The sequence below is a fragment of the Mesorhizobium sp. CNPSo 4661 genome, assembly GCF_057784215.1.
The window spans coordinates 225,734-339,183 of record NZ_JBWGIO010000002.1 but is presented as its reverse complement, the minus strand read 5'-3'; the positions used below and the strand labels follow the sequence as shown (position 1 = coordinate 339,183).

Below are 113,450 nucleotides of genomic sequence, written 5' to 3'. Positions count from 1 at the left end.
CATCGTCTGTCCTTCAGGCCGGGGCGAACAGCGTCGCCACGGCAGCGAAGACTTCGGCGACCGCGAAGGCGCCCGGATCCGCTGAGTCGAGCTGGTTGCCGATATAGGCGGAACGGCCGGCCTTGGCTTTCCGCATCGCGGCGGTCGCCTCGGCGCCCTGTCGCGCTGCTTTTGCGGCCGCTTCCAGCCCGGTAGCATCGAGGGCTTTCAGCGCTGGCTCCAGCGCATCGACCATGGTGCGGTCGCCGACCTTGGCGCCGCCGTAGAAGGTCATCCGGTCGAGCCCGGCGAGCAAGGCCTTGCCAAGCGAGGCGCCGCTGCCGAGCGACTGTGACGCGGCGGTGAAGAAGATCGACAAAAGCACGCCGCTGGAACCGCCCATCGACGTGCCCAGCGTATCGCCGATCGTGGCGGCGGTCGCGGCGCGATCGGCAAGCGGCAGCGTGTCGATGCGCTCGAGGACGCTGCGCGCCCCCGTCGCCACGGTTGAGCCGGTGTCGCCATCGCCCGCCTTGGCGTCGAGCGCGTTGAGGGGCTCTTCGAGCGAGATCAGCTTCTGGCAGGCGGCTGTGATCAGCCGCTCCACGGCCACATCGCGGCTGGCGGGCTTGGTGGTTGCGCCGATGGCGGGCCTGGCCATCGCCACGACGACCGGGGCGCGGACCGGCTTGGCCGGCAGCCAGGCGTGCGGGCCGACCGGCGCCTTGAGCGCCGCCTCGCGCTCCGCGTCCAACCTGAGCAGCGACAGCGAAAAGCCGTTCATGTTGAGCGCGGTCATCAGGTGACCGGGGCCTACGGTCAGCGCCACCGCCTTCGCCAGCGGCGAGGCGAGCACGGTATTGGCGATGAGCGACATTTCGAGCGGCGGCACCGATCCGAGATTGTTGATCAGCAGGGCGTAACGGCCGTGCGGATCGAGCCGCGCCGCGAGGCGTTCCGCCATGATGGCGACCAGCTTGCTGACGGCCTCCAGGGCGATGCGCTCGACGCCCGGCTCGCCATGGATGCCGAGGCCGAGCTCGCCGTCATTGGCGCCGAAGCGCTCCTCATGCGCCTGTCCGGGGATCGAGCAGGAAGAGAGCGAAATGCCGAGCGAAACAATGTCCTTCGCGGCCGCGCGCGCCGCGGCAGCGACCGACGCCAGATCCCGGCCGCTTTCGGACAAATGCCCGGCGATCTTGTGCACGAACAGCGTGCCGGCGACGCCGCGCGGCTGCGCGATGTCGGGCAGCGCGATGTCGTCGCCGACGATCACCATCTCGACCGTCAGGCCCTCGGCGCGCGCCTTCTCGGCCGCCAGACCGAAATTGAGCCGGTCGCCGGTGTAGTTCTTGACGACCAGCAGGCAGCCGGCGGGGCCGGTCGTGGCGCGGATCGCCGCCAGCACCGCCTCGACGCTCGGCGAAGCGAAGATCTCGCCGGAGACGGCCGCCGTCAGCATGCCGGCGCCGACGAAGCCCGCATGCGACGGTTCATGCCCGGCGCCGCCGCCCGAAACCACGGCCACCTTCGTCTTGTCCCAGTCGGCGCGCAGCACGACCTTGATCTCGGGATAGCCGTCGAGGCGGGCGAGCGCGCCCGACCCCGCCGTGGCCAGGAAGCCATCCAGCGCCTCGGTGACGATCGTGTCCTTGCGGTTGAAAAAGTGCTTCATGGATTTCGTCCAGTCCGTATCTGCGGTCGTCGATCAGTGTGCGTATAGGGCGGTTTGCAATTATGTGGCGCGAGCCGGTTACATCAGTCTTTGCCCGTCCGGGCCGAAATAGAGCGGCGCGATGTAGCGGATCGTCACCTTGTCTCCCTTCGCGAGCGGCGTGTCGGGGTCGGTCAGCGTCACAAGCTTCTTCGCCCCCACCGTCACGTGCAGGTGGTTCTGGTCGCCGAGATGCTCGACCCAGTCGACGACGCCGTCGGCATGGCCGTTCATCGCCCTCTCGATCGCCAGATGCTCGGTGCGGGCGCCGATCGTCGTCGTTCCGGTCGGCGCGCCGCCGTCGGGCAGCAGCCCGGCCGGCAGAAGGTTGATCGCCGGCTGGCCGAGCCGGGCGGCAACATGAAGGTTCGCCGGCTCGGAATAGATCGCCCGCGGCGTGCCGATCTGCACCAGCACGCCGTCGGCGAGGATGCCGATGCGGTCGGCCATGGTCATCGCCTCGATCTGGTCGTGCGTGACATAGAGCATGGTCGCGCCGAGCTCGGACTGGATGCGCTTGAGCTCCAGCCGGAGATCGGCGCGCAGCTTGGCGTCGAGCGAGGACAGCGGCTCGTCCATCAGGTAGATCGCCGGCTTGCGCACCAGCGCGCGGCCGATGGCGACGCGCTGCATCTCGCCGCCCGACAATTTCGTCGAGCGATTGTCGAGCTTGTGGTCGATGCGCACCATGCGCGCCACGTCCTCGACACGGCGGCGCACCGCTTCCTCCGGAAACCGCCGCGCTGGCGAGCGCAGCGGGAACGCCAGGTTGTCGAACACTGAAAGATGCGGGTAGAGCGAATATTGCTGGAAGACGAAGGCGGTGTCGCGCTCGGCCGGCGACAGCGCCGTCGCATCATGGCCACCGATGTGGATCGTGCCGCTGTCCGGCCGTTCCAGCCCGGCGATCAGCCTCAGCGTCGTCGTCTTGCCTGCGCCGGTCGGCCCGAGCAGCACGACGAACTCGCCGTCCTTGATGGCGAGGTCGAGATCGTTGATCGCGACGGTGTCGCCGAAACTCTTGGTCACGCCCTGGATACGGACATCAGCCATGGCGCGCCTCCGCTGCCTGATCATGCATGGCGGTCCTGACCGCGCGGCCGGAACCCTTGTCGAACAGCGACAGCCGGGCGCTGCTCAAGGCCAGCCCGACCTGTTCGCCGGGGCTGAGATGGATGCCGGCCGGCACGCGCGCCTTGATGATGCCGTCGGCCGTCTCGACGGCGACGATCTGCGTGGTGCCGAGATATTCGGTGCCGTAGATCGCGCCGCGCAGCTTCGAGGCGTCGTCGAAGCGGATGTGCTCGGGCCGGATGCCGAGTGCCATGTCGGCGGGCGCGATGTCCTCGCGCACCTCCGGCACCATCACCTTGGCGCCCTGCACGACGATCTCCTTGGCGCCCTTGGCAAGCCCGCCGCCGAACTTCAGGAAATTCATCGGCGGCGAGCCGATGAAATCGGCCACGAACATCGTCGCCGGGCGGTCGTAGATCTCGCGCGGCGTGCCGAACTGTTCGATGACGCCGTGGTTCATCACCGCAATCTTGTCGGCCATCGACATCGCTTCCATCTGGTCATGCGTGACATAGACGGTCGTGGCGTGGATTCGGTTGTGCAGCTCGCGCAGCTCATGGACCATGAGGTCACGGAATTCGGTGTCCAAAGTGCCGAGCGGCTCGTCCATGAGAAAACACTTTGGACGCCGCACGATGGCGCGGCCGAGCGCGACGCGCTGGCGGTCGCCGCCGGCGAGGCCGGAGACGGATTTGTCGAGCAGGTGGTCGATGCGCAACAGCTTCGCGGTCTCCTCGACTCTGGCGCGGATCTCTGCCGCCGGCATACCCTGCGCCAGCAGCGGGAAGCCGATATTCTTGCGCACATTCATATGTGGGTAGAGCGCGAAGAGCTGGAAGACGAAGGCGATGTCGCGCTCGCGCGCCCGGCGCATGGTGACGTCCTCGCCGCCGAGCAGGATCTTGCCGCCGGTCGGCAGCTCGAGGCCGGCGATCATGCGAAGCGTCGTCGTCTTGCCGCAACCGGACGGTCCGAGCATGACGAAGAACTCGCCGTCCTCGACGACGAAGTTGGAATCCTGCACGGCGACGAATGCGCCGAAGGCTTTCCTCAGGTTCTGAACACGGATCTCGGCCATCGTTATTCCGGGAATTTCGAGACGATGATGAACATTACCGTGCCGGCAAGCATGGTGATGAAGGAATAGGTATAGAGCGACAGCGCGAAGGGCTGGAACAGCATCAGGAAGCCGATCGCGATGATCGCGGTCGCGATGTTTTCCATCAGGCCGCGCCTTGCCCAGCGGGGCCAAGAGGAGCGCTTGGAGGCAACAGAGCGGCTCATGCGGCACCCCCTTCCTTCTCCCCGTTTACGGGGAGAGATGGTTGCCAGGTGGTTCCCCCACTCCGTCGCTGCTTCGCAGCGCCACCTCTCCCCCCTCCGGAGGGAGAGGAAGGGAACCTGGCTGAATGAATTTCGCGCCCTTCCTCTCCCCCGTCGATCGGGGGAGAGGTGTCGAGCGAAGCTCGACGGAGTGGGGGTCGACTTGTTCCCACATCAATCATTTGCGCACCGCGCCGAAGGTGATGCCACGCAGCAATTGCTTGCGGAGCAGGATGGTGAAGACGAGGATCGGCACCAGGAAGATCGTCGTGCCCGCTGCCACCGCCGGCCAGTCCTGGCCGCCCTCGCCGATGATGGTCGGGATGAAGGGCGGCGCGGTCTGCGCCGTGCCGGAGGTGAGCAGGGCGGCGAACGCATATTCGTTCCAGGCGAAGATCAGGCAGAAGATCGCCGTTGCCGCGATGCCGGTGGTGGCTTGCGGCAGCACGGTGCGCCAGAAGGCTTGCAGCCGCGTATAGCCGTCGATCATCGCGGCCTCCTCATATTCGCGCGGGATCTCGTCGATGAAGCCCTTGAGCAGCCAGACCGCGAGCGAGACGTTGACCGCGGTGTAGAGCAGGATCATGCCGAGCGCGGTGTCGGAGAGGCCGAGCTCGCGATACATCAGGTAAATGGGAATGGCCACCGCGATCGGCGGCATGAAGCGCGTCGACAGGATGAAGAACAAAAGATCGTCGGCCAACGGCACCTTGAAGCGCGAGAAGCCATAGGCCGAGAGCGTGCCGAGGAACACCGCGCAGAAGGTCGAGCCGAAGGCGATGATCAGCGAGTTGACGAAGCGCGGCACGAAGTTCGACGGCCCGGCGATCACCATGTTGCGCTTGCGCACCGTCTCGTCGCACAGGCCGGTCGCCGGTCCCAGCGAATTGATGTATTCCGGCGTCTGCCTGGTGCGCGTGGTGAACAGGTTGCAATAGCCTTCCAGGCTCGGCTGGAAGACGATCTTCGGCGGATAGGCGATCGAGTCCGGCGGCGTCTTGAAGCTGGTGGCGAAGATCCACAGCAGCGGCACGATCGAGATCAGCGCATAGGCGACGATGATGACGCCGGCGATCCGCTTGGAGTTTGCCGAAGGTGCTACGACGGAATGGGCGGTGGTCAGGCTCATCTCTGCTTCACCTTGTTGAGCGCCTTGACATAGATGTTGGCGAGACCGAACACCGCGACGAACAGGATGATGGCGAAGGCCGAGGAATAGCCGGTGCGCCAGCTTTCGAAGGCCTGCCGCTTCAAGGTGATCGAGGCGACTTCGGTGGTCGAGCCCGGTCCGCCGCCGGTGAGCAGGTTGACCATGTCGAACATCTTGAAGTTCTCGATGCCTCGGAACAGCACCGCCAGCATGATGAAGGGCAGCGCCATCGGCAGCGTGATCGACCAGAACTGCCGCCAGTTGGAGGCGCGGTCGACCTCGGCCGCTTCATAGATGTATTCGGGGATCGAGCGCAAGCCGGCGAGGCAGATCAGCATCACGTAAGGCGTCCACATCCAGGTGTCGACGATGATGATCGACCACGGCGCCAGCTCGACATTGGAAAGCATCTGCACATTCGTCGGCGGAATGCCGGTAACGAACGAGACGACATAGGAAAACAGCCCGATCTGGGGCTCGTAGAGGAAGCGCCAGAAATTGCCGACCACCGCCGGCGATAGCATCATCGGCACCAGAATGATGGTGGTCCAGAAGGCGTGGCCGCGGAACTTGCGGTCGATCAGCCAGGCCAGCGTGAAGCCGATGACGGTCTGCAGGAGGATCGTCCAGAACACGAAATGCGCCGTCGTCTGCATGGCGATCCAGATGTCCTGGTCGCCAAGGATGCGCTGGTAGTTTGCGAGCCCCAGATTCTTCACCACCTCGTTGGGGCGGTTGGCGCGGTAGTTGGTGAAGGAGAGATAGATCGCCCAGAACAGCGGGAAGATGTTGATGGCCAACAGCAAAAGGATCGTCGGCGAGATGAACAGCCAGGCGAGGCCCTTGTCGCTGATGCCCCGGATCTTCTTGGCCAACGGTTCCGGTGTCGCCCGGGCAACGTTGTCCGCAGTCCGATTGAGCATGGTCAGTCCTGCTTCGGTCACGGGTCAGTCTCGATGATGGAATTTATCTGAACTGCGTCCCGTGCCAAGGGCGGCACGGGACGCGTCGGTCTGGCTCGGGAGGAGCCTTACATCTTGCCCCGACTACATCTTGCCATCGTCCTGGAAGGTCTGCGTCCAGTCCTTGACCAGACTGTCGAGCGCTTCCTGCGCGGTGCCCTTGTCGGCCACCACATAGTCATGAACGCGCTTCTGCATCGCCTGCAAAAGCGTGGCGTAGCTCGGCTCGGCCCAGAAGTCCTTCACGATCGCCATCGATTCCAGGAACGTCGACGCATAGGGCTGGCTGGCCGGGAACTTGGGGTCGTTCACCACCGCATTGAGGCAGGAGTAGCCGCCCAGCGCCCACCATTTTGCCTGCACGTCCTTGTTGGCGAACCATTTGATGTATTTCAGCGCCGATTCCTGCTTGTCGGAATAGGACACCACCGAGATGCCCTGGCCGCCGAGCTGGGCGAAATGTCCCTTCGGGCCGGCGGGATTGGCGAAGAAGCCGATCTTGTCGCCGCCTACTTTCTCGTCCTTGTAGAGGCCGGGCCAGGTGAAGGCGAAGTTCATGTGCAGGGCAACCTGGCCGGATTTGAAGGCGTCGGCCGATTCACCCATGTAGACGTTCGACGAGCCGGGCGGCGTGCAGCAATCATAGAGCTTCTTGTAGAATTCGAGGCCCTTGGCCGCGTCCGCCGAGTTGACGAAACCCTTCATGTCGTAAGGTTTGTTCGGGTTCTGATAGTCGAAGCCGTAGTCATAGAGGACGTTGGTGACACCCATGGTGATGCCTTCCGAGCCGCGCTCGGTATAGATCGAGGCGCCATAGACCGTCTTGCCGTCGATCTGCCGCTTCTGGAAGAATTCGGCGATCTGCATCAGCTGGTCATAGGTCTTGGGTGGGCCAAGTTCCCAGCCGTATTTTTCCTTGAATTCCTTCTGCAGCTCCGGTCGCGAGAACCAGTCCTTGCGATAGGTCCAGCCGACGACGTCGCCCATCGCCGGCAGCGCCCAGTAGTTCGGCGTGTTCTTCGGCCATTCGGAATAGCCGACCACGGTCGCCGGCACGAAATCGTCCATGCTGATCTTCTCCTTGTCGAAGAAGTCGTTCAGCTTGACGTAATGGCCGTTCTCGGCGGCGCCGCCGATCCACTGGCTGTCGCCGATGATCAGGTCGCAGAGCTTGCCGTGCGAGTTGAGCTCGTTGAGGAAGCGGTCGGCGTAATTGGTCCACGGCACGAACTCGAACTTCATGCCGATGCCGGTTTCCTTGGTGAAGTCCTTGGACAGTTCCACGAGCGCGTTGGCCGGATCCCAGGCCGCCCAGCACAGCGTCAGGTCTTCCGCATGCGCGACGTTCGAGACGGCTGTCGACGCAAAGATCGCCGAGGCCAGTCCCAACGCCAGTTTCAGGGTCGATTTCATGCCTTACCTCCCATTTGCGAAACGCGTCCGGATGACGGTTTCAAGAGCCCTCAACCCTCGCTCCTCCGAGGGCCTAAACAAGGCGCGCTATGCGTCGCAATGGCGCGCGATGCGCCGCCGATGTTTAGTAATTTGTTTAGTGATGCTCTTTTTACTAAACAACGCAAGCGAATTCGTTGCTGCGTCGCAGCATGGCGAAACGGATGATTGAAATCGTTGGGAAATGACCGCCGGGCGCTGTGGCCCGCCGCGGTCAGCCGGCCGGGTCGGCGAGGCCCGGGCTTGCCGTCAGCGGCAGGATCGGCGGCGCCGGCGGCAACAGGGCGCGTATATCGGCGAAAGGAAACGTCGGCTCGAAGCGGAAGGCCTCAGCCAGCGCGCCGGAAGCGCCATTGCACTGGCCGGCGCGAAATTCGTTCTGGAGGCGCGCCCTGTGCACATAGTGCTCCGGACCTTGCGAGCGGTGCGTGCGGATCGCCTTCGCCTTGATGTCCCAGTGATGCGAGATCTCGACATAATGCGTCGGCGAAAAACCGGTGCCGCCGAGCGTGTCGGCATGCAACACAGGCACCGCGAAGGACGCCGCGATGCGCACGGCGTCGGACAGGGCGCGGTGGTCGCCATGATAATCGTAGGGCGCGTGGGTGATCGCGAGGTCGGGTTTCACCTCGCCGATCAGCGCCTTCAGCACCGCAATGAAAGCCGCATCGGCAATGAGTTCTCCGTCCGGAAAATCGAGGAAGCGCGGCACGGCGCCGAGCAGTCCCGCCGCCCTGGCCGCTTCCTCGCGCCGCAAGCGTGCAAGCGCCTTCGGGTCGCCCCTGCCGCCCTTGGCACCATCGGTGGCTATGGCAAAAGTCAACTCTGCGCCTTGCGCGGCATAGGCGGCCAGCGTACCGAACATGAATATCTCGATGTCGTCGGGATGCGCCCCCAGCGCCAGTATCTTCACGCCTTCTCTCCCGGAAATGGTATGCCGAACGGAATCCTGCTCGCTCTCATCGCCTATGCAAGCTATTCGTTCAGCGACGCCGTCATCAAGAGCCTGGGCGGGCAGTTCACCGTCTTCGAGATCGGCTTCTTCTCGACTTTGTTTGCCGGCTGCTTTTTGTTCTTCACCAGGCCCAGCGACGAACGCTGGCGCGACGCCTGGCGCACCAAAAGGCCCTGGGCGGTGCAGGCCCGCGCCTTGGCGGGCATCGCGTCGGGCGTGCTCAGCGTCTTTGCCTTCACCACCATTCCGCTGGCGGAAGTCTACGCGCTGATCTTCCTGGCGCCGTTGCTGGTCACCATCCTGTCGACGGTCATCCTGAAGGAGAGGGTCGGTCCCTGGCGGTGGCTGGCCGTCGTCGCCGGCTTCGTCGGCGTCATGCTGGTGGTGCGGCCGGGCTTTCGCGAATTGCATCTCGGCCATCTCGCCGCCTTCGCCAATGCCTTCCTCGCCGCCACCAGCGTCATCCTGATGCGCTCGCTGGCCCAGCAGGAAAAGCGCACGACCATTCTCGGCGCGCTGGTCGGCTATGGCCTGGTCTTCAACGGCGTCGGCGCGGCCGCGACGTCGTTCTCGCTCCCTGGTCTCGGCCAACTGGTCTGGCTGATGCTGGCCGGTGTCTTCACTGCCGGCGGACAGCTGCTGCAGCTGCTCGCGGTCAAATACGCGCCCGCCAATCGCATCGCGCCGACGCATTACTCGCAGATCGTCTGGGCGGTCATCCTCGGCGCGCTGTTCTTCCAGGAATATCCCGACTGGCTGTCATTGGTCGGCCTGGCGGTGGTCGGCGCCTCCGGCCTTCTGACGATGGTGCGCGAAGAGGTCAGGCTCGGCACCGTGCGCTGGAACCCGTTTTCGCGCACCAGGCTTTGAGCTTACGTGGTCCGGCAAGTTGCATGGCGACCGCGACCGCTGATATGCGGGCGACATGACGACGAAACCACTGCCGGAGCTTCCGGTCACAGCCGTGCTGCCGGCGCTCGGCGAAGCGCTTTCCCAGCGCAACAGCGCCGTGCTGGTGGCGCCGCCTGGCGCCGGCAAGACGACGCTGGTGCCGCTGGCGCTGCTCGGCGCGCCGTGGCTCGGGCAGGGCAGGATCGTGCTCCTCGAACCGCGGCGGCTCGCCGCCCGCGCCGCCGCCCGCCGCATGGCCGAATTGCTCGGTGAGGAGCCGGGCGGCACGGTCGGCTACGCCATGCGCATGGAGAACCGCACCTCGGCGCGGACCAAGATCCTGGTCGTCACCGAAGGCGTGCTGTCGCGCATGATCCTCGACGATCCGGAACTGCCCGGCGTCTCGGCGGTGATCTTCGATGAATTCCACGAGCGTTCGCTCGACGGCGATTTCGGCCTGGCGCTGGCGCTCGACGTGCAGGGTGCGCTGCGGCCGGACCTGCGTCTGCTGGTCATGTCGGCGACGCTCGACGGTGCGCGCGTCGCGCGGCTTTTGTCGGAAGCGCCGGTGATCGAAAGCCAGGGCCGCGCCTTTCCGGTCCAGATCCGCTACGACGAACGGGCCGCCGGCACGGCGATCGAGGACGCGATGGCCAAGGCCGTGCGCGCCGCCCTGGCCGGCGAGCAGGGCAGCGTGCTCGCCTTCCTGCCCGGACAGCGCGAGATCGAGCGCACCGCCGAGCGGCTCGTAGGCAATGTCGCCGCCGACACCGACATCGTTCCGCTCTACGGCCAGCTCGACAACCGGGCGCAGGACGCGGCGATCAAGCCGGCGCCGGCCGGCCGTCGCAAGGTGGTGCTGGCGACCTCGATCGCCGAGACCTCGATCACCATCGACGGCGTGCGCGTCGTCATCGATTCCGGCCTGTCGCGTCTGCCGCGCTATGAGCCGGCGAGCGGTCTGACCAGGCTGGAGACGGTGCGTGTCAGCAAGGCTTCGGCCGACCAGCGCGCCGGCCGCGCCGGCCGCACTCAAGCCGGCGTGGCGGTGCGCCTGTGGCGTGCCGAGCAGACCGTGTCGCTTCCCGCCTTCACGCCGCCGGAAATCCTCGAGGCCGATCTGTCGGGCCTGCTGCTCGACTGCGCCGCTTTCGGTGTCGCCGATCCGTCGAGCCTTTCCTTCCTCGATCCGCCGCCGGCCCCGGCGCTCAACGAGGCGAGGGTCCTCCTCGCCGCCCTTCATGCCATCGACGATGCCGGCAGGCTGACCGAGGCGGGCGCCGCGATGCGCAAATTGGCGCTGCCGGTGCGGCTGGCGCATATGGTGGCCGAGGCGGCGAAGACCGGCCATGCGCGGGAAGCGGCGACGCTTGCCGTGCTGCTCACCGAGCGTGGACTGGGCGGCGACAGCGCCGACCTGGAGCGGCGTCTGATCCGTTTTCGCGGTGAGAAATCACCCCGCGCCAATGCCGCCAGGCAGCTCGCCGAGCGTTTGGCCAGACAGGCCGGTGGCCGGCAGGACGGCGAGGCGGCCTCCGCCGGCTCGCTCCTCATCCATGCCTGGCCGGACCGCGTCGCAAGGGCGCGCGGCGAGCGCGGCCGCTTCGTGCTCGCCAACGGCTCGGGCGCCATGGTCGATGCCGCCGATCCGCTCGCCAACGAAACCTGGCTGGTCGTCGCCGACTTGCAGGGCAAGGCGCAGAACGCCCGCATCACCGCCGCCGCGCCGGTCGGCGAAGCCGATATCCGCGCCGCCCTTGCCGATCGCATCGAGATGAAGCGCGAGGCGACCTTCGATCGCGAACGCCGCGCCGTGCGCATGCGCGAGACCGCCAGGCTCGGCGCCATCACGCTGTCCGAACGCATGCTGCCGGCGCCGTCCGGCGCCGATGCCGACCGCGCCATGATAGATGCTTTGCGCGAGCACGGCCTGTCGCTGCTCGACTGGGGCAAGGAAGCGGAGGCGCTCCGCCAGCGGCTAGGCTGGCTGCATCGCGGCCTCGGCGCACCCTGGCCCGACGTTTCGGATGAAGCGCTTGTCGAAGGCCTCGACGATTGGCTCCTGCCGTTTCTCTCCGGCGACGCCTCCTTCACGGCCATCAGGCCGGCGACGTTGTCGTCGGCGCTCATGGCGCTGGTCCCGCACGACCTGCAGCGCAAGGTCGAAGCGCTGGCGCCGACCCATTTCGACGCGCCGTCGGGCAGCCACGTGCCGATCCGCTATGACGGCGAATGGCCGGTGCTTGCGGTCCGCGTGCAGGAGCTGTTCGGCCTCGACCGTCATCCGGCGATCGCCAATGGAACCGTACCGCTGACGCTGGAGCTCCTCTCGCCGGCGCACCGGCCGATCCAGACGACGCGCGACCTCCCCGGCTTCTGGCGGGGCTCCTGGGCGGATGTGCGCACCGACATGCGCGGCCGTTACCCAAAGCATGTCTGGCCGGAAAACCCGCTGTTGGCCGCCGCCACCAGCCGCGCCAAGCCGCGTGGGACGTAGGCTTGCGACGGAAGCTTCGGCGGCCTCGCGTTACCGGACGACATATGTTGGCGATTGGCGCAAACGCCCATCACGTCGTCATCCACGGGCGGAGCAAGCAGCGAAGCGACGCGCGTAGACCCGAGGATCCATGCCGTGACTTCGAAGCGCTGCGGCGCTGCGGAATTCTGCTCCGCTGCATTCCACGGTCGAGGTAACGGAATGGATCCTCGGGTCTGCGCTCCGCTTCGCGTCGCTCCGCCCGTGGATGACGAATCGCGAAGGGCCTCGGCCAGTCACTCGGCGCTCTGCTGCCGGCCTCTCAAGTCCGCTAACAGCACTACTAGCGCTTACCCTCCTGCGGCTATAATCGTAAGTCGATGATCAACATCCTGCGCGCGCCCGATACCCAGCAAAGCCAGCGGTTGCGGCTCAACACGCTGATCCGCCTGCGCTGGCTGGCCATCGTCGGCCAGAGCCTGACGGTTCTTGTTGTCGCCTATGGCCTGAAATTCCCGCTTCCGGTGTCGATGTGCTTTGCGTTGATCGCCTGCTCGGCCTGGATGAATCTGTGGCTGACCTTCCGCTATCCGGCGGCGCACCGGCTTACCCCGCTTTCGGCCTTCGCCATACTCACCTTCGACGGCATCCAGCTCACCGGCCTGCTCTATATGACCGGCGGCCTGACCAATCCGTTTTGCGTGCTGCTTTCGGTGCCGGTCGTCATCTCGGCCGCGTCGCTGCCGCTGCGCATGACCGCGGTGCTAGGCGCGCTGGTCATGATAGCCGCCACGCTGCTGGTGTTCTTCCATTTGCCGCTGCCCTGGTACGAGGGATCGCCGCTGCCGATGCCCTTCATCTATGTCGCCGGCATGTGGATGGCTGTGTTCGCCTCGATCGCCTTCACCGCCATTTATGCCTTCCGCGTCGCGGCGGAGGCGCGCCTGCTCGCCAACGCTTTGGCCGCCACCGAGCTGGTGCTGCAGCGAGAGCAGCATCTGTCTGCGCTGGACGGGCTGGCGGCGGCGGCCGCGCACGAGCTCGGCACGCCCTTGGCCACCATCACCGTTGTCGCCAAGGAGATGGAAAAGGCGCTCGGCAAGGATCCGAAATACGGCGAGGACGTGAAGCTCCTGCGCTCGCAGAGCGAGCGTTGCCGCGAGATCCTGAAGCGGCTGACCAGCCTTTCGTCGGAAGGCGAAGCGCATCTGTCGCGCATGCCGCTCACCTCGTTGATCGAGGAGGTGACGGCGCCGCATCGCGATTTCGGCATCTCGATCCGGTTGCGGCCCGGCGAGCGCATCGGCCCGGAGCCTGTCGGCCAGCGTAACCCCGGCGTCATCTACGGGCTCGGCAACCTTGTCGAGAACGCCGTCGATTTCGCCCGCAAGTCGGTCACCGTCAGCTGGAGCTGGGACAATGAGGCGGTCACCTTCTCGATCACCGATGACGGGCCGGGCTTTCCGGCCGAGATCATCGACCGCATCGGCGAGCCCTATATGTCGACGCGCCAGGGCACGGAGGCCGGCGGCGGCCTGGGCCTGGGGCTGTTCATCGCCAAGACCTTGCTGGAGCGTTCCGGCGCCACCATCGATTTCCGCAATTCGAGCGGGCTGGGCGAAGGCGCTGTGGTCCAGATCGCGTGGCCGCGCGGCGTCTTCCTCAACCAGGACCAGGCCTCGGCCACCATGTTCGACAATGCGTAAACCTTGTGATTACCGCATGGCAGCTCTGTTGCCGGCTCTAAAAATTGGACATTGCTGTTGCGGAATTGTATCTGCGTAAAAGTGAGGCATGTCGCCCAAAATTGTGCAGCCGCGTTTGGCGAGACGGCATGCCTGGAAACAAGGACTTAATGCATGTCGCCCAGAAGTGCGCAGCGGTTCTGGGACAACGACATGCATCAAAACAAGGACTTAAAGTGCGTCGCCTGAATCCGTTTCAGCTCGACGCGCTTTAAGGTGCATTCGTTAGAATTTTGATGCGAAGTGCTCTTGGTCAGTAGGATGCCGATAAGATGAGCGGAGACGAAACGACGGGCGCAATGGTCGAGGGCGAGGACACTTCGCTGCTCATCGTCGAGGACGACAAGCCGTTCCTCACCCGGCTTGCCCGCGCGATGGAGACCCGGGGTTTCGTGGTCGAAACGGCGGAGAGCGTGGAAGAGGCGGTCGCCAAGGCGCGCGCCCATCCGCCGGCCTATGCGGTGGTCGACATGCGGCTCGGCGACGGCAATGGCCTCGATGTCGTTGCAGCCATCCGCGAGAAGCGCGACGACGCCCGCGCCATCATCCTGACCGGCTACGGCAACATCGCCACCGCGGTGACCGCGGTGAAGCTCGGCGCCATCGACTACCTGTCCAAGCCGGCCGATGCCGACGACGTCTTCGCCGCGCTCACCCGCACCTCCGGCGAGCGCGCGGCACCGCCGGAAAACCCGATGTCGGCCGACCGCGTGCGCTGGGAGCACATCCAGCGTGTCTACGAAATGTGCGACCGCAACGTCTCCGAGACGGCGCGCCGGTTGAACATGCACCGCCGCACCCTGCAGCGGATTCTGGCCAAGCGCGCGCCGCGCTGAACAAACGTCGTCATCCTTGGGCGTAGCGCCGCAAAGCGGCGCGAAGACCCGAGGCTCCATGCCGTGACCTTGGCCGAAGGATGCAGCGGAGCAGAATTCTGCACCGTTGGCACCGCTCCGATGTCACGGAATCGATCCTCGGGTCTGCGCTGCGTCGCTTCGCTCCTTGCTTCGCCCGTGGATGACGATGAGACGGACGTTCGGCCTTGCATCGCCACTGACGCTGCGCATCATTGGATTACAGGTTTCCGGCCAACAGGGCTGGGTCAGAGAGGGATCATGCGAGACGAGCGGCCGAAATCGATCCTGCGCGAATTCCTCGACGGCGAAGCCGCGGGCGGCATCATCCTGATGGTGGCCGCGGCCCTGGCGCTGATCGTTGCCAACTCGCCTTTGGCCGAAACCTATTTCGCCGTGCTGCACGCTTATCTCGGGCCGCTCAGCGTCTCGCACTGGATCAATGACGGGCTGATGGCGGTGTTCTTCCTGCTGGTCGGGCTGGAGATCAAGCGCGAGATGCTTGACGGGCAGCTCTCGACCTGGCCGCGCCGCGTGCTGCCGGGCATCGCTGCCGCCGGCGGCATGGTGGTGCCGGCGCTGGTCTATGTCTTGATCAACCGCGACAATCAGGCAGCGCTCTCCGGCTGGGCGATCCCCACCGCCACCGACATCGCCTTTGCGCTCGGCGTGCTGTCGCTGCTCGGCAGCCGCGTGCCGGCCTCGCTGAAGGTGTTCCTCACCGCTCTGGCCATCATCGACGATCTCGGCGCCGTCATCATCATCGCGCTGTTCTACACCAGCGGCCTGTCGCTTGCTTATCTGGCCGCCGCCTTCGTCGTCATCGGCCTGCTTGTCCTGCTCAACCGTATGCGGGCCATGAAGCTCTGGCCGTATCTCCTGCTTGGCGCGCTGCTATGGGTGCTGGTGTTGAAGTCGGGCGTGCACGCCACGCTGGCCGGCGTGGCGCTGGCGCTGACGATCCCGCTTGAGCGTTCTCCGGGCATCAGCCACGATCTCGAGCACTCGCCGCTGCACCGCCTGGAACACGGCCTGCACAAGCTCGTGCCCTTCATCGTCATCCCGATCTTCGGCTTCGCCAATGCCGGCGTCTCGCTCGGCGGCCTGAGCTTCGCAGCCCTGGTCGAGCCGCTGACGCTTGGCGTCGCCGCCGGCCTGGTGCTGGGCAAGCTGGTCGGCGTCTTCGGCTCCTCGGCTCTCGCCATCCGGCTCGGCCTCGCCGACCTGCCGGCCAATGCCGGCTGGCTGCACATGCTGGGCATTTCGCTGCTCTGCGGCATTGGCTTCACCATGAGCCTGTTCATCGGCCTGCTCGCCTTCGCCAGCGACCCGGCGCTGCAGGACGCGGTGAAGGTCGGCATCCTGGCAGGCTCGCTGATCGCCGCGCTGCTGGGCGCCGCCGTGCTTCTCACGGCGCCGGCGGCCGGCGGGGTTGAAGAGGAAGTGGAGTAGGCAACGCCGCGCCGCCATTTCCTCGCCCCCCGCGAAGGCGGGGGAGAGGTGGCCCGGCGAAGCCGGGACGGAGCGGGGGACGCCCGTGGCGACACCAGAACCAATTCAAGAAGGAATGCAAGATCAGCAATGGGAGGCCTTCGGGAGGCATGGAGACAACAAACTTCCCAACGCCACTCTGGTCCCTCTCCAACCGACTATGCCGGCCACCTCTCCCCACTTGGTCTAGGCGATGCACACATTTCCAAGCGGCTGGCCTTTGCCGATAGCCTGCATGGCAGCTTGGCGCATGGGTTGTCTAATTTAATGTAGCGCTGGTCGACCCCCACTCTGTCTCGGCTTCGCCGAGCCACCTCTCCCCCGATCGACGGGGTAGAGGAAAAGCGCCAGGCTTTTTGCCCTCAACGCTCGTCCAGCGAGGCTCCCTTCCTTTCCCTCCGGAGGGGGAAAGGTGGCGCTGCGAAGCAGCGACGGATTGGGGGAACCACGTGGCAAGCAAGCCTCGGCCTGATCAGTCACGCCAGCCACAGAGGATCTGTGCATCTCCTACCCACTTGGTAGGGCGAGGAACCAGCGTTACTCGCTCTCGCCATCCAGCGCCGGCACCGCAACGCCGGCAAGCTCGGCTGCCAACAGCCGCGCGGCGCCCGCGCGGGCGATCCGCAGCATCAGCGCCTTGCGCGTCGCGGCCGCCATGCGGTGCTCCGGCGCATCGCGCATGATCTCCGCGCCATAGCCGTCGGAAAGGATGAAGCCGCATTCCTCGGGAAAGATCTCCTGCGGAACGCCGGGATGGGTGGCGAAGAAGAAGCGGTCCGAATGCAGCCGGTAGTCAGGCCATTTGCGGTCGACCCGAAAATCCTCGATCGAGGATTTGATCTCGATGATCCAGATGTCGCCCGGCCTGGTCAGCGCCACGAGATCGGCGCGCCGCCCGGTGGCCAAAGAAAGCTCAGGCAACACATGCGCGCCCATTTCGGAGAGCAGCCGCTGCACGCCGCGCCGCACCAGCATGGCGCGCTCCGACTGGCGGCCGTCGATCAAAGGGTTGAGGGGAATCGGGGAAACGATGGGCATGGGAAGCACCATGCCAGATTTTGTTCACGGTTTGAACCCCTGAAAGCCGGGCGATTATATATCTTACAGACCGATTGCCGAAATCCGTGGTGCTAGTAGGTGGAGAGTAAGTAGTTGGAGGCCATATTTCCTATTATCACGAGGAAGACGATCATGGTTATTATTATCCAGCCTATTATGGTCGACGGTTTCACGACGCTTTGTCCAGTGGTGCTAGTTGGTTGCCTTCTTCGGCTTGCTATCCTTCGGTGGCGGAGACTTCGCTACCTTCCTGATTGCCGCGTTCAACGGCTCTTCGGAATCGACCGTTTCAATCTTGCGCGCTAGCTCGCGGAACTTTTCGACTTGCGATTTTTGCTTCCGTTCGGGCATTCTCACGCTTCTTTCTGGGGTGTGGGAAGATTCAACAGTCCCTAATCATATACTGCGACGAATCCGACGATAAGGGCGAATTCTATTCACATTTTTACGGCGGCGCGCTGATCAATGCGCGAGATCAGGGCCACATAACAGAGATATTGAATGAGAAGAAGCTGGAATTAAATATCAATTCTGAGATGAAATGGGACAGGGTAACCGCGCCATACAAGGACAAATACATAGAGTTTATTAAGCTGTATTTTTCGTTTATCAAAAGCGGACACATCAAGGTCCGAATAATGTTCACACAAAACATCAATCAAGCACGCGGCCTAACGGACGAGCATATAGGCAATGACTACTTCCTGCTTTACTACCAGTTTGTGAAGCATTCGTTTGGACTGCGATATTGTAATGGCAATCATGCAGGCACTCGGGTAGCGCTTCTGTTGGATGACGTGCCTCAAACAAGCAAGAAGTTCGAGCTATTCAAGGATTACATGTCCTCTTTGTCTGCATTTCCGATTTGGAGGCAGGCCCAGGTATCTATCAAGAAAGAGGACATAGCGTCCGTCAATTCAAAAGCTCATCCGATTTTGCAGGGATTGGACATCATCTTAGGCGCGGTTCAATCGCGGTTAAACGAGAAGCACACCAGACCGCCAAGGCCCCGCGCCCGCAGATCGAAGCGGGCGATTGCCAAGGAAGCGGTCTACAAGGCCATCAAGGATGAAATCTGGTCGCTCTATCCAAACTTCAACGTTGGCACCAGTACAGCGTGCGCCAATGGCGTCGAAGAAAGATGGTCGCACCCTTACCGGCATTGGTTATTCAAGCCGAATAATAGCGTTCAAGACCTGAAAAGAGGTAAAAGGAAGAAGCCCCACTAAGGCCTACATCAATACCCCACGTACGAACGCAAGGCTTCGGCCAAAGCAGGGCTCACGAATCAAGATATAGCGTTTTAGGACCGATTCAAGACCATTAGGCTTGACTTGGTAAAAAAAGTCATTATATGGGCGCGCCGCCCACAGTTTTTCGTTCCATTACCGAAACTTTCGCGATTTTTTGCGCCAGCGTTCATGACCCGGCAATCTCATTGTGCGGTCAAAGTAGCACCAAAACCGGAATAGGCGGAATGCAAAGCTAGTGAGACGCTCGAGCCGTAGTCAAGAGAAGGTCAGCCCTTGCTAAGCATGTCCCCCGGCAGCAATCTCGCCATAAGAGGGATCCTGCCATGACCCGCGACCAGATGCTTGCCCACCTCCGGTCCGCCGACGCCGTCGCGCGCGAGGCGGCGGCGCATGGGCATCATCCGTTCGGTTGCGTGCTGGTCGGGCCGGACGATCGCGTGCTGATGCGGCAGGGCAATCTCGACACGGTGCGCCATGCCGAGACCGAGCTCGCCCGCCGCGCCGCGGCGGCCTATGAGCCGGAGTTCCTCTGGCAATGCACGCTGGTCTCGACTTTCGAGCCGTGCGCGATGTGCGCCGGCACGATGTATTGGGCGAATATCGGGCGGTTGGTCTACGGGGTCGAGGAAGCCAGCCTCCTGGCGCTGACCGGGGATCACGCGGAGAACCCGACGATGAGCCTCGCCTCGCGCACCGTGCTCGGCTCCGGCCAGAAGAAGATCGATGTCTTCGGCCCCTTCCCCGAAATCGCGGACGAGTTGACCGCACCGCATCGCGATTTCTGGAAGCGCTGACAGGTCCGCACCATATGTCTAGTCCTGCCGGCTTGCGCTAGGCGGTCTCGATCTCGACCGGAACGCCGTTGCGCAGCGAATTGGCAACGGTCGAGATCTGTCTCGCGCGATCGATGACTTTCTGCGGATCGGAACCATCGAGGGTTTCGCAAGACACCCTCATGACCGCGGAGGTGGCAAGGAGGGGCGACCCTTCGAGATCGAGCACGACCGTGACGGCGATCTTGCCGAGCTTCGTCTCCATCTCCGCGGCGGCGTATCGCAAGTCGTTGCAAAAGCAACCGCCGATCGCCAGGCCCAGCAATTGGCCGCCGTTGAACCCCAGTCCCTTGCCGCCTGCCTTACCCTCCGGGCGGTCGACGACAAGCGTATGGCCGCCGGCCCAGCCCATGGCCGCTTCGGTGCCTGCCACATTGCGCAATTCGACCGTCATTGAGACCATCGAGCTCTCCCGATTGGGTCGAATGATCCTAGCCGAGCAGTGCGGTGTTGTCCGCCGCGCCTGCCATGTCATCCAGGATCGGGCAGTCCGGCCGTTCGTCGCCGTGGCAGGCGTGGATCAGCTTCTGCAGCGTCGAGCGCATCGACTGCAATTCGCGCACCTTTTCCTCGATCGCCCTGACATGGGCGGCGGCGATCTCGCGCACGTCGTGGCTGGCGCGGTCGCGGTCCTGATAAAGCGCCATCAGTTGCCTGCAATCGTCGATTGAGAAGCCGAGGTTGCGTGCGCGGCGCAGGAAAGCAAGCCGGTGGATATCCTCGCCGGAGTAATCGCGATAGCCGTTCTCGGCCCGCGCCGGGCGGATCAATCCGATCTCTTCATAGTAGCGGATGGTCTTGGCCGGCAGGCCGGAACGCTCGGCGGCATCACCGACATTCATGGCGCTCTCCTCGAATAGCAGGCGGCTCCCTGAGCCCCTCATTGATTTTGCTTCACAATCCTGTGAGGCCTGTTGCGGAAATGCCGCAGTCGGGCACTTACCGGCACGTAAGGTCTTGCATATAGGCAGTGCGCGCTTGGCAAGCAAAAGAAATGCCAGCATGAATGATGGCAAGAAAGCGGCCGACTCGTGCCGCTCGTTAAGACAGGGCGTCGGACCTATTCATGCGCTTGAAGTCATTTGCAATCCTCGCCGCCCTTGCGCTGTCGACCGCGATCAGCGGGTGCAGCACCATCGGTGGGCAACTGTTCACCAACAACTATGGCGCGATGACCGATGCCGGCTATCAGCTGCCGCGCATCCCGATCGAGAAGGTCCCCGCCAGATACCACCGCCAGGAAGTGCGGTATGACTCTCCCGAGAAGCCAGGCACCATCGTCGTCGATACCCAGAACAAGTTCCTCTACTTCATCGAGGGCGACGGCATGGCGATGCGCTACGGCATCGGCGTCGGCCGCGAGGGTTTTGAATGGCACGGCACAGCCCATATCGCGCTGAAGCGCGAATGGCCGACCTGGACGCCGCCTTCGCAGATGATCAAGCGTCAGCCCGAGCTCGCCAAGTTCGCCGGCGGCATGGAGCCGGGGCTGAAGAACCCGCTCGGCGCGCGCGCCATGTATCTGTTCAACAAGGGCGGCGACATGGGCTACCGCCTGCATGGCAGCCCGGAATGGTTCTCGATCGGCAAGGCGATGTCGTCGGGCTGCATCCGGCTGATGAACCAGGACATTATCGACCTCTACGACCGCACGTCGGTCGGCGCCAAAGTCATCGTGATGTGATCACGAAAAAGTTTCGCAAGCGGACCGTCTAGGCAACAACAAGACGTCCAAAAACAGAAAACCGGGCTGTTGGGGCCCGGTTTTTTGTTTTTGGCGATAGGGGAGAGTTCGCCGCGCCGCGCCAGGCGGTCAGCGAAGTAGAATTCTCAGGCGACTTGCTCGACCTGCTGGACCTCGGGAACAAAGTGGCGAAGCAGGTTCTGGATGCCGTGCTTCAGCGTCGCCGTCGATGACGGGCAGCCGGCGCAGGCGCCTTTCATGTGCAGGAACACGGTGCCGTTCTCGAAGCCGCGGAAGGTGATGTCGCCGCCGTCCTGGGCAACGGCCGGGCGCACGCGCGTGTCGAGCAGCTCCTTGATGGTCAGCACCAGCTCTTCGTCGGCCTTGTCGTAGAATTCGCCGGTCTCGCCGGCTCCGCTCGCCGGAGCGGCCGCGGCCATGACCGGCGCGCCGGACATGAAGTGCTCCATGATGGCGCCGAGGATCGCCGGCTTCAGGTGCTGCCAGTCCGGGCCGTCCTTGGTCACGGTGATGAAGTCATAGCCGAAGAAAACGCCGGTGACGCCGGGGATCTCGAACAGGCGACCGGCCAGCGGCGAGGCCTCCGCAGCGGCTTCGGCGTTGCGGAAGTCGGCTGTGCCCTCGCGCAGCACTTCCTTGCCCGGCAGGAATTTCAGCGTCGCCGGGTTCGGCGTCGATTCGGTCTGGATGAACATGGGTATCTCCAGGCCCTTCCCGGGCCGATAGTTTGGAATAATTCTAAATAGGCTCTATCGGCTGGACATTCAAGCGAAACGCATCGCCCGAACGGCTGGCTGGCGGAATGTTTTTTCGACCCTTCATACACTTGAGAGGTGTTGAGATTCAGGTCAGGCCGAGTCGAGAACGGTGGTTTTCGAGAACCGGAGCGGAGCGTACTTGAAGTACGTGAGCACCGGAAGCGCAGGAAACCGCCGTTCGCAGGCCGGCCTCACCTGAATCTCAGCATATCTCAGGCGAGGCTGTCGATTTCTTCGTCCGACAGATTCTGCGGCACCACCGTGACCGGAATGGGGAAGGCCGCACCCCGGCCGGCAACCGCGCTGACCAGGGGGCCGGGGCCTTCCTTGCCGGCGCCGGCCGCCAGCACCAGGATGGCGATGTCCTGGTCTTCCTCGATCAGCTTGTGGATCTCTTCGGGCGGCTTGCCTTCGCGCACCACCAGCTCCGGCTCGATCCCGACGCTTTGACGCACCTTGTTGGCATAGCCGTCGAGTGCTCCGCGCGCCGTCGCGTTTGCTTCCTCGCGCATGATCTTTTCCACGCCCAGCCAGTGCTGGAAGTCGTCCGGCTCGATGACGTAGAGCAGCACCAGCACGCCGCTGGTGTGTTGCGCCCGCTTCGAGGCATAGGCGACCGCACGCTCGCATTCGGGCGTGTCGTCGATGATCGCCAGGAATTTGCGGCGATGGCCGACTTCGCGGCTGAGGCGTTTAGAGACCATGTCTATCTGCTCGGTATGGTTTCGACCGCAATCTGCCACTGCCGCGAACCGGCGGCAAGCCGCCGGCCGGTACGGCAATGGTCCGACGAGGTCGCCAGAGCGTTTCACCGTTCACGGAAACGGCGAACCGCTCTATCTTTTTTTGCTTTGACGCTATTCCGAACGGAAAACCGCTCACACTTTTTCCTGGAATTGCTTTGGATCAGTCCTGCAGCAGGCCGATAATGTCGCGCACCGTCTTCATCGTGCCCTCGGCGATCGCGCGGGCGCGGTCGCCGCCATCCTTGAGCACGGCGTCGACATAGGCGCGATCGCCCTCGATGCGGCGCATCTCGGAAGCGATCGGCGCCAGCTTCTCCACGGCAAGATCGGCAAGCGCCGGCTTGAACACGGAAAACTGCTGGCCGCCATATTCCTTCAGCACATCTTCCTTCGAGATCTCCGCGAGGCCGGCATAGATGCCGACGAGATTTTCCGCTTCGGGCCGGCTTGCCAGCCCGTCGATCTCGCTAGGCAAGGCTTCCGGATCGGTCTTGGCCTTGCGGATCTTCTTCGAGATGGTGTCGGCATCGTCGGTGAGGTTGATGCGCGAGAGATCGGACGGATCCGACTTCGACATCTTCTTCGAGCCGTCGCGCAGGCTCATGATGCGCGCCGCCGGGCCGCCGATGACCGGTTCGGTGATCGGGAAATAGCCGTTCACCGTCTCTTCGCCGACCTGCATTTCGACGCCGACGCCGAGTGCGGCGATCTTCTCGGAGAAGTCGTTGTTGAATTTCTGGGCGATGTCGCGGGTCAGCTCCAGATGCTGCTTCTGGTCCTCGCCCACCGGCACATGGGTCGCGCGGTAGAGCAGGATGTCGGCCGCCATCAGGCTCGGATAGGCGAGCAGGCCGAGCGAGGCGTTCTCGCGGTCCTTGCCGGCTTTGTCCTTGAACTGCGTCATCCGGTACATCCAGCCGATGCGCGCCACGCAATTGAAGATCCAGGCAAGTTCGGCGTGCTGCATGACGCGCGACTGGTTGAAGACGATGTGCTTCTTCGGGTCGATGCCGGAGGCCAGGAACGCCGCGGTGATCGAGCGTGTCTGGTCGCCGAGGTCCTGGTGAACGAGCTGCGCCGTCAGCGAATGCAGGTCGACGACGCAGTAGATGCAGTCGGACTGTTCCTGCAGGGCGACGAATTTCTTGATGGCGCCGAGATAGTTGCCGAGATGCAGATTGCCGGTAGGCTGGACGCCCGAAAAGACGAGTGGCTTGAAGGCGGACATTGTTTCCTCATGGCTTGTGGAGGGCCGTTTCGCGCGAGGCGAAAGTCTTTCGACGGCGCGCTTATGGACCAACGCCGTGGGCTGATCAAGAGCGGGCGGCACTGACATCGAAATGTGTGATATGGTGAGATGTGTCCCGTGATCCAGATGGAGAATGAATGCCTGTCGCGGTCGACGAACGGAAAGCCCCGAAGCGCAGGCCGGTCCACGAGGGGCCGCTGGAGACGGCGGCGCGGCTTCGGGCCGAATTCGGAGTCAAGCTGAGTGTGCAAGCACGTGAACCGTTGCCACGCTCGGCCTATGACGAATTGTCTGGCGAAGACGGGTGCCTATCGACGGCAGTCACGGATCTGGAGACTGTCCCGTAATAGGCGGTGCCTTCGACCCGCGCTTCACGTTCCTGCGGATCATGCCGAAATCGGCGCCGCCGGTGCCGAACGCGGCGATGAAGTAGAGCGCAGCGCCCCCGGCGACCAGCGCAAGCACGGTCGTCGCCTTCACGACCAGCGGCGAGCCAGGCCCGATCTGCGTGGCAAAGTGGCGCTCGGCAAAATAAAGCGCCACGGCCATGATCACCGCCGACAACACCAGCCTCGGGATGCGCTTCAACAGCGGGACGTCCCGGCCCCAATGGCCGCGCCGGATCAGCATGGCGAGCAGCATCAGCGCATTGACCCAGCCGGCGACGGCCGAGGCCACCGCGATGCCCGGCGCGCCCATCGACGGGAACAAGGTGAGCGCGGTGGCGACGTTCACGCCGACCGAGATGGCCGCGAAGATCATCGGGGTGCGCGTGTCCTCGCGCGCGAAATAGCCCGGCGTGAAGGCCTTGATCAGCACGAAGGCCGGCAGGCCGAGGCCGAAGATCGCCAGGATCGAGGCGACGATCGGCGTCGAGTGGTTGGCGGCGAAGGCGCCGCGCTCATAGACCAGCCGCACGATCGGTTCCGACATCACCCAGAGCGCCGCCGCCGCCGGCAGCGTCATGAACAAGGTGAACTCGACCGAGCGGTTCTGCAGATTGGCGGCCTCGATCAGATTGCCCGATTTCAGCGCCCGCGACAGTTCCGGCAGCAGCACGATGGCGACGGCCACGCCGACGACGCCGAGCGGCAATTGGTAGATGCGGTCGGCATAGGCCAGCGACGACACGGCGCTGTTCTGCGCCGAGGCGATCGCCGTGCCGATCAGCTGGTTGATCTGGGTGATGCCGCCGGTGATCGCCGCCGGCAGCGCCAGGATCAGGAGCCGCTTGACGTTGGGCGTCATCTTCGGCCGGCGGAAACCGATCGAGATGCCTGCATTGCGTACAGCGATCCAGACGATGGCGAGTTGCACGATACCCGCCGCCAGCACGCCCCAGGAGAGCCCGAAACCGACATCATGCGCGTCGAGCCCATGATACCAGGCATAGGCCAGCACGCCGATCAGGATGATGTTGAGGAAGGCGGGCGCGATCGCCGCCGCGAAATAGCGGCGCAGCGAGTTCAGCATGCCGGCCATCATGGCGCCGAGCGACATGCAGATCAGATATGGGAACATGATCGTCGCAAGCCGGACGGTCGTCTCGAACTTGCCCGGAATGTCGGCAAAGCCCGGCGCCACCAGGTAGCGCACGATCAGCGGCATCGCGAGCTCCATCGCGATGGTCAGCGCCAGTAGCGCCGAGAACAGCACGCCGAACACTTCCTCCGAGAAGCGCCTGGCGCCCTCATTGCCATGCTGCTCGATCTCCTTGGCGAACAGCGGCACGAAAGCGGCGTTGAAGGCGCCCTCGGCGAACAATCGGCGGAAGGTGTTGGGAAACTGGAAGGCCGCGTTGAAGGCATCGGCGACCGGCCCGGTGCCCAGCGCCGCCGCCATCAGCATCTCACGTCCGAACCCCAGCGCGCGGCTCATCAGCGTGCCGGAGGCGACGGTGGCGAATTTCTTGACGAGGCTCATGCTGGAGACGACTGCCAGGGAAATTGCGTCAAATGGATGGTCACTCGGCCGCCGCCTTGGCCTTGCCGTTGCGTTCGGTCGAATTGCCTTCGAGTGTATCGATCAGCCGCTTGTGGATGGCGGCGGTGCGCGTCGGGCTGTCGATCTTCTGACCGGTGAGGTCGGTGACGTAGAACGTATCGATGACCTTCTCGCCGAAGGTCGTGATATGCGCCGAGGCGATGTCGAGCGAAAGGTCGGACAGCGTCCCGGTGATCTCGGAGAGCAGGCCCGGCCGGTCCAGCCCCTCGACCTCGATCACCGAAAACCGGTTCGACAGCGTGTTGCGGATCTCGGCGCGCGGCGGGATGCGGAAAGCCTTGGCGCCGCGCTTCGGCTTGGTGCGCTTCTCGATCATCTCGGGCAGCCAGCTCTTGCCGGAAAGCACGTCCTCTATCAGCCGGCCGACGCGCTCGGCGCGGCGGCGCTCGTCCTCGTCGCGGTCGAATTCCCGCGAGATCAGGATGGAGTCGAGCGCGCGTCCGTCCGAGGTGGTGAAGATCTGCGCGTCGACGATGTTGCCGCCGGCCGCGGCGCAGGCGCCTGCAATGATCGAAAGCAGGCGCGGATGGTCCGGCGCCAGCACGGTGATCTCGGTCACCGCTTCGAACTCATGCGTCTTGACCATGGTGGCGAGCTTCTTGCCCGCCGCATCCGCCTCGCGGACGAATTCGGCGTGGCGCAGCTGGTCGTTGAGGTCGACGGCCAAGAGGTAATTCTCGTAGTGCTGCGCGACATAGCGCTTGCGCTCCTTGGCCGGCCAGGCCGACAGCGCCTCGGCCAGCCGTTCGCGCGCGGCGGAAGTGCGCTCGGCGCGCGACACTTCGGAGAAACCGCCGGTCAAGAGCAGCTCGGTCTCGAAATAGAGCGTGCGCAGCAGCTGGCCTTTCCAGCCGTTCCACACACCCGGCCCGACGCCCCGGATATCGCAGACGGTGAGGATCAACAGCAGCTTCAGCCGCTCGACCGATTGCACGATCGAGGCAAAATCCTCGATGGTCTTGCGGTCGTTGAGGTCGCGCGTCTGCGCCGTCATCGACATCACGAGATGGTTCTCGACCAGCCAGGCGACCGTCTCGGTGTCGGCCGCCGACAGCCCCATATGCGGGCAGATGCGCCGCGCGATCCGGGCGCCGGCTTCCGAATGGTCCTCCGGCCGGCCCTTGGCGATGTCGTGCAACAGCACGGCGACATAGAGCGCCTCGCGGCTTTTCTTCAGCCCCGGCATCAACGAATGCGACAGCGGATGCACCTTGGCGCCGTCGCCGCGCTCGATTTCGGCCAGCACGCCGATGCAGCGGATCAGGTGCTCGTCCACCGTATAGTGGTGGTACATCGAGAACTGCATCATGGCGACGATCTTGCCGAAGTCGGGGATAAGCCTGCCGAGCAGCCCCGCCTCGTTCATGCGCCTGAGATTGAGCTCGGCGTTGCGGTCAGACGTCAATATGTCGAGGAACAGGCGGTTGGCTTCTTCGTCGCGCCGGAGCGACTTGTTGACGAGGCCGAGCGAGCGTGTGAGCAGCTTGAGCGCGTCGGGATGGAACTCCAGCCCGTGCTTGTCGGCGAACCAGAAGAGTCTCAGCAGGTTGACCGGATCGCGCTCGAACACGCCGTCGTCGGCGATGTTGATGCGGTGGTTGTCGACGATGAAGTCCGACGTTCCCGCAAGCTTGCGCTTGCGCCGCGAAAAAGTGAGGAAGATGCGGTTGAAGCCCGGTACGTGCTTGGCCTGCTCTTCCTCGAGCGCCGCGCAGAAGATGCGGGTGAGGTCGCCGACATCCTTGGCGACGAGGAAATAGTGCTTCATGAAGCGCTCGACGGCCGACAGGCCGGGATGCGTCGTATAGCCCAGGCGCTCGGCGATCTCGCGCTGGATGTCGAAATGCAGCCGCTCTTCCGCCTTGCCGGTGAGGAAGTGCATGTGGCAGCGCACCGCCCACAGGAAATCCTCGGCCTTCTGGAATTCGCGATACTCGGCATCGGTGAAGACGCCCTTCTCGACCAGTTCCTCGCCGGTGCGCACGCGATAGAAATATTTGCCGATCCAGAACAGCGTCTGCAGGTCGCGCAGCCCGCCCTTGCCGTCCTTGACGTTGGGCTCGACCAGATAGCGGCTTTCGCCGGCCTTGGCATGGCGCTCGTCCCGCTCGGCAAGCTTGGCCTGCACATATTCCGGTCCGGTCGTGCGAACCACTTCATGGTCGAAGCGGGTGAGCAGCTCGTCATAGAGCTTGTGTTCGCCCCACAGGAAACGCGCTTCCAGGATCGAGGTGCGGATGGTGATGTCGCTGCGCGAGAGCCTCAGGCACTCGTCGATATTGCGGGTGGCATGGCCGACCTTCAGCCCCATGTCCCACAGCATGTAGAGCATGTATTCGACGATCTGCTCGCCCCACGGCGTCTGCTTGTAGGGCAGCAGGAAAAGCAGGTCGATGTCGGAGCCCGGCGCCAGCGTGCCGCGGCCGTAGCCGCCGACGGCCACGACAGCCATGCGCTCGGCCACCGACCGGTTCTTGACGCGGTAGACATGGGTGGCGGCGAAGTCATAAAGCGCCCGGATCAGCTCATCCATCAGATGCGAGAGCCGCTCGGCGCAGGCATTGCCGCCGCCATCCTGCTTGAGCATGGCCTCGGCGATCTTTCGACCTTCCGCCATCCGGCCTTTGAGCAACTGGAGGACGGCGGTACGGACGGCCGGGCCCGAGCCGTCGCCGGCGCTTGCCGCCGTCAACGCGGTCAAGTCGCGGCGCAAGGCGTCGCCATCGATGATTTCGTCGAGTTTCAGGGAGATCTTTGCCATTCGGCGGCGTCTATAGCCTGTTTTCGCGGCTCTGTGTATGGGGCGGGCCGCCGCGTTTCCAGCGGCGCGCGACGGACGCCATGCGGGGCCGGATGGCGAAAACCGGAAAAATCCAGACCGCCCCTTGACCTTCCAGTTACTGGAAGCACTACCTCGGCCTCAAGTTCGAAATTCAGAGGCTTGGCCATGACCCATTCAGATCATCACCACCATCATGCGCATGGCGGGGGCTGCTGCTCCGCGAAGGATGCCGCGCCCGCCGCCGAAGCGGTGATTCGCGATCCTGTCTGCGGCATGACGGTCGATCCCGCGGCCGGCAAACCGACGGCCGAGCATGGCGGCCGGACGTTTCATTTCTGCAGCGATCGCTGCCACACGAAATTCCAGGCCGAGCCGGAAGCATATCTTTCCGCCACCGACCCCGTCTGCGGCATGAGCGTCGACCGTGCGAGCGCGAAGCACTTCGTTCGCCACGAAGGTCAGGGCTTCTACTTCTGCTCCGCCGGCTGCAAGGGCAAGTTCGAGGCCGAGCCGGCAAAGTATCTAGCCGGCCGGCCCGAGCCGCAGCCGATGCCGAAGGGCACGCAATACACCTGCCCGATGCATCCCGAGATCGTCCGCGACAAGCCCGGTTCCTGCCCGATTTGCGGCATGGCGCTGGAACCGATGGGCGTGCCGACAGGCGAGGAAGGCCCGAATCCCGAGCTCGTCGATTTCACGCGCCGCTTCTGGGTCAGCGCGGCGCTCTCCGTGCCGCTCCTGGTCATCGCAATGGCGCCGATGCTGGGCTTCAGCTTCGAAAACCTCATCGACGGCCGCACCAAGACCTGGGTGGAGCTGGCGCTGGCCAGCCCGGTGGTGTTGTGGGCGTCGTTTCCGTTCTTCCATCGCGGCTGGGAATCGATCCTCAACCGCAGCCCCAACATGTGGACGCTGATCTCGCTGGGTGTGGGTGCAGCCTATCTCTTCAGCCTCGTCGCGACATTGTTCCCGGAGGTCTTCCCGCACCAATTCCGCGGTCATGACGGCGCCGTGCCGGTCTATTTCGAGGCCGCCGCCGTCATCGTGGCGCTGGTCTTCCTCGGTCAGGTGCTGGAACTCAGAGCCCGCGAGCGGACCGGCTCGGCCATTCGCGCGTTGCTCGACCTTGCGCCGAAGACGGCGCGGCTGATCGGCGCCGACGGCTCCGAGAACGACGTGCCGCTCGACAGCGTCAAGACCGGAGACAAGTTGCGCATCCGCCCCGGCGATGCCGTGCCGGTCGACGGCACCGTGCTGGAGGGACGCTCGGCGATCGACGAATCCATGATCACCGGCGAACCGCTGCCGGTCGAAAAGACCGAAGGCGACGCGCTCACCGGTGGCACGCTGAACAAGAACGGCTCGCTGGTCATGCGAGCCGAGAAGGTTGGCGCCGAGACCACGCTGTCGCGCATCGTCGAGATGGTCGCCAAGGCGCAGCGCTCGCGCGCGCCGATCCAGGGGCTGGCCGACCGCGTGTCCTTCTATTTCGTTCCGGCCGTCGTGCTGGTGGCGATCATCGCCTTCATCGCCTGGGCGGTGTTGGGCCCGCAGCCCAGCCTGATCTTCGCCATCGTCTCGGCTGTGTCGGTGCTGATCATCGCCTGTCCCTGCGCGCTTGGGCTTGCCACACCGATGTCGATCATGACGGCGACCGGGCGCGGCGCGCATGCCGGCGTGCTGATCAAGGAAGCGGCGGCGCTGGAGCGTTTTGCCTCCGTCGACACGTTGATCGTCGACAAGACCGGCACGCTGACCGAGGGTAAGCCGCAGCTTACCGATGTCGTCGCGGCCGGCGGCATCGATGAGAACGAGCTGCTCGGCCTCGCCGCCGCGCTCGAAAAGGGTTCCGAGCATCCGCTGGCCGAGGCGATCGTCGAGGGCGCCGCCGCGCGCGGCCTGAAGCTGGCCGACGCGGTCGATTTCGAAGCCGTCACCGGCAAGGGCGTCTCGGGCACCGTTTCAGGCAGGAAGGTCGCGCTCGGCAATGCGGCGATGATGGTGGATATCGGCGTCGGGACGTCGGGGGCCGATACCGAGGCGCTGCAGGCCGAAGGCAAGACGGCCATGTTCGTGGCCGTCGACGGCGGACTCGCCGGCATCGTCGCCGTGGCCGATCCCGTCAAGGCAACGACGGCCGAGGCGATCAAGGCCCTGCACGACAAGGGCCTGCGCATCATCATGGCCACTGGCGACAACGAGCGCACGGCAAAGGCGATCGCCGGCAAGCTCGGCATCGACGAGGTCCGCGCCGGATTGCTGCCGGACGAGAAGGGCGCGCTGGTCGAGGAACTGCGTGCCAAGGGCGCCGCCGTCGCCATGGCCGGCGACGGCGTCAACGACGCGCCTGCACTGGCCGGCGCCGATGTCGGCATCGCCATGGGCACCGGCGCCGATGTCGCGGTCGAAAGCGCCGGCATCACGCTGGTCAAGGGCGACCTCAACGGCATCGTGAGGGCGCGTACATTGGCCCAGGCGACGATACGCAACATCCGCCAGAACCTGTTCTTCGCCTTCCTCTACAACGTGCTCGGCGTGCCGGTCGCGGCCGGCGTGCTCTACCCGCTGACCGGCACGCTGCTGTCGCCGATGCTGGCGGCGGCGGCGATGAGCCTGTCGTCGGTGTCGGTCATCACCAACGCCTTGCGGTTGAGAACATTGAAACTCTGAGCAAAGCCCCCAGATACGCTATCCAACAGAAGGAGACCTGAATGACCTTGGCCAAGAAAATCGTGCTGCTTTTGATGGCGGCTGGAATGCTGCTTGCCGTCTTCCTCGAAAGCGTGCCGGCTTCGTCGGAAGAGATGAAGCATGACATGTCCAAGATGGCGATGGGCGCCCAGAGCCCGGCCACCGTCGGCTACGAGGCGGCGATGAAGAAGATGCACAAGGACATGATGATCAAATACACCGGCAATGCCGATGTCGACTTTGTCCGCGGCATGATCCCGCATCACCAGGGTGCCATCGACATGGCCAAGGTCGTGATCGCCAACGGCAAGGATCCGGAAATCCGCAAGCTCGCCGAAGGCGTCGTCACGGCACAGGAAGCCGAGATCAAGGAAATGAAAGACTGGCTCGCCAAGCATCCGGCGAAATAGCCGCTGCGGGAAATCCGGACAGCCGCGCGGTTTCGGTCTGGATTCCCGACTTTGGCTGTGCTGCGATCCAGCTTCACGTGGAGGAAGCGATGCCCTCGTCGATCAGAACCCTGAAGCTGCCGTCCGGCGAAACCGTTCCGGTTCTCGGCCAAGGCACTTGGAAGATGGGCGAGGACCGGCGGCGGCGCGCCGACGAGGTCGCGGCGCTGAAGCTCGGGCTCGATCTCGGCATCACGCTCATCGACACGGCTGAAATGTATGCCAGCGGCGGCGCCGAGGAGGTGGTCGCCGAGGCCATCGCCGGGCGCCGAGACGAGACGTTCGTGGTCTCCAAGGTGCTGCCCTCCAACGCCTCGCGCGCCGGCGTGAAACGCGCCTGCGAAAACAGCCTGAAGCGGCTCGCCACCGACCGCATCGATCTTTATCTGCTGCATTGGCCGGGCAGCGTGCCGCTGTCGGAAACAGTGGAGGCGTTCGAGGCGCTGAAGGCCGAAGGCAAGATACGCCACTGGGGCGTCAGCAATTTCGACACCGACGAGATGGAGGATCTGGTCGGCCTGCGAAACGGCGGCAATGTCCAGACCAATCAGGTGCTCTACAATCTGTCGCGGCGTGGTCCCGACTTCGATCTGGCCCCGTGGTGCGCGGAGCGCGGCATACCGCTGATGGCCTATTCGCCGGTCGAGCAGGGCGCGCTGGCGCGCAACGCCAGGCTGGAAGTCGTCGCTGCCCGGCACAACACCACCGCCGCGCAGATCGCGCTTGCCTGGGTGATGGCGCAGGATGGCGTCATCGCCATTCCGAAGGCCGGTCGCCAGGAGCATGTTCGCCAGAACGCCGCCGCGCTCGACATCGAGCTGACAGCGCAGGATTTCGCCGATCTCGACCGCGCCTTCCCGCCGCCGACGCGTAAGCGCGGGCTGGAGATGATCTAGAGCAATTCCAGGAAAAGTGTGAGAGCGATTTTCCGTCCGGAATTGCGTAAAAACAAGGAGATAGTGCGTTTCACCGTTTCCGTGAAACGGTGAAACGCACTAGCCGAAAACCTCAGTCCGGATTTGCGGCCGAACGGAAGGCAAGCGGTGGAACGAGTTTCAGACGGGTCTCTTCACGCGACCTACAAAGTCGGCGACATCAAGGTCACCTCGCTGCGCGACGGTTATGTCGACATGCCGGTCCGGCGGCTGCGCCAGCCAGGAGACAAGCCTTTCGGCGACGATCTCCTCTCGCAGGTGCCGCTCTTCGACGGCGCGCCGGTGCTACATCTTGGCCGGCAGGCCAAGTCGCATGCGCAGCCGCCGCAATGCCCTTGAAAACACATCGAGGTCATTGGCGGCGCGGGCAAGCGTGAGCGCGCCCTGGATGGCGGCGACGGCTTCCTCGGCCAGTTCGCTGGCCTCGCCCGGCCGGTGCCCGGATCGCTCCAGCGCATCGGCGAGATGTGTGACCCAGCGGCCGAAATAGTCCCTTATCTGGCCGGCGAAGAGGTCGCGCGATTCATCCAGCGCGAAGGCGCCGATCAGGCAGACCCGACGCCCCGAGCGGAAATAGCTGTCCGTCGCCGCGAGCATCTGTTCGATCCCGGCCAGCGGATCGGCGCTGTCGCGCAGGGTCGCGAAGACATTGTCCTCGAACCAGCCGTCGATATGGGCGATGACGGCTCTCGCCATCTCTTCCTTGCCGCCGGGAAAGAAGTGGTAGAGGCTTCCCTTGCCGAGCCCCGTCGCCTCGCCGATCAAGGCCAGGCTGGCGCCTTCGTAGCCATGCTCGCGAAAAACCTCGGCGACGACCGCCAGCAACCGGTCGCGGTCGGGCGCGATCCGACGCATGCTTAGTATTCTCGTTTGAGCATGATCTTTTCCAAAAACCCGCTACACACTTTTTGGGATCATGCTCTAGAGCCCGAGTTCCGAGAGGCCGGGATGGTCGTCCGGCCGGCGGCCGAGCGGCCAATGATACTTCCGCTCGCTTTCGGTGATCGGCAGGTCGTTGATGCTCGCCACGCGCCGGCGCATCAGGCCTGCCTCGTCGAATTCCCAGTTCTCGTTGCCGTAGGAGCGGAACCAATGCCCGCTGTCGTCGCGCCATTCATAGGCGAAGCGTACCGCGATGCGATTTTCGTTCCAGGTCCAGACCTCCTTGATCAGGCGATAGTCCAGCTCGCGCGCCCATTTGCGCTTGAGGAAGTCGACGATCTCGCCGCGGCCCGAGATGAATTCGGCCCGGTTCCGCCAGATGCTGTCCTCGGTATAGGCGAGCGAAACCCGCTCCGGGTCGCGGCTGTTCCAGGCGTCTTCGGCAAGGCGCGCTTTTTGCGCTGCCGTCTCGGCCGTGAAGGGCGGCAAGGGCGGACGGCTCATGAAGATCTCCTGTCGGCTTCGGCGACAACATTGTACCGATTGGTACAATGAGTCAATGGCCGCAGTGACCGGCGAGATAGCTGTTATTGCTTTGTCGCCAGCCCCTTCAGCCGGTAGAGCGCCTCCAGCGCCTCGCGCGGCGTCATCTCGTCGGGATTGATCGCGCCGAGCGCATCGCCCAGCGCGTCGTTCTTGACCGGCTTCGACGCTTCGCGCTTCACCGCCACCGAAAACAGCGGCAGGTCGTCGACGAGGCGGTTGGTCTTGCCCGAGACTTCGCCCTCTTCCAGCTGATGGAGAACTTCCCTCGCGCGGGCGACGACCGCCTCGGGCAGGCCGGCCAGCCGCGCCACCTGCACGCCGTAGGACCGGTCGGCGGCTCCCTTGCCGACCTCGTGCAGGAAGACGACGTCGCCTTCCCACTCCTTGACCCGCATGGTGACGTTGTGAAGCCGGGGCAATTTCCCGGCCAACGCCGTCATCTCATGGAAATGTGTGGCGAAGACTGCCCGGCAGCGGTTCTTCTCATGCAGATATTCGACCGCCGCCCAGGCGATCGACAACCCGTCGAAAGTCGCGGTGCCGCGGCCGATCTCATCGAGTATGACCAGCGCCCGCTCGCCCGCCTGGTTGAGGATCGCCGCCGTCTCCACCATCTCGACCATGAAGGTCGAGCGGCCGCGCGCCAGATCGTCCGAGGCGCCGACGCGCGAGAACAACCGGTCGACGACGCCGATATGGGCGCTTTGCGCCGGCACGAAGGAGCCGGTCTGGGCAAGGATGGCGATCAGCGCATTTTGCCTGAGAAACGTCGATTTACCGCCCATATTGGGGCCGGTAAGCAGCCAGATCGCGCCGGCCTTGGCGCCGCCTTCGGGCGACAGGTCGCAATCATTGGCAACGAACGGCCCTTCGCCGGACCGCCTGAGCGCCTGTTCGACCACCGGGTGGCGCCCGCCGGCAATGTCGAAGGCGAGGCTCGAATCCACCAGTGGCCGGCACCAGCCCTCGCTTTCGGACAGCAATGCCAGCGCCGATGAAACATCCAGAGCCGAAAGCGCGTCGGCGCCGGCGCGGATCCGTTCGGCCTCACCCACCACTTCCGCCGTCAGCCGGTCGAAGGCGGCGAGTTCGATGCCGAGCGCCCGGTCGGCGGCGTTGGCGATCTTCGATTCCAGCTCCGCCAGTTCGGTCGTGGTGAAGCGCATGGCGTTGGCCATGGTCTGGCGATGGATGAAGCGCGCCTTGGCGGCGTCGCTGCCGGTCATGATCGAGTGGTGGTTGGCGGTGACCTCGATGTAGTAGCCCAGCACATTGTTGTGCCTGATCTTCAGCGAGCGGATGCCGGTCTCCTCGATCAGCGAGCGCTCCAGCCCGGCGATCACTTTTCGCGATTCGTCGCGCAGCGCCCGCATCTCGTCGAGCTCGGCATTGTAGCTCGACCGCACGAAGCCGCCGTCGCGCTTGATCAGCGGCAGCTCGTCGTCGAGCGCTTCGCTGAGGTGGCGGGCGAGCGCCTCGGGCAAGGCTCGGATTGCGGCAAGCGCGGCGGCGAGCTCGGCGGGCAGGGCCGCCGCCGCGAACAATTCGGCGATCGCGCCCGCCGCTTCAAAGCCGGCGCGCAGCGCGCCGAGATCACGCGGCCCGCCGCGGTTGAGCGCCAGCCGGGACAGCGCCCTCGGCATGTCGGCGACGCCTTTCAGGCTCGCCCGCAACCCTTGGCAAAGCCGCGTCTCGGAGCGGAAGAAGGAGACCGAATCCAGCCTCGCGGAAATCGCGGCCGGATCGGTCAGCGGCGCCATCAGCCGGTCGGCCAGCAATCGCGCGCCGCCGCCGGTCACGGTGCGGTCGATCGCCTTGAACAGCGAGCCGTCGCGGCTGCCGGACAGCGTGCGCAGCAATTCCAGATTGGCGCGTGTCGCCGGGTCGATGAACAGCGTCGAGCCCTGCTCCTCGCGCTCGGGGCGCGACAGCGGCGGCCGCTCGGCCTTCTGCGTCTTCTCGACATAGGCGATGGCGCCGGAGATCGCCGACAGCTCGGCGCGCGAAAACGTGCCGAAACTGTCCGGCGTCGCCACCTCGAAGAAGCGGGCGATGCGGCTTGTGGCCGAAGCCGAATCGAACAGCGAAGGCGGCTGCGGGCTGGCGACCCGGCCCAGCACGTCGAAGACCGGCCTGAGCTCAGGATCGTGGAAAACCGGCTCGGCGACGATCAGCTCGCGCGGGTCGACGCGGAAGATGTCGGCAAGCAGCCGCTCGGCGCTCGTTTCGGCAACGCGGAAGGCGCCGGTCGAAATGTCGATCCAGGCCAGCGCGAAGCCGGCCTGGCTGGTCGCGGCGCCGCCGCCTTTCACGCGACCGAGCGCCATCAGGAAGCTCGATTCCGAAGGCGCGAGCAGCTTGTCCTCGGTGATGGTGCCCGGCGTGACCAGCCGCACCACGTCGCGCCGCACCACCGATTTGGAGCCGCGTTTCTTGGCTTCGGCCGGGTCCTCGATCTGCTCGCAGACGGCAACGCGAAAGCCCTGCGCGATCAGCTTCTGCAGATAGTCGTCCGCCGCATGCACCGGCACGCCGCACATCGGTATGTCATGGCCCTGGTGCTTGCCCCGCTTGGTCAAAACGATGCCCAGCGCCTGGCTTGCCTTCTCCGCGTCGTCGAAGAACAGCTCGTAGAAATCGCCCATGCGGTAGAACAAAAGCGAATCCGGGTTCGCCGCCTTGATCTCGATGAATTGCTCCATCATCGGCGTGACTCCGCCCGTGGCGGGCGCAGGCGTCGTCGTCTCCTGGGCGTCGGTATCCGTCGGCATATGCATGTTCATGCCCGAACGCTAGCAGAAGTGGCAGCCCGGTTTAATGCCGGCGGCGCGAAAAGCAGGGGAAGACCGGCGGCGGCCTGCCGTGACGGGCCGGTTGCGCCGGGCCAGCCTGGCACTCTATGGTTCCCGAGGGGAAAGTGCGGCGGGGACTTTGGTGGATCAGGACAAGCAGGAGACTTTCGATGAGATGGTCGGCCCGGTCGGCTCGACCGCCGAGCGCCTCTGGCTGCTGGCAACGCGGCGCGCCCATCGAACGGCGAACAAGCTGAGGGTTTCGGCGCGCAAGCGCTTTCCCTATATCCTGCCGGCGCGCGGTCCCTTGTCCGATCTCGACGGCGGCATCGAGATGTCGGCGCACATATTCAGCCGCGACCCGCTGGTGCTGTATATCCCGGTGGGCGGACCCCGTCCGCTGCATCCGCTGGCGGCCGTCGGTCGGCGCCTTGCCGCGCGTCGCGCCACCTTCCTGCTGATGCCGATGTGGACGATGGAGAGGCCGGCCATCGTCGCCCAGATGGGCCGCGATCTCGCCTGGTATGCGGCGCGCTTTCCTCGTCATGAGGTCATCTTCCTCTGCAACAACGAGGCGGAGCGTCGGCTCATCGTCGGCGTCGGCGGCAATGCCATGTTCTCCAATCACAATTTGATGATATCGGAAGATATTTTCCGGCCGCTGCCGGATGTGCCGGTCGTATTCGATGCCGTCTACAATGGCCGCATCTCGCCGGTGAAACGCCATTATCTCGCCTTCGAGATCGACCGGCTGGTTCACGTCACCTATTCGATCGGCGAATTGACGCCGCCGGCCGCCCGCGCCTTCATTCGCCGCCTCCAGGCACAATCGCCACGCCATCGCATCGCCAATCCGATCGTGGACGGTCTGCCTGGCCGGTTGACCTCCGCCGAGGTCAACCTTGTCTACAACCAGGCCGCCGTCGGCCTTTGCCTGTCCGCCGCCGAAGGGGCGATGTATTCCAGCATGGAATATCTGATGGCCGGGCTGCCGATCGTCAGCACGCCGAGCCTCGGCGGGCGCGACGTCTATTTCGATCCGGACTATTGCCTGATCGTCGAGCCGGAGCCGACGGCCATTCGCCGCGCCGTCGACCGGCTTCGCGATCGCGCCATACCGCGCGAGGAAATCCGCGGCAGGACACTGGAAAAGGTTCGCGCCCAGCGGCTGGAACTCACCGCGTTCCTGTCGGCGCTTCTGCGGCGCAAGGGCAGCAGCGCTCCCCCGCTGGAGAAATGGCCGTTCTCCGGCACCGAGGGCTTGATGCGCTGGGCCACGGTGCGGGAAATTGCCGCGCTCGTCAGCGAGCCGGACCGCGCCTGACCGCTTGGCCGTTTACAGCGCTGCCGTGTAGCCTTAATCCGAAGAGACATAACACGCACCTGCCTCAAGGGTGCGCGAAGGCGAGGAAACCAAAAGCATCATGGCCAGGAAAACCGAAAGCAGCGGCCCCTCCGTCAGTCCCGAGGAGGCGCTGGAATTCCACGCCATGGGACGGCCCGGGAAGCTGGAGATCGTCGCCACCAAGCCGATGGCGACGCAACGCGATCTGAGCCTTGCCTATTCGCCGGGCGTCGCCGTTCCCGTGCGCGCCATCGCCGAGGATCCGAGCCGCGCTTTCGACTATACGGTGCGCGGCAATATGGTCGCCGTCATCTCCAACGGCACCGCAATCCTCGGCCTCGGCAATCTCGGCGCGCTGGCCTCCAAGCCGGTGATGGAAGGCAAGGCGGTGCTGTTCAAGCGTTTCGCCGACGTCGATTCGATCGACCTTGAAGTCGATACCGAGGATGCCGACGAGTTCGTCAATTGCGTGCGCTTCCTTGGCCCCTCCTTCGGTGGCATCAATCTCGAGGACATCAAGGCGCCGGAATGCTTCATCATCGAGCAGCGGCTGCGCGAGTTGATGGACATCCCCGTCTTTCATGACGACCAGCACGGCACCGCCATCATCTCGGCCGCAGGGCTGATCAACGCCCTGGAGGTCACCGGTCGCGACATGAAGACCACGAAGATGGTCTGCAACGGCGCGGGCGCCGCCGGCATCGCCTGCATCGAGCTGATGAAGGCGATGGGCTTTTCGCCGGAAAACATCACCCTGTGCGACACCAAGGGCGTGGTCTTCCAGGGCCGCACCGAAGGCATGAACCAGTGGAAGTCGGCGCATGCGGTCAAGACCGAGGCGCGCAACCTGGCCGAGGCGCTGGACGGCGCCGACGTCTTTCTCGGCCTCTCCGCCAAGGGAGCGCTTACCCCCGCCATGGTGCAGTCGATGGCGAAGAATCCGATCATCTTCGCCATGGCCAATCCCGATCCCGAGATCGCGCCGGAGGAAGTGGCCGAGATCCGCACTGACGCCATCATGGCCACCGGCCGCTCGGACTACCCCAACCAGGTCAACAATGTGCTTGGCTTCCCCTATATATTTCGCGGCGCGCTGGATGTGCGCGCCACCACCATCAACGACGAGATGAAGATCGCCGCCGCCAGGGCGCTGGCCGAGCTGGCGCGCCAGGACGTGCCGGACGACGTCGCCGCCGCCTATCAGGGCAACCGGCCGAAATTCGGCCCCAACTACATCATCCCGGTGCCGTTCGATCCGCGCCTGATCTCGGCGATCCCGCTGGCGGTGGCGAAGGCGGCGATGGAATCCGGCGTCGCCCGCAAGCCGATCCTCGACCTCGACCGCTACGCGCAGGAACTGTCGGCCCGCCGCGATCCGATCGCCTCGACCCTGCAGCGCATTTATGACCGCGTGCGCCGCCAGCCCAAGCGCATCGTCTTTGCCGAGGGCGAGGAGGAGCAGGTGATGCGTGCCGCCGTCTCCTATGTGAACCAGAAGCTCGGCACGGCGATCCTGCTCGGCCGCGACGATGTCATCAAGGACAATGCCCGCAATGCCGGCATCGACCTCAACAAGCCGGGGCTGGAGATCATCAACGCCAGGCTGTCGCGCCGCAACGGCATCTACACCGACTATCTCTACGAGCGCATGCAGCGGAAGGGTTTCCTGTTCCGCGATTGCCAGCGCCTGATCAACAACGACCGCAACCATTTCGCCGCCTGCATGGTGGCGCTGGGCGATGCCGACGGCATCGTCACGGGTGTGACCCGCAACTATTCGACGGCGCTCGACGACGTGCGCCGCATCATCGACGCCAAGCCCGGCCACCGCGTCATCGGCGTGTCGATCGTGCTCGCGCGTGGCCGCACCGTGATGGTCGCCGACACCGCCGTGCACGACATGCCGAACGCCGAGCAGATCGCCGACATCGCCGAGGAGGCGGCAGGCTTTGCCCGCCGCATGGGTTATGAGCCGAGAATCGCGATGTTGGCGTATTCCACCTTCGGCCATCCGCAGGGTGAACGCTCCGAGCGCGTGCAGGAGGCGGTGCGCATCCTCGACAAGCGCCGCGTCGATTTCGAGTATGACGGCGAGATGGCGGCCGACGTGGCGCTCAACCCGCGCGCCATGGCGCAGTATCCCTTCATCCGGCTGACCGGCCCGGCCAATGTGCTGGTGATGCCAGCGTTCCACTCGGCTTCGATCTCGACCAAGATGCTGCAGGAGCTCGGCGGCTCGACCGTCATCGGCCCGCTGCTGGTCGGCCTCAACAAGCCGGTCCAGATCGTGTCGTTGAACGCCAAGGACTCGGATATCGTCAACATGGCGGCGATCGCGGCCTATACGGCGGGGAACTAAGGCGCGCCGGCTTTCGCCGATCCAAAAGCAAAGGGCCCGCGGCATCGCCGCGGGCCCTTTCTTTAGGTTTGAAGGCCAGATCAGAAATTGCGCTGGAAGCGGACGATGCCGCCGACGCTGTTCTTCTTGTCCGCCTTTGCGAAGTTAAAATCGCCGGCTTCGCCAAACTTGCCGTCGTGGGCATAGTCAACTTCGGTTGTGATCGTGAAGCCGGGAACGATCGTATAAGCAACGTTTGCCGCGACAGCGACGTTCTTGGCATCGTCGGCCGAAACCTGGAGGTTGAAAGCGGTCTTTGCGTTGAACTTATAGGTGCCACCACCCCAGACAGCCCAGTTGCCGCCCCACGGTTTGTAGAAGCCGCGACCATGCGCGTTAAGAGCATTGGTGGGGTCGTTGAGATTGTCGTCGGTGCCATAGCCGCCCATGATGAACAGCGACAGTTCCTTGGTGACGTTGACGTCCAGGCGAACCTTGCCGGCCACTTCTTCGTAAGCGCTGTCATAGGCAACGACGCCGGTAATCGCACCCCAGTCGCCCTTGTACTTCAGGCCGCCGACGACATGCGGAACATAGCTGTCGATCGTACCGTGAATGCCCTTGTCGTCCGCGCCTTCTTCAAGCGAAACAACGCCCGAGAAGCCACTGCCCGCGTCGAAGTAGTAGCTGACGACATTGGTGTCCTTGATGCCGTACGGGATGATGGTGTCCTGTACAACACTGCCGGCATAGCCGATGAACTGGTCGTAAGGTGTCTCGTCCTTGCCGACGCGCAGGCCGCCGAGTTGGATCCACGCGAAGTTCAGCGACGTGGTCGTCGGCCCGCCGTTCGGGAAGTTGAAGCGCGTCTCGGTATAAGTCTTCAACGTGCCGAGCTCGGTTTCCTGGCCGGTCCAGGTCTTCAGCGCGAAGCGGGCGTTCTTCTTCCAGCTGTTCTGCGAGTCGCCGTCCAGAACGTCGGTGGTCTTGCGGCCGTCCATCGAGCCGACATCGCCGAAGCCGGCGTCGTAGCGGATATAGCCGCCGATGCGCAGGCAGGTCTCGGTGCCGGGGATGTAGAAATAGCCAGCGCCATAGACGTCGCAGATCTTCACGTATTCGGCCGGTTCCGGCTCGGCGACGGTCACCGCGTCGGCGGCACGGGCGCCCGAAACTGCGATCAGGGCCGCAGCGGAGCCGAGTAGAAGGCTCTTGATGTTCATTTTCTTGAATCTCCAGTCAAAGGTTCAAGACAGGCCTGGCATGCCGTTCGGCGTTTGCCACCCCCGTCCCCATCTTGAAAAAGTGCGCGCACCGGCGCCGCTTCTTCGCCTTGGACATGGCTTAATCGGTCGTCACGTACAACAGAGATTGTGTCGTAAAGGCGACTTTTCGAATCTTGTGAAGTTCTTGTTGCCCAAATATCACGTCATATATTTGTAAAAATGGGACAGATTGCACAATCTATACAATCGAAACGCGCAGAAAGACATGGGAATGTGCCAAATGTGCCAATATTACAGTTTTATGACGAAAGGTTTGCCGGATAAATTTCTAAAGGAGCGGGCGAACGTAGAAAAAAGGCTCCGGGTCAGGATAGGCCGCGGGCGGCGCGTACCACGTGCTCGACCATGTCATCCCTCAACATCTCGATGGGGACGCGACCATCCAATTCAGGCGCGGCCCGGCTCAACCAAAACCAGGCGAGCCTCGGATTGGTGATCGCCGAAAGCACCTCGCTGATCCCTGGGACCGGCCTGCCGTCGATGAACTGTGCCAATGGGAAGACATGCTTGCGGCCGCCCTTGCGCAGGGCAACGACCTCGCCGCGTCGTTGCCAGCGATGCAGCGTGGAGCGCGGGATGCGGAGCTTCTCTTCCAGATAGGTCGAGCCGGCGACCTCGCCGGCCCAATCCTCGATCAGCATCGATTGCAGGTCCGCGGCCCGCTCGGCGAGTGGCTGGGCTGTCGGCCCCCCTGTCTGCGATCTCGGCGGCGAGCGCTCGAAGGCGCGGTCGGATATGGCCGAACCGTCGCTCGCAACCTTGTCCGTCACCGCACGAAGAAAGTCGGAGGCAAGGTCGGTCCACTCACCCTTGAAGGACCCGATGGCAAGGCGCTGCGCCGGCGGCAGGAAGGGGAGGGCGGCAGCCACATGGCCGGCGATGTTGCTTGCCGACGTCAGCGCCTCGGCGTCCAGCATGACGCCATGCTGCATCAGCGCCTGTTGCACGGCTTCGGCTATAAGGCCTGCCAGTGCCTCTTGTGAAATCCCCTCGGACGGGTTCTGGAATCTGGTCATGAATCTGTCTTGCGGCCCACGCTCCTCCCCAGGCGGCGGCGATTGCTGAAATTCTATAGCGGAAAGTAAAATACGCGACGGCAGCGGACGCCATGGCCCTGCAGCTTGCTGGCTTGCATCTTCACACCCCTGGTTTGGCGTGCCGAAATGTCAGTCACGAAACGCCTTATCTTGCATCTTAGAAGTCCAACGTGACAGGTCCGCGACAGCCGGCCTTGTTTGGAGACTGCCGGCGATGACGCAACGGCATCCTTCACGGGAAGGGTGACTCCGCTCTATCCTTTTGTTTCGATATGCTTTTCAGCCGAAAGGCCACCGCAACGGCGCCGAGCCAGACCGTAGGCCGGTGTTCCTGCAATCGCCCTAGAGAAGCCCGACCTGCTCGGCCTCGCGACGCAGATTCTGGCGCGGGCGCGGGCCGATCTGCTGGATCACCAGCCCGGCCGACAGCGAGCCGAGGTCGCCGCATTCCTTGAGGCTGCGTCCGGTCGTGTAGCCGTAGAGGAAGCCGGCGGCATAGAGGTCGCCGGCACCGGTCGTGTCGACCAGTTCCTTGATCTTCGTCGCCTGGATGGTGACGGTCTCGTCGCCGCGCACGATGACCGAGCCTTTTTCCGAACGGGTGACGGCGGCTATTCTGCAATCCTTGCGGATGGCGGCGAGCGCCTCCTCGAAGGAGGCGGTCTGGTAGAGCGACTTGATCTCGTGGCTGTTGGCAAAGACGATGTCGACGGTGCCCGAACGCATCAGCTCGAGAAACTCGTCGCGGTAGCGGTCGACGCAGAAGGAATCCGACAGCGTCATCGACACTTCGCGGCCTGCCGCGTGCGCCAGCTTGGCGGTCTGCCGGATTGCCTCCTTGGCGCGCGGCGGATCCCACAGATAACCCTCGAAATAGGTCACCTTGGCGCCGGCGGCCTTGTCGGCCTCGACATCCTCGGGGCCAAGCTCGACACAGGCGCCGAGATAGGTGTTCATCGAACGCTCGCCGTCGGGCGTGACGAAGATCATCGAGCGCGCGGTCGGCGGTTCGCCCGCGAGCGGCCTGGTGTCGAAGGCAACGCCCTGAGCGTGAATGTCGTGGATGTAGATGTCGCCCAGCGCGTCGTTCGACACCTTGCCGAAGAAGGCTGCCCGTCCGCCGAGACTGGCGACGCCTGCCGCCGTGTTGCCGGCGCTGCCGCCGGAAGCCTCGATCGCCGGTCCCATGCGGCTGTAGAGCAACTCTGCACGCCTGGCGTCGATGAGGTTCATCGCGCCCTTTATGATGCCGTTGGTCTCGAGAAAAGCCTCGTCGCACTGAGCGATGATGTCGACAATGGCATTGCCGATGCAAAGCACGTCATATTCCGGCATCAAAATCTCCGCCAAGCACTACCCGGCTATCTGGCATGCCGGCCGGGCGCGGGTCTAGCGACTTGGCACTGTTTTGCCTACCCCGAAAATCGCCATTGTCTTCCGTGGCGCCGACCGCCGCATCGATTGTTCGCCGGCTGCGGCAGCGTTCGCATCGAACTGGCCCATATCGACCACCAACTTCGCCGCTATGGTTTCACGGCGATCGAAACATTTCCGCGCCGCCATCGGCTAGAAGCAATTCCAGGAAAAGTGCGTAGCGGTTGGGCTCGGCGCCTTCGCCGTACGCTTCCGTCCGGAGTTGCGTAAGAACAAAGCGGATCGTTCCCGCAACAGAAGGCGCAGAAATGTCCGAGAAGACTGAAATACCCACCGACCTGGCGCTGCTTGGCGTCCTGGCGGTGCTGTGGGGCGCTTCCTACACCTTCATCAAGATCGGCGTGGAGACGATCCCGCCCGTGACCTTCATCGCCGCCCGGACGCTGATCGCCGGAGCTGTTCTCCTCACCATCATCCGCTGGCGCGGCCTCGCCATGCCCGCCGACGCGGCGACATGGCGCCGGTTCGCCTTCCAGGCCTGCCTCAACAGCGTCGTGCCGTTCACGCTGATCGCCGCCGCCGAGCGCTCGGTCGATGCCGGTCTTGCCACCATCCTCAACTCGACATCGCCGATCTTCACCTTCCTGCTGACGGCATTGATCACGCGCCATGAGCCCGTCACGGCGCGCAAGCTTGTCGGTGTCGGTGTCGGCGCCGGCATTGTCGGCATCTGTCTCATCATCGGCACGCAGGCGCTTGGCGGACTTGGCCATGAGTCGTGGGCGCAGCTTGCGATCGTCATTGCGACGATCTCCTATGCCGGAGCGGCGATCTTCGGCCGCGGCTTCAAGGGCCTCGACCCGATGATACCCGCCGCGGGTTCGATGCTCTGCGGCGCCGTGATGCTTGTGCCGCTCAGCCTGATCGTCGACCGGCCCTGGACGCTCGCGCCGTCGACGGCATCGATCCTGGCCCTGCTCGGCCTGTCGATCTTTTCGACGGCGCTGGCCTTCGTCATCTATTTCCGCCTGATCCACACGCTGGGCTCGGTCGGCACCACTTCGCAGGCCTATCTGCGCGTGCCGATCGGCGTCGGCATCGGCGCCGTCTTCCTCGGCGAAAGCCTGGGGCCCGCCGCCTGGCTCGGCATGGCCTTCGTCGTCGCCGGCGTCGCGGCCATGACGATTCCGGCCAGGCAGGCCAGGCTCGCCCAATAGTTGCGCGAGGGATCGAGCCCGCCTATCTGCGAAGCGTCGTTTCTCGATGAGAGCCTGGACCTGCCGTGATCCTAGACGCCGCCCGCGCCGCCGCCAGCCGGCTGTTCTCGCCTGAATTCCGCTCCGTCTTCCTGAAGACGCTGGGGCTGACGCTGCTTACCCTGGTGGCGCTCTGGCTTGGCCTCGAGAGCCTGCTCGAATGGCTGGCCTGGCCTTGGCTGCAAACGCTGCTGCCGGGCTTGCCGTCCTGGGCCGGATGGCTGGGCGGCATCATCGCCGGCATCGTTCTGGCCGTGGGCCTGGCCTTGCTCATCGCGCCGGTGACGGCGATCGTCGCCGGTCTCTTCCTCGACGATATTGCCGAAGTGGTCGAGCGTACCGACTATCCCAACGATCCGCCCGGCCGCCCAGTGCCGGCGCTGCATTCGCTTGTGCTGGCGATCAAATTCTTCGGTGTGGTGGTCTTCGGCAACATCGTCGCGCTGCTCTTGTTTCTGGTGCCGGGCATCAACATCGCTGCCTTCTTCATCGTCAACGGCTATCTGCTCGGCCGCGAATTCTTCGAGTTCGCCGCCATGCGTTTTCGCCCCGAACCCGAGGCCAAGGCGTTGCGCCGCAAATATGCCGGCACGGTGTTCCTGGCCGGGCTGGTCATTGCCCTGTTCCTCGCCGTGCCGCTGCTCAACCTGCTGACGCCGCTTTTCGCGGCTGCCATGATGGTGCATCTGCACAAGGCGGTTTCCGCCCGGGAGCCGGTCTAGCCCTGCTCCTTGTCCTCCCGGAACAGCGCCTGCAGCTTGCCGAACGGCATCGCCGCGCGGGTGAAGCCGAACGTGCCGTCCTGCTGGATTTCGCGCGCCGCCGTCTCCAGCATGCCATAGGCGAAATTGGTCAGCCACGGTCCAAGCGAAATGCGCTTGACGCCGGCCATGGCAAGGTCGGCGATGGTGAAACCGGGCCGCGCCATCACATTGACCGGCCGGCTCACCGACGAGCAGATCGTGCGAACCATTTCGACGTCGCCGATGCCCGGCGCATAGAGCACGTCGGCGCCGGCTTTCTCGAAGGCCTGCAGCCGCTTGATAGTGTCGTCGAGGTCGCTCTTGCCCCATAGGAAGTTCTCGGCCCGCGCGGTGAAGACGAAATCGTGCTTGAGCGCGCGGGCGGCCTCGACGGCGGCGGCGACGCGCTCGGTCGCCAGCGCGAAATCGTAGATCGGATTGGCGGCGTCGCCGGTGTGGTCCTCGATCGAGCAGCCGGCGAGGCCCGCGGCTTCGGCCGCGAAGATGGTCTCGGCCGCCTGCTCGGGGCTGTCGCCCTTGCCGCGCTCCAGATCGGCCGAAACCGGCAGGTCGGTCGCGGCCGTCACCTCGCGGCAATGATGGATCATGGCGTCGAAGGTCACGGCGCCGTCCGGCAGGCCGCGCGAGAAGGCAAAGCCGGCGCTGGTCGTGGCCAGCGCCTTGAAACCGAAGGATGAAAGAAGCTTGGTCGTGCCGACATCCCAGGGGTTGGGCATGACGAAGGTGGAGGCATGCAGGTCGCGAAAAATCTTGCCCTTGTCCATGGCGGGTCCTCGATCATGAGTGGAGGTCGTGCGGGGAATTTATCGCGGCCGCTCGAACCGGGCAAACGAATGCGTCCGGCTCAGAAGCGTTCGGCGTTTTCTGCTGACAATTTCTCGAAGGCGTCGGAATCCTTGACGTAGCGCGACGCCTTGGCGTCCCAGCGATAGGTAACGGAAATATCGTGCGAGACGGCCTTGGGTGCCGGTTCCTCGCAACTCTCGCCGCTCGGCACGGTGGCGTCGGTCACCGTCGCCTTGATCGCCGCGTAGGGCTTCCCACCGCCGCGCGTTTGGAAAGAAAGATCCTGCGTGCGCTTATAGGCGCAGACATTCTCGTCGAACGTGTTGATCTGGTCGATCGGCTCGAAACGGTCGTTGCGGACCAGGACCAGGATCGTCCCGACATAGCCCTGGTTCGAATTGAAATGCGTGCTCATGGTTATGAGTGCGTTGTCGTCGGCGCTCAAGGCGAGCTTGCCCGGATCGCGAAAATAGGTGCTCCGGTCGGTTCCGACATTGACGGCGTCGAGCAGCTTCGGCTTGCCGGTGAGATCGTAGAGCGCCAGCACGGCAAACCCTTCGGCGCTGTCCTGCGCCTGGCCGAGGTCGAGAAGCATCGTCAGCCGCTCCTTGCCGCCGGCCCTGATGGCAAGCACCGCCGCATTCGGCAGGTTGATCGTTTCGGGCGGCGATCCGCCGTCATCGCCGCCGAGGATGTCGCGCATCTCGATCGGCGCGCTGCCCTTGTAGAAACCGTCATCGCCGGCGTTGAGATCAGGCACGATCATTTTGGCGAGGTCGAAATAGGTAACGTCCTGATGTCCGGGAACGGCGCTGTTCAGCTCCGGAAAACTGACCGCTTGGGCCAGCGCGGCCGTCCACATGAAAGGCAGCAGCAGGCCTGCAAGCGTGAACCGGCGTAATTTGGAAATCATCGACCGCGCCCCTCGGATGCGCTTAGGCTAGCACGTCGTTTAGCGGTGCGCAGCCGGGTGCGGTCAGCGGATAGGCACCAGCCCTGCCAGTTCGCGCATGTCGTCGAACAGGATGCCGTCGGCCGCCTCCAGGCCGTCGCGGTCGGAGAACGGATCGGCGTAATAGGAAAACACCCGCATGCCGGCGGCAATGCCGGCCTGGGTGCCGGCGACGCTGTCCTCGATGACGATGCAGTCGGCCGGCGCGACGCCCATCGTCCTTGCCGCATGCAGGAAGAGGTCCGGGAACGGCTTGCCGCGCGCGACCATGGTCGAGGAGAACATCGCGTGCTCGAACAGCGGCAAAAGCCCTGTCTGCCCAAGCGTGATGTGCATCTTGGAGACCCGCGCCGAAGTGGCGACGCAATAGGCGATGCCGGCTTTGCGCACCGTCTCGATGAACTCGCGCACATGGGGGATAGCCTCGACACCATGCGAGAAAAGGTCCGGCAGGCCGGCATTCCAGCGCTCGACGAAGTCGGCGCCGAGCCTGATCCCGGTCGTCTCTTCGATCTCTTTTTGCACCGAGGCCATGCTGCGGCCGGAGAAGTTCTTGCGGCAATATTCGAATGTGGTGGTAAAACCGGCGGCGGTCAGCCATTCGGCAAGGCGCCTGTTGGCAAGGTTCTCGGTGTCGACCAGGACCCCGTCGCAATCGAAGATAATCAGCTTTGGAACCTGCATTACGCCGTGCCGGTCGACCCGAAGCCGCCTGCGCCGCGAGCCGTGCCGCCCGCCAGCGCTCTTTCCTCGACCGAAACCTGGGTCACGGCCGCGAAGACGATCTGGGCAATGCGCATGCCGCGCGTCACCGCGAAATCCTCGTCGCCGAGATTGATAAGCAGCACCTTCACCTCGCCGCGATAGTCGCTGTCGACGGTGCCGGGCGTGTTGAGGACGGTGAGCCCGTGCTTGAAGGCGAGGCCGGAACGCGGCCTTACCTGTCCTTCCATGCCTTCTGGGATTTCCAGGACAAGCCCGGTCGGCACCAAGGCGCGCTTTCCTGGCAGGATGAGCAGCGGCCGGTCTTCCGGCACCGCGGCACGCAAATCCACGCCCGCGGCGCCGGCGCTCTCATAGGCCGGCAGAGGCAAGCCTTCGCCATGCGGAAGCCTGACGAAACCGACGGTGGGGCCGATGACGGAAGAAGGATAGACAGCGGTGCGCATGAAATCGATCCTATCGGCGCGAGCGGCGATTCGGTCAACTCGCCCGCCATGCTATCAACGGCTTTCTTTCTGGCGTGACTATGACCTGGCCATCTACTTTGGCGATTGGCGAGAAACGCCCATCACGTCGTCATCCACGGGCGGAGCAAGGAGCAAAGCGACGCGCGTAGACCCGAGGATCCATTCCGTGACTTCGACGCACCGCCACGGTGCAGAATTCTGCTCCACTGCGCCCTTCGATCAAGGTAACGGAATGGATCCTCGGGTCTCCGCGCGTCGCTTCGCTCCCGCTCCGCCCGTGGATGACGAAGTTGAGAGGCCTTGGCTACCTACCGCAGTCCCACCGGAACCACGGTCGTCTCCTTGATCTCCTCCATGACGAAGGAGGCCGATACGTCCGACAGCGCCACCTTGGCGATCAGCCGCTGGTAGAGCCGGTCATAGGCCCTCACGTCGGCGACGCGGGCCCTCAGCACATAGTCGAGGTCGCCCGACATGCGGTAGACGCCGGTGATCTCGGCAAAGCCGGTGACCGCGGCGCGGAATTTCTCCAGCCAGTCCGGGTCGTGGTTGGAGGTGCGGATCAGGATGAAGACAGAGAGGCCGAGGCCCAGCTTCTCGGCGTCGACCAGCGCGACGCGGCCTGTGATGACGCCATCTACCTCCAGCCGCTTGACGCGCCGCCAGCAGGCATTGCGCGACAGCGCCACCCGTTCCGACAGCTGGTCGACCGAAAGCGTGCCGTCGCGTTGCAGTTCGGCCAGCAATCTTCGATCGATCTCATCAATTTCTGGTGGCATATTGGGATGAATGTCCCACAAAATAGCAAAAAGCAAGGACGATTTGGGACCGATGAACCAAAGCCTTGTGGCAAGATACTCATCATCGGGACTCATCCCGGCAGGAGGGATCACCATGACGACACGGTTTACGGCGCTCTTCACGTCTCACCCGGAGAAGGTCGGCGAGACCTATTTCGGCCACATGGCCTTCGCCGCCTGGTTCTGTTCGCGCTTGTCGATGGCCGCGGGTGCTGCGCTTGTTCACGCTTTCTTGCCATTTCTGTTCGAAACTACGGCGAGCCGAATCGTTCGCGAGCTCTATGAACGCACGCACAACAGAGGCTCACACGCGGCCAAGGAGCCTCAAGCTCTGATGGATCGCGCCTGATAAAGGTGGAATGCGATGTGCCGGTGGGCGGCCTATCTTGGTGAAGCGGTCTTCCTCGAAGACATCATCACCGCGCCCTGCCACTCACTGATCGCCCAAAGCCACTGCGCGCAGGAAGCCAAGTCGCCGACCAATGGCGATGGCTTCGGCCTTGCCTGGTATGGGGACAGGCCCGAGCCCGGCCTTTACCGCGACATCCTGCCGGCCTGGTCCGATCCCAATCTGAAGAGCCTGTGCCGGCAGATAAAATCCGGCTTGTTTCTGGCCCATGTGCGCGCCTCGACCGGCGGCGCCACCAGCCGCATGAACTGCCATCCCTTCATCTCCGGCCGCTGGTCGTTCATGCATAACGGCCAGATCGGCGGTTTCGAAAAAATCCGCCGCGCGCTGGAAAATTCGCTGTCCGACACGGTCTTCGACCAGCGCGAGGGCACCACGGATTCCGAGCTCTTTTTCCTGCTGATGATCGACGAAGGATTGTCCGGCGATCCGCAGGGCGCGGTGTCGCGGGCGACCAGCCGCGTGATCGAGACGTCGCGCCGGGCCGGTATCGAGCCCTCTTTGAAACTCACCGCCGCGTTCTCGGATGGCGAGGCGCTATACGCCGTGCGCTATGCCACCGACGATCATGCGCCCACGCTCTACACCTCTGTCTTCCGCAACGGCGGCCGCTGCATCGTGTCCGAGCCGTTCGACCGCAACGGCGGCGAGTGGCAGGCGATACCTCCGGCGAGCTTCGTCACCATGACGGGGGGCGGCACCGGCATTCGGCCGTTCGCGCCGGCAGTGGCCTCGCTCGCGTTGGTCGGCTGAACCGCAATTTCGATCAAGCGGCGCCGTCTTGCCGATGCTGAACTTGGCTTGAAGCCGTCGCACGATCCTCCATTTTGGTAGCGAGTGGCCGAAGCCGGAGCATTCGCCATGGACCTTGTCTTCTCTTCGATCGCCGAAATCGCCACAGCGATCGCGGCGCGCAGAATATCGGCAGTCGAGGCGCTCGATACGCATCTGGCGCAGATCGACCGGCACAACGAGGCGCTGAATGCCGTCGTCATCCTCGATCGGGAGGGAGCACACCAACGGGCCAGGCAAGCCGATGCGGCGCAGGCTCGCGGTGACACGCTCGGGCCGCTGCATGGCGTGCCTTTCACCCTGAAGGACGCGCACGAGACGGCGGGCGTGAGGACAACCGCCGGTTTTCCGCCTTTCGCCGACCATACGGCCAGGCAGGACAGTCCGGTCGTCGCGCGATTGAAGGCAGCCGGCGCCATCCTGGTCGGCAAAACGAACGTCGCCACGATGCTGGGCGACTGGCAGTCGGACAATCCGCTCTTCGGTCACACAGGCAACCCCTGGGACCTGTCGCGCACCGCAGGCGGCTCCAGCGGCGGTGCCGCGGCGGCGGTCGCGGCGGGGATGACGCCTTTCGAGGTCGGCACCGACATGCAGGATTCAATCCGCCTGCCCGTCGCCTTCTGCGGCGTCTATGGCCTGAAGCCGACCGAGCATCGCGTCTCGCTCGCCGGAGCTTTTCCCGATCCGGACGGTGCGCCACGCAGCGTCCGGCTGATGTCTTGCGTCGGCCCGCTGGCGCGCAGCGCCGAGGATCTGGCGCTGATTTATCGCATCATCGCCGGGCCGGACGGAGCGGACACTGATTTGCCGCCGGTTTCCGTAGAGATGATGCCGAAGCTCGATCTGAAATCTCTTCGCATTGCCTTTGCTGACGCTTTCCCCGGATTTCCGGTTGCCTCCGAAATCAGCGCGGCGGTGAAGAGGCTGGCCAAGCAACTCGCGTCCGCTGGAGCGAAAGTCGAGGAAGCAAGATTGCCGAAGCTCGATTTGCATGACGACCTCGCCGAGGGTGGCAAGTTGATCGGCATGATGCTTGAGGCCGCGCAGCCGGAGCCGCCCGAACAACCGACACCGGTGTCGCACTGGTTTGCTGCGCTCGCCCGCCGGGATCGGTCTATCCTGGCCTGGGAGCGCTTCTTCGAAGGTTGCGACGCTTTGCTGTGTCCCGTCGCCATGTCGACCGCCTTCCCGCATTGCAAGCCGGGAAGCCCGCTCAAGATCGACGGCAAGGACGAGAGCTACTGGATGCTGCCCGCCTATGGCGCAGTGTTCAATTATTCGGGCCATCCCTCAGTCGCGATACCCCGCGGGCAGGACAGCAATGGCTTGCCGATCGGTTTGCAACTGGTCGGCCGCCACTGGTCGGAAGCGCGGCTGCTTGGCATTGCGGCGGCGATCGCGCCGCTCACCGGCGGCTTCCGCCGGCCGCCGGGCTACTGAGCGAAGCGCGACAAGGCGTAAGGCGCAAGCAGCGCATCGCGCTCGCCGTCGAGAATTTCGCGGGCGGCGAACAATCCGATAGCCGGCGCCAGCGTGATGCCCGAATGCGTGACGGCGATATAGAGACCGCCGACGCCATCGGCTCGGCTGACGATTGGAAAGCCGTCGACAGGGGTGGGGCGGTAGCCGACTGTATGGAAGTCGAACTCCAGTCCATCCGCGCCGTGGAGCATCGCCTTCATCCCCGCGAACAGCTCGCGCGCAGTGCCCTCCGGGCTGTCGCCCGGGTCGCCGCCACCGAAATCCGAGCCGGCGATGATCCGGCCCTCCGCAGTCTGCCGCATATGCAGCCTTTCGGCCAGCACCAGGCCGTTGAGCAGCTTCTTGTAGGGGCGCGAATGCACGATCAGGCCCGGCGGCGTCTCGATCGGCACCGTGACGCCGGCCGTCGCGGCGATCGCCGGAGCACCGGCGCCCGCTGCAATCACCACCTCGTCGGCGGAGATGCTCGCGCCCGAAACGACGACGCCCGTGACCTTGCCGTTGACCAGCGCCAAGGCATCGACGGTCTCCGTGACGATCCGCGCGCCGCGCAGTTCGGCATCGGCCAGCAGTGCCGCCGCGGTCGCAACCGGCTCGGCCACGCCTTCCTCGGCGATATGGAGGGCGAAATCGGGAAGCTCTGTAAGGTTGGGCTCAATGCGCGCCGCCTGTTCGCGGTCGACGCGCTCGATGCCGTAGCCCCAGGACGAATGCTCGGCCGCATAGGCTTCGAGCCTGTCCGCCGGCAGGTCCCAGCACAGGCCGCCACACCAGGTGAGCGGCAGTTCCGGCAGATCGGTGGCCAATCGCTTCCATTCGGCCAGCGCGCGGATGCGCAGCCGGAAATAGGTTTCCGGGTTACCCCAACTGGCATTGATCCAGGCGAAGGAATTGGGTGTGGCGACACCGCCGGCGCCACTCTCGGAAACGACCGTCACCCGCGCGCCGGCCTTCGTCAGATGCCAGGCGATCGAAGCGCCGATGATGCCGGCGCCGATGACGATGATTTCTTTCGCCACGTTGTTCTCCATTCTCTTCCCGGTGAGGTCTTCCACCTGCCATTTGCGGGAGCTTTTGCCAACGCAAACTTCTGCGCTTGACACAAATACGTACGTACGTATTATATCGCCATGGCTAGACAATCACTCCGCGAAAACCTTCTCCAGGCCGGCTTCCAGACCATCTGGAATTCCGGCTACACCGCAGCCGGCGTCCGCGACATCGTAGCCGCGGCCGGCGCCCGTCCGGGCTCATTCACCAACCATTTCGCCTCCAAGGAAGACTTCGCCGGCGAGGTGCTGGAACGCTACTTCGCCTATGTCAGCGGCTTGGTGGGAAGCGCGCTGGCGCGTGACGGCACGCCGCCCGTCGGCAGGCTGCGCCGCTATCTCGACGTCATCACCTCGAAGCTCGAGGCGCATGACTGGGCGCGCGGCTGCATGATCGGCAATCTCAGCCTGGAAACGGCCGTCCACAGCGAACCGCTCCGGCTCAGGCTGGTCGACATTTTCGAGCGCTGGCGCCGGCCCTTCGCGGCCTGCATCGCGGAGGGTCAGGCGGCCGGCGAGATCACCACGGCCTTCGATGCCGAGGACCTTGCCGATTTCCTGCTGTCGTCCTGGCAGGGCGCCATGCTGCGCATGAAGGTCGAGCGCAGCCCGGAACCGCTCGAGCGGTTCAAGAAAATCATCTTCAGCACTGTGTTCGGAAGGGAGTGATACGGATGAATTCGACGACTGATAAACAACCGCTGCGGCGCTCTGAAGTCGCCGTGCTCGATTCCACCATGTCTTATTTGGAGGCCGGGACGACCGGACCGACAGTGCTGTTCCTGCACGGCAATCCGACCTCCTCCTACATATGGCGCAACATCATACCGCATGTCGCGCCGTTCGGTCGCTGCATCGCGCCAGATCTGATCGGTTATGGCCAGTCGGGCAAGCCCGATATCGACTATAGGTTCTTCGATCAGGTCCGCTATCTCGACGCCTTCATCGAGGCACTCGACCTCAAGGAGTTGGTGATCGTCGCCCAGGACTGGGGCACGGCGCTGGCCTTCCATTTTGCGGCGCGGCGGCCACGGCGTGTCCTCGGCCTTGCTTTCATGGAATTCATCCGGCCCTTCGAGCGCTGGGAGGATTTCCACCAGCGTCCGCAGGCGCGCGAGCTGTTCAAGGCGTTGCGCACCCCTGGTGCCGGCGAGAAGCTGGTGCTGGAGGACAATGTCTTTGTCGAAAAGATCCTGCCTGCTTCCGTCCTGCGCAAGATGAGCGAGGAGGAGATGGATGCTTACCGGGCGCCGTTCCCGACCCCGCAGTCGCGCAAGCCGGCCCTGCGCTTGCCGCGGGAACTGCCGATCGAGAACCAGCCAGCGGATGTCGCCGCGATCAGCGCGCATGACCACCGGGCGCTGCGGCTCTCCTCATACCCAAAGCTGCTGTTCGCCGGCGATCCAGGCGCTCTGATTTCGGCCCAGGCGGCAATGGAATTCGCGGCGGGACTGAAGAACTGCCGCTTCATCGATCTGGGGCCGGGCGCCCATTATCTGCAGGAAGACCACCCCGATGCGATCGGCAAGGCCATTGCCGGCTGGCTGCCTCAGATTGCCGTGGCGGAGAGCGCAGCCGAACTCGCTTGAGCCGAAGCGGCAGGCACGAGGCGTGCCCACCCATGTCGACAGGCCGGCGCCACACTGGTAGAAGCGCCGCCTGTCACACGGAACGCCTTAAAAGAAATGCCTGAAACGATACCTGAAGAGGTTGCGCGCCGCCGCACTTTCGCGATCATCGCGCACCCTGACGCCGGCAAGACCACGCTCACCGAAAAGCTGCTGCTGTTCGGCGGCGCCATTCAGCTCGCCGGCGAGGTCAAGGCCAAGAAGGACCGCATCCAGACGCGGTCCGACTGGATGAAGATCGAGCGCGAACGCGGTATCTCGGTCGTCACCTCGGTGATGACCTTCGAATATGGCGACAACGTCTTCAACCTGCTCGACACGCCCGGCCACGAGGATTTCGCCGACGACACCTACCGCACGCTGTCGGCGGTGGATTCTGCCGTCATGGTCATTGACGCCGCCAAGGGCATCGAGCCGCGCACGCTGAAACTGTTCGAGGTCTGCCGCCTGCGCGACATCCCGATCATCACCTTCGTCAACAAGATGGACCGCGAGAGCCGCGATCCGTTCGAGATCCTCGACGAGATCGAGCAGAAGCTGGCGCTGGACACCGCGCCCGTCACTTGGCCGATCGGCCGCGGCAGGACCTTTTCGGGCACCTACCACCTGGCCCAGAACGCGGTGCGCCGCGGCGACGACGAGAAGGAGCGCACGCCGGTCAACGGCCCCGATTCCAACCGCGTCGCCGGGCTTTTGCCGGATAACGAGCGCGAAGCCTTCATCGAGGAACTGGAACTCGCGCGGGAAGCCTGCCGTCCGCTCGACGTGGAAGCGTTTCGCGAGGGCCACCTGACGCCGGTCTATTTCGGCTCGGCGCTGCGCAATTACGGCGTGCGCGACCTGATCGAGGCGCTCGGCGCCTACGGCCCGCCGCCGCGCGCCCAGGAAGCCGATGAGCGTACGGTCGAGGCGACGGAGGACAAGATGACTTCCTTCGTCTTCAAGATACAGGCCAACATGGACCCCAACCACCGCGACCGTATCGCTTTCGTCCGCGTTTGTTCGGGCAAGCTGGAGCGCGGCATGAAGGCCAAGCTGGTGCGCACCGGCAAGCCGATGAGCCTGTCCGCGCCGCAGTTCTTCTTCGCCCGCACCCGCGTCACCGCCGATGAGGCGTTCGCCGGCGACGTCGTCGGCATTCCCAACCACGGCACGCTGCGCATCGGCGACACGCTGACCGAGGGCGAAGAGATCCTGTTCCGCGGCGTGCCGAATTTCGCTCCGGAAATCCTGCGCCGCGTGCGCCTCGGCGACGCTATGAAGGCCAAGAAGCTCAAGGAAGCGCTGCACCAGATGGCCGAGGAAGGCGTCGTTCAGCTGTTCTCGCCGGAAGACGGCTCGCCGGCCATCGTCGGCGTCGTCGGCGCGCTGCAACTCGACGTGCTCAAGGAGCGGCTGAACATCGAATACACGCTGCCGGTCGACTTCGAGATGTCGCGCTTTTCCGTCTGCCGCTGGATCGCGGCCGATGACAAGGCCGAAGTGCAGCGCTTCATCGAGGCCCATCGCGGCGACATCGCCCGCGACCTCGACAATGATCCGGTCTTCCTCGCCCAGCACGCCTTCTCGCTGAATTACGAAGCCGAGCGCTGGAAAGCGATCCGCTTCACCGCGGTGAAGGACTATCAGGTGCGTGATAAGGCTGCGTGATTCTGGTGAATGGTGAGTAGTGAATAGTGAATAGTGAATAGTAGGTAGTTGGTAGTTGGTAGGGAAAGGTCAGCTAATCTTCACCACCATTCACCATTCACCATTCACCATTCACCATTCACTACTCACTACCTATGCTCACCCCTTCGCCGCCGCCTCGAGCTTGTCGATCTCGATCTTGCCCATCTTCATCATGGCGTCCATCACGCGCCCGGCCTTGGCCCGGTCCGGATCCTGGAGCAGCCGGGGCAGCTGCTCCGGCACCACTTGCCACGAAACGCCGAATTTGTCCTTCAGCCAGCCGCACGGTCCGGGCTCGCCGCCGCCTTCGGTAAGCCGTGTCCAGAAATGATCGACCTCGGCTTGCGTCTTGCAGTCGATCGACAGCGAGATCGCTTCGGTGAACTTGTACTGCGGCCCGCCGTTCAGCGCCTGGAACGGCACGCCGTCCAACTCGAACGTGGTCACCAGCACTTTACCCTCGTCAGCGTGGCCTTTTGGCCAGCGCATGACGCTCAGTACCCTCGAATTCTTGAAGATGGAGGTGTAATGGTTCATCGCCTCTTCGGCCTGGCCGTCGAACCACAGGCAGGTGGTGATCTTTTGCATGCGTCTTCCTCCGAATGCTTCTTTTTTGCGGTTAAGGTCAAACGGCTGACTGCGTAAATGGTGCCGTCCCGTCTGCCCAAGGACGGCTATGCGGCCCGCGACCCGACACAGGCCTGCGGTTTTTTCGTAAGAATCTGGCGCAGTGCAAAATGGTGGTCATGCCGGGCCGTGATCGCTATAACCGCTGCCGACCAAAATTTAAGCGCCGCCCGCCGCGCATCGGCGCGGCCAGCCAAGCCAAGGACAATCCAATGCCTGCCTATCGTTCCCGCACCACCACCCATGGCCGCAACATGGCCGGCGCCCGCGGCCTGTGGCGCGCCACGGGCATGAAGGACAGTGATTTCGGCAAGCCGATCATCGCGGTGGTCAATTCCTTCACCCAGTTCGTGCCGGGCCACGTGCATCTGAAGGACCTCGGCCAGCTCGTGGCGCGCGAGATCGAGAAGGCCGGCGGCGTTGCCAAGGAGTTCAACACCATCGCCGTCGACGACGGCATCGCCATGGGTCACGACGGCATGCTCTATTCGCTGCCGTCGCGCGAGCTGATCGCCGATTCCGTCGAATACATGGTCAATGCCCATTGCGTCGACGCCACGGTCTGCATCTCCAACTGCGACAAGATCACCCCCGGCATGCTGATGGCCAGCTTGCGTCTCAACATCCCGACCGTCTTCGTCTCCGGCGGACCGATGGAGGCCGGTAAGGTGGTGCTGGCCGGCAAGTCGCAGGCGCTCGACCTGGTCGACGCCATGGTCGCGGCAGCCGACGACAAGATCTCCGACGAAGACGTCAAGGTCATCGAGCGCTCGGCTTGCCCGACCTGCGGCTCCTGCTCCGGCATGTTCACCGCCAATTCGATGAACTGCCTCACGGAAGCGCTGGGCCTGTCGCTGCCCGGCAACGGCTCGACGCTTGCCACCCATGCCGACCGCAAGCGCCTGTTCGTCGAGGCCGGCCATCTCGTCGTCGATCTCGCCCAGCGCTATTACGAGCAGAACGACGAAACGGCGCTGCCGCGCAGCATCGCCTCCAAGGGCGCTTTCGAGAACGCCATGGCGCTCGACATCGCCATGGGCGGCTCGACCAACACGGTGCTGCACATCCTTGCCGCCGCGCATGAGGGCGAGGTCGATTTCACCATGGAGGACATCGATAGGCTGTCGCGCAAAGTGCCGGTGCTGTGCAAGGTGGCGCCGGCCAAGTCTGACGTCCACATGGAGGATGTCCATCGCGCCGGCGGCATCATGGCGATCCTCGGCCAGCTCGACCATGCCGGCCTGATCAACCGCGACCTGCCGACGGTGCATACCGCCACGCTCGGCGAAGCGCTCGACCATTGGGATATTTCGCGCACCTCCGCCGAGAACGTCCGTGACTTCTTCCGCGCCGCTCCCGGCGGCGTGCCGACGCAGGTTGCCTTCAGCCAGGACCGCCGCTGGGATGATCTCGACACCGACCGGGAGAAGGGCGTCATCCGCTCGGCCAAGACGCCGTTCTCCAAGGATGGCGGCCTCGCGGTGCTCAAGGGCAATCTGGCGCTCGACGGCTGCATCGTGAAGACCGCCGGCGTCGACGAGTCGATCCTGAAATTCACCGGCCCGGCCCGCGTCTTCGAAAGCCAGGACGCATCCGTCAAGGCGATCCTCGGCAACGAGATCAAGGCCGGCGACATCGTCGTCATCCGCTATGAGGGCCCGCGCGGCGGCCCCGGCATGCAGGAGATGCTCTACCCGACCAGCTATCTGAAGTCGAAGGGCCTCGGCAAAGCCTGCGCCCTGATCACCGACGGCCGCTTCTCGGGCGGCACCTCCGGCCTGTCGATCGGACATGCCTCGCCCGAAGCCGCCGAAGGCGGCGCGATCGGCCTGGTCCAGGAAGGCGACACGATCGAGATCGACATCCCCAACCGCACGATCCGCCTGGCGGTCAGCGACGCCGAGCTCGAAGCTCGCCGGGCTGCGATGAACGCCAAGGGCGCCGACGCCTGGAAGCCGGCCGAAAAGCGCAAGCGCAAGGTGACGACGGCGCTGCGCGCCTACGCTGCCTTCGCCACCAGCGCCGACAAGGGCGCGGTCAGGAAAGTGCCGGAGTGAGAGATCTTCCCTTCTCCCCTTGTGGGAGAAGGTGGATCGGCGCGATAGCGCCGAGACGGATGAGGGGTGCTCCAGCGGAGCGAGGCGCCGGCATTCCCTGGAACACCCCTCATCCGTCGCCTTCGGCGACACCTTCTCCCGCAAGGGGAGAAGGAGAGGCGCCGCCGTCACGGCATCAGCTGATATTCGTAAAGCTTCTGGTAGAGCCCGCCCTGCTTGAGCAAGGTCTTGTGCGGGCCGCTTTCCACCACCTTGCCCTTTTCCAGCACCACGATGGTGTCGGCCTGGTGCACGGTGGAAAGCCGGTGTGCGATCACGATGGTCGTGCGCCCGACGGTAAGCTGCTGCAGCGCGTCGCGGAACAACGCTTCAGATTCCGCGTCGAGCGCGCTGGTCGCCTCGTCGAGCAGCAGGATCTCGGCGTTGCGCAGCATGGCGCGCGCGATCGAGATGCGCTGGCGCTGGCCGCCGGACAAAAGCGAGCCGTTCTCGCCGACCTCCGTGTCGTAGCCCTTGGCCATGGCGCTGATGAACTCATGCGCGTTGGCGGCCTTGGCGGCGGCGATCACCTCCTCATCCGTCGCGCCCTCGCGGCCGAGGCGGATATTGTGCATGACCGTGCCGGCAAACAGGAACGTATCCTGGCTGACATAGGCGATCTTCTGCCTGAGCGAATCGAGCGTCGCGTACGAGATGTCCTGGTCGTCGAACATCACCTTGCCGGTCTGCGGGTCGTACATGCGCATGATCAGGTTGAGGATTGTCGACTTGCCGCTGCCCGACGGCCCGACCAGCGCCGTCATCTTGCCGGCCTCGAGCGTCAGGTCGAACCCTTCGAACACCGGCGCGCTTTCCGGATAGGCGAAGCTGACATCGTCGAAGCGGATTTCGCCCGGGCCGGGTTGCAGCGGCGTGGCGCCGGGCTTCTCGGCGAGCGTCAGCGGCCGGTCGGCGAGTTGGAACATCATGCGCACGCCGACGATGCCGGTCTCGAGCGAGATGCGTACCCGGGCGAGCCGCTTTGCCGGCTCATAAGCGAGCAGCAGCGACGCGATGAAGGCCATGATATTGCCCGGCATCTGCCCGCCCTGCAGCACCAGGAACCCGCTGACAAAGACCGCGCCGGCGATTGCCAGGCCGGCAATGGTTTCCATCACCGGGCTGGTGGCCGCCTCCAGCGTGGCGATGTTGTTGGCGCGGTTCTCGACGTCGGAGACGGCCTGGTACATGCGTTTGCGCATCGCGCCTTCAAGGTTGAAGGATTTGACAACGCGTACACCGATCGCCGTTTCCTGCATGACATGAACGATCTGCCCAAGCGAGCGGAACTCCATGGCAGCGATGCTGCGGACCCGCTTCAGGATGCGGTTGACGCCGTAGATCGCCACCGGCCCGACGGCGAAGCAGATCAGCGACAGCGCCGGCTGTTGCCAGATCATGACCCCGACCAGGACGACCAGCGTCACCAGGTCGCGCACATAGGACGTGACGACAAGATCGAGCACGCCGCGCGCGGCCTGCGCGTTGTTGGTCATGCGGGCGATCAGGTCGGCCGATGAGGTCGAATGATAGAATTCGATGCCTTGCGCCAGGATGCGATCGTAGATCTTGCGTTGCCGGTCGGCGATGATGGCGTTGCCGACACGGCTCATGCAATAGGCCTGCACGAACGTTGCGAAGCCCTTGAGCAGGAAGATCCCCGCGACGCCCGCCGCGATCATGTTGACGCGGTCGAGCCTCTTGAAGACGACGAATTCGTTGGTGATCTCGCGCAGGATCCAGGCGCTGGCGCCGGTCATGGCGGCCACCACGAGCATCGAAGCTATGGCGGCGGCATAGCCGAACTTGTGCTCATGGAAGGACTCCCTCACCAGCCTTGCGATGAGGCGCTGGTTTTCCGTCGAGCGGAAGAAGCGAAACAACGGCCGATCCTGTGTCTGGCTGCGAGAAATTCGGATTCGCCACGAGGGCGAGAGGCGGCTTATAGAGCGAGTTGCGGCGCGATGGAACCTTTCGGCTGCCGAGGAAAGAAAAGGCTGCGCCAGCCTGTCTTTTCGGCCACGATGATTTGCCGATTCTTGGGAAAGGGTGACGACGGATGGATTTCGACCTCATCGTGCGCGGCGGCACGCTGCCGGACGGCAGGATTGCCGATATCGGCATTGCCGGCGAAACCATCCGGGCGATCGAGCAGAAACTGCCGGGCACCGCGTCGACCGAGGTCGACGCCCGCGGCAATCTGGTCGCGCCGCCCTTCGTCGATCCGCATTTCCACATGGACGCCACGCTCTCCTACGGCATCCCGCGCATCAACGCGTCAGGCACGCTGCTCGAAGGCATTGCGCTCTGGGGCGAGTTGAAGCCGCTTCTGACGCATGAAGCGGTGCGCGAGCGCGCTCTCGCCTATTGCGACTGGGCGGTGTCTATGGGCCTGCTCGCCATCCGCAGCCATGTCGACGTCTGCGACGACCGGCTGCTCGCGGCGGAAGCGCTGCTCGACGTGAAGAAAACCGTCGCGCCCTATATCGACCTGCAACTGGTCGCGTTTCCGCAGGACGGCCTCTATCGCTCGCCGACAGCGCTGAAGAACACCATCAGCGCGCTCGACATGGGCGTCGACATCGTCGGCGGCATCCCGCATTTCGAGCGCACCATGGCCGACGGCACGCGCTCGGTCACGGAGCTTTGCGAGATCGCCGCCAAGCGCGGCCTGATGGTCGACATGCATTGCGACGAGACCGACGATCCGCTGTCGCGCCATATCGAGCAACTGGCCTATGAAACGCAGCGCCTCGGCTTGCAGGGCAGGGTGGCCGGCTCGCATCTCACCTCCATGCATTCGATGGACAATTATTACGTCTCGAAGCTTTTGCCGCTCATCGCCGAGGCCGGCGTGTCGGCAATCCCCAATCCGCTGATCAACATCATGCTGCAGGGGCGCCACGACACTTTCCCGAAGCGGCGCGGCCTGACCCGGGTCAAGGAGATGCAGGCGCTCGGCATCCGCGTCGGCTGGGGCCAGGATTGCGTGCTTGACCCCTGGTATTCGCTGGGCACGGCCGACATGCTCGACGTCGCCTTCATGGGCCTGCATGTCGCGCAGATGTCGAGCCCGGCCGACATGGCGCGCTGCTTCGACATGGTGACCAACGTCAACGCCGCCATCATGGGCCTGGATCATCTGGGTCTCGCCGTCGGCAAGCGGGCGAGCCTCGTCGTGCTCGATGCCGGCAATGCGATCGAAGCCGTTCGCCTGCGCCCCGAACGCCTCTGCGTCATCGCCAGGGGCAAGGTCGTGGCTGAGCGGACCAGGCAGGAAACGCGGCTGTCGATCGCCGGCCGGCCGGAGAGCGTCAACCGCAGGCATAAAACAGCGTAGGTCTCTGCGTCCGGTTTGACCCGTCGCACTAGCGGCGGAACGCTCGTGACTTCGTCATTCTATGGCGGAGCAAGGAGCGAAGCGACGCAGCGCAGACCATAGAATCCATGCCATTACCTCCAAGCGTCGCAGCGGTGCAGAAAAGCCCTGCGCCGCCTCTGCCCTTCGCGCGAGGTCACGACATGGATCCTCGGGTCTGCGCGTCCGCTTCGCTTCCGCTCCGCCCGTGGATGACGAAGTTCCGGCGCCCGGCGCTGGTCTTATGATTTTCCCTCGTCAAACTGGCCGCTTGCGGCTACGGAGCGGCATGGCTCAGACCATCGCCCGCAATTTCACGATCAGGAACATGTTGCTCGCCGGCATTCTGTTGATGCTGGCCGGCGACTTCATGTTCGCGTTGAACGACGCCATGGGCAAATGGCTGGTCGCTTCCTTCTCCGTCGGACAGGTGGTGCTCATCCGCTCGATCGGCGCCTTCATCGTGCTGGGTCCGATGATCGCCAACCAGGGCACGGCCAGGCTGTTTCATATGGACCGGCCGCTCTTGCAGTTCCTGCGCGTCGTGGCCACCACCACCGATACCGGGCTTTTCTACGCTGCGGTCGTCTATTTGCCGCTGGCCGACGTGATGAGCTTCTACATGGCCGGGCCGATCTATGTCGCGGCGCTGTCCCACCTCCTGCTTGGCGAAAAGGTCGGCTGGCGCCGTTGGCTGGCGATCCTGGTCGGCTTCTGCGGCGTGCTGATCATCCTGAAGCCGTCCTCGGCGGCTTTCTCGCTGTCTTCGGCCTTCGCGCTGGTCGGCAGCATCGCCTTCGGCTTCGCCATCATCCTCGGCCGTCTCCTGCGCGGCACCAGCGACACCACACTGGTTACCTGGCAGACGATCGGCACGCTGGTTGTCGGCGGCCTGCTCACCATCGGCGCCTGGAATACGCCGTCGGCGCTCGATTTCGGGGCCATGCTGTTGCTCGGCGTCGTCTCTTGCGCCGCCCATCTGATGATCACAAGGGCGCTGAAACTGGCGCCGGCCTCGACGCTGGCGCCGCTCCACTACACCCTGCTTCTGTGGGCTGTGGTCTTCGGCTTCGTGTTCTTCGGCGATGTCCCGGGGCCACGTATTCTGGTGGGCGCGGCCATCGTCGTGCTTGCCGGCATATTCATCTTCCATCGCCAGAAGGTGGTGGAAACCGTGGTGCCGCCTGAGAACGTGCCGAAGGGCGTGAATTAAGCACTAGCCCAGGCGCACAGCCGCGAGATGACGCGAAAATTCCGCCGTCTCCATCAGCGCCTTGCAGCGCGCGAAGCGGCCGTCGGCATAGGCGCGGAAATCGTCGGCCGGATTGTCGTTGGCGAGCTGTATCAGCCCCCAGAGCGTCCATAAGAGGTCGCACATCGCCTTGTAGATGACGATCCGCCCACGCTCGGCCGGCCGCGCCTCGCCGCCGAAATAGGCGTGCATCAACTCCTCGTCCTGGCCCGCGTCGAACTTGCCCTCGACCGAAAGGTCGCCGAGATCCCACAGCGGATCGTTCATCCCGGAATACTCCCAGTCGACGATCCACATCCGATCGCCGGTATCGAGGAAATTCTCGCTCAGCGGATCGCAATGGCAGGCGGCGAGCGGGATGGCGTGCGCGGCAAGCGCCGCGCGCACCGCGCCTGCCTCGCGCACCACGTCGTGATAGCCGGCGGGCAGCGCCACATGCTTGGTCGACAAAACCTTGAGATAGTCGTCGATCATTGCAAACAGCTCGAAGCGGAAGGGAAACACCGCGCCGGAAGCATGCAGCTTGCGGAAAGCCTCGCCCGCGCGGGCGGGGCTCCCTTTGCGCGTTCTGAACGTCTCGGGCGACATCGTCTCGGCGCCGGCGATAAAGCGCGTCGCCATCAGGCCGGATGCCGGATCGGCATAGAGCACTTCGGGACTGACGCCGGCCCTGGCCGCCTCGCGCGCCGCCACCGCCTCGTTGGCGCGGTTGATATATTCTTGCGTGCCTTTGCCGGGAATGCGCAGGCACGCTTCGCCGGCCCTGTAGACCATGTTGGTCAGGCCACCCAAACGCTGCAGCGGTCCGTCATAGCCCGCCAGCGCCGGAATCGTCGCCAGCGCCGCGCGCAGCTCGTCGGTCATGTCGCGCCCCCTTCACGCCATTGTTCTGTTCGGACGGTTCCACAGTTTTAACGGCTTGGCTATGATCCTCCGCACATGAATCGGCTTCGGGAGCGACAATGACGGACGGCAAGCACAGCGGCTCGCTAAGCGCGGCCTATGCGGCGAAGCGACCAGAGGAAGTGGCCGCGATCTATGACAGCTGGTCAGAGACCTATGACGCCGACATGTCGGCCGCCGGCTATCGCCACCCGACGATCTGCCTGGCGCTGCTGGCCCGGCATCTGCCGCGCGGCGCCGAACCCTTGCTCGATGCCGGCGCCGGCACCGGCCTGATCGGCGAATGGCTGGCCATCACCGGCTATCCGAGGGTGGAGGCGCTCGACATCTCGCAAGGCATGCTGGACAAGGCAGGCGCCAAGGGCGTCTACGCGGCGCTGCATCGCCTGGCGATGGGCGACGCTTTGCCCTTCGCCGACGGCGCCTATGCCGGCATTATTTCGGCGGGCGTCTTCACCTCGGGCCATGTCGGGGTCGAGGGACTGGACGAACTGATCCGCATCTGCCGTCCAGGCGGCGTCATCGTTCTGACCGTCAAGAACACGCTGTGGCAGGCCGGCTTCGCCGAGCGCATCGCCGGGCTCGAAGCCCAGGGCAGGTTGAAGCGCGTCGAGGAAACGGCGCCCTATGCCTCGATGCCGGGCGAAACCGATACCGTGCCGAGCAGGGGGCTTGTGTTGCGCGTCAGCTGATCCGCTCTGCGCGGATCAGGCCTTTATCCTTGCTCCGGCCGGGTCATACATCGGCTCGATATGGATTTTTGCCTGCGCGCGCTCCATCGCCACCACCAGCTCATAGTCGCCCGAGGCAAGAAAATCGTCACTGATGCCGTCGGCGTTGCGCACATAGCCGTAGCCGATGTTCTTCTCCACCGTGTAGCCGTAGCCGCCGCTGGTGAGGTAGCCGACCGGCTCGCCATTGCGCAGGATCGTCTCGCGGCCGAGCAGCACGATCGCCGGGTCGTCCACCGTGAAGCCGGCAAAGCGTTTCGTCGGCGGCTTGCCGGCTGCTGTCTCCAGCGCCCTGCGGCCGACGAAATCGGTGTTCTTGCGAAGCTTCACCGCCCAGCCGAGCCCCGCCTCCAGCGGCGTGTCGTTCGGCGTGATGTCGGAGCCCCAGGCGCGATAGCCTTTCTCCAGTCGCAGCGATTCCAGCGCCCGGTAGCCGACCGGGCGAATGTCATGCGCCTTGCCCGCCGCCATCAGCGCATCGAAAACCTCGCCGGTGGCGGCGATCGGCACATGCAGTTCCCAGCCGAGCTCGCCGACATAGGTGACGCGCAACGCCTTGACGGTATGGCCGGCAATCTGGATTTCACGCGCATGGCCGAAGGGGAAGGCGGCGTTCGAGACGTCGGCATCGGTCACTGCAGCCAGCACGTCGCGGGCGAGGGGTCCCATTAGCGACTGCGTGCCGTACTCCTCCGTGACGTCCTTCAGCCTCGTGTCGAGGCCGGAGCCGATATGATCGCTTATCCAGGACAGGTCATGCGTGCGGAAGCCGGTGCCGGTGACGATGTAGAACCGGTCCTCGCCGAGCCGCGACACGGTGAGGTCGGCCTCGATGCCGCCGCGCGTGTTGAGAAGCTGCGTGTAGGTCAGCCGCCCAACCGGCTTGTTGACGTCGTTGGCGCAGATCCAGTCGAGCGCCTTCAGCGCGTCGGCGCCGGTCAGCTCGTATTTGGCGAAGGAGGACTGGTCGAAGATGCCGACCTTCTCGCGCACATGCCGGTGCTCGTCGCCGACCGGGCCGAACCAGTTCTGGCGGCCCATCGAATAGACGTCCTCGGCGGCCGTGCCGTCCGGCGCGAACCAGTTCGGCCGTTCCCAGCCCAGCTTGGAGCCGAACACGGCGCGGTGCGTCTTCAGCCGCTCATAGAGCGGCGAGACGATGCGCGGCCGTCCGGTCAGATATTCCTCATGCGGGAAGCCGATCGTGTAGTGCTTGCCATAGGCTTCCAGCGTGCGGTCGCGGACCCAGTCGCGGTCGCGGTGCAGGCTTGAAAAACGCCTTATGTCGACCACCCACAGGTCGAGAGGCGCCTCGCCGTCGACCACCCATTGCGCCAGCACCCAGCCGGCGCCGCCGCCCGACGCGATGCCGAAGGCGTTGAAGCCGGCGCCGACGAACATGTTGGCGCATTCGGGCGCGACGCCGAGGATGAAATTGCCGTCCGGCGTGAAACTCTCCGACCCGTTGATCATCTGCTTGACGCCGGCGGTCTGCAGGGCCGGAACGCGCGCGATCGCCTGGGTCATATGCTGTTCGAAATGATCGTAGTCGTCGTCGAACAGGCGGAATTCCCAGTCGTTGGGGACGTCGCCCCCGGGAAGCCCGGTTGCCCAGGCCTGCGGGTTGGGCTCATAGCCGCCCATCACCAGCCCGCCGACCTCTTCCTTGAAATAGGTGCGGCGGTCGGGGTCGCGGATCGTCGGCGCGTCGTTAGCCAGCCCCTCGATCTTCTCGGTGATGATGTACTGGTGCTTGACCGGCTGCAGCGGCACGTTGATGCCGGCCATCGCGCCGACCTGCCTTGCCCATTGTCCGGCGCAGTTCACCACCTTGTCGCAGGCGATGTCGCCTTTCGAAGTCTTCACCGCCGCGATGCGGCCGTCCTTCATCGTGAAGCCGGTGACGCGCACGTCCTCGAACAGTTTCGCGCCATGCATGCGCGCGCCCTTGGCGAGCGACTGGGCGATGTCGGAGGGGCTTGCCTGCCCGTCGGTGGGCAGCCACGAGGCGCCGACCAGGTCGCCGGTATCCATCAGCGGCCACATGCGCTTCACTTCCGCCGGCGACAAAAGCTGCATATCCATGCCGAAGCTTTTGGCTGTCGTCGCCAGCCGCTTGAACTCGGTCCAGCGGTCGGCGTTGGTCGCCAGCCGCAGACAGCCGGTCATCTTCCAACCGGTCGCCAGGCCCGTCTCTGCCTGCAGCCCCTTATAGAGCTCGACCGAATATTTGAGCACGCGCGTGATCGAGGCCGAGGAGCGCAACTGCCCGACCAGGCCGGCGGCGTGCCAGGTCGATCCCGAGGTCAGCTTGCCCTGCTCGAGCAGCACCACGTCCGCCTTGTGGTCGCGCGCCAGGTGATAGGCGGTGGAGCAGCCGATGATACCGCCGCCGATGACGACGATTTCTGCATGGCTGGGCAAGGTCATGGTTTGGTCCCGTATTTCGTCCGGTAGTTCTCCAGCGCCGCGTCGAGCCGGACGAGGTTCTCCTCGGTATAGGCGACATAGTCGATACCGGGCGCGTCGAGATAGAGCTCGGACACCATGCTCCACATCGCTTCGCGCAGCAGCGAGGCGCATTGCATGGCGGCATGCGAGCGGCGGATTTCGCCGTCCGGCTCCTTCATGAAATAGGCGGTCATGAAGGCGAAGGATTCGTCGTCACTCATGCCGGCATTGGACGCGACCCCGGCGAGGTCGAACATCGCCGTGTTGAAGCCGGCATATTCGAAGTCGATCAGCCACAGCCGCTTGCCGTCGTCGAGAATATTGGCCGGCAAAAGATCGTTGTGACCGAAGACGATCGGCAACAGTTTCTGCGCCCGCTCGAGCTCGTCGGCCAGGGACAGATAGCGCGGCAGCTCGCTCTTCTTGCGGCTGCCGCCTTCGTCCAGCGTGCGCGCATAGTCGCGGATGACGTGGAACACCCAGAACATGAAGCCGGCGCCGGAGACGTGGTTCGGCATCTCGCGATGAAAGCCGCGCAGCAGCGCCGCCACGCGGCCGAGATTGGCGCGCACATCCTCTCCCAGGAAAGTCTTGGCGCCGAGAAATTCCGTCACCAGGATGCCGGGCTCGGAATAATGCACGGCTGGCGCGAAGCCCGCCGCATACGCCGCCCGCGCCGTCATCACCTCGCGCTCGCGAAAGACGTGGTGGAACGGGAAGTCCTGGCCGAAGCGCACGACATGCCGCCCGGCTGCATCCATGACGACAAAATTGGCGTTGCTGAGGCCGCCCGGCAGCGGCTCGATCTCAATGCTGCCGTTCCAGCACGGCAGGGCGCGGATGCGGTCTTCGGCGCTCACGGCTTCGCTCCAGCCTCAGCCGGTCGCGCGGAAAGCGAGGATGGGAGAATATAAAAAAGCCTCGTCGGTGCGAGACGCCAGGATCGGTATCCCGCACCGCACCGACGAGCCCCTTGGCCAGGCATGGTATCCCGGCATCCGCCCCCGCGGATTCGATAAAAGCTCTCGCCTGGCTGTCTCCAGGCGATCTGGTCACTAGGTTGCGGCTCTGCCATCACCCTCCCGTTAGCAGTTCCGAGCCTGTCACTTGCAACCACTCTCATGCCGGTGTGGCGGAACTGTCAATCAAAAGCTGTGACCTTTTTTGGGTGTTTTGCCCGAAAATATAAGCAACTCCTTTCAAAGCGTTGTCAAAGCCTTAAATTCGGGCAAAAGCCCGGACATCCACATGATCCATTCGAAACGGCATGGCGAAATCCTGCGGCTCCTCAACGAGGAGGGCACGATCACCATAGCCAGCCTTGCCGAACGTCTCGGCGTCTCGCTGGAAACGGTGCGGCGCGACGTCAAGCCGCTCGCCGATGACGGGTCCGTGCTGAAGATGCATGGCGCCGTGGGCCTTGCCTCGATGGTGGGCGAGGCGCCGTTCGAGCGGCGCATGCGCGAGAATGCCGAAGCCAAGCGCCTGATCGCCAGGATGGTCGCGGCCACGATCCGCGATGGCGAGGCGATCATGCTCGATACCGGCACGACCACGTCCTTCCTCGCGCGAGAGCTGCTCGGCCACCGCCGGCTGACGGTGGTCACCAATTCCTCCGACATTGCCCGCACCCTGGCGACGGTGAACGGCAACAAGGTCTATATGGCCGGCGGTGAGTTGCGCAGCGATTCCGGCGCGGCTTTCGGCATTACGGCGATCGAGTTCGTCAGCCGCTTTTCGGTCGATCATGCGGTGATCTCGATCGGCGCGGTCGATGCCTCTGCCGGCCTCACCGACTACGAGCTGGAGGAGGCGGAGTTCGCCCGCATGGTGCTGTCGCGCGGCCAGCGTTCGCTGGTCGTCACCGACCATACCAAGTTCGGCCGACAGGGGCTGGTCCGGGTCTGCGGCTTCGACGGCTTTTCCGAGCTCGCCACCGACCAGTCGCCGCCGCCCGACATAGCCGCCGCGCTGAGCCAGGCCGGCGCGCGTTTGACCATTGCGACGGCCTGATCTCGCCCGGACTAGGTGTATTGAGATTCGGGTCAGGCCGAGACGAAAATGACGGCTTCCGAGAACCGGCCTACGCCGGCCGTAGCCTTCATGGAGCGAAGACCCTTATGAGGGCTTCGGCCGGCGAAGGCCGGAGCGGAGCGTACTTTTAAGTGCGTGAGCACCGGAAGCGCAGGAAGCCGCCATTTGCAGGCCGGCATCACCTGAATGTCAACACACCCTAACCGAACACCAGCGACTGATGCGCCGCAACCCCGGCCATCGCACCGCCGGACACCGCGAAGGCGATGTTGTGCATCATGCGCGCGGCATCGCCGGCTGCGAACACACCTGGCACCGATGTCTGCTGTTTGTCGTCCACGACGATCGCCCGGCCGAGCGGGCCTTCGTTGAAGGCGCAGCCCAGCTGCTCGGCGAGCGGACTTGCCATTTCGTTGCGCGGCGCGGTGAACAGCGCCCGCACGCTCGCGCTGCGATTACCCTCGAACCTGATGAGCAGGCCGTCGGAGCCGTCGTCCAGCACTTCGCTCACCTTGTCAGGCTCGAACCGTATGTTGCGCTTCTCCAGGGCCCGCGCCTGGTCCGCGTCCGGTTCGAACAAGCCGTCGGCGAACAGCGTGACGTCGCCCCAGTCGGAAATCAGTTCGGCCTGGTGCAGCGACATCGGTCCGGTCGCCAGCACGCCGAGCGGCCCGCCGGCCACCTCGTAACCGTGGCAATAGGGGCAATGCAGTACCGTCTTGCCCCACTGCCCGACCAGTCCGGGGACGTCCGGCAGGATGTCCCGGACGCCGGTGGCGAGCACCAGCCGCGTCGCGCCGAAACCCTCGCCATTGTCCATCTCGACCTCGAAGCCGGTGCCCGTGACGGCGGCCCGCTCGGCGCAGCCGTCGATCACCTTGACGGTGGGATAGGCAAGCAGCTGTGCCCTGGCCTCGTCGAGAATGTCCGACGGCGCCCGCCCGTCCTGACCGAAGAAGCCATGGGAGTGTTCGGCGAAGCGATTCCGCGGCTGTCCGGCATCGATCACCAGCACCTTGCGGCGCCCCCGCGCCGCATACATGGCGGCGGACAGGCCGGCAAAGCTGCCGCCGACGATGATCACATCATACTGCATGGCTGGATACTCCAATCAGGTCATAACGGCGGCGGAAGTCGGCCGTCAGATCGGCCAGCGTGATATGGCTGAGCCGCTCAGTGAGCAGCCTTTCCGCCTCCAGGCGAAAGTCGTCGAGCACGGCGATCACCGCCTGCTCGACCAGGCATCCGGGACTTTCCGGCTCGGTGCTGAACGGCAAAAGCGTTTCGCCCAGCGCCGCGCTGATCTCGGCCAGCGAAATCTTGTCCGGCGCGCGGCCGAGCTGCCAGCCGCCGCCATGGCCGCGCGACGAGGTGACGATGCCGGCCTCGCGCAGCCCGGCGATGGTGCGGCGCACCACCACCGGGTTGGTGTGGATGAAGCCGGCAAGCTCTTCGGAGGTCAGCGCCCGGTCGGGCGCATCGGCCATATGGACGAGGATGTGCAGGGTCGAGGACAGTCGGCTGTTGCGTTTCATGTAACTTAGTTAGTTACGAATCATTCCGCTGTCAAATCCCGTTCGACTCCAAGGCAATCGGCCGGATATCAGGCCGGGAAGATCATCCGGAAACAGGCGCCGCCCGCCTTGCCGTCGAGCACCTCGACCTTGCCGCCATGCAGCTGCATCAGGTCGCGAACCAGGTTGAGGCCGAGGCCGGCGCCATGGTCCTGCGGATGCAAGCGGTAGAAGGGCTCGAAGATGCGCTCGCGTTCGGATGCCGGCACACCGCCGCCTTCGTCGAGCACTTCGATTATCGCGGGCGGGCGTATGCGGATGGTGATGTGGCCGGCCTTGCCGCCGTGGTCGATCGCATTCTGGACGAGATTGGTCACGGCGCGTTCGATCGCCGTGCGGTCGCCGCGCACGATGAGCTTTTCCCTGGCTGGCTCAAACGACATTTCGTAGCCGGCGGCGAAAGCCATCGGCGCGAGGTCGACCACGACGGTGCGTGCAAGGGTGACGAGGTCGACCGGTCCGAAATGCTCGGCCTGGCGGTCGAGCCGTTGCAGGTCGAGCAACTGGTCGGCAAGGGTCGACAGCCTTGCGGCATCCTGCAGCAGCCTGGCGCGCTCCGGCGTTGCCGGCAACGACGCAAGCCGCGTGTTGAGAATGGCGACCGGCGTTCTGAGCTCATGCGCGGCGTCGGTCAGGAAGCGCTTGTGCCGCTCATAGCCAGCGTCGAGTCTGGACAGCGCCGCGTTCACGGCGTCGACCAGCGGCGCGACTTCCTTCGGCACGCCATCCAGCGGCAGTTGCACGCCGCGCTTGTCGATGTCGATCTGGCCTGCCGCGGTGGCCGCGCGCCCGAGGCCGGAAAGCGCGCCGCGCACCACCCAGGGAGTCGCAAACAGCGTCGCCAGCGCCATCAGCCCGGCCAGCGGCAAGATCCCTTGCATGAAGAGCGCTGGCGCCTGCCCGAGAACGCGCAGCAGCGAGAGCCCGCCCTTGGTGCCGCTCATGATCTGGACATTGCCGGCCGCGGTGTCGGTCCAGCGTATCTTTCCGCCGGGCGGGGCGGCCTCGCCCATCGCAAGGTCGATGCGGGCATCGCTGATATTGTCCAGCAGCCCGACGAAAGGCTGGTAGGCAACCGGCACGGTGCCTTCCTGAAGCCGGTGCCCTTGCTTGTCTCGGATGATGAACCAGAGGTCCGGGACATCCGAACGCAGCCTAGCCAGACCGGAATTTTCCTTCAGCACCAGCGCGCCATTGGCGTCGCGCGCCACTGCATCCGCCAGCACGTCCATCGTGCCGTCCTCATAGTCGTGCGGAATGATGCCGGTGGCGAGCATTGCGCCGATGATGCCGGCGATGATCAATGTCAGCATCACGCATTGCAGGACGGCGATGCGCAGCACCAGGCTCCATTTCAGCGAACGCGGCCGGCTGAGACTCATGTGATCTCGCGTAGCAGGTAGCCGACGCCGCGAATGCCGTTGATGACGACTCCGCCATCGGCCTCGGCAAGCTTGCGGCGCAGCCGCGAGACATGGGTATCGAGCGCGTTGGACTGGATCTCGTCGTCCAGCCCGAAGACGGCCTCCATCAGGGCCTCGCGCTGCACCATGCGCCCCGTTCGCCGCATCAGCGCCTCCAGCACCAGCAATTCGCGCCGCGGCAGGGTTAGCGGCTCGCCGCGGATCGAGGCCTCGCGATGGCCGACATCGAGCGAAAGATGGCCTGCGCGGATGGTCTGCGTCTCGATCGCCGCCGGGCGCCTCAGCAATGCCCTGAGCCGCGCCAGCAATTCCTGGAAGGCGAAGGGCTTGGCCAGGTAGTCGTCGGCGCCCATGTCGAGCCCGTCGACCTTGTCGCCGGTGTCGCCCCGGGCCGTCAGCATCAGCACTGGCGTCATGTTCCTTGCGGCACGAAGCTTAGGCACCAGCGTCAGCCCGTCGCCGTCGGGCAGTTGCCGGTCGAGCAGGATCGCGTCGTAGCCGTCGACGGCGACGAACCCTTCCGCTTCAAGCAGCGAGCCGGCATGGTCGACGACCATGTCGTGCCGCTTCAGCGCCGCCCGCAGCGCCGAAACCATTTCCGGCTCGTCCTCGACCAGCAGGATACGCATTCAAGACCTCTTGCAGTCCCACTTCTTACAATCCATCGCCGGCCGGCTATCGCGCCAAGATTGCGCAAACATGGCGCCAGTTCTCGCCGACGGCGCCAGCCTTTTCTTTCGTGAGGCTCCGCCATGCGCAATGTCCATGCAATTCGCTACCCGCAAACAGCACCTCGTCGAATGCCGGGCGGTCTCGAATCGCCCACGCAAGCAATGAGGTCAACATGCCTGCAAGTGATGCTTTGTCTTTCCTGATGGCCTGGACGCTGGCGCCGTTCCGCATGGGTTCGGTCACGCCCTCCAGCCCGAGCCTGGCGGCGCTGATGACGCGCGAGATCGGTCCCGACACAGGTCCGGTGCTGGAACTCGGGCCGGGCACCGGACCCTTCACGCGTGCCTTGCTGCAGCGCGGCGTCCGCGAGAGCGACCTGACACTGGTCGAGTCCGATCCGGATTTCGCCTCGCTGCTTAATCGCCGCTTCCCGGCGGCGCGCATCATCGAGATGGATGCGGTCGGCCTGCGCCATCTGCCGCTGTTCGATGGCCCTGTCGTCGGCGCGGTGGTCAGCGGATTGCCGTTTCGTCTGATATCGCCGCGCAAGTCGTCCGCGATCCTGGAAGGCGTCTTTGCCAGTCTTCGGCCGGGTGCCGCACTTTACCAGTTTACCTTTGGCCGCCGCTGCCCTTTCGATCAGTCGGTCCTCGAAAGGCTCGACCTCGAGGCGGTTCGGATCGGCGGCACCTTCCGCAACTTTCCGCCGGCGACGGTCTATCGCGTTTCCAGGATCAAGAGCCTGAACACCTATGACTGGCGCTTCGCATGACCGATCTCCTGTCGGCGGTGTTGGGGCTAGGCCTGCTCGGCGCCGCCTGCCTCGCTTTCACCGAAAAGATCCTGCCCGCGCCGCCGTCGCATGTGCTGCTGCTCTTTCTCGGCATGACCAGGGCGCCTGATCTTGCGGCGCTCGGCGCCTTGCTGGCGGTGACGACGCTGGCTTCAACGGCTGGTTGCCTGTTCTGGTTTGCTCTGGGCGCCCGGCTCGGGCCGGCGCGCGCCGACGCCCTGGTCGGGCGCTTCGGCCGCTACATGTTCCTGCGCCAGGAAACCTATCTGCGTTTCTCCGGCGCCTACCGCCGCAACCACATGCGGGCCTCGCTGCTGGCGCAGTTCGTGCCGACGGTGCGGAATTATCTGCCGATCGCCGCCGGCGCGCTGCGCCTGCCGGCCTTGCCCTTCGCTTTGGCCACCTTGCTTGGCGCGATGCTGTGGAATGCCGGCTTCCTTCTTGCCGGCTATGCGATGCGCGACAGCGTCCACGATCTGCCCACGGTGGCGTTTCGCATCATGGCCGTCGTGCTCGCGCTGGAAGTCGCGTTCCTCATTGCGCTGCGCTCCCACTGGCGCCGCGTCGAAGCCGCGAGGGGCTAGAAATTGCCGGCGTGAACAAGCCGGCTGCGCCGGCTTTCTTTCCCGCGCACGCCGGTGTTTAGTCCGGCCATGGCTTTCACCATCCGCCAATTGCAGTTCTTCGTCGCTGTCGCCGAGCAGGGCACTGTCTCGGGCGCCGCGCAGAACCTGTCGATTTCGCAATCCTCGGTCACCGAGGCGATCAAGGAATTGGAGAGCGATCTCGGGGTCGAACTCTTCGAGCGCCATCCGCGCGGGTTGAACATCACCCACAAGGGCCACCAGTTCCTGCGCCACGCGACCAAGATCCTGGCCGATGTCTCCGATGCACGCCGTTCCTTTTCGAGCGAGCAGGCCGCGGCGGGCGGCCGGCTTCAGCTCGGCGTCACTTCGCTGGTCGCCGGTTATGTCCTGTCCGACCTGCTCGCCCGCTACCGCCGCGCCTATCCGGGCGTCGAGGTTTCGGCCATCGAGGACAATGGCGACTATCTCGAGCACCTTCTGGTCGGCGGCAAGCTCGATATCGCCGTCATGGTGACCTCCAACCTGCGCGACCGCACCGCGCTGCAGTCGGAAATCCTCGAAGTCTCTGCCTACAGGTTATGGATCCCGCTCAGCCACAGGCTCGCCAGCGCCGACATCATCTCGATCGGCGACATCGCGTCCGAGCCGCTGATCATGCTCACTGTCGACGAGATTGAGGAGAACACCGGCAAGCTGCTGTCGGCGATCGGTGCGAGACCCCATGTCGCCTTCCGCACGCGATCGGTGGAAGCGGTGCGCAGCCTGGTCGCCACCGGCGCCGGCGTGGCGCTGCTGCCCGACCTCGTCTACCGGCCGTGGTCGCTGGAAGGCGACCGCATCGAATCGCGCGACGTTTCCGGCTCGCTGCCGGTGGTTCAGGTCGGCACGGTCTGGCGTCGCGGCTCCGGCCTGCCGCAGGCCGCGCGCGATTTCATCGGCCTCGCGCAGTCGCAGCGTATGGTCCGCCGTTAATGGGGCCTACTCCAGGCTGACCTGGCCAGTCTTGCGCTTGCGCCTTGTTGCGGGAACCGCCTCCGCCTTGAACGGACCGATCGGAGTAACCTCGAAGCGGCCGGCGCCGGCCAGCCTGACGGCGCGCCGGAAGGTCGGACACTCCATGGGTCGGGCGGCCGGACATCGGGCAGCGTGCCGCAAAGCCTCTCGCGTCGCGGTCAGGCGCTGGACGGACCGGTCCAGTTCGTCGGCTTTGGCATCCAGCCGCCGTCGATCCATTTTCGTTAGACCGTCGGGCGTCAGCATCGAGGAAATCTCGTCCAGCGCGAATCCACCTGCGCGTCCAAGCGCGATCAAGGCGAGTCGTTCCAGGACGGCCGGGTCGAACAAGCGTCGCAGGCCGCGACGACCGATCGAGGCGATGAGGCCCTTCTCCTCGTAGTAGCGAAGTGTCGAGGCGGGCACGCCGGTGCGGCGCGACACTTCGGCAATGTCCATATCTTTCATACTTGACCTCAAGTCGGCTTGAACTCGTAGAGTGCTCGCGACGATCGGCGCGAGCAACAGAAAGCGAGGTCCGTTATGCCGCAATCCGCGCAGCCAAACACACAGCAAGCCGCTCTATGGAACGACGCCAGCGGAAAGGCCTGGGTCGAGATGCAGCCGATCCTCGACGGGGTACTGGCGCCCTTCGAGCGCCTGGTGGTGGATGCCGGCTATCCCGGGGAAGGGAGTAATGTCCTGGACATCGGCTGCGGCGCCGGCGCTACGACGCTGGCGATGGCGCGCCGAATCGGGGACGGCGGACGTTGCGTCGGGCTCGACATCTCGCAGCCTCTTGTCACGCTGGCGGCGGAGCGCGCACGGGCGGACAAGGTGGCAAACGCAAGTTTTGAAGTGGGTGATGCCCAGGCATATGCGTTCGAATCTGGCCACTTCGATGCTGTTGTCTCGCGCTTCGGTGTGATGTTCTTCGAGGATCCGGTGGCCGCGTTCACCAACATAAGGCAGGCTGCAAGGCGCGGTGGCAAACTCGCCTTTGTCGCTTGGCGCAGTCCGGTCGAGAATGATTTCATGACGACCGCGGCGCGAGCGGCCGCGCCTTTCCTGCCGCCCGCACCCGCGCCCGACCCCGAAGCCCCGGGGCAGTTTGCCTTTGCCGACGGCGCCAGGGTGAAGCGGATCCTTGAAGCAAGCGGCTGGTCATCGATCAAAGTCGAGCAGGTGGACGTCCAGTGCCGGATCACCGAAGCCAATCTGATGAAATATGCCACGCGGCTGGGGCCGGTAGGCGCCGCGCTCCGCGAGGTCGACCAGGCAACGGCCGAAAAAATCATCACGGTCTTGCCCGCCGCATTCGCGCCTTTCGTGGTGGCCGGTGAGGCTCGCTTCAATGCCGCCTGCTGGCTGGCGACGGCGCTGGCTTGAAGAGCGGTTTGCCATCGGAAAAACCGATATCGGCTTTCTGATAAATGAATTTGCGAAACCGGATTTTTCACAGCACTTTTCGCTCAGGGAACAAAGCCGCGTCCTGAGAGCGCTGCCGTCGGAGCATGAAGCTCCGACCCTTTGTAGGTTGCGCATGATCCTTTCCGAAAACCGAACTGGTTTTCGGGGTCATGCGCCAAAATGGGAGATCGATGATGAATGCATTCCTGAAGTCGTGCACGGCGCTGACTGTCGCGCTGACTTTTTCCGGTCAGGCCATCGCCCAGGTCAAGGAACTCGGCAAGGGCGAGGGCGAGGTCAACATCGTTGCCTGGCCGGGCTATATCGAGCGCGGCGAGACCGACAAGGGCTATGATTGGGTGACGGCTTTCGAGAAGGAGAGCGGCTGCAAGGTCAACGTCAAGACCGCCAACACCTCGGACGAGATGGTCTCGCTGATGAACGAGGGCGGCTTCGATCTGGTCACCGCTTCAGGCGATGCTTCGCTGCGCCTCGTCGCCGGCAAGCGCGTCCAGCCGATCAACACCGACCTGATCCCGAGCTGGAAGAGTGTCGACGACCGGCTGAAGGACGCGCCATGGTTCACCGTCGACAAGGTGCATTACGGCGTTCCCTACCAATGGGGTCCGAACATCCTGATGTACAACACCGAAGTCTTCAAGGAAGCGCCCAAGAGCTGGAATGTCGTCTTCGAGGAAATGAAGCTGCCCGACGGCAAATCGAACAAGGGCCGCGTCCAGGCCTATGACGGCCCGATACACATCGCCGACGCCGCCAACTATCTGATGTTCCACAAGCCGGAACTCGGCATCAAGGACCCCTACGAGCTCAACGAGGACCAGTACAAGGCGGCGCTCGCTCTCCTGCGCACCCAGCGCACGCTGGTCGGCCGCTACTGGCATGACGCTGCGATCCAGGTCGACGACTTCCAGAACGAGGGCGTGGTCGCTTCCGGCTCCTGGCCCTATCAGGTCAACACGCTGGTCGCCGCCAAGAAGCCGGTCGCCTCGACCGTGCCGGAAGAGGGCGTCACCGGTTGGGCCGACACCACCATGATGGAAGCCGACGCCGCCCATCCGAACTGCGCCTATATGTGGCTCGAGCATTCGCTGTCGCCGAAGGTCCAGGGCGACGTCTCGGCCTGGTTCGGCTCGCTGCCGGTCGTGCCCGCCGCCTGCAAGGGCAACGAGCTGCTCGGCGACGAAGGCTGCAAGACCAACGGCTACGAGAATTTCGACAAGATCAAGTTCTGGAAGACGCCGGTGTCGAAATGCGCCAGCCAGAACGACCAGTGCGTGCCCTATTACCGCTGGGTGTCGGACTATATCGGCGTCATCGGCGGGCGTTAGCGCTCTTACCCTCCCCCTTTGTGGGGGAGGGTCGACGCAAAGCGTCGGGGTGGGGGCAGTCTGATAGGTTCGCGCTATCACCCCCACCCGCGGCTTCGCCGCGACCTCCCCCATCGAGGGGAAGGTAGGGCGCCGTGCATCCCTTCTAAACCGGCAACGAAACAAATCGACCCATGACCTCCGCCGTTTCCTTCAAACAAGTCTCGCGCCATTTCGGCAGCGTGCGCGCCGTCGACGCCGTGGATCTGGAGATCGCGCCGGGCGAGTTCTTCGCCATGCTCGGGCCTTCCGGGTCCGGCAAGACGACCTGCCTCAGGCTGATCGCCGGCTTCGAGCAGCCGACGGCAGGCTCGATCTCCATCTTCGGCGAGCGCGCCGAAGGCGTTCCGCCCTACCGCCGCAATGTCAACACCGTCTTCCAGGACTACGCGCTGTTCCCGCATCTGAACGTGCTCGACAATGTCGCCTACGGCCTGATGGTCAAGGGTGTCGGCAAGGCCGAGCGGCTCAAGGCGGCGGAGGAGGCGCTGTCGCTGGTGCGCCTGCCGGGCTATGGCGTGCGCCGCCCCGGCCAGCTTTCCGGCGGCCAGCGCCAGCGCGTCGCGCTTGCCCGTGCGCTCGTCAACCAGCCCAAGGTGCTTTTGCTCGACGAGCCACTCGGCGCGCTTGACCTCAAGCTGCGCGAGAACATGCAGGAGGAGTTGAAGTCTCTGCAGAAGGCGCTCGGCATCACCTTCGTCTTCGTCACCCACGACCAGGGCGAGGCGCTTTCCATGGCCGATCGCGTCGCCGTGTTCAATGACGGCAGGATCATGCAGATCGGCACGCCGGAAGACATCTACCAGCGCCCGAACACACGCTTCGTCGCCGATTTCGTTGGCTCGTCCAACGTGCTGCCGCCGGATTTCGTCCAGCGCTACTCCGGCCAGCATCGCTGGGGAAGCCTGCGCCCGGAATCCATACGCGTTTCAAGCGCAACCAGCGGCGACGGCGTCGCCGCGCGCCTCGTCGGCACCAACTACCTTGGCGCCACCACGAGGCTGGCGCTCGATGCCGATGGGTTGAGGCTGCATGCGGTAGTGCCGGCCGGAACAGCGCTGCCGGCTGAGGGCGGGGCGGTCATGCTGACCTTCAACCGCGACAGCCTGCATCTGATGGACGAGCCGGCATGATGAAGGTTTGCGCGAGGCGCCCCCCTCTGTCCTGCCGGACATCTCCCCCTCTAGGGGGGAGATTGGCTGTCCCTTCGGGTTTCGCCAATCTCCAACGTGGCAGAATGGGCGGGGCCGAGAAACTGCTGATCTCCCCCCTTGAGGGGGAGATGTCCGGCAGGACAGAGAGGGGGGCGAAGGATCTCGGCCTCTCAGGTAATCCCCATCAACACGCGGTGGCCCCATGACCATCGCCGCTGTCCAATCCAACCCCACCCCCGCCATTCTGCCCGGCAGCGGCGGCATGCGCGGCGCGGTCTCCGACCTCTTCTGGCGCCGACCCAGGCTTCTGCTGCTCCTGATGCTTCTGCCGCCGGTGCTGTGGCTGGGCATCGTCTACATCGGCTCGCTGTTCGCGCTGCTCGCCCAAAGCTTCTTCTCCATCGACGAGTTCTCCGGCCTCATCAATCGCCAGTTCACGCTGAAGACCTATGGCGACCTGTTCCAGGCCGCCAATCTCGACATCATCCTGCGCACGGTGACGATGGCGGCGCTGGTCACGCTGGCCTCCGCGATCGTCGCCTTCCCCATCGCCTATTACGCGGCGCGCTATGCGCGCGGCCGCTGGAAGGCGCTGTTCTATCTCGGCGTCATGCTGCCGCTATGGTCGAGCTACCTCGTCAAGATCTACGCCTGGAAGCTGATCCTGGCCAAGGAAGGCATCCTCACCTGGCTGCTCGCCAAGCTGAACCTTCTGTGGCTGCTCGACGCCTGGCTGTCGCTGCCCATCGTTGGCGGCAACTCGCTGTCGGTCTCCTTCACCGGCACCTTCATCGTCTTCGTCTATGTCTGGCTGCCTTTCATGATCCTGCCGGTGCAAGCCGCGCTCGAGCGCGTGCCCGGCAATCTGGTCGAGGCCTCGTCCGATCTCGGCGCCTCGCCCGGCCAGACCTTCCGCAACGTGCTGTTCCCGCTGGCGCTGCCAGGCATCGTCGCCGGCTCGATCTTCACCTTCTCGCTGACATTGGGCGACTACATCATCCCGCAGATCATCGGCACCTCGCGCCTGTTCATCGGCCAGGCCGTCTATTCGCAGCAGGGCACCGCCGGCAACATTCCCTTGGCCGCCGCCTTCACCGTGGTGCCCATCGTCATCATGGGCTTCTACCTCTTGGGCGCCAAGCGCATGGGGGCTTTCGATGCGCTCTGACCGCGGCCAATCCGCTCCGCTCGGCCTGAAGATTGCCGCCGCCTGCGGCCTGCTCTTCCTGCATCTGCCGATCCTCCTGATCTTCGTCTATGCCTTCACGACGGAAGAGAAGAGTTTTGTGTGGCCGCCGCCGGGGCTTACCACGCAATGGTTCGCCGTCACCTGGAACCGGCCGGACGTCTGGGACGCGCTCTCGCTCTCCGTGCGTGTCGCCGCCATCTCGACCGCCATCGCGCTGGTGCTCGGCACGCTTTGCGCCGCCGCCGTCTCGCAGACGCGCTTCTTCGGTCGCGAGGCTATCTCGCTGCTGGTCATCCTGCCGATCGCGCTGCCCGGCATCATCACCGGCATTGCGTTGCGCTCGGCCTTCGCGCTTGCCGATATCCCGTTCTCGTTCTGGACGATCGTGCTCGGTCACGCCACCTTCTGCGTGGTCGTCGTCTACAACAACGCCGTCGCCCGTTTCCGCCGCACCTCCGGCTCGATGATCGAGGCCTCGATGGACCTCGGCGCCGACGGCTTCCAGACGTTCAGGCATGTCGTGCTGCCGAACATCGCCACGGCGCTGCTTGCAGGCGGCATGCTCGCCTTCGCGCTCTCCTTCGACGAGGTCATCGTTACCACCTTCACCGCCGGCCAGCAGCAGACCGTGCCGATCTGGATGCTGGAGGAACTGATCCGCCCGCGCCAGCGCCCGGTCACCAATGTCGTGGCCATGGTCGTCGTGCTGGTGACGCTGCTGCCCATCCTCTTTGCCTATCACCTGACCCGCGACGGCGACCAGATCGCCGGCAGTGGAAAATGAAAGCAGTGAGTAGTGAATAGTGAATAGTGAATAGTGAATAGAAAATGCGCGATGGAGATCGTCACTACTCACTAATGACTACTCACCATTCACTATTCATCATTCACTTCTCTTAAGGAGAAACCCCATGGACACTCAAATGCTCATCGGCTCGAAATTCGAGAAGGGCACCGAAACCGAGGAGCCGATCCTCAATCCGAAGACCGGCGCGACGATCCTCAACCTGCCCGAAGCCAGTCCGGCGCAGATCGAGGCGGCCGTCAGGGCCGCCGAACAAGCGTTCGTCGGTTGGTCGCGCACGACGCCCGCGCAGCGTTCGGGATATCTGCTCAAGATCGCCGATCGCATCCAGGCCGAAGCCAAGGAGTTCGCCGCGCTCGAGGCGCTGAACTGCGGCAAGCCGATCAATGCCGTGCTCAATGATGAGATCCCGGCGATCGTCGACTGCTACCGTTTCTTCGCCGGCGCGGTGCGCTCGATGCCGGGCCAGGTGGCGGGCGAATATATTCCGGGCCACACCTCGATGGTCCGGCGCGATCCGATCGGCATCGTCGCCTCGATCGCGCCGTGGAACTATCCGCTGATGATGATGGCCTGGAAGCTGGCGCCGGCGATCGGCGGCGGCAACACGGTTGTCTTCAAGCCGTCGGAACAGACGCCGCTCACCGCCCTGAAGCTGGCGAAGATCCTCGCCGAGGTGTTGCCCGAGGGCGTCGTCAACGTCGTGCTCGGCCGTGGCGACAGCGTCGGCAACACGCTGATCAACCACCCAAAGGTCAACATGATCTCGATCACCGGCGACGTCGCCACCGGCAAGAAGGTGCTGCAGGCGGCCGCCAAGTCGGTCAAGCGCACGCATCTGGAGCTCGGCGGCAAGGCGCCGGTCATCGTCTTCGACGATGCCGACCTCGGCGCTGTGGTCAATGGCCTGCGCGCCTTCGGCTATTACAATGCCGGCCAGGACTGCACCGCCGCCTGCCGCATCTATGCCGGCAAGAAGGTCTACGACAAGCTTGTCGCCGACCTCTCTTCCGCCGTCTCGACCATCAGATACAACCAGCCGGACGACACCGAGAACGAGATCGGACCCTTGATCTCGCGCCGCCAGCGCGACCGCGTCTCGAGCTTCGTCGAGCGCGCATCGGAGCTGAAGCACATCGAGATCACCACCGGCGGCAAGCCGGGCGAGGGCTCCGGCTTCTATTACCAGCCGACCGTCGTCGCGGGCGCGCTGCAGGAAGACGAGATCGTGCGCCGCGAGGTGTTCGGCCCGGTCGTCTCGGTCACCCGCTTCTCGGATGTCGACGAAGCGGTGAACTGGGCGAACGACAGCGACTACGGCCTTGCCTCGTCGGTATGGACGAAGGACGTCTCGCGCGCCATGGCGACGGCCGCGCGCCTGCAATATGGCTGCACCTGGATCAACACCCACTTCATGCTGACCAACGAGATGCCGCATGGCGGGTTGAAGCAGTCCGGCTACGGCAAGGACATGTCGCTCTACGCGCTGGAGGATTACACCGCCGTTCGCCACGTGATGGTGGCGCACGGGTAAAGCAGTCCCAGGAAAAGTGCGCGCGGGTTGAGTTCGGCGGCTTTGCCGCCGTCTTCCGTCCGCAATTGCGCAGGAAAACACGTGCTATTTCGGCCGCCGCAACTGACGGCCGAAATCGGCTTACTGCTACTCCCCGCACCGGCGGGCCGCAGCCCATGAGCTACGCCGCCGTCCTGCCCTGCACCGCCGACAAGGCTGGCTTGATGTTCTGGTTGACCCGGAAGACGTTGGACGGGTCGTAAGCGCGCTTCACCTGGCTCAGCCGCTCATAGTTTGCGCCGTAGCTCGCCCGCACGCGTGCTTCTCCTTCGTCGTCCATCATGAAATTGACGTAGCCGCCCTCGCCGTTGTGGGGGTGGATGCTCGCCCAGTAGTCCTTGGCCCACTTGGTGAGGGCGGCGGCCTTGCCTGGATCGGGATCGATGGCGGCGATGACCATTGACCAGGTCGCGTCGCGCGCGTTCCATGCCGTCTCGTCCTTGCCGACACGGCGCACGGCGCCGTCGATCGGGTAAAGATGCATTAGCGACAATTCGCTCGGCGCCTCGGCGGCCTGCGCGACATGGGTGGCGATGGCTTCGTCGGGAAGCGACTTGACGAAATCGCCCTTCCAATACCATTGCAGGCCCTTCGGAAGCAGCGGATCGAATAGCGCCTGCAAGGCCGGGAATGGCATCACGCCCATCCAGTTGAAGATCGGCGGCGGCAGATTGTCGAGCAGCGGCGCCATGGCCTTGCGCCCGTCCTCCTCCGTGCCGTTGTAGCAGGAGATGATGGCGCAGGCGCGCTTGCCCCAATATTCGCGCGGGAAGGGGTCGGTCGAGGGAACCGACTTCAGGCCGACAAAAGCGCCGAGATCTTCCGGTGCCGCCGGCAGATAGTCGCGATAGGCGCGCATGACGGCCGGAGCGTCCTTGGCCTCCCAGAACACCGGGCCGCCGAAGATCATGTTTACAGGATGGGCCTGGAACAGGAAGCTCGTCACGACGCCGAAATTGCCGCCGCCGCCCCGCAGCGCCCAGAACAGGTCGGGGTTCTCGACTTTGCTGGCTGTCACCACGCTGCCGTCGGCCAGCACCAGATCGGCTTCGACCAGATTGTCGATGGTGAGACCGTATCTGCGCGTGAGATAGCCCGTCCCGCCGCCGAGGGTAAGACCGGCAACGCCCGTGGTCGAGACGATGCCGGCCGGAACAGCGAGCCCGAAAGGATGAGTGGCATGGTCCACGTCACCCGAAGTGCAGCCGGGCGCGACCCTCACGGTGCGTGTTTTCGGATCCACATGGACCCCCTTCATCATCGACAGGTCGATGACGAGGCCGTTGTCGCAAATCCCCAGCCCGGCGCCGTTGTGCCCGCCGCCGCGCACGGCGATCAGCAGGTCGTTGGCGCGCGCGTATTTCACGGCGGTGATCACGTCGGCGACATCGGCGCAACGTGCAATCAGCAGCGGGCGCTTTTCGATCATGCCATTGTAGACCTTGCGGGCCTCGTCATAGCCGGCATCGTCACGCAGGATCACCTCTCCGCGCAGGCTTTCACGCAGTTTTGCATGGGTTTCGTCGGTCATCGGTTTGCTCCCTTGATTGCGCCCACCGCCATGCGGCGTCGGCGCGACGCATTTGTTGCTTTGTTATGCCGCCTCGACGGGCGGATGCGTTGGATGGTGCAGGAAGATCACATTGCACCAATCCGGTGCTCGCCGCTTCGCCCGAAAGGACCAGCGGGGTATGGCCCGGGAGAGCCATGGTCGCGCAGCCGGTAGCTGCCGTGGAGACTAGCCGCGTCCGACGGCTACGGCATGGTGGAAGGCGGCCGCCGTCGCGGCCACCCATCCATCGTGCCAGCCTCCGCCAATGCCCAGCCGCGGCTATTCGACGATCAAAACTATTCGACGATACGGTAGATCTGCCAGAGGCTGGTGCCCGACACCACATAGGGCTCGATCTCCTTACCCCATTTGGCATGCGCATCGATCTTGCCGATCTTGGCGAAGAACTCCTCCAACTGGGCCAGGCTCTTGACCTGATGATGAGACTCGACCGTCGCCTCGCGCGCGCCGATCGAGCCGGTCATGATCTGGAACTGCAGATCGGCGAGGCCAACCTGTGAGCCGATTTCGCGTTCCCACTTCTTCAACAGCTCGAGCACGGTCTGCTTGTGCCCGAACTTGGCGTCGATCTGCCATCTGGCGCTGAACATGCTGGTTCTCCTCACGATTGCGGCCCGGGCCGCTGTTGATTGTCGGCGGTTGAACTATTCGTCCCAGGCCTGCACGACGGTCTGCTTTGCGATCCGACCGTTCTTCAGCTCCAGCATCGCCGCGCAGTACACTTTTGTGCCGTCCGGATAGGCGCAGGCCTGCATGAAGGCGAGGTTGTCGCCCTCGGCGACGGTGGTGTCGACCTTGTGGGTCATCGCCCTGCTGCAGATGTCGTCCCAGAACGTGCTGATCGCCGCGCGGCCGCGGATTTCGCGCGGCTTGCTCGGCGGGTTGTTGCGGTCGATCACCCGCACCACCGCATCGTCATTGTAGAAGCTCGACAGCAGCTTGCCGTCGCGGCCTTCGATCGCCTTCTTGATCGCGGCGCCGTCCACTGTTTTTGTCTTGGTCAGCATGTCATCCTCCATGTGCCCATCGTCCTGGGCGGTTGATATTCGAAAATGCTGCCCGGCTCGTTGCCGGGCAGGGATTTCTCACTGCGACTTGGCCTTGACGGCCGCGAACACGTCGTCCGTCTGTTTCTTGAAGGTCGCCAGGTCGACCTGGCTGCCGTTGAGCATCGTCGACCAGTGGCGCACGATCGCCGCCATGGCCACCGCCTCCTTGATCTCCTCGTCGCTCGCGCCGTTGAGCTTGGCGGCCTCGGTGTGGAAATAGATGCAGTACTGGCAGGGGATCTGCGCGGCGACCGCAAGGCCCAACAATTCCTTGGTCTTGCCGTCGAGCGCGGTCTTGGGGTTGAGCTGAACGCCCTTGATCTCGGCCCAGGCGCCGGCGACCGCCACATCGGGCAAAGTCTTGAACATGTCGGGCACCGAGCCGAGGGTGGCCTGGATGTCCTTGTAGGCGGCGGTCGCCGAAGCGTCTTCGGCATGCGCAGGGGTGACGGCCAGCAATGCGCCCGCGGCGAATGCCAGCAATCCGATCTTGCGATTGAGTTTCAGCATTTCATCCTCCATTTCACAGTGCCCTACCGGCGACATCGCCCGGCCTGCATGGGGAGAATTGATACCGCTTACAGGGCCTCCGCCGCTTCGCCCGAAAGCGCCATGGCTCTCATGGCCCGTCCGGGCCAGCGTGCCGTGCTGAGAAGGCCGCCGCTGCCGCCCGCGACGGCAGGTCTAGCTTGAGCAGGATATTGGCGACGTGCCGCTTGACCGTGTGCTCGCTGAGGTCGAGTTCGGCTGCGATCGCGGCATTGCTCTTGCCGTCGGCGATCAGGCTCACCACCTCGCTCTCGCGCGCCGTCAGCGCGGCCGGCTCGGCGGGCCTTGCCTTGGGCCGGCAGGCCGGCTCCAGATGCTGCTCCGACGTCGCCAGAACCGCCGGCATGGGCTCGTCCAGCTCGTCAAGGCTGACACGGCCGGCATCGACGAAATGCAGGCCGGAACCGACGGCGAGATCGGCGACCAATCGGGAGGCGAGGATGTCGCCGCGCCCGGCATGCGCGGCGAGCTGCATCGCCACCCGCGCCGTCAGGCCCACCGGCTGGCCGCGCATTTCGATCTCGCCGACATGCGCGCCTTGCGCGCTCGCCACGCCGATCTGCTGCGCCGCCTCGCGCAATGCCGCGGCGCAGCGTACGGCTCGGGCCGGCCCATCGAAGCGCGACATCATCATTTCGCCATGCGTGCCGGCCGTGCGGCCGCCATGACGGCCGACCAGAAGCCGCCAGGTCTCCTGGAAGCGTTGGCTGCGCTCGCCCCACATGCGATCGCCAAGCTTGGCCGTGTCGTAGATGCGCGTCACCAGCAGCGCCGCCAGCACGCGCTCGGTATCGGCCATCGCGGGTTCGCCGGTGAGGCATTCCTCGATCAGGTCGGCCACGCGATCGACATCGCCGGTCCAGATCGGATGATCGCGCCCGGCTATCTCGACCAGCCGGGCATGCGGGATCTTCTTCGCGAGGAAGCGGCTGGCATCGGGATCGACACGGACGTCGTTGCGGCGATGGATGAGCAGCGTCGGCGCGCTGATCATCGCCAAGATGCCGCGCACGTCGATCCCGGCGTTCATCCGCGCAAGGGCAGCCGCGGCCGTCGGGCTCGCCGACAGCCGCTCGAACCGGGCCCACCACTGGGCAAAATGCGCATCGTCGACCCGGCCGGGCGCGAAATTGGGCAAGGTGGCGCCGGTGCCCCAGGAGGTCTCCGCCGTTTCGATGAAGGCTTCCAGCCGTTCCGGCGGCATCACCCATTTGTGGAAATGCGCATAGGCGCCATAGAGGACAAGCGCGCGCGTCCGCTCCGGATAGATGGCGGCGAACAGCATCGCCATCGGCGCGCCTTCCGAGGCGCCCAGGATCGCCGCGCGGCCGCTTCCGGCGGCGTCCATCACCGCGCGCACGTCGTCCATGCGGGTCTCTAAGCTGGGCAGATGATGGGTATCGACGCGGTCGGAAAGCCCGGTGCCGCGCTTGTCGAACAGGATCAGCCGCGAGAAGGCGGAGAGCCGTTTCAACAGGCGGCTGTAGCCTTCGTCTTCCCAATGCAGGTCGAGATTGGAGATGAAGCCCGGCACGAAGACGAGATCGAACGAACCCTGGCCGACCACCTGATAGGCGATCCGCACCTCTCCGCTGCGCGCGTATCTGGTCTCGATCGGCCTCACGCAAGCTATCCCGCCCGGCCAGACGATTTCCTGTCGCCGACCATAGCAGAAGCGGGCCGTCTAAGGCAGCATAACTTTAGAGAGGTGAAATATAAGACCTTTGCCGCCGACGGAGCGTGTGGCGCTGTCAGCGTGAAACGGCGCGCGCCGCCTATGCCTGCCTGGCGTAGCCGAGGCTCTTGTCGGCCTGATCCGGTGTCGGTGGCCGCTTGATCCTGGCCGAGGCGGCGATCACGAGGTCGTCGAAATTCTCGGTGCCGGCGTCCAGCATCTCGAAGAACTGGCGCCGCATCCGCGGCTCCCAGAACTTGTTGATGTGCTCGGCAACGCCGGCAATGCCTTCCTCGCGCGGCTTCGAATGGAAGAAGGTGGCGATCTGGTTGGCCATGCGCACCAGCTTTTCCGTGGTGTTGGCGATGTGGTCTTCGTCATGCGACATGCTTGGCAACTCCGGAAACCACCCGTTCAGGGTGGGTGAAAATATCGAAATCGTCGCCGCGAACCAGCGCCACCAGCGTCATGCCGGCGGCCTCGGCGGTGCGGATGGCAAGCGCGGTCGGCGCCGAAACCGCCATGATGATCGAAGCGCCGATGGCGGCCGTCTTCTGCACCATCTCCACCGACACGCGCGAGGTCACGACGACGGCGCCGGCGGCACCATCGATGCCGGCCTTGGCCAGCGCGCCGGCAAGCTTGTCCAGCGCGTTGTGGCGGCCGACATCCTCACGCGCCATCACGATGCCCTTGCCGGGAACGTAGAAGCCGGCTGCATGCACCGCGCCAGTCTCGGCGTGCAGCGGCTGCACCTTCGACAGCAGCCGGACGGCGCTGGTGATGTCTTCCGCCTGAAGCGTAAGCCGCGACGCACCAACTGCGTCGACCGAGCGCATCGCTTCCTCGATGGATTCGATGCCGCACAAGCCGCAGCCGACCGGCCCGGCAAGGCGGCGCCGCCGCGCCTGGAAGCGCGTGTTGGCCTGGTCCTTCAGCCGGATCTGGATATCGATGCCGGCGCCAAGATCCTCGACCTCGATCGCCTCGATCTCTTTCGGGTCGGCGATGATGCCTTCGGTCAGCGAGAAGCCGAGCGCGAAATCCTCGAAATCGGCGGGGCTTGCCATCATCACCGCATGCGTTGTGCCGGCAAAGGAGAACGCCACTGGCGTCTCCTCCGGCACCATGCGGTTCGCGGCCGCGGTGCCGCCGGCGCGATGCGCCAGCCGCGAGATTTGCGTCGTGGCTTTGCGCCGCGCGGCCAAGAACTACTCCGCCGCCGCCAGCGGAGCGATGCGGCGGCTCTGCGTGGCCTGCTTGTTGTAGTCCTTCTGCCAGTCGGTCGGGCCGTTGGACGGCGCCACCTGCACGGCGGTGACCTTGTATTCCGGACAGTTGGTCGCCCAGTCCGAGAAATCGGTCGTGATCACGTTGGCCTGCGTGTCCGGGTGGTGGAACGTCGTATAGACGACACCCGGCGAGACGCGGTCGGTGATCAGCGCGCGCAGCGTGGTTTCGCCTGAACGGCTCGCCAGCCGCACCCAGTCGCCTTCCCGCACGCCACGAACTTCGGCGTCATGCGGATGGATCTCCAGGCGGTCCTCGGCGTGCCACATCGAATTCTCGGTGCGCCTGGTCTGCGCGCCGACATTGTATTGCGACAGGATACGCCCGGTGGTCAGCAGCAGCGGATAGCGCGGGCCGGTTCGCTCGTCCGTCGCCACATATTCGGTGCGGATGAACTTGCCCTTGCCGCGCACGAAGCCGTCGACATGCATGATCGGCGTGCCGAGCGGCGCCTTGTCGTTGCAGGGCCACTGCACCGAGCCGACGCGGTCGAGTAGCTCGAACGAAACATTGGCGAAGCTTGGCGTCGTCTTGGCGATCTCGTCCATGATCTGCGAGGGATGCGTGTAGTTCCAGTCGAGCCCGATGGCGCGGGCGAGTTCCTGCGTCGCTTCCCAGTCGGCATAGCGCGCCTTCGGCTCGATGACCTTGCGCACCATGTTGATGCGGCGCTCGGCATTGGTGAAGGTGCCGTCCTTCTCGAGGAAGGTCGAGCCCGGCAGGAAGACATGCGCGTAGTTCGCCGTCTCGTTGAGGAAGAGATCGTGCACCACCACGCATTCCATAGCCGCAAGGCCGCCGGCGACATGCTTGGTGTCGGGATCGGACTGCAGGATATCCTCGCCCTGGATGTAGATGCCCTTGAACGAACCGTCGACGGCGGCGTCGAGCATGTTGGGGATGCGCAGGCCGGGCTCGTCGTCCAGCTTCACGCCCCACAGGCTCTCATAGATGTCGCGCACCGCCTCGCCCGAGATATGCCGGTAGCCCGGCAATTCATGCGGGAAGGAACCCATGTCGCAGGAGCCCTGCACATTGTTCTGGCCGCGCAGCGGGTTCACGCCGACGCCGGGACGGCCGATATTGCCGGTCGCCATGGCGAGATTGGCGATCGCCATCACCGTGGTCGAGCCCTGGCTGTGCTCGGTCACGCCGAGGCCGTAATAGATCGCGCCGTTGCCGCCCTTGGCATACATGCGCGCGGCGCCCCGGATCAGTTCCGGATCGACGCCGGACAACTGGCCGACAACTTCCGGGCTGTTTTCAGGCAGCGCAACGAAGGACGCCCAGTCCTGGAACTCGGCCCAGTCGCAGCGCTCGCGGATGAAGGCCTCGTCGAACAGGCCCTCGGTGACGATGACATGCGCCAGCGCCGTCAGCACCGCCACGTTGGTGCCGGGCTTCAAGGGCAGGTGATAGTCGGCCTCGACATGCGCCGACTTGACCATCTCGGTGCGGCGCGGATCGAGCACGATCAGCTTGGCGCCCTGGCGCAGTCGCTTCTTCAGCCGCGAGGCGAACACCGGATGCGCGGAAGCCGGATTGGCGCCGATGATGACGGCGACGTCGGTGAATTCGACCGAGTCGAAATCCTGCGTACCGGCCGAGGTGCCGTAGGTCTGGCCGAGACCGTAGCCGGTCGGCGAGTGGCAGACGCGGGCGCAGGTGTCGACATTGTTGTTGCGGAAGCCCTGCCGCACCAGCTTCTGGACGAGGTAGGTCTCCTCGTTGGTGCAGCGGGACGAGGTGATGCCGCCGATCGCGGTGCGTCCATACTGATACTGGATGCGGCGGAACTCTTTCGCCGTGTGGGCGATCGCCTCTTCCCAGCTCACTTCGCGCCACGGGTCGGTGATCTTCTCGCGGACCATCGGCGACAGGATGCGGTCCTTGTGCGTGGCATAGCCATAGGCAAAGCGGCCCTTGACGCAGGAATGGCCGTGATTGGCCTTGCCGTCCTTGTAGGGCATCATGCGAATGACCTCGTCATCCTTGACTTCGGCCTTGAACGAGCAGCCGACGCCGCAATAGGCGCAGGTGGTGACGGCCGAGCGCTCCGGCATGCCCTTTTCGAGCACGGTCTTCTCGCGCAGCGCGTCGGTCGGGCAGGCCTGCACGCAGGCGCCGCAGGAGACGCATTCGGAAGCGATGAAATCCTCATGCATGCCGGCGACCATGCGCGACTCGAAACCGCGGCCCTCGATGGTCAGCGCGAAGGTGCCCTGCACCTCTTCGCAGGCGCGCACGCAGCGCGAGCAGACGATGCACTGCGCCGGATCGTAGGTGAAATAGGGGTTGGATTCGTCGCGGGCGATGTAGTCGACCGCCAGCGAGCCATGGCCGGGCGCCACACCGCCTTCTTCCTTGACGTGGTTGCGGCCTTCAACGCCGTAGCGGTTCTCGGAGAGACCGACCGACTTTGCCACCGCGTCGAATTCGCTGGCGCCGGTGCCGGCCTTCTCGTTCCAGCCGGTCGGGTGGTCCGAGACATAGAGTTCCATGACGCCGCGGCGGATGGCGTCGAGCCGGTCCGACTGCGTGCGCACCACCATGCCTTCGCCGACCGGCGTCGTGCAGGAGGCCGGCGTGCCGCCGCGCCCTTCGATCTCGACCAGGCAGACGCGGCAGGAGCCGAAGGAGTCCAGCATGTCGGTGGCGCAGAGCTTCGGGATCTCGACCCCGCCTTCCATCGCCGCGCGCATGATCGACGTGCCTTCCGGCACGGTGATGCTTTGCCCGTCGACGGTCAGCGTGATCTGCTTCGTTGCCTTCGACTCCGGCGTTCCGTAGTCGATCTCTTCGATGAGTGTCGGGAAGTCGGCCTTGATGTTCATCTGCCAGCTCCTATTCAGCCGCCACGCGCGCCGGCGCGGGCTTGAAATCCTCGGGGAAATGCGTGATCGAACTCATCACCGGATAGGGCGTGAAGCCGCCCAGCGCGCAGAGCGATCCGAACTTCATGGTGTTGCAGAGGTCGGTGACCAGAGCGAGGTTCTTCTCCGCCTCGATGCCTGCGGCGACCTTGTCCAGAACCTCCACGCCGCGCGTCGAGCCGATGCGGCAGGGCGTGCACTTGCCGCAGCTTTCGATGGCGCAGAACTCCATGGCGAAGCGCGCCTGCTTCAGCATGTCGGCCGTGTCGTCGAACACCGTGATGCCGGCATGGCCAATCAGACCGTCGCGCTTGGCGAATTCCTCGTAGTCGAAGGGCGTGTCGAACAAAGCGCGCGGGAAATAGGCGCCGAGCGGGCCGCCGACCTGCACCGCCTTGACCGGACGTCCCGAAGCCGTGCCGCCGCCGATGTCGTCGACGATTTCGCCCAGCGTCAGGCCGAAGGCCGTCTCGAACAGGCCGCCATTGCGAACGTTGCCTGCGATCTGGATCGGGATCGTGCCGCGCGAGCGGCCCATGCCGAAATCCTTGTAGTAGGCGGCGCCCTTGTCCATGATGATCGGCACCGAGGCCAGGCTGATCACATTGTTGATCACCGTCGGCTTGCCGAACAACCCTTGAATGGCGGGCAGCGGCGGCTTGGCGCGCACCACGCCGCGCTTGCCCTCGAGGCTGTTCAGCAGCGAGGTTTCCTCGCCGCAGACATAGGCGCCGGCGCCGACGCGGATCTCCATGTCGAAAGCGTTGGGCGAACCCAGCACGTTGACGCCCAGCACGCCCGCCTTGCGGGCGATGGCGACGGCCTTGTTCATCGTCGCCACCGCATGCGGATATTCCGAGCGGATATACACGAAACCCTTGGTCGCGCCGGTGGCGACGCCGGCGATCGCCATGCCTTCGATCAGCACGAAGGGATCGCCTTCCATGATCATGCGGTCGGCGAACGTGGCGCTGTCGCCCTCGTCGGCGTTGCAGACGATGTATTTCTGCTCGCCCGCCGTATCCAGCACCGTCTTCCACTTGATGCCGGTCGGGAAACCTGCGCCGCCGCGACCGCGCAGGCCGGACTCGGTCACCTGCTTGACCACATCGGCCGGCGTCATGGCGACGGCGTTCTGCAGGCCGCGCAAACCGCCCAGCGACTTGTAGGCGTCGAGCGACAGCGGGTCGTTGATGCCGCAGCGCGCGAAGGTCAGCCGCGTCTGCTTGGCGAAGAAGGGGATCTTATCGGGCGAGCCGAGCCAGCGCTTGTGGTGGCCGCCGGTGAGAAAGCCGCTGTCGAACAGGCTCTTGACGTCGGACGCCTTCACCGGTCCGTAGGCGACGCGGCCGTTGGCGGTCGCGACCTCTACCATCGGTTCCAGGAAATAGGCGCCGCGCGAGCCGTTGCGCACGATCTTGGCCTCGACGCCGCGCTCCTTGAGTTCCTTCTCGATCGCCTTGGCGACCTTTTCGGCGCCGAGCGCCAGCGCGCCGGAGTCTGCCGGGATATAGATGCGCGGGATCATGAACGTACCTCCGCGACGATCTCTTCGATCTTCTCGTCATCGAGCCGGCCGATGACTTCGCCGTCGAGCATCGCCGACGGCGAGCAGGCGCAAAGCCCGAGGCAGTAGACCGGCTCCAGTGTAACCGATCCGTCGCGCGTGGTCTCGTGGAAATCGATGCCGAGCAACTGCTTGACCTTGGCCGCGACGGCGTCCGAGCCCATCGACTGGCAGGCTTCTGCCTGGCAAAGCTTCAGCACGTGCCGTCCGGCTGGCTTGGCGCGGAAATCGTGATAGAAGCTGACCACGCCGTGCACTTCGGCCCGGGAGAGGTTCAGCCCGTCGGCGATCACCGGCAGCGCGTCCTTCGGAACGTGCCCGAACTCTTCCTGTATGCTGTGCAGGATCGGCAGCAGCGGGCCTTCCAGGCCCTTCATCTCGTCAATGATCGCCGCCGTGCGCAACGCGATCTCGGTACTTGCGGCCTGCATGATCACGCAGCGCCCTCCCTGGTCGTGGCGGCCAATGTATGTCACCCCTGGATATAGTGCGGTTTCGGGGCAACGACATGCATAGGGCGCAATATCGCTAAGTCCTTACGAAATCAGAGGAAACCTCCGAAATCAATAAAGCGCTCCCGTCGCTCGATAGAAAATTTCTATCGAAATCAGGTAGCCCGCATTGTCTAACCTAGCGGTGGGCGCGGAAATCGTCCGCCAGCGCCATCGCCTCGTCCAGCAGCGCCTGCACCAGCGGCGTGTGCGGCTCGCCCGGCGCCGCCACCAGCCCGACCGTGTGGCTGGCATCCGGCTCGACGATCGGGATCGCCCGGATCGGTTCGGAAAAGCCGAATGTTTCCGCAAGGTTGAGCGGCATGATCGACGACCATTTGCCGGTACGGATATGCGAGAAGAGCACGATCATCGAATTGGATTCCAGCGTCGGCCGCACCTGCACGCCGGCTTCCGCCAAATGCTGATCGATGATGCGGCGGTTCTGCATATCCGGCGTGAGAAGACACAGCGGCAGCTGGCTGATCTCGGCCCACGTCACTTTGTCGCGGTCGGAATATGGGTTCCCGACCGCCGTGATCAGCTGGTAGCGCTCGTCATAGAGCGGCACGCTGGTGACGCGCCCGAGCGGCTCGTTGTCGAGATAGGTGATGCCGGCATCGACATCGAAATTGCCGAGCAGCGTCAGCACCTCGATCGAGGTGCGCGACAGCACCGAGAAGGTGACGCCCGGATGCTTTTCGCGGAACGGCGTCGTCAGCCGCGCCACCATGGCCAACGCAGTGGGGACCGCCGCGATGCGGATGCGGCCGGCAAGGCCGTGGCGCGCCGCGCGCATCTCCTCGCGCATCGTCCTTGTGTCGCCGACGATGCGGCGCGCCCAGGTCAGCACCTGCTTGCCTTCCGGCGTCAGGCCCTGGAAGCGCGAGCCGCGCAGCACCAGCATGACGCCGAGCTGCTCCTCGAGCTGCTTGATGCCGGCCGACAAAGTCGGCTGGGTCACGCCGCACACCTCCGCGGCCCGGCCGAAATGCTCCTCCTTGGCCAAAGCGATGAAGAATTCCAGTTTGTCGATCATGCCGTCCGATCCGCAGCGGTTTGCCCAAGGTCGGGGAAATCGCCCCGCTTCGCAAGACGCATGCGCAATCGACCTCGTCCACATTTTTGAGCCGGCTATCTGTTTTCCCGCGCCGCCCATGGCGTTATGTGGGATAGGCGGAAGCAAGGAGGGACGACATGCTGGGCTGGTTTCGCAAGCTGTTGCCGCGCGAGGATCGCTTCTTCGATCTGTTCGAGCGGCATTCGCGCACCGTGGTCGGCGGCGCCGAGGCCCTTGAGCAGCTTCTCCAGGGCAAGGACATCGACCGCTGGTGCCAGAAGATCGTCGATCTCGAAAACGAGGCCGACGGCATCACCGCTGAGGTTCTGCTTGCCGTTCGACGCTCCTTCATCACCCCGTTCGACCGCGGCGACATCAAGGACTTGATCCAGTCGATGGATGACGCCATCGACATGATGCACAAGATGGTCAAGACGGTGAAATTGTTCGAGGTCAGCGAGTTCGACCCGCTGATGCGGGAAATGGGCGGCGTCATCGTCCAGGCCGCCCGATTGGTCGCGGAGGCAATCCCGCTGCTCGGCAAGGTAGGCGCCAACGCAGCGCGCCTCAACGCCATCGCCGAGGAGGTGATGCGCGTCGAGGGCCGCGCCGACGATCTGCACGAGCAGGGCCTGAAGGACCTGTTCAGGCGCCACGGCCGCGGCGACGCCATGGCCTATCTGATCGGCTCGGAGATCTATGGCCAGTTGGAGAAGGTGGTCGACCGTTTCGAGGATGTCGCCAACGAGATCAGCGGCATCGTCATCGAGAACGTCTAGGCGATGGAAGCCACGATCGCTTTTCCCCTGCTGATCGGCCTCGTCGCCGTGGCGCTGTTCTTCGATTTCCTCAACGGCCTGCACGACGCCGCAAATTCGATTGCAACCATCGTCTCCACCCGGGTGCTGAGGCCGCATTACGCGGTGTTCTGGGCGGCTTTCTTCAATTTCATCGCTTTCCTGTTCTTCGGCCTTCATGTCGCCGAGACGGTCGGAAAAGGCATCGTGGACGCCAGCATCGTCACGCCGGCGGTGATCTTCTCCGCGCTCGTTGGCGCCATCGTCTGGAACATCGTCACCTGGGTCGCAGGCATCCCGTCGAGCAGTTCGCACGCGCTGATCGGCGGGCTGGTCGGCGCCGGTGTTGCCAAGGCCGGAACCGGCGCCATCGTCTGGTCGGGGCTCGGCAAGACGGTCGCTGCCATCGTGCTGTCGCCGGCGACCGGATTCGTGCTGGCGCTCGTCCTTGTTCTTATTGTTTCGTGGCTGTTCGTGCGCCAGACGCCGTTCGCCGTCGACAACACGTTCCGCGTGCTGCAGTTCTTTTCCGCCTCGCTCTATTCGCTTGGGCATGGCGGCAACGACGCGCAGAAAACCATGGGCATCATCGCCGTGCTGCTCTATTCGCAAGGCGCGCTCGGCCCGACTTTCTATGTGCCGCTCTGGGTGGTGCTCACCTGCCAGTCGGCGCTGGCGCTGGGCACGCTGTTCGGCGGCTGGCGCATCGTCCACACCATGGGCTCGAAGATCACGCGGCTGAACCCGATGCAGGGTTTTTGCGCCGAGACCGGCGGCGCCTTGACGCTTTTCGCCGCCACCTGGCTCGGCGTTCCGGTTTCGACGACGCATACCATCACCGGCGCCATCATCGGCGTCGGCGCCGCCCGCCGCGTCTCTGCCGTGCGCTGGGGCATCGCCGGCAACATCGTCGTCGCCTGGGTGATCACGCTGCCGGCGACGGCGGCGATCTCCGCACTGACCTATCTCGCGACGCGCTTGGCCGCATGATGCGGCCCGGATCGCGGCTGCGGCATTATTCGCCCACCAGGTTCAGGATGTTGCCGTCGGGGTCCTTGAACCAGGCCACCTTCATGCCGGAGCCGACATGGATGTCGCCTTCGAGCGACAGTCCAGGCATATCGTAGTGCTCGAAGGTGATGCCCTTCGACTTCAGCGACTTGACGATAGGCTCGATCCGGTCGCCCACTGCCCAGGTTGCGGCCGTCGCCTTGTTGGTGCCGGCGAATTGCGAGTGATAGACATTGATGAGAGTATCACCGCTTTTGTAGACGATCAGTTCGCCCTCCATGTCGTCCACTTGGCTGAGGCCCAGCGTTCCCTCGTAGAACGCCTTTGCCTTGGCGATGTCCTTCACCGCGAGATTGGCTGTCACATTGCTGTTTTCGAGCATGGCTGTCTCCTTCCCCGGTTGTCGTGATGGCAATGGAAATAGCGCGGGCGGGTCGTTTGGCCATGACCTGGCCCCGAATCCGCGCCATGGCCCTGGCCAAATCCGACTCCATCCGTCGCTTTCCGGGGCACGCCGGGCGAGCCATTGCGCCACGGCTTGGTTCTGCCGGCAAACTGCACTATCTGGAACGCCAACGCCCCGAGGAAAGATCATGTTCGTTACCAAGGAATCCGTCGTCGAGCGCCTGAAGACGGTGAACGGGCCGGATTTTACCGGCAACATCGTCGATCTCGGCATGGTCTCGGAGATTTTCATCGCCGATTCCAAGGTATTCTTCTCGATCACCGTTCCCGCCGCCCGCGCCCAGGAGCTGGAGCCGTTGCGCGCCGCCGCCGAACGCGCGGTGAAGGCGATCCCCGGCGTCGCCAGCGCCGTCGTCGCGCTGACGGCGGAGAAGAAGGGCGGCGGCATGGAAGCGCCGGTTCCGGCGCGCCCTGCCGCCCCGCGGCCCGCCGCTCCGCCGCCGCAGCGTCCCGCGCCGCACGCGCCCGCATCGCAGAGCCATGGCAAGCGCGGGGTGCCAGGCATCGACGCCATCATCGCGGTCGCCTCCGGCAAGGGCGGCGTCGGAAAATCGACCACCGCCGTCAACCTGGCGCTCGGCCTTGCTGCCAACGGGTTGAAGGTCGGCGTGCTCGATGCCGACATCTACGGCCCATCGATGCCCAGGCTGCTCAACATCCACGGCCGGCCGCAGACCGTCGACGGCAAGATCCTGAAGCCGATGCAGAATTACGGCCTCAAGGTGATGTCGATGGGCTTCCTCGTCGATGAGGAGACGCCGATGATCTGGCGCGGCCCGATGGTGATGTCGGCGCTGACGCAGATGCTGCGCGAAGTCGAATGGGGTCCGCTCGACGTGCTGGTGGTCGACATGCCGCCCGGCACCGGCGATGCCCAACTCACCATGGCCCAGCAGGTGCCGCTCGCCGGCGCCGTCATCGTCTCGACGCCGCAGGACCTGGCGCTGATCGACGCGCGCAAGGGCCTCAACATGTTCAAGAAGGTCGATGTGCCGCTGCTCGGCATCGTCGAGAATATGAGCTACTTCCTCGCGCCGGACACCGGTAAGCGCTACGACATTTTCGGCCATGGCGGCGCGCGCCGCGAGGCCGAGCGCCTCGGTGTCACCTTCCTCGGCGAGGTGCCGCTGGAAATGGGCATCCGTGAGAGCTCGGACGCCGGCGCCCCGGTCGTCGCCTCGAAGCCGGAGGGCGCCGAGGCGAAGATCTACCGCGACATCGCATTGAAGGTCTGGGATCGGGTCCAGCAAGAGCGCGGCGCGGCCGAAGCCGCCGTGCCCAGCATCGTGTTCGAATAAACCCTTTCCCTTGAGGGGAGGGTCAGGCGCCGACCTTCTCGCCGAATGTCGAGAAGAACTGCCCGGCCAGTTTCTTCGAAGTCGACTGGATCAGTCGGCTGCCGAGTTGGGCGATCTTGCCGCCGACCTCGGCCTTGGCGGCATATGTGAGCACTGTCGCATCCGGCCCGTCGGCGGTCAGCGTCACGTCGGCGCCGCCCTTGGCGAAGCCGGCAATGCCGCCCTTGCCCTCACCCTGAATGGTGTAGGAATGCGGTGGCTTGAGGTTCTTCAGCGTGACTTCGCCGTTGAAGGTCGCCTTGATCGGCCCGATCTTGAGCACCACGGTCGCCGCCATCTCGGTGTTCGAGGTCTTTTCCAGGCTTTGGCAGCCCGGAATCGCCTCCTTCAGGATTTCCGGGTCGTTGAGGGCTTCCCACACTTTCTCGACGGGTGCGGCGATCCGCTCCTCGCCTTCGATCACCAAAGCCATCAAGACCTCCCGCGTTTGCTGATGCCGATTGGTCGTAGCGCGCGGGCCGGGACAAGTCTATCGCACCAAAGTCCGGGTTCTGGCTGCGCCTGCCTCTTGCCTGCATGAGCGCATTGTCCTATCGATTTGTCATACAAATACGGAGACCACCATGGCAGGCGCCCCCACCAAGAAGAAGAAATTTCGCTCGCAGGAGTGGTTCGACAATCCCGACAATCCGGGCATGACGGCGCTCTATCTCGAGCGTTACCTCAATTACGGCCTGACGCGCGCCGAGCTGATGTCGGGCAAGCCGCTGATCGGCATCGCGCAGACCGGTTCCGACCTTTCGCCCTGCAACCGGCATCATCTCGAGCTCGCCAAGCGCGTGCGCGAGGGCATCGTCTCGATGGGCGGCATCCCGTTCGAGTTTCCGTGCCATCCGATCCAGGAGACCGGCAAGCGCCCGACCGCCGCGCTCGACCGCAACCTTGCCTATCTCAGCCTCGTCGAGGTGCTTTACGGCTATCCGCTCGACGGCGTCGTGCTGACCATCGGCTGCGACAAGACCACGCCGGCGCTGCTGATGGCGGCGGCCACCGTCAACATTCCGGCGATCGCGCTGTCGGTCGGCCCGATGCTGAACGGTTGGCACAAGGGCAAGCGCACCGGCTCCGGCACCATCGTCTGGGAATCCCGGCAAAGGCTTTCGGCCGGCGAGATCGACTATGACGAGTTCATGGACATCGTCGCCTCCTCGGCACCCTCGACCGGCTATTGCAACACCATGGGCACCGCCACAACGATGAATTCGCTGGCAGAGGCGCTCGGCATGCAGTTGCCGGGCTCGGCCGCCATCCCCGCGCCCTATCGCGAACGCGGCCAGATCGCCTACGAGACGGGCAAGCGCATCGTCGACATGGTGCATGAGGACCTGAAACCGTCCGACATCATGACGCGCGGGGCCTTCGAGAACGCCATCGTCGTCAACTCGGCCATCGGCGGCTCGACCAACGCGCCGATCCACCTCAACGCCATCGCACGCCATCTCGGCGTGCCGCTCGACAATGACGACTGGCAGAAGATCGGCCTCGACATTCCGCTGCTGGTCAACCTGCAGCCGACGGGCGAGTATCTCGGCGAGGACTATCACCATGCCGGCGGCGTGCCGGCCGTCGTTGCCGAACTGATGAAGGGCGGCCTGCTGCCGCATCCCGATGCCATCACCGTCAACGGCAAGTCGATGGGCGACAATTGCAGGGATGCCGTCAACGAGAACCAGGATGTCATCCGCAGCGCCGACAAGCCGCTCAAGGCCAATGCCGGCTTCATCAATCTCAAGGGCAATCTGTTCGATTCCGCCATCATGAAGACCAGCGGCATCTCGCCCGAATTCCGCGAGCGTTATCTCTCCAACCCGAACGACCCTGAGGCTTTCGAAGGCAACGCCATGGTCTTCGACGGGCCGGAGGATTACCACGCCCGCATCGACGACCCGGCGCAGGGCATCGACGAGCACACGATCCTGTTCATGCGCGGCGCCGGTCCGGTCGGTTATCCGGGCGGCGCCGAGGTGGTCAACATGCAGCCGCCAGCCTACCTCATCAAGAAGGGCATCCATGCGCTGGCCTGCATCGGCGACGGCCGCCAGTCCGGCACCTCCGGCTCGCCGTCGATCCTCAATGCCTCGCCGGAAGCCGCGATCGGCGGCGGCCTTGCACTGCTCAAGACCGGCGACCGCGTCCGCATCGACCTCAAGAAGGGCACGGCCAATATCCTCGTCAGCGAGGAGGAGATCGCCAAGCGGCGCGCCGCGCTGCAAGGCAATGGCGGTTATCACTATCCCAAGCACCAGACGCCCTGGCAGGAGATCCAGCGCGGCATGGTCGACCAGTTCTCGGCCGGCATGGTGCTGAAGCCGGCGGTGAAGTACCAGGACGTCGCGCACACCAGCGGCGTGCCGCGCGACAATCACTGATCGTGTAGTCGGCTAAATCATGAGGGCGGCTCGCCGATGGCGGGTCGCCCTTTTCTGTTGCCCTTGTTTCGTCTCGACGGAACCCACAGATAAGCTCGACCTCGGCAGCCTGCGAAGGGGAGAGATATAGTGGCGAAACGGCGTTCTTCCCTCGGCTTCCTCGGCATGTTCGGCCGCTCCGGCGACTTGCGCCAGCTCGACGAGGCGCTGCGTGCGGCCGACCTGCATCCCGCCCTGGTTCCTGAGGGCGTGAAGCTCACCATCGTCAACCTGATGAACGACTGCTGGCCCGATGAGCCGCCGGCGGACGCCTATCAATCCGTGGCGCAGCTCTGCGGCTATTGCGTCGCCGGGCCGCAAGTGTTCGAGCAGGCCAATGGCCGGGAGCTGACATTGGCGGTCGAGCGCCGCATCGATGCGGCGCTGGACGCCGGCGACAGTTTCGACGCGCAGATCGTGCTGATGACGCTGCACGCCAAGCTGATCAATGCCGAAGTCGTCGAGCGCTATGAGTTGAGGGCCGACTGACTGGCAGGCAGGATGCGTTGAGATTCAGGTCAGGTCGGCCTGACCTGAATATTAGCCGCCCATGCCGCTGCGCGGCAGCTTGATCATCTCGCCGAAGCGGGCGCGCAACTTGTCGTCGAGCAGGCGCGAGACGTGGCGCGGGAAACGCTCGGCAAGCACGCGCTTCTTCTCCGCGATCGCCCGCGACAGGATGTCGGGCCGGCCCTTTTCGTTCCATTCCTTGGGTGAGAAACGGTCGCCGACGGCGGGATAGAAATACTCGGTCTGCATCAGCTTCAACGTCTGATCGTTGCCGAGATAGTGTCCGGGACCCTTCATGCAGACATCGGCGATGGTGTCGATCGACAGCGCCTCGTCGGTCACCTCGATGCCGCGCACGCAGCGCAGGCAGTGTCCCAGCATGTCGTTGTCGATGATCAGGCTTTCCAGGCAGAAGCCAAGCAGCGAGGCATGCATGCCGGCCGACTCATAGACGAGATTGAGGCCGGCAAGACCGGCCATCACGTCGGTGATGCCCTTTTCATAGCCAGACTGGATGTCGGGCAGTTTCGAATCCGTCATGCCGGCGGCCGAACCACCCGGCAGATCATAATATTGCGCCATCTGCGCGCAGGCCGCGGTCAGCACTGCCTGCTCGGCCGAGCCTCCGGACATGGCGCCGGTGCGGAGGTCCGAGACGAACGGCCAAGTGCCGAAGATCGCCGGATGCCCAGGCTTGATGGCATTGACATAGACCAGGCCCATCAGCACTTCCGCCACCGCCTGCACGACGGCGCCGGCGATCGCGGCGGGTGCCGTGGCGCCCGCCTGGCCGGCGGAGAGCAGCAGGATCGGAATGCCGCCTTCGACGCAGGCTTCGAGCACGCCGCAGGCGTCCTCGGCGAACTTCATTGGCGGCACGACGAAGCAGTTCGAGTTCGACACGAACGGCCGCGCGCGGAAATTCTCCTCGCCGCCGGCGATCGCGTAGAGCATTTCCAGCGCCGGCTTGACGTTCTCGCGCACGGTGAACGAGGTGCCGACATGCTTGGACGTCCCCATCACGCAGGCATAGAGCGTGTTGAAATCCATATCGAGCGGATCGGGAATGTCGCGCGGAACCATGGTGCGCTGGAAGAAATGGATGTTGTCCAGCCCGTCGACGAGACGGGCGGCGTCGTAGAGATCCTGCAGCAGCGATTCGCGGTATTCGCGCTTCTCGACATCGACCAGATGCACCGCCGCGCCCGCCGTGCCGTAGTGCACGCGTTTGCCCTGGATCAGCATGTCGTGCTTCGGATCCTGGCCGTAGAGGGTGAAGTTGCGCGCCGCTCGTTTGATCGTGTCCAGCACCAGCGCGCGCGGCAGCCGGATGCGGCCGTCGTCGCCATAAATACCGCCGACCCGGGTCAGCGCTTCGATGCAGGACGGGATGGCGTTGGCGAAGCCGACCGTCTCGAGGAGCGTCAGCACTGCTTCGTGGATGCGTTCGCGGTCGTTCTGGCTCAATGGACCATAGCTGCCGCCTTCAAGCCCCGCCCGCACCGGACGGATATCGTCGGCCAAAGGCGCCGCCCGCATCGCGCGGCGCGCTTCGCGTCCGCCGGAACGCCGCGAACGCTGGTCCGCCGACGCTTCCTGCTTCTCAAGAGCCACTGACATGGAAGCACTCCACCTTTGTCTTTTATCTGCGAGGCGGTCCGCGGCGGTTGGTCCACCATCGGTCTGCCTCGTCCCCTTCTGGCCCCGACTATGCCGCCGGCATTGGCACAGCCTATGGGCCAACCATTTCCGTCGAATATGCCAGGGCTCTAAAGCAACAGGTGCGCGCCAAAACAAAAAGAGCCGGCGCTGCGCCGGCTCCTTTTCAGGATGTCTGTGGCGATCAGGCGGCGGCGGGCCTGCGTCCGGCCGCGGTGGCAAGTTCGCGGATGCCCGGCTCGATATGCTGCAGCGAGATCGAGGAGATGCCCAAGCGCATGAAACGAGAGGGCTTTTCGCTGCGGTCGAAGAACCGGTCGCCTGGCTCGATGATGACGCTGCGCGAAGCGGCGGCTTCCGCCAGTCCGCGTGAATCGGTGCCGCGCGGCCCCTCCAGCCAGAGCGATGTGCCGCCCGCCGAGTCGGTCGAGCGCCATTCTGGCAGGAAAGCGGAAATCGCATGGACCAGACGCTTGCGCCGTTCGTCGAAGGCGGTGGAAAGCCTGCGCACCAGCGCCTCGTGATGGCCGAGCGACAGGAACAGCGCGACGGCGCGCTGGTTGTTTGCCGGCGGGTGCCTGAGCATGAAGCGGCGCAGCGCGCGAAGCTCGGCGATCAGCCCCGCCGAGGCGACGATGTAGCCAAGCCTGAGACCTGGAGCCAATGTCTTCGACATCGAGCCGACATAGATGACGCGGCCCGAGCGATCGAGGCTCTTCAGCGCCTGCTGCGGCGCCTCGTCGAGCAACTGGCTGTCATAACCGTCCTCGATGATGATCTGGTTGTTGCGGTTGGCGCGCGCCAGGAGATCCTGCCGCCGCTCCGCCGACAGCGGCACCATGGTGGGGCAATGGTGGCTGGGCGTGACGAAGACGAAGCCGGAATCGCTGGGAATAGAAGACGTTACGATGCCCGACTGGTCGACCGGGACCGGCTGAATATCGGCGCCGGCCAACCGGAAGATCGAGCGCGCGTCCGGGTAGCCTGGGTCTTCCATCGCCACCTTCGAGCCCTTGGTCATCAACAGCGTGGCCAGCATGTAGAGCGCGTTCTGCGCCCCCAGCGTCACGATGATCTCGTCCGGATTGGCGAAGATGCCGCGCCGCGGCAGAAGCCTGGCCTGGATCTGCTCGATCAGCAGCGGATCGTCGCGGTCGACCATGTCGGACGCCCAGTTGCGGATCTCGAGCACCGCCAGCGCCATGCGGTTGCACTCGCGCCATTCGGCGGTCGGAAACAGCGCCGGATCGAACTGGCCGTAGACGAACGGATAGGAGGACTTGATCCAGTTGTCGTGCTTGGCCGGCGGCGGCATGTCGCTTGCGGCGATCTGCCGGCGCGCCTTCCAGTCGATCTCGTTCTGCTGGTCGGGCGCCTTCTGATGCGGCTTGGCGGGGGTGGCCAGCACGTCCGGATTGACGAAATGGCCGCGCCGCTCGCGCGCCACCAGGAACCCCTGGTCGACCAACTGCTGAAAGGCCAGTACCACCGTGCCGCGGGCAACTCCAAGTTTTTCCGCGAGAATTCGGCACGACGGCAACGGCATCGAGGCGGCGATCTGTCGGTCGAGAATGGCCGCGACGATCGCCTGGCGGATCTGCGCCTGGAGGGTCTGGCCGGATTCAGCCGAAATCCGGAACAGGCCGGACCATATGGCCGTGTCATTGCGCTGTGGCATGGGAAATCTTCCTCGGATGGCCAGCTGTTTTCACTTGGCTGGACCAGTGGAGTGTATGGGTGGCATAAGGGGTTGCGCCAATCAATTTTTCTGATCGCTGGGATTTATGCCAGTGATCTATCAGGCGCGACGCACAGCGTCGTCGCCCCGCGTCAAAGCGCGATGCGAAGCATCCAAGCGCGATGCGAAGCATCGTCGCGGCACCCACCTAAGCGCGACGCGCAGCGTCGTCGCCTCGCGTTTAAGCGCGATGCGAAGCATCGTCGCGGCACCATAAAGGCGCGATGCGAAGCATCGTCGCGGCACCATAAAGGCGCGATGCGCAGCATCGTCGCCGCCGGCGCACGGTACCCCTTCACCGTCCAACACCACCCTCATCAAAGCGTGATGCAGTGCGGCAATCCCACGCTTGAACGAAATGGAAATCGGCTCGATAGAATGACGCGCCGACACGCGCCGGAAACATCCGGCCTGTTAAAATGGTCTAAAAACCCGCCAGGAGCCCGCCAGTGGACCAGTCATCCTTCGACAAGCAACTTGCTGCCTTGCGCGATCAGCGCGCGGCGGCCAAGGGCTCGATGCGCGAGGCCTTCGCCGCCGATCCCAAGCGCTTCGAGACATTTTCCGCCACCGATGGAGACCTTCTGCTCGACTGGTCGAAATGCGCGGTCGACGCGAACACGATGACGATGCTGGAAAAGCTCGCGGGCGCGGCCGATCTCGCGGGACGCCGCGCGGCGATGTTCGAAGGCAAGAAGATCAACATCACCGAGAACCGTGCCGTGCTGCACACCGCGCTGCGCAACCTGACCGGCAAGAGCGTGATCGTCGACGGCCAGGACACCAAGGCCGACGTGATTGCCGTGCTCGACGCCATGGGCGCCTTCGCCGACGCCATCCGCTCGGGCAAGGCGGCCGGCGCCACCGGCAAGAAGATCACCGACATCGTCAACATCGGCATCGGCGGCTCGGACCTCGGCCCGGCGATGGTGACGCTGGCGCTCGCGCCCTATCACGACGGGCCGCGCGCGCACTATGTCTCCAATGTCGACGGCGCCCATATCCATGACACGCTGAAGGGCCTCTCCCCGGAAACGACCTTGTTCATCATCGCCTCCAAGACCTTCACCACGGTCGAGACGATGACGAATGCCGAGACGGCGCGCGATTGGGTGCAGAAGGCGCTGGGCAAGGAAGCGGTCGGCAAGCATTTCGCCGCCGTCTCGACCGCGCTCGACCTCGTGGCCAAATTCGGCATCGAAGAAGACCGCGTCTTCGGCTTCTGGGACTGGGTCGGCGGCCGCTACTCGGTCTGGAGCGCCATCGGCCTGCCGGTGATGATTTCCGTCGGCCCGCGCAACTTCCGCGCTTTCCTCGACGGCGCGCATGAGATGGACGAGCATTTCCGTACCGCGCCGATGCAGAAGAACCTGCCGGTGCTGCTCGGGCTGATCGGTTGGTGGCATCGCGTCGTCTGCAAATATCCGGCCCGTGCCGTCATCCCTTACGACCAGCGCCTGTCGCGTCTGCCGGCCTATCTGCAGCAGCTCGACATGGAATCGAACGGCAAGAGCGTCACGCTGGACGGCACCGCGGTCGCCACGCCGACCGGGCCGCTGGTCTGGGGCGAGCCCGGCACCAACGGCCAGCATGCCTTCTTCCAACTCCTGCACCAGGGCACCGACTTCATCCCGGTCGAATTCCTCGCCGCCGCTGTCGGTCACGAGCCCGAATTGAAACACCAGCACGACCTTCTGCTCGCCAACTGCCTGGCGCAGTCGGAGGCCTTCATGAAGGGGCGCACGTTGGAAGAGGCGCGCGCGCAGATGCTGGCCAAGGGAATGAAGCCGGCCGACGTCGACCGCATCGCGCCGCACCGCGTCTTCTCGGGCAATCGCCCGTCGCTCACCATCCTCTACCGCAAGCTCGATCCGCGTACATTGGGTCGGCTTATCGCGCTTTATGAACATCGCGTCTTCGTCGAGGGCACGCTGTTCAACATCAATTCCTTCGACCAGTGGGGGGTCGAACTCGGCAAGGAATTGGCGACGGGCCTGCTGCCTGTCGTTGAGGGCAAGGAGACTGCCGCAAAACGCGACGCCTCGACTGCCGGTCTGGTGGGACACATCCACCACTTGCGCGGTTCGGAGTAAAAGGATTGGCAGACATCAAGGGAATTCTCTTCGACAAGGACGGCACGCTTGTCGACTTCAACACAACCTGGCTCGGCGTCGCCGACTTCATGGCGATGGATGCCGCCGAGGGCGACCGCTGGAAAGCGGATCGGCTGCTGGCCGCCGCCGGCTTCGACTTCGTCACGAAACGCTTCAAGCCCGATTCGATCTTCGCCTCCGGCTCGAACATGGACGTCGTCGAGCTCTGGTTCCCGCGTCTGTCCGACGAGGACCAGATGCACGCCGTTGCCCGCTTCAATGAGATTACCTCGGTGCAAGGGTCGGCCATGGCGGTCGCGCTGCCGGGCGTCATCGACTCGTTGCGGACATTGCACAAACGATCCTATCGCATGGGCGTCGCCACCAACGATTCGACCAGCGGCGCCGAACGGACGCTCGCTACGCTGGGCATCGCGCAGCTCTTCGACGCCGCCTTCGGCTATGACGCCGTCGCCAACTCCAAGCCGGCGCCCGACACGGTGGTCGCCTTCTGCGACCTGACCGGGTTGAAGCCCGGCGAGATCGCCATGGTCGGCGACAACCGCCATGATCTGGAAATGGCACGCGCCGGCGGCTGCGGCCTGGCGGTGGGCGTGCTCTCCGGCACCGGCACGCGCGACTCGCTGGCGCCGATGGCGGACATCGTTCTGGATTCGGTCGCCGACCTGCCGGATTTTCTGGCCGCGCGGGTGAACGTTCCGGCGGGCTAGAGCGTTTCGCCGTTTCACGGAAACGGCAAACCGCTCTATCTCCTTGTTTTTACGCAATTCCGGACGGAAAACCGTTCACACTTTTCCTGGAATTGCTCTAACCGGATTTCGCAACAAAAGCGAACACGGCGCTTGGCCTGGGCTCGCTGCCGCCGTTTCCGCCGACATCCGGCACCTGGTATTCGCCGAGCAGGCAAAGCCGTGGCCTGGGCAGCCAGGCGCGGCCGGGATCGCCGACCAGCACGTCGATGCCGGCGGCGAGGCAGCGGTCGAGGAACGGCATCATCCGCCGTCCTACGTCCTGCGCGTAGAAGACGTCGCCCGCCAGCACCAGGTCGACCGCCGGCGGCGGACCGGCGGTAATGTCCTTGTCGACGATCTCGATGGCGACACCATTGGCTTTTGCGTTGAGGCGGAGCGCCGCCACGCCGTTGCGGTCGATCTCCGCCGCGATCACCGCGCGCGCTCCGGCTTTTGCCGCCGCGATGCCGACCAGCCCCGAGCCGGCGCCGAGGTCGAGCACGCGCTTACCGGCGACGATCGACGGACGGTCGAGGATATAGCGGGCCAGCACCGCGCCGCCCGCCCAGGCATAGGCCCAGTAGGGCGGCTGCGACTCGGCCTCGTCCACACCGTTGTCGTCGTCCGGTTCGAGCAGCCGCCGCAGGCCGCTGCCGGGATGCGCCTGATAGAGCCGGACCTCCGGCAGCGACGGCACCGGCGCCAGCCGCATGTTCGCCTCGATGAATTCCGCCGGATCGAGCGGCTTGCCTCGCTCCGGTGTCTCGCCGGCGGAATCGCTCAAGCCTGGTCCCGCAGCGCCCGCCGCAGAATCTTGCCGACCGGCGTCTTCGGCAGCTCGGTGCGGAATTCGATGAATTTCGGCCGCTTGTAGCCGGTCAGGTTCTCGCGACAATAGGCCATCAGCGTCTCGACGGTGAGCGCCGGATCCTTCTTCACCACGAACAATTTAGGCACTTCGCCGGAGTGCTCGTCCGGCACGCCGATCGCCGCCACTTCGAGCACGCCCGGATGATGCGCCACCACCTCTTCCAGCTCGTTGGGATAGACGTTGAAGCCGGAGACCAGGATCATGTCCTTCTTGCGGTCGACGATCTTGGTGTAGCCGCGCTCGTCCATGAAGCCCATGTCGCCGGATTTGAAGAAGCCGTCCTCGGTCATCGCCTTGGCGGTCTCGTCGGGCCGGTTCCAGTAGCCGGCCATCACCTGCGGACCGCGGATGCAGATCTCGCCCACTTCGCCTAGCGGCACGTTGTTGCCGTCGTCGTCGCGGATGGCGATTTCGGTCGAAGGCAGCGGCAGTCCGATCGTGCCGGTGAAGTCGCTGGAGCTGAACTTGTTGGCGGTCGCCACAGGCGAGGTTTCGGAGAGCCCGTAGCCTTCGCTCACCGGACAGCCGGTCAGCGCCTTCCAGCGTTCGGCGACGCCCTTCTGCACCGCCATGCCGCCGCCCAGCGTCAGGATCAGCGGCTTGAAGTCCAGCTTGCGGAACTCCTCATTGTTGAGCAGCGCGTTGAACAGCGTGTTGAGGCCTGGGAAGATGTGCATCGGGTATTTCGCCAGTTCCTTGACGAAGCCCGGAATGTCGCGCGGGTTGGGGATCAGCACGTTCTGCGCGCCCTGCTGCATGCCCATCAGCGCGTTCACCGTCAGCGCGAAGATGTGATAGAGCGGCAGCGCGCAGATGAAGTTGAGATGCGCCGGCTTCGGCTTCACCGTATAGGCGTCCTCCACCCACAGCGAATTCTGCGCGACGTTCGAAAGCACGTTGCGATGCAGCAGCACGGCGCCTTTCGAGACGCCGGTGGTGCCGCCCGTATATTGCAGGAAGGCGATGTCGTCGCCGGAGACCGTGGGCGGCTTGAAGGCGATGGTCGCGCCGGTCTTGAGCACGGCGTTGAACTTGACATGGCCGGGCAGCGACCACGCCGGAACCATCTTCTTCACCCGCCGCACGACGATGTTGACGATGGCGCCCTTGAGGCCGCCCAGCATGTCGCCCATCGCGGCGACGATGACATGCTTGACCGGCGTCCTGGCGATCACCGCCTGCAGCGTGCCGGCGAAGTTTTCGAGGATGACGATCGCCTGCGCGCCGGAATCCTTCAGCTGATGTTCCAGTTCGCGCGGCGTGTAGAGCGGATTGACGTTCACCACGGTATAGCCGGCGCGCAGTATGGCCATCATCGCCACCGGATACTGCAGCACGTTCGGCATCATCAGCGCCACGCGCGCGCCCTTCTCCAGGCCTCTCGCCTGCAGATAGGCGCCAAACGCGGCCGACAGCCGCTCGAGCTCGGCATAGGTAATCGACTTGCCCATGCACACGAAGGCCGGCTGCCCGCCGAATTGCTTGCAGGCGCCGACCAGGAACTCGCCGATGGACTTGTAGGGCAGGGCGCCGATCTCGGCCGGCATGTTCTTCGGATAGCTTTTCAGCCAAGGCTTTTCCGGCAGGCCGACAGTGAGCGCGGTGATCGCCTTCGGCAGGCCCTTCGAGACAGGCCTGGCGGCGTTCGGCTGGGCAGCCTCCGCTTTTGCGGTTGCCGGTTTGCCCACTTTCGCGGCTACGGCCTTGGTCTTTGTCGCCGCGGGCTTGGCGGCGGCCGGCTTTGCGGCGGCCTTGGCGGGCGCCGGCTTTGCCTTGGGCGTTGCTTTGGCCTTGGCAGCCTTGGGCGCTTCGCTTTCGGCGGCGGCCTTGGCCTTTGCTTTTGCCGCGGCGGTCGTCTTGGCTGCTTTTGCCACCTGTCTCTCCCTGTCGCCTTCTAGCTGGGCGCCCGCTTCCAACGAAGCGTCCTCCACGCCGGTTGCGGATTTTCCGGGAAATCCCGCCCATCGTCTATGTATTGCCTCTATCGGCGAGCGTGCAAGCCTTGCCCCAGCGGCAGGGCGGGGAAAGATTTGCGGTCAAAATCCTATGCCTCGGCGGCCTCATATATCGTGCCTGGGCAGCAGGCAGACCGCAGGCAGTCAGGCCCCGTGAGCCCATTTCTCAAGGCGGGCAATCAATAAAAAAAAGCCGTCGTTAATAATGTCGTGAGTAGAAAAAACTACTCGCCTTTTCTACTTTCTGAGCAAAAACTAGATTCTTTTCCTGCTTCCCGTGGGGTACGCAAACGGGGTGTTCCAAAGGCGAAGAAACGGTGCTTATATGCGCCCTTCGCGAGCCTGATAGAGGGGCTTGAGAGAACATCAGGGAGTGCTCAATGAAAAAGACAATGACTTTTGCAGCCGCGTTGCTGGCTGCAAGCGTCCTCAGCGGCATGGCCAGTGCTAAGACGCTCGTTTATTGCTCGGAAGCGTCGCCGGCCAATTTCGATCCGGGTACGACGACTGGCGGCAACGACTTCGACGCCTCGTCGCGCACGGTCTATTCGCGACTGGTCGAGTTCAAGCACGGCGGCACCGAGGTCGAGCCGGGTCTTGCCGACAAGTGGGAAATCTCCGACGACGGCCTGGTCTATACTTTCCATCTGCATCCGGGTGTGAAGTTCCAGACCACCGATTATTTCAAGCCGACGCGCGACCTCAACGCCGACGACGTCGTCTTCTCCTTCGATCGCCAGTTCAACAAGGAAAATCCCTGGAACGGCGATAAGTATCTGCCGAACCTGACCTGGGACTATTACACGGGCATGGACATGCCGAAATACGTCGCCAAGTGGGAGAAGGTCGATGACCTCACCGTCAAGCTGACGCTGACCGAGCCGAACGCGCCGATGCTGGCAAACCTCGGCATGGACTTCGCCTCGATCGTGTCGAAGGAATATGCCGACCAGCTCCAGAAGGACGGCAAGATGGCCGACTTCTCGACCAAGCCGATCGGCACCGGCCCGTTCCAGTTCGTCGACTATCAGCTGGATTCGGTCATCCGCTACGCGGCCAATCCGGACTACTTCAAGGGCAAGGAAAAGATCGACGACCTGGTCTTCGCCATCACGCCTGACGCGACCGCCCGCATCCAGAAGGTGCTGGCCGGCGAATGCGATATCGCGCCGTATCCGAACCCGGCCGACATCGCCACCATCAAGGCCAACAAGGACGTGACCCTGATGGATCAGGCCGGCCTGAACATCGGCTATATGAGCTACAACACCACGATCCCACCGCTCGACAAACCGGAAGTGCGCCATGCGCTCAACCAGGCGATCGACCGGGAAGCGCTGATCAAGTCGCTGTTCCAGGATGCCGGCGCCACGCCTGCCGAAAACCTGATCCCGCCGACCATGTGGTCGTGGAACAAGGACGTGAAGGCCGACGCCTACAATCCGGACGCGGCCAAGAAGGTGCTGGCCGATGCCGGGCTGAAGGACATCCAGCTCTGGGCTTCCGACCGCGTTCGTCCGTACAACCCGAACTTCCAGCGTGCGGCGGAACTGATCCAGGCCGATTGGGCCAAGGTCGGCGTCAAGGCAGAGATCGTCAACTACGAGTGGACCAAGTATCGCTCGGAAGGCAAGAAGAAGGACCGTCCCGGCGCCTTCCAGATCGGCTGGACCGGTGACAATGGCGATCCGGACAACTTCTTCGCCACTCTCTTCGCCTGCTCTGCCATCGGCGTCTCGAACTACTCAAGCTGGTGCGACAAGGACTTCGAGGACCTGAT

Annotated in this window: 100 protein-coding genes (2 of these 100 running past the window's edge); 44 read left to right on the top strand and 56 right to left on the bottom strand. The window is 64.5% G+C overall.

Going from position 1 to position 113,450, the window contains the following annotated elements; translation table 11 throughout:
• The 9 genes from dhaL to AC0YKC_RS03560 all read right to left on the bottom strand — a co-directional run.
• Positions 1 to 3 carry the 5' portion of a dihydroxyacetone kinase subunit DhaL gene (gene dhaL / locus AC0YKC_RS03600; protein WP_320294319.1) on the bottom strand. 597 nt of this gene lie to the left of the window's left edge, so the window shows 3 of its 600 coding nt (coding positions 1-3); it begins with the start codon at positions 1 to 3; its stop codon lies beyond the left edge, outside the window.
• Between the two features lie 10 nt (positions 4 to 13).
• Positions 14 to 1,654: a dihydroxyacetone kinase subunit DhaK gene (locus tag AC0YKC_RS03595; RefSeq protein WP_488510089.1), complete on the bottom strand. Its 1,641-nt coding sequence runs from the start codon at positions 1,652 to 1,654 to the stop codon at positions 14 to 16.
• Between the two features lie 78 nt (positions 1,655 to 1,732).
• On the bottom strand, positions 1,733 to 2,746 hold the full coding sequence (locus tag AC0YKC_RS03590) for an ABC transporter ATP-binding protein (protein ID WP_434725011.1): 1,014 nt from the start codon (positions 2,744 to 2,746) through the stop codon (positions 1,733 to 1,735).
• On the bottom strand, positions 2,739 to 3,845 hold the full coding sequence (locus AC0YKC_RS03585; RefSeq protein WP_434725012.1) for an ABC transporter ATP-binding protein: 1,107 nt from the start codon (positions 3,843 to 3,845) through the stop codon (positions 2,739 to 2,741). Before AC0YKC_RS03585 ends, AC0YKC_RS03590 begins: the two co-directional genes overlap by 8 nt.
• Positions 3,846 to 3,847: 2 nt before the next feature.
• Complete coding sequence (locus AC0YKC_RS03580; protein ID WP_488510086.1) at positions 3,848 to 4,051, bottom strand: hypothetical protein; 204 nt, start codon at positions 4,049 to 4,051, stop codon at positions 3,848 to 3,850.
• A gap of 217 nt (positions 4,052 to 4,268) precedes the next feature.
• Positions 4,269 to 5,219 (bottom strand): carbohydrate ABC transporter permease, encoded by a 951-nt coding sequence (locus AC0YKC_RS03575; protein ID WP_095817703.1) that lies wholly within the window; start codon positions 5,217 to 5,219, stop codon positions 4,269 to 4,271.
• On the bottom strand, positions 5,216 to 6,163 hold the full coding sequence (locus AC0YKC_RS03570; protein WP_320294471.1) for a carbohydrate ABC transporter permease: 948 nt from the start codon (positions 6,161 to 6,163) through the stop codon (positions 5,216 to 5,218). Before AC0YKC_RS03570 ends, AC0YKC_RS03575 begins: the two co-directional genes overlap by 4 nt.
• A 123-nt stretch (positions 6,164 to 6,286) precedes the next feature.
• Positions 6,287 to 7,615 carry an ABC transporter substrate-binding protein gene (locus AC0YKC_RS03565; RefSeq protein WP_320294324.1) on the bottom strand — a complete coding sequence of 443 codons (1,329 nt, stop codon included), beginning with the start codon at positions 7,613 to 7,615 and terminating at the stop codon, positions 6,287 to 6,289.
• A gap of 253 nt (positions 7,616 to 7,868) precedes the next feature.
• Complete coding sequence (locus AC0YKC_RS03560; protein ID WP_488510083.1) at positions 7,869 to 8,567, bottom strand: PIG-L deacetylase family protein; 699 nt, start codon at positions 8,565 to 8,567, stop codon at positions 7,869 to 7,871.
• A 21-nt stretch (positions 8,568 to 8,588) separates the two neighbouring features.
• Here AC0YKC_RS03560 and AC0YKC_RS03555 point away from each other — a divergent pair, with 21 nt between their 5' ends.
• The 5 genes from AC0YKC_RS03555 (at position 8,589) to nhaA (ending at position 16,027) form a co-directional block, all read left to right on the top strand.
• The gene (locus tag AC0YKC_RS03555) at positions 8,589 to 9,479 is read left to right on the top strand and encodes a DMT family transporter (RefSeq protein ID WP_434725016.1); all 891 of its coding nucleotides are present in this window, start codon (positions 8,589 to 8,591) and stop codon (positions 9,477 to 9,479) included.
• Between the two features lie 55 nt (positions 9,480 to 9,534).
• A complete protein-coding gene (hrpB, locus tag AC0YKC_RS03550) occupies positions 9,535 to 11,997 on the top strand; it encodes an ATP-dependent helicase HrpB (RefSeq protein WP_488510081.1) in 2,463 nt (820 codons plus the stop codon).
• 359 nt (positions 11,998 to 12,356) lie between these two features.
• Entirely contained in the window at positions 12,357 to 13,682 is a 1,326-nt protein-coding gene (locus AC0YKC_RS03545) for an ActS/PrrB/RegB family redox-sensitive histidine kinase (RefSeq protein WP_434725018.1), read from the top strand.
• Positions 13,683 to 13,993: 311 nt separating this feature from the next.
• Complete coding sequence (locus tag AC0YKC_RS03540) at positions 13,994 to 14,557, top strand: ActR/PrrA/RegA family redox response regulator transcription factor (RefSeq protein ID WP_127227806.1); 564 nt, start codon at positions 13,994 to 13,996, stop codon at positions 14,555 to 14,557.
• Between the two features lie 279 nt (positions 14,558 to 14,836).
• Positions 14,837 to 16,027: a Na+/H+ antiporter NhaA gene (gene nhaA, locus AC0YKC_RS03535; protein WP_434725019.1), complete on the top strand. Its 1,191-nt coding sequence runs from the start codon at positions 14,837 to 14,839 to the stop codon at positions 16,025 to 16,027.
• Between the two features lie 576 nt (positions 16,028 to 16,603).
• Here the strand turns inward: nhaA and AC0YKC_RS03530 are convergent.
• Positions 16,604 to 17,104: an MmcB family DNA repair protein gene (locus AC0YKC_RS03530; RefSeq protein ID WP_320294330.1), complete on the bottom strand. Its 501-nt coding sequence runs from the start codon at positions 17,102 to 17,104 to the stop codon at positions 16,604 to 16,606.
• A gap of 350 nt (positions 17,105 to 17,454) precedes the next feature.
• On the opposite strand from AC0YKC_RS03530, the gene AC0YKC_RS03525 reads away from it, so the two are divergent.
• Positions 17,455 to 18,354 (top strand): DUF3800 domain-containing protein, encoded by a 900-nt coding sequence (locus AC0YKC_RS03525; RefSeq protein ID WP_488510313.1) that lies wholly within the window; start codon positions 17,455 to 17,457, stop codon positions 18,352 to 18,354.
• A 347-nt stretch (positions 18,355 to 18,701) separates the two neighbouring features.
• Positions 18,702 to 19,172 (top strand): nucleoside deaminase, encoded by a 471-nt coding sequence (locus tag AC0YKC_RS03520; protein WP_488510077.1) that lies wholly within the window; start codon positions 18,702 to 18,704, stop codon positions 19,170 to 19,172.
• A 37-nt stretch (positions 19,173 to 19,209) separates the two neighbouring features.
• On the opposite strand, the gene AC0YKC_RS03515 is transcribed toward AC0YKC_RS03520, so the two are convergent.
• Positions 19,210 to 19,614, bottom strand: a complete 405-nt coding sequence (locus AC0YKC_RS03515) for an OsmC family protein (RefSeq protein ID WP_488510076.1) — start codon at positions 19,612 to 19,614, stop codon at positions 19,210 to 19,212.
• A gap of 28 nt (positions 19,615 to 19,642) precedes the next feature.
• The gene (gene cueR / locus AC0YKC_RS03510) at positions 19,643 to 20,053 is read right to left on the bottom strand and encodes a Cu(I)-responsive transcriptional regulator (protein WP_488510073.1); all 411 of its coding nucleotides are present in this window, start codon (positions 20,051 to 20,053) and stop codon (positions 19,643 to 19,645) included.
• Between the two features lie 224 nt (positions 20,054 to 20,277).
• Here cueR and AC0YKC_RS03505 point away from each other — a divergent pair, with 224 nt between their 5' ends.
• Positions 20,278 to 20,895 carry a L,D-transpeptidase gene (locus AC0YKC_RS03505; protein ID WP_488510071.1) on the top strand — a complete coding sequence of 206 codons (618 nt, stop codon included), beginning with the start codon at positions 20,278 to 20,280 and terminating at the stop codon, positions 20,893 to 20,895.
• 146 nt (positions 20,896 to 21,041) lie between these two features.
• Here the strand turns inward: AC0YKC_RS03505 and AC0YKC_RS03500 are convergent, their stop codons facing one another.
• From AC0YKC_RS03500 to AC0YKC_RS03480, 5 genes are all read right to left on the bottom strand, one after another.
• Positions 21,042 to 21,611 carry a NifU family protein gene (locus AC0YKC_RS03500; RefSeq protein ID WP_488510069.1) on the bottom strand — a complete coding sequence of 190 codons (570 nt, stop codon included), beginning with the start codon at positions 21,609 to 21,611 and terminating at the stop codon, positions 21,042 to 21,044.
• Positions 21,612 to 21,886: 275 nt separating this feature from the next.
• A complete protein-coding gene (locus AC0YKC_RS03495; RefSeq protein WP_320294335.1) occupies positions 21,887 to 22,378 on the bottom strand; it encodes a universal stress protein in 492 nt (163 codons plus the stop codon).
• Between the two features lie 202 nt (positions 22,379 to 22,580).
• Positions 22,581 to 23,648: a tryptophan--tRNA ligase gene (gene trpS / locus AC0YKC_RS03490; protein ID WP_320294336.1), complete on the bottom strand. Its 1,068-nt coding sequence runs from the start codon at positions 23,646 to 23,648 to the stop codon at positions 22,581 to 22,583.
• 342 nt (positions 23,649 to 23,990) lie between these two features.
• Positions 23,991 to 25,592, bottom strand: coding sequence for a murein biosynthesis integral membrane protein MurJ (gene murJ, locus AC0YKC_RS03485; protein WP_488510066.1), 1,602 nt, complete (start codon positions 25,590 to 25,592; stop codon positions 23,991 to 23,993).
• 40 nt (positions 25,593 to 25,632) lie between these two features.
• The gene (locus tag AC0YKC_RS03480; RefSeq protein WP_434725025.1) at positions 25,633 to 28,434 is read right to left on the bottom strand and encodes a [protein-PII] uridylyltransferase; all 2,802 of its coding nucleotides are present in this window, start codon (positions 28,432 to 28,434) and stop codon (positions 25,633 to 25,635) included.
• Positions 28,435 to 28,620: 186 nt separating this feature from the next.
• Here AC0YKC_RS03480 and AC0YKC_RS03475 point away from each other — a divergent pair, with 186 nt between their 5' ends.
• From AC0YKC_RS03475 to AC0YKC_RS03460, 4 genes are all read left to right on the top strand, one after another.
• Positions 28,621 to 31,125, top strand: coding sequence for a heavy metal translocating P-type ATPase (locus AC0YKC_RS03475; protein ID WP_488510063.1), 2,505 nt, complete (start codon positions 28,621 to 28,623; stop codon positions 31,123 to 31,125).
• A gap of 41 nt (positions 31,126 to 31,166) precedes the next feature.
• Positions 31,167 to 31,556, top strand: coding sequence for a CopM family metallochaperone (copM, locus tag AC0YKC_RS03470; RefSeq protein ID WP_320294340.1), 390 nt, complete (start codon positions 31,167 to 31,169; stop codon positions 31,554 to 31,556).
• An 89-nt stretch (positions 31,557 to 31,645) separates the two neighbouring features.
• Positions 31,646 to 32,491 (top strand): aldo/keto reductase, encoded by an 846-nt coding sequence (locus AC0YKC_RS03465; RefSeq protein ID WP_488510059.1) that lies wholly within the window; start codon positions 31,646 to 31,648, stop codon positions 32,489 to 32,491.
• A gap of 147 nt (positions 32,492 to 32,638) precedes the next feature.
• Positions 32,639 to 32,869 carry a hypothetical protein gene (locus AC0YKC_RS03460; protein WP_488510056.1) on the top strand — a complete coding sequence of 77 codons (231 nt, stop codon included), beginning with the start codon at positions 32,639 to 32,641 and terminating at the stop codon, positions 32,867 to 32,869.
• Here the strand turns inward: AC0YKC_RS03460 and AC0YKC_RS03455 are convergent.
• From AC0YKC_RS03455 to mutS, 3 genes are all read right to left on the bottom strand, one after another.
• On the bottom strand, positions 32,816 to 33,385 hold the full coding sequence (locus AC0YKC_RS03455; RefSeq protein ID WP_488510054.1) for a TetR/AcrR family transcriptional regulator: 570 nt from the start codon (positions 33,383 to 33,385) through the stop codon (positions 32,816 to 32,818). The two genes, AC0YKC_RS03460 and AC0YKC_RS03455, sit on opposite strands and share 54 nt — an antisense overlap.
• 66 nt (positions 33,386 to 33,451) lie before the next feature.
• The gene (locus tag AC0YKC_RS03450; RefSeq protein ID WP_488510052.1) at positions 33,452 to 33,916 is read right to left on the bottom strand and encodes a nuclear transport factor 2 family protein; all 465 of its coding nucleotides are present in this window, start codon (positions 33,914 to 33,916) and stop codon (positions 33,452 to 33,454) included.
• 83 nt (positions 33,917 to 33,999) lie between these two features.
• The gene (gene mutS, locus AC0YKC_RS03445; RefSeq protein ID WP_488510312.1) at positions 34,000 to 36,729 is read right to left on the bottom strand and encodes a DNA mismatch repair protein MutS; all 2,730 of its coding nucleotides are present in this window, start codon (positions 36,727 to 36,729) and stop codon (positions 34,000 to 34,002) included.
• Between the two features lie 163 nt (positions 36,730 to 36,892).
• Between mutS and AC0YKC_RS03440 the strand changes: the two genes are divergently transcribed.
• Both AC0YKC_RS03440 and AC0YKC_RS03435 read left to right on the top strand, forming a co-directional pair.
• Positions 36,893 to 38,074, top strand: a complete 1,182-nt coding sequence (locus AC0YKC_RS03440; RefSeq protein WP_488510049.1) for a glycosyltransferase — start codon at positions 36,893 to 36,895, stop codon at positions 38,072 to 38,074.
• 100 nt (positions 38,075 to 38,174) lie between these two features.
• Positions 38,175 to 40,454: an NADP-dependent malic enzyme gene (locus tag AC0YKC_RS03435; RefSeq protein ID WP_488510047.1), complete on the top strand. Its 2,280-nt coding sequence runs from the start codon at positions 38,175 to 38,177 to the stop codon at positions 40,452 to 40,454.
• A gap of 80 nt (positions 40,455 to 40,534) precedes the next feature.
• On the opposite strand, the gene AC0YKC_RS03430 is transcribed toward AC0YKC_RS03435, so the two are convergent.
• The 3 genes from AC0YKC_RS03430 to AC0YKC_RS03420 all read right to left on the bottom strand — a co-directional run bounded on the left by AC0YKC_RS03430 (position 40,535) and on the right by AC0YKC_RS03420 (position 44,091).
• On the bottom strand, positions 40,535 to 41,656 hold the full coding sequence (locus AC0YKC_RS03430) for a porin (RefSeq protein WP_320294348.1): 1,122 nt from the start codon (positions 41,654 to 41,656) through the stop codon (positions 40,535 to 40,537).
• Between the two features lie 368 nt (positions 41,657 to 42,024).
• A complete protein-coding gene (locus tag AC0YKC_RS03425) occupies positions 42,025 to 42,735 on the bottom strand; it encodes an antitoxin Xre/MbcA/ParS-like domain-containing protein (protein ID WP_488510043.1) in 711 nt (236 codons plus the stop codon).
• 363 nt (positions 42,736 to 43,098) lie between these two features.
• Positions 43,099 to 44,091, bottom strand: a complete 993-nt coding sequence (locus AC0YKC_RS03420; RefSeq protein WP_320294350.1) for an adenosine kinase — start codon at positions 44,089 to 44,091, stop codon at positions 43,099 to 43,101.
• A 347-nt stretch (positions 44,092 to 44,438) separates the two neighbouring features.
• On the opposite strand from AC0YKC_RS03420, the gene AC0YKC_RS03415 reads away from it, so the two are divergent.
• Together AC0YKC_RS03415 and AC0YKC_RS03410 are read left to right on the top strand one after the other, a co-directional pair.
• Positions 44,439 to 45,347, top strand: a complete 909-nt coding sequence (locus tag AC0YKC_RS03415) for a DMT family transporter (RefSeq protein WP_488510038.1) — start codon at positions 44,439 to 44,441, stop codon at positions 45,345 to 45,347.
• A 65-nt stretch (positions 45,348 to 45,412) separates the two neighbouring features.
• A complete protein-coding gene (locus tag AC0YKC_RS03410) occupies positions 45,413 to 46,108 on the top strand; it encodes a sulfate transporter family protein (RefSeq protein ID WP_488510036.1) in 696 nt (231 codons plus the stop codon).
• On the opposite strand, the gene AC0YKC_RS03405 is transcribed toward AC0YKC_RS03410, so the two are convergent.
• The 5 genes from AC0YKC_RS03405 to AC0YKC_RS03385 form a co-directional block, all read right to left on the bottom strand.
• Entirely contained in the window at positions 46,105 to 46,914 is an 810-nt protein-coding gene (locus tag AC0YKC_RS03405) for an isocitrate lyase/PEP mutase family protein (protein WP_434725038.1), read from the bottom strand. The genes AC0YKC_RS03410 and AC0YKC_RS03405 overlap by 4 nt on opposite strands.
• 80 nt (positions 46,915 to 46,994) lie before the next feature.
• Complete coding sequence (locus AC0YKC_RS03400) at positions 46,995 to 47,849, bottom strand: hypothetical protein (RefSeq protein ID WP_488510034.1); 855 nt, start codon at positions 47,847 to 47,849, stop codon at positions 46,995 to 46,997.
• 63 nt (positions 47,850 to 47,912) lie between these two features.
• Positions 47,913 to 48,572: an HAD family hydrolase gene (locus AC0YKC_RS03395; protein ID WP_488510032.1), complete on the bottom strand. Its 660-nt coding sequence runs from the start codon at positions 48,570 to 48,572 to the stop codon at positions 47,913 to 47,915.
• A complete protein-coding gene (gene dut / locus AC0YKC_RS03390; protein ID WP_320294356.1) occupies positions 48,572 to 49,057 on the bottom strand; it encodes a dUTP diphosphatase in 486 nt (161 codons plus the stop codon). Before dut ends, AC0YKC_RS03395 begins: the two co-directional genes overlap by 1 nt.
• A gap of 329 nt (positions 49,058 to 49,386) precedes the next feature.
• A complete protein-coding gene (locus AC0YKC_RS03385; RefSeq protein ID WP_488510028.1) occupies positions 49,387 to 49,857 on the bottom strand; it encodes an Lrp/AsnC family transcriptional regulator in 471 nt (156 codons plus the stop codon).
• 115 nt (positions 49,858 to 49,972) lie between these two features.
• Between AC0YKC_RS03385 and AC0YKC_RS03380 the strand changes: the two genes are divergently transcribed.
• From AC0YKC_RS03380 to AC0YKC_RS03370, 3 genes are all read left to right on the top strand, one after another.
• On the top strand, positions 49,973 to 50,227 hold the full coding sequence (locus AC0YKC_RS03380; RefSeq protein ID WP_320294473.1) for a DUF6356 family protein: 255 nt from the start codon (positions 49,973 to 49,975) through the stop codon (positions 50,225 to 50,227).
• Between the two features lie 15 nt (positions 50,228 to 50,242).
• Positions 50,243 to 51,040 (top strand): class II glutamine amidotransferase, encoded by a 798-nt coding sequence (locus AC0YKC_RS03375; protein WP_488510024.1) that lies wholly within the window; start codon positions 50,243 to 50,245, stop codon positions 51,038 to 51,040.
• A gap of 108 nt (positions 51,041 to 51,148) precedes the next feature.
• On the top strand, positions 51,149 to 52,522 hold the full coding sequence (locus tag AC0YKC_RS03370; protein ID WP_488510022.1) for an amidase: 1,374 nt from the start codon (positions 51,149 to 51,151) through the stop codon (positions 52,520 to 52,522).
• Here AC0YKC_RS03370 and AC0YKC_RS03365 read toward each other — a convergent pair.
• Positions 52,516 to 53,583 (bottom strand): NAD(P)/FAD-dependent oxidoreductase, encoded by a 1,068-nt coding sequence (locus AC0YKC_RS03365; RefSeq protein WP_488510020.1) that lies wholly within the window; start codon positions 53,581 to 53,583, stop codon positions 52,516 to 52,518. The two genes, AC0YKC_RS03370 and AC0YKC_RS03365, sit on opposite strands and share 7 nt — an antisense overlap.
• Before the next feature lie 111 nt (positions 53,584 to 53,694).
• On the opposite strand from AC0YKC_RS03365, the gene AC0YKC_RS03360 reads away from it, so the two are divergent.
• The 3 genes from AC0YKC_RS03360 to AC0YKC_RS03350 all read left to right on the top strand — a co-directional run bounded on the left by AC0YKC_RS03360 (position 53,695) and on the right by AC0YKC_RS03350 (position 56,891).
• Positions 53,695 to 54,282, top strand: coding sequence for a TetR/AcrR family transcriptional regulator (locus AC0YKC_RS03360; protein WP_488510018.1), 588 nt, complete (start codon positions 53,695 to 53,697; stop codon positions 54,280 to 54,282).
• Between the two features lie 5 nt (positions 54,283 to 54,287).
• Positions 54,288 to 55,202: a haloalkane dehalogenase gene (locus tag AC0YKC_RS03355; protein WP_320294362.1), complete on the top strand. Its 915-nt coding sequence runs from the start codon at positions 54,288 to 54,290 to the stop codon at positions 55,200 to 55,202.
• Positions 55,203 to 55,298: 96 nt separating this feature from the next.
• Positions 55,299 to 56,891 carry a peptide chain release factor 3 gene (locus AC0YKC_RS03350; protein WP_434725044.1) on the top strand — a complete coding sequence of 531 codons (1,593 nt, stop codon included), beginning with the start codon at positions 55,299 to 55,301 and terminating at the stop codon, positions 56,889 to 56,891.
• 138 nt (positions 56,892 to 57,029) lie between these two features.
• On the opposite strand, the gene AC0YKC_RS03345 is transcribed toward AC0YKC_RS03350, so the two are convergent.
• Entirely contained in the window at positions 57,030 to 57,500 is a 471-nt protein-coding gene (locus tag AC0YKC_RS03345; protein ID WP_434725045.1) for a VOC family protein, read from the bottom strand.
• A 251-nt stretch (positions 57,501 to 57,751) separates the two neighbouring features.
• Here AC0YKC_RS03345 and ilvD point away from each other — a divergent pair, with 251 nt between their 5' ends.
• Entirely contained in the window at positions 57,752 to 59,596 is a 1,845-nt protein-coding gene (ilvD, locus tag AC0YKC_RS03340) for a dihydroxy-acid dehydratase (RefSeq protein ID WP_488510015.1), read from the top strand.
• A gap of 167 nt (positions 59,597 to 59,763) precedes the next feature.
• Here the strand turns inward: ilvD and AC0YKC_RS03335 are convergent, their stop codons facing one another.
• Positions 59,764 to 61,518, bottom strand: coding sequence for an ABC transporter ATP-binding protein (locus tag AC0YKC_RS03335; RefSeq protein ID WP_488510012.1), 1,755 nt, complete (start codon positions 61,516 to 61,518; stop codon positions 59,764 to 59,766).
• A 176-nt stretch (positions 61,519 to 61,694) separates the two neighbouring features.
• On the opposite strand from AC0YKC_RS03335, the gene AC0YKC_RS03330 reads away from it, so the two are divergent.
• A complete protein-coding gene (locus tag AC0YKC_RS03330; RefSeq protein ID WP_488510010.1) occupies positions 61,695 to 62,975 on the top strand; it encodes an amidohydrolase family protein in 1,281 nt (426 codons plus the stop codon).
• A gap of 307 nt (positions 62,976 to 63,282) precedes the next feature.
• A complete protein-coding gene (locus tag AC0YKC_RS03325) occupies positions 63,283 to 64,206 on the top strand; it encodes a DMT family transporter (protein ID WP_320294368.1) in 924 nt (307 codons plus the stop codon).
• A 3-nt stretch (positions 64,207 to 64,209) separates the two neighbouring features.
• On the opposite strand, the gene AC0YKC_RS03320 is transcribed toward AC0YKC_RS03325, so the two are convergent.
• Positions 64,210 to 65,109 (bottom strand): phosphotransferase, encoded by a 900-nt coding sequence (locus AC0YKC_RS03320; RefSeq protein ID WP_488510007.1) that lies wholly within the window; start codon positions 65,107 to 65,109, stop codon positions 64,210 to 64,212.
• Positions 65,110 to 65,207: 98 nt separating this feature from the next.
• Here AC0YKC_RS03320 and AC0YKC_RS03315 point away from each other — a divergent pair, with 98 nt between their 5' ends.
• Positions 65,208 to 65,840, top strand: a complete 633-nt coding sequence (locus AC0YKC_RS03315) for a class I SAM-dependent DNA methyltransferase (protein ID WP_434725049.1) — start codon at positions 65,208 to 65,210, stop codon at positions 65,838 to 65,840.
• 15 nt (positions 65,841 to 65,855) lie between these two features.
• On the opposite strand, the gene AC0YKC_RS03310 is transcribed toward AC0YKC_RS03315, so the two are convergent.
• Positions 65,856 to 68,309 (bottom strand): GcvT family protein, encoded by a 2,454-nt coding sequence (locus tag AC0YKC_RS03310; RefSeq protein ID WP_488510005.1) that lies wholly within the window; start codon positions 68,307 to 68,309, stop codon positions 65,856 to 65,858.
• Complete coding sequence (locus AC0YKC_RS03305; RefSeq protein WP_488510003.1) at positions 68,306 to 69,190, bottom strand: phosphotransferase; 885 nt, start codon at positions 69,188 to 69,190, stop codon at positions 68,306 to 68,308. The genes AC0YKC_RS03310 and AC0YKC_RS03305 overlap by 4 nt, the downstream gene beginning before the upstream one ends.
• Positions 69,191 to 69,578: 388 nt before the next feature.
• Here AC0YKC_RS03305 and AC0YKC_RS03300 point away from each other — a divergent pair, with 388 nt between their 5' ends.
• Positions 69,579 to 70,343, top strand: a complete 765-nt coding sequence (locus AC0YKC_RS03300; protein ID WP_488510001.1) for a DeoR/GlpR family DNA-binding transcription regulator — start codon at positions 69,579 to 69,581, stop codon at positions 70,341 to 70,343.
• A 220-nt stretch (positions 70,344 to 70,563) separates the two neighbouring features.
• On the opposite strand, the gene AC0YKC_RS03295 is transcribed toward AC0YKC_RS03300, so the two are convergent.
• The 4 genes from AC0YKC_RS03295 to AC0YKC_RS03280 form a co-directional block, all read right to left on the bottom strand.
• Positions 70,564 to 71,460 (bottom strand): NAD(P)/FAD-dependent oxidoreductase, encoded by an 897-nt coding sequence (locus AC0YKC_RS03295; RefSeq protein WP_434725053.1) that lies wholly within the window; start codon positions 71,458 to 71,460, stop codon positions 70,564 to 70,566.
• On the bottom strand, positions 71,450 to 71,899 hold the full coding sequence (locus AC0YKC_RS03290) for an RrF2 family transcriptional regulator (RefSeq protein ID WP_320294375.1): 450 nt from the start codon (positions 71,897 to 71,899) through the stop codon (positions 71,450 to 71,452). Before AC0YKC_RS03290 ends, AC0YKC_RS03295 begins: the two co-directional genes overlap by 11 nt.
• 68 nt (positions 71,900 to 71,967) lie before the next feature.
• Positions 71,968 to 73,320, bottom strand: a complete 1,353-nt coding sequence (locus tag AC0YKC_RS03285) for a sensor histidine kinase (RefSeq protein ID WP_488509998.1) — start codon at positions 73,318 to 73,320, stop codon at positions 71,968 to 71,970.
• On the bottom strand, positions 73,317 to 73,991 hold the full coding sequence (locus AC0YKC_RS03280) for a response regulator transcription factor (RefSeq protein WP_488509996.1): 675 nt from the start codon (positions 73,989 to 73,991) through the stop codon (positions 73,317 to 73,319). Before AC0YKC_RS03280 ends, AC0YKC_RS03285 begins: the two co-directional genes overlap by 4 nt.
• A 215-nt stretch (positions 73,992 to 74,206) precedes the next feature.
• Here AC0YKC_RS03280 and AC0YKC_RS03275 point away from each other — a divergent pair, with 215 nt between their 5' ends.
• The 3 genes from AC0YKC_RS03275 (at position 74,207) to AC0YKC_RS03265 (ending at position 76,386) form a co-directional block, all read left to right on the top strand.
• Positions 74,207 to 74,806, top strand: a complete 600-nt coding sequence (locus tag AC0YKC_RS03275; protein ID WP_488509994.1) for a class I SAM-dependent methyltransferase — start codon at positions 74,207 to 74,209, stop codon at positions 74,804 to 74,806.
• Positions 74,803 to 75,411, top strand: coding sequence for a DedA family protein (locus AC0YKC_RS03270; RefSeq protein WP_434725056.1), 609 nt, complete (start codon positions 74,803 to 74,805; stop codon positions 75,409 to 75,411). Before AC0YKC_RS03275 ends, AC0YKC_RS03270 begins: the two co-directional genes overlap by 4 nt.
• Before the next feature lie 69 nt (positions 75,412 to 75,480).
• Entirely contained in the window at positions 75,481 to 76,386 is a 906-nt protein-coding gene (locus AC0YKC_RS03265) for a LysR family transcriptional regulator (protein ID WP_320294380.1), read from the top strand.
• A gap of 6 nt (positions 76,387 to 76,392) precedes the next feature.
• On the opposite strand, the gene AC0YKC_RS03260 is transcribed toward AC0YKC_RS03265, so the two are convergent.
• Entirely contained in the window at positions 76,393 to 76,875 is a 483-nt protein-coding gene (locus AC0YKC_RS03260) for a helix-turn-helix domain-containing protein (protein WP_488509990.1), read from the bottom strand.
• Positions 76,876 to 76,950: 75 nt separating this feature from the next.
• On the opposite strand from AC0YKC_RS03260, the gene AC0YKC_RS03255 reads away from it, so the two are divergent.
• The 6 genes from AC0YKC_RS03255 (at position 76,951) to AC0YKC_RS03230 (ending at position 83,887) form a co-directional block, all read left to right on the top strand.
• Positions 76,951 to 77,796, top strand: coding sequence for a class I SAM-dependent methyltransferase (locus AC0YKC_RS03255; protein WP_320294382.1), 846 nt, complete (start codon positions 76,951 to 76,953; stop codon positions 77,794 to 77,796).
• Positions 77,797 to 78,011: 215 nt separating this feature from the next.
• The gene (locus AC0YKC_RS03250) at positions 78,012 to 79,166 is read left to right on the top strand and encodes an ABC transporter substrate-binding protein (protein WP_320294474.1); all 1,155 of its coding nucleotides are present in this window, start codon (positions 78,012 to 78,014) and stop codon (positions 79,164 to 79,166) included.
• Between the two features lie 173 nt (positions 79,167 to 79,339).
• On the top strand, positions 79,340 to 80,338 hold the full coding sequence (locus AC0YKC_RS03245) for an ABC transporter ATP-binding protein (RefSeq protein ID WP_320294383.1): 999 nt from the start codon (positions 79,340 to 79,342) through the stop codon (positions 80,336 to 80,338).
• Positions 80,339 to 80,561: 223 nt separating this feature from the next.
• Positions 80,562 to 81,527: an ABC transporter permease gene (locus AC0YKC_RS03240; RefSeq protein ID WP_488509986.1), complete on the top strand. Its 966-nt coding sequence runs from the start codon at positions 80,562 to 80,564 to the stop codon at positions 81,525 to 81,527.
• A complete protein-coding gene (locus tag AC0YKC_RS03235; RefSeq protein ID WP_488509984.1) occupies positions 81,517 to 82,332 on the top strand; it encodes an ABC transporter permease in 816 nt (271 codons plus the stop codon). Before AC0YKC_RS03240 ends, AC0YKC_RS03235 begins: the two co-directional genes overlap by 11 nt.
• A 127-nt stretch (positions 82,333 to 82,459) precedes the next feature.
• Positions 82,460 to 83,887, top strand: coding sequence for a gamma-aminobutyraldehyde dehydrogenase (locus tag AC0YKC_RS03230; RefSeq protein ID WP_488509982.1), 1,428 nt, complete (start codon positions 82,460 to 82,462; stop codon positions 83,885 to 83,887).
• 160 nt (positions 83,888 to 84,047) lie between these two features.
• On the opposite strand, the gene AC0YKC_RS03225 is transcribed toward AC0YKC_RS03230, so the two are convergent.
• The 11 genes from AC0YKC_RS03225 to AC0YKC_RS03175 all read right to left on the bottom strand — a co-directional run bounded on the left by AC0YKC_RS03225 (position 84,048) and on the right by AC0YKC_RS03175 (position 96,032).
• Complete coding sequence (locus AC0YKC_RS03225; protein WP_488509980.1) at positions 84,048 to 85,457, bottom strand: FAD-binding oxidoreductase; 1,410 nt, start codon at positions 85,455 to 85,457, stop codon at positions 84,048 to 84,050.
• A 317-nt stretch (positions 85,458 to 85,774) separates the two neighbouring features.
• Positions 85,775 to 86,089 carry a hypothetical protein gene (locus AC0YKC_RS03220; RefSeq protein ID WP_320294388.1) on the bottom strand — a complete coding sequence of 105 codons (315 nt, stop codon included), beginning with the start codon at positions 86,087 to 86,089 and terminating at the stop codon, positions 85,775 to 85,777.
• A 54-nt stretch (positions 86,090 to 86,143) separates the two neighbouring features.
• Entirely contained in the window at positions 86,144 to 86,506 is a 363-nt protein-coding gene (locus tag AC0YKC_RS03215; RefSeq protein ID WP_320294389.1) for a nuclear transport factor 2 family protein, read from the bottom strand.
• A gap of 78 nt (positions 86,507 to 86,584) precedes the next feature.
• Positions 86,585 to 87,058, bottom strand: a complete 474-nt coding sequence (locus AC0YKC_RS03210; protein ID WP_488509977.1) for a carboxymuconolactone decarboxylase family protein — start codon at positions 87,056 to 87,058, stop codon at positions 86,585 to 86,587.
• Positions 87,059 to 87,167: 109 nt separating this feature from the next.
• Positions 87,168 to 88,721, bottom strand: a complete 1,554-nt coding sequence (locus AC0YKC_RS03205; protein WP_488509975.1) for an alpha/beta fold hydrolase — start codon at positions 88,719 to 88,721, stop codon at positions 87,168 to 87,170.
• Between the two features lie 151 nt (positions 88,722 to 88,872).
• Positions 88,873 to 89,160: a formate dehydrogenase subunit delta gene (locus AC0YKC_RS03200; RefSeq protein WP_488509973.1), complete on the bottom strand. Its 288-nt coding sequence runs from the start codon at positions 89,158 to 89,160 to the stop codon at positions 88,873 to 88,875.
• Positions 89,150 to 89,980 carry a formate dehydrogenase accessory sulfurtransferase FdhD gene (fdhD, locus tag AC0YKC_RS03195; RefSeq protein ID WP_434725062.1) on the bottom strand — a complete coding sequence of 277 codons (831 nt, stop codon included), beginning with the start codon at positions 89,978 to 89,980 and terminating at the stop codon, positions 89,150 to 89,152. The genes AC0YKC_RS03200 and fdhD overlap by 11 nt, the downstream gene beginning before the upstream one ends.
• A gap of 3 nt (positions 89,981 to 89,983) precedes the next feature.
• Positions 89,984 to 92,896: a formate dehydrogenase subunit alpha gene (gene fdhF, locus AC0YKC_RS03190; RefSeq protein WP_488509971.1), complete on the bottom strand. Its 2,913-nt coding sequence runs from the start codon at positions 92,894 to 92,896 to the stop codon at positions 89,984 to 89,986.
• Between the two features lie 10 nt (positions 92,897 to 92,906).
• Positions 92,907 to 94,463, bottom strand: coding sequence for a formate dehydrogenase beta subunit (locus AC0YKC_RS03185; protein ID WP_320294395.1), 1,557 nt, complete (start codon positions 94,461 to 94,463; stop codon positions 92,907 to 92,909).
• Complete coding sequence (locus tag AC0YKC_RS03180) at positions 94,460 to 94,939, bottom strand: formate dehydrogenase subunit gamma (protein ID WP_320294396.1); 480 nt, start codon at positions 94,937 to 94,939, stop codon at positions 94,460 to 94,462. Before AC0YKC_RS03180 ends, AC0YKC_RS03185 begins: the two co-directional genes overlap by 4 nt.
• A gap of 193 nt (positions 94,940 to 95,132) precedes the next feature.
• The gene (locus AC0YKC_RS03175) at positions 95,133 to 96,032 is read right to left on the bottom strand and encodes a LysR family transcriptional regulator (RefSeq protein WP_320294397.1); all 900 of its coding nucleotides are present in this window, start codon (positions 96,030 to 96,032) and stop codon (positions 95,133 to 95,135) included.
• A 158-nt stretch (positions 96,033 to 96,190) separates the two neighbouring features.
• On the opposite strand from AC0YKC_RS03175, the gene AC0YKC_RS03170 reads away from it, so the two are divergent.
• Together AC0YKC_RS03170 and AC0YKC_RS03165 are read left to right on the top strand one after the other, a co-directional pair.
• Positions 96,191 to 96,832 carry a DUF47 domain-containing protein gene (locus AC0YKC_RS03170; RefSeq protein ID WP_320294398.1) on the top strand — a complete coding sequence of 214 codons (642 nt, stop codon included), beginning with the start codon at positions 96,191 to 96,193 and terminating at the stop codon, positions 96,830 to 96,832.
• Between the two features lie 3 nt (positions 96,833 to 96,835).
• Complete coding sequence (locus tag AC0YKC_RS03165; RefSeq protein WP_320294399.1) at positions 96,836 to 97,840, top strand: inorganic phosphate transporter; 1,005 nt, start codon at positions 96,836 to 96,838, stop codon at positions 97,838 to 97,840.
• Between the two features lie 25 nt (positions 97,841 to 97,865).
• On the opposite strand, the gene AC0YKC_RS03160 is transcribed toward AC0YKC_RS03165, so the two are convergent.
• The gene (locus tag AC0YKC_RS03160; protein WP_320294400.1) at positions 97,866 to 98,243 is read right to left on the bottom strand and encodes a VOC family protein; all 378 of its coding nucleotides are present in this window, start codon (positions 98,241 to 98,243) and stop codon (positions 97,866 to 97,868) included.
• A gap of 211 nt (positions 98,244 to 98,454) precedes the next feature.
• Here AC0YKC_RS03160 and AC0YKC_RS03155 point away from each other — a divergent pair, with 211 nt between their 5' ends.
• Positions 98,455 to 99,624 (top strand): Mrp/NBP35 family ATP-binding protein, encoded by a 1,170-nt coding sequence (locus AC0YKC_RS03155; protein WP_488509957.1) that lies wholly within the window; start codon positions 98,455 to 98,457, stop codon positions 99,622 to 99,624.
• Between the two features lie 22 nt (positions 99,625 to 99,646).
• On the opposite strand, the gene AC0YKC_RS03150 is transcribed toward AC0YKC_RS03155, so the two are convergent.
• Entirely contained in the window at positions 99,647 to 100,096 is a 450-nt protein-coding gene (locus tag AC0YKC_RS03150; protein ID WP_434725067.1) for an SRPBCC family protein, read from the bottom strand.
• A gap of 151 nt (positions 100,097 to 100,247) precedes the next feature.
• Here AC0YKC_RS03150 and AC0YKC_RS03145 point away from each other — a divergent pair, with 151 nt between their 5' ends.
• Together AC0YKC_RS03145 and AC0YKC_RS03140 are read left to right on the top strand one after the other, a co-directional pair.
• The gene (locus AC0YKC_RS03145; RefSeq protein WP_488509954.1) at positions 100,248 to 102,053 is read left to right on the top strand and encodes an IlvD/Edd family dehydratase; all 1,806 of its coding nucleotides are present in this window, start codon (positions 100,248 to 100,250) and stop codon (positions 102,051 to 102,053) included.
• 129 nt (positions 102,054 to 102,182) lie between these two features.
• A complete protein-coding gene (locus tag AC0YKC_RS03140) occupies positions 102,183 to 102,581 on the top strand; it encodes a hypothetical protein (protein ID WP_488509952.1) in 399 nt (132 codons plus the stop codon).
• Between the two features lie 51 nt (positions 102,582 to 102,632).
• Here AC0YKC_RS03140 and AC0YKC_RS03135 read toward each other — a convergent pair whose 3' ends face one another.
• Both AC0YKC_RS03135 and pdxR read right to left on the bottom strand, forming a co-directional pair.
• Positions 102,633 to 104,222, bottom strand: coding sequence for a trimethylamine methyltransferase family protein (locus AC0YKC_RS03135; protein WP_488509950.1), 1,590 nt, complete (start codon positions 104,220 to 104,222; stop codon positions 102,633 to 102,635).
• A gap of 223 nt (positions 104,223 to 104,445) precedes the next feature.
• Positions 104,446 to 105,939 carry a MocR-like pyridoxine biosynthesis transcription factor PdxR gene (pdxR, locus tag AC0YKC_RS03130; protein WP_140647084.1) on the bottom strand — a complete coding sequence of 498 codons (1,494 nt, stop codon included), beginning with the start codon at positions 105,937 to 105,939 and terminating at the stop codon, positions 104,446 to 104,448.
• A 509-nt stretch (positions 105,940 to 106,448) separates the two neighbouring features.
• Here pdxR and pgi point away from each other — a divergent pair.
• Together pgi and AC0YKC_RS03120 are read left to right on the top strand one after the other, a co-directional pair.
• A complete protein-coding gene (gene pgi, locus AC0YKC_RS03125; protein ID WP_320294406.1) occupies positions 106,449 to 108,092 on the top strand; it encodes a glucose-6-phosphate isomerase in 1,644 nt (547 codons plus the stop codon).
• Between the two features lie 5 nt (positions 108,093 to 108,097).
• Positions 108,098 to 108,823, top strand: a complete 726-nt coding sequence (locus AC0YKC_RS03120) for an HAD family hydrolase (protein ID WP_320294407.1) — start codon at positions 108,098 to 108,100, stop codon at positions 108,821 to 108,823.
• 97 nt (positions 108,824 to 108,920) lie between these two features.
• Here AC0YKC_RS03120 and AC0YKC_RS03115 read toward each other — a convergent pair whose 3' ends face one another.
• Together AC0YKC_RS03115 and AC0YKC_RS03110 are read right to left on the bottom strand one after the other, a co-directional pair.
• Positions 108,921 to 109,628, bottom strand: coding sequence for a class I SAM-dependent methyltransferase (locus tag AC0YKC_RS03115; protein ID WP_488509945.1), 708 nt, complete (start codon positions 109,626 to 109,628; stop codon positions 108,921 to 108,923).
• Positions 109,625 to 111,589 carry a long-chain-fatty-acid--CoA ligase gene (locus tag AC0YKC_RS03110; protein WP_488509943.1) on the bottom strand — a complete coding sequence of 655 codons (1,965 nt, stop codon included), beginning with the start codon at positions 111,587 to 111,589 and terminating at the stop codon, positions 109,625 to 109,627. The genes AC0YKC_RS03115 and AC0YKC_RS03110 overlap by 4 nt, the downstream gene beginning before the upstream one ends.
• Positions 111,590 to 112,050: 461 nt before the next feature.
• Here AC0YKC_RS03110 and AC0YKC_RS03105 point away from each other — a divergent pair, with 461 nt between their 5' ends.
• Positions 112,051 to 113,450: the 5' portion of an ABC transporter substrate-binding protein gene (locus AC0YKC_RS03105; protein WP_488509940.1), read on the top strand. It continues 199 nt past the right edge of the window; only the first 1,400 of its 1,599 coding nucleotides appear in the window; its start codon is at positions 112,051 to 112,053; its stop codon lies off the right edge, out of view.

Excerpts from the sequence above, each read along its gene's own strand:
- AC0YKC_RS03595 (WP_488510089.1), bottom strand. The coding sequence starts at position 1,654 with ATGAAGCACTTTTTCAACCGCAAGGACACGATCGTCACCGAGGCGCTG.
- AC0YKC_RS03590 (WP_434725011.1), bottom strand. The coding sequence starts at position 2,746 with ATGGCTGATGTCCGTATCCAGGGCGTGACCAAGAGTTTCGGCGACACC.
- AC0YKC_RS03585 (WP_434725012.1), bottom strand. The coding sequence starts at position 3,845 with ATGGCCGAGATCCGTGTTCAGAACCTGAGGAAAGCCTTCGGCGCATTC.
- AC0YKC_RS03580 (WP_488510086.1), bottom strand. The coding sequence starts at position 4,051 with ATGAGCCGCTCTGTTGCCTCCAAGCGCTCCTCTTGGCCCCGCTGGGCA.
- AC0YKC_RS03575 (WP_095817703.1), bottom strand. The coding sequence starts at position 5,219 with ATGAGCCTGACCACCGCCCATTCCGTCGTAGCACCTTCGGCAAACTCC.
- AC0YKC_RS03570 (WP_320294471.1), bottom strand. The coding sequence starts at position 6,163 with ATGCTCAATCGGACTGCGGACAACGTTGCCCGGGCGACACCGGAACCG.
- AC0YKC_RS03565 (WP_320294324.1), bottom strand. The coding sequence starts at position 7,615 with ATGAAATCGACCCTGAAACTGGCGTTGGGACTGGCCTCGGCGATCTTT.
- AC0YKC_RS03555 (WP_434725016.1), top strand. The coding sequence starts at position 8,589 with ATGCCGAACGGAATCCTGCTCGCTCTCATCGCCTATGCAAGCTATTCG.
- hrpB (WP_488510081.1), top strand. The coding sequence starts at position 9,535 with ATGACGACGAAACCACTGCCGGAGCTTCCGGTCACAGCCGTGCTGCCG.
- AC0YKC_RS03545 (WP_434725018.1), top strand. The coding sequence starts at position 12,357 with ATGATCAACATCCTGCGCGCGCCCGATACCCAGCAAAGCCAGCGGTTG.
- AC0YKC_RS03540 (WP_127227806.1), top strand. The coding sequence starts at position 13,994 with ATGAGCGGAGACGAAACGACGGGCGCAATGGTCGAGGGCGAGGACACT.
- nhaA (WP_434725019.1), top strand. The coding sequence starts at position 14,837 with ATGCGAGACGAGCGGCCGAAATCGATCCTGCGCGAATTCCTCGACGGC.
- AC0YKC_RS03530 (WP_320294330.1), bottom strand. The coding sequence starts at position 17,104 with ATGCCCATCGTTTCCCCGATTCCCCTCAACCCTTTGATCGACGGCCGC.
- AC0YKC_RS03520 (WP_488510077.1), top strand. The coding sequence starts at position 18,702 with ATGACCCGCGACCAGATGCTTGCCCACCTCCGGTCCGCCGACGCCGTC.
- AC0YKC_RS03515 (WP_488510076.1), bottom strand. The coding sequence starts at position 19,614 with ATGGTCTCAATGACGGTCGAATTGCGCAATGTGGCAGGCACCGAAGCG.
- cueR (WP_488510073.1), bottom strand. The coding sequence starts at position 20,053 with ATGAATGTCGGTGATGCCGCCGAGCGTTCCGGCCTGCCGGCCAAGACC.
- AC0YKC_RS03505 (WP_488510071.1), top strand. The coding sequence starts at position 20,278 with ATGCGCTTGAAGTCATTTGCAATCCTCGCCGCCCTTGCGCTGTCGACC.
- AC0YKC_RS03500 (WP_488510069.1), bottom strand. The coding sequence starts at position 21,611 with ATGTTCATCCAGACCGAATCGACGCCGAACCCGGCGACGCTGAAATTC.
- AC0YKC_RS03495 (WP_320294335.1), bottom strand. The coding sequence starts at position 22,378 with ATGGTCTCTAAACGCCTCAGCCGCGAAGTCGGCCATCGCCGCAAATTC.
- trpS (WP_320294336.1), bottom strand. The coding sequence starts at position 23,648 with ATGTCCGCCTTCAAGCCACTCGTCTTTTCGGGCGTCCAGCCTACCGGC.
- murJ (WP_488510066.1), bottom strand. The coding sequence starts at position 25,592 with ATGAGCCTCGTCAAGAAATTCGCCACCGTCGCCTCCGGCACGCTGATG.
- AC0YKC_RS03480 (WP_434725025.1), bottom strand. The coding sequence starts at position 28,434 with ATGGCAAAGATCTCCCTGAAACTCGACGAAATCATCGATGGCGACGCC.
- AC0YKC_RS03475 (WP_488510063.1), top strand. The coding sequence starts at position 28,621 with ATGACCCATTCAGATCATCACCACCATCATGCGCATGGCGGGGGCTGC.
- copM (WP_320294340.1), top strand. The coding sequence starts at position 31,167 with ATGACCTTGGCCAAGAAAATCGTGCTGCTTTTGATGGCGGCTGGAATG.
- AC0YKC_RS03465 (WP_488510059.1), top strand. The coding sequence starts at position 31,646 with ATGCCCTCGTCGATCAGAACCCTGAAGCTGCCGTCCGGCGAAACCGTT.
- AC0YKC_RS03455 (WP_488510054.1), bottom strand. The coding sequence starts at position 33,385 with ATGCGTCGGATCGCGCCCGACCGCGACCGGTTGCTGGCGGTCGTCGCC.
- AC0YKC_RS03450 (WP_488510052.1), bottom strand. The coding sequence starts at position 33,916 with ATGAGCCGTCCGCCCTTGCCGCCCTTCACGGCCGAGACGGCAGCGCAA.
- mutS (WP_488510312.1), bottom strand. The coding sequence starts at position 36,729 with ATGCCGACGGATACCGACGCCCAGGAGACGACGACGCCTGCGCCCGCC.
- AC0YKC_RS03435 (WP_488510047.1), top strand. The coding sequence starts at position 38,175 with ATGGCCAGGAAAACCGAAAGCAGCGGCCCCTCCGTCAGTCCCGAGGAG.
- AC0YKC_RS03430 (WP_320294348.1), bottom strand. The coding sequence starts at position 41,656 with ATGAACATCAAGAGCCTTCTACTCGGCTCCGCTGCGGCCCTGATCGCA.
- AC0YKC_RS03425 (WP_488510043.1), bottom strand. The coding sequence starts at position 42,735 with ATGACCAGATTCCAGAACCCGTCCGAGGGGATTTCACAAGAGGCACTG.
- AC0YKC_RS03420 (WP_320294350.1), bottom strand. The coding sequence starts at position 44,091 with ATGCCGGAATATGACGTGCTTTGCATCGGCAATGCCATTGTCGACATC.
- AC0YKC_RS03415 (WP_488510038.1), top strand. The coding sequence starts at position 44,439 with ATGTCCGAGAAGACTGAAATACCCACCGACCTGGCGCTGCTTGGCGTC.
- AC0YKC_RS03405 (WP_434725038.1), bottom strand. The coding sequence starts at position 46,914 with ATGGACAAGGGCAAGATTTTTCGCGACCTGCATGCCTCCACCTTCGTC.
- AC0YKC_RS03400 (WP_488510034.1), bottom strand. The coding sequence starts at position 47,849 with ATGATTTCCAAATTACGCCGGTTCACGCTTGCAGGCCTGCTGCTGCCT.
- AC0YKC_RS03395 (WP_488510032.1), bottom strand. The coding sequence starts at position 48,572 with ATGCAGGTTCCAAAGCTGATTATCTTCGATTGCGACGGGGTCCTGGTC.
- dut (WP_320294356.1), bottom strand. The coding sequence starts at position 49,057 with ATGCGCACCGCTGTCTATCCTTCTTCCGTCATCGGCCCCACCGTCGGT.
- AC0YKC_RS03385 (WP_488510028.1), bottom strand. The coding sequence starts at position 49,857 with ATGCCACCAGAAATTGATGAGATCGATCGAAGATTGCTGGCCGAACTG.
- AC0YKC_RS03380 (WP_320294473.1), top strand. The coding sequence starts at position 49,973 with ATGACGACACGGTTTACGGCGCTCTTCACGTCTCACCCGGAGAAGGTC.
- AC0YKC_RS03375 (WP_488510024.1), top strand. The coding sequence starts at position 50,243 with ATGTGCCGGTGGGCGGCCTATCTTGGTGAAGCGGTCTTCCTCGAAGAC.
- AC0YKC_RS03370 (WP_488510022.1), top strand. The coding sequence starts at position 51,149 with ATGGACCTTGTCTTCTCTTCGATCGCCGAAATCGCCACAGCGATCGCG.
- AC0YKC_RS03360 (WP_488510018.1), top strand. The coding sequence starts at position 53,695 with ATGGCTAGACAATCACTCCGCGAAAACCTTCTCCAGGCCGGCTTCCAG.
- AC0YKC_RS03355 (WP_320294362.1), top strand. The coding sequence starts at position 54,288 with ATGAATTCGACGACTGATAAACAACCGCTGCGGCGCTCTGAAGTCGCC.
- AC0YKC_RS03350 (WP_434725044.1), top strand. The coding sequence starts at position 55,299 with ATGCCTGAAACGATACCTGAAGAGGTTGCGCGCCGCCGCACTTTCGCG.
- AC0YKC_RS03345 (WP_434725045.1), bottom strand. The coding sequence starts at position 57,500 with ATGCAAAAGATCACCACCTGCCTGTGGTTCGACGGCCAGGCCGAAGAG.
- ilvD (WP_488510015.1), top strand. The coding sequence starts at position 57,752 with ATGCCTGCCTATCGTTCCCGCACCACCACCCATGGCCGCAACATGGCC.
- AC0YKC_RS03330 (WP_488510010.1), top strand. The coding sequence starts at position 61,695 with ATGGATTTCGACCTCATCGTGCGCGGCGGCACGCTGCCGGACGGCAGG.
- AC0YKC_RS03325 (WP_320294368.1), top strand. The coding sequence starts at position 63,283 with ATGGCTCAGACCATCGCCCGCAATTTCACGATCAGGAACATGTTGCTC.
- AC0YKC_RS03320 (WP_488510007.1), bottom strand. The coding sequence starts at position 65,109 with ATGACCGACGAGCTGCGCGCGGCGCTGGCGACGATTCCGGCGCTGGCG.
- AC0YKC_RS03315 (WP_434725049.1), top strand. The coding sequence starts at position 65,208 with ATGACGGACGGCAAGCACAGCGGCTCGCTAAGCGCGGCCTATGCGGCG.
- AC0YKC_RS03310 (WP_488510005.1), bottom strand. The coding sequence starts at position 68,309 with ATGACCTTGCCCAGCCATGCAGAAATCGTCGTCATCGGCGGCGGTATC.
- AC0YKC_RS03300 (WP_488510001.1), top strand. The coding sequence starts at position 69,579 with ATGATCCATTCGAAACGGCATGGCGAAATCCTGCGGCTCCTCAACGAG.
- AC0YKC_RS03295 (WP_434725053.1), bottom strand. The coding sequence starts at position 71,460 with ATGCAGTATGATGTGATCATCGTCGGCGGCAGCTTTGCCGGCCTGTCC.
- AC0YKC_RS03290 (WP_320294375.1), bottom strand. The coding sequence starts at position 71,899 with ATGAAACGCAACAGCCGACTGTCCTCGACCCTGCACATCCTCGTCCAT.
- AC0YKC_RS03285 (WP_488509998.1), bottom strand. The coding sequence starts at position 73,320 with ATGAGTCTCAGCCGGCCGCGTTCGCTGAAATGGAGCCTGGTGCTGCGC.
- AC0YKC_RS03280 (WP_488509996.1), bottom strand. The coding sequence starts at position 73,991 with ATGCGTATCCTGCTGGTCGAGGACGAGCCGGAAATGGTTTCGGCGCTG.
- AC0YKC_RS03275 (WP_488509994.1), top strand. The coding sequence starts at position 74,207 with ATGCCTGCAAGTGATGCTTTGTCTTTCCTGATGGCCTGGACGCTGGCG.
- AC0YKC_RS03270 (WP_434725056.1), top strand. The coding sequence starts at position 74,803 with ATGACCGATCTCCTGTCGGCGGTGTTGGGGCTAGGCCTGCTCGGCGCC.
- AC0YKC_RS03265 (WP_320294380.1), top strand. The coding sequence starts at position 75,481 with ATGGCTTTCACCATCCGCCAATTGCAGTTCTTCGTCGCTGTCGCCGAG.
- AC0YKC_RS03260 (WP_488509990.1), bottom strand. The coding sequence starts at position 76,875 with ATGAAAGATATGGACATTGCCGAAGTGTCGCGCCGCACCGGCGTGCCC.
- AC0YKC_RS03255 (WP_320294382.1), top strand. The coding sequence starts at position 76,951 with ATGCCGCAATCCGCGCAGCCAAACACACAGCAAGCCGCTCTATGGAAC.
- AC0YKC_RS03250 (WP_320294474.1), top strand. The coding sequence starts at position 78,012 with ATGAATGCATTCCTGAAGTCGTGCACGGCGCTGACTGTCGCGCTGACT.
- AC0YKC_RS03245 (WP_320294383.1), top strand. The coding sequence starts at position 79,340 with ATGACCTCCGCCGTTTCCTTCAAACAAGTCTCGCGCCATTTCGGCAGC.
- AC0YKC_RS03240 (WP_488509986.1), top strand. The coding sequence starts at position 80,562 with ATGACCATCGCCGCTGTCCAATCCAACCCCACCCCCGCCATTCTGCCC.
- AC0YKC_RS03235 (WP_488509984.1), top strand. The coding sequence starts at position 81,517 with ATGCGCTCTGACCGCGGCCAATCCGCTCCGCTCGGCCTGAAGATTGCC.
- AC0YKC_RS03230 (WP_488509982.1), top strand. The coding sequence starts at position 82,460 with ATGGACACTCAAATGCTCATCGGCTCGAAATTCGAGAAGGGCACCGAA.
- AC0YKC_RS03225 (WP_488509980.1), bottom strand. The coding sequence starts at position 85,457 with ATGACCGACGAAACCCATGCAAAACTGCGTGAAAGCCTGCGCGGAGAG.
- AC0YKC_RS03220 (WP_320294388.1), bottom strand. The coding sequence starts at position 86,089 with ATGTTCAGCGCCAGATGGCAGATCGACGCCAAGTTCGGGCACAAGCAG.
- AC0YKC_RS03215 (WP_320294389.1), bottom strand. The coding sequence starts at position 86,506 with ATGCTGACCAAGACAAAAACAGTGGACGGCGCCGCGATCAAGAAGGCG.
- AC0YKC_RS03210 (WP_488509977.1), bottom strand. The coding sequence starts at position 87,058 with ATGCTGAAACTCAATCGCAAGATCGGATTGCTGGCATTCGCCGCGGGC.
- AC0YKC_RS03200 (WP_488509973.1), bottom strand. The coding sequence starts at position 89,160 with ATGTCGCATGACGAAGACCACATCGCCAACACCACGGAAAAGCTGGTG.
- fdhF (WP_488509971.1), bottom strand. The coding sequence starts at position 92,896 with ATGAACATCAAGGCCGACTTCCCGACACTCATCGAAGAGATCGACTAC.
- AC0YKC_RS03185 (WP_320294395.1), bottom strand. The coding sequence starts at position 94,463 with ATGATCCCGCGCATCTATATCCCGGCAGACTCCGGCGCGCTGGCGCTC.
- AC0YKC_RS03175 (WP_320294397.1), bottom strand. The coding sequence starts at position 96,032 with ATGATCGACAAACTGGAATTCTTCATCGCTTTGGCCAAGGAGGAGCAT.
- AC0YKC_RS03170 (WP_320294398.1), top strand. The coding sequence starts at position 96,191 with ATGCTGGGCTGGTTTCGCAAGCTGTTGCCGCGCGAGGATCGCTTCTTC.
- AC0YKC_RS03165 (WP_320294399.1), top strand. The coding sequence starts at position 96,836 with ATGGAAGCCACGATCGCTTTTCCCCTGCTGATCGGCCTCGTCGCCGTG.
- AC0YKC_RS03160 (WP_320294400.1), bottom strand. The coding sequence starts at position 98,243 with ATGCTCGAAAACAGCAATGTGACAGCCAATCTCGCGGTGAAGGACATC.
- AC0YKC_RS03155 (WP_488509957.1), top strand. The coding sequence starts at position 98,455 with ATGTTCGTTACCAAGGAATCCGTCGTCGAGCGCCTGAAGACGGTGAAC.
- AC0YKC_RS03150 (WP_434725067.1), bottom strand. The coding sequence starts at position 100,096 with ATGGCTTTGGTGATCGAAGGCGAGGAGCGGATCGCCGCACCCGTCGAG.
- AC0YKC_RS03145 (WP_488509954.1), top strand. The coding sequence starts at position 100,248 with ATGGCAGGCGCCCCCACCAAGAAGAAGAAATTTCGCTCGCAGGAGTGG.
- AC0YKC_RS03135 (WP_488509950.1), bottom strand. The coding sequence starts at position 104,222 with ATGTCAGTGGCTCTTGAGAAGCAGGAAGCGTCGGCGGACCAGCGTTCG.
- pdxR (WP_140647084.1), bottom strand. The coding sequence starts at position 105,939 with ATGCCACAGCGCAATGACACGGCCATATGGTCCGGCCTGTTCCGGATT.